Here is a 97,400-nt window from a genome sequence, read left to right as displayed (position 1 = left end):
CCAGGGTTTGCGGCCAGACGGCCGAGGGATCTGAAGTTGTCATGGTTAGGGCTCCCGGGGACGTGGAACGGTGCGGGCGGGCGGGCCGCAGCCCCTGCGCCACATCGTCATCCGATGCGCGTCAGGGGCCGCGGGCCGCGTGTGCGAACGCGCGGGAGGTCAGACCATGCCGGACTTGACCATGGTGGCGCGCAGGCTGGCGAAGTCGTCGTCGACGAACTTGGCGAACGCATCGCCCGACAGGACGGCGGGCGTCCAGTCGTTCTTCTTGACGGCTTCGGCCCAGCTGGGGGATTTCAGCGCGGCCAGCACCATGTCGGTCAGGGCCTTGCGCTGCGCGGGCGTGATGCCGGGCGCGCCGTAGACGCCGCGCCAGTTGCCGATTTCAACGTCGATGCCCTGCTCCTTGAGCGTGGGCACGTCCACGCCCGGCAGACGCGTGCCGGAGGTCACGGCGATGGCCTTCATCTTGCCGGCCTTGATGTATTCGGCGAACTCGCTGTAGCCGCTGCCGCCCACCGTGACGTTGCCGCCCAGGATGGCCGCCGTGGCCTCACCGCCGCCGCGGAAGGCGACGTAGTTGATCTTGGAAGGATCGGCGCCGACCTTCTGCGCGATCATGGCCGCGGCGATGTGCTCGGTGGAGCCGCGCGAACCGCCGCCCCACTTCACGCTGCCGGGGTCTTTCTTGAGCTGCTCGACCACGTCCTTCATGGTCTTGAAGGGCGAATTGGCCGGCAGCACGAACACGTTGTATTCGCTTGAGAGGCGCGCAATCGGCGTGGCCTGCGACAGGCTGACCGGCGGCTTGCCGGTGATCAGGCCGCCCAGCATCACGGCGCCCATCACCATCAGCGCGTTCGGGTCGCCCTTGGAGCCGTTCACGAATTGGGCCAGGCCCAGCGCGCCGGCGGCGCCGCCCTTGTTGTCGTAGGTCACGGTGTCTGCTGCCTTGGAGTCGGTCAGGGCCTTGCCGAGCGCGCGGCCCGTGGTGTCCCAGCCGCCGCCGGGGTTGGCGGGAATCATCATCTTCACGTTGGCGGCCGCATAGGCCGAGAAGGGCAAGGCACCGGTCGCGGCCAGGGCCGCCATGGATTTGAGAAAGGTATCGCGACGCATGTTGTCTCCTGTGGAATGGGGCGCCCGGGGCGCCCGGATGGCTGGTAACCTGCCTATCATGCACCTCCTGGCTGTCAAACGGCTGTCCGGCGGGACTGGGGAAAGTGCTAATGTCTGGGGCCTGTCAACACGGTGTTTGCAGGCCCTAACCCATGATGCCCACGGTAATGTCCACGGTCAAACTGCTGCTGGTGGAGGACGACGCCTCGATGCAGGCGGCGCTGCAGCGCGCCCTGGGCCGGCGCGGCATGGAGGTGTTCGGCTGCACCGACGGGCGCCAGGCGCTGGCGCAATGGACGGCCACGCAACCCGACGTGGTGGTGCTGGACCTGACGCTGCCCGGCCTGGACGGCCTGCAGGTGCTGGCGCAGGCGCGCGGCATGGGCCTGACGACCCCGGTGCTGATCCTGACGGCCCGCGGCACCGTGGGCGACCGCATCGTCGGCCTGAACACCGGTGCCGACGACTACCTGCCAAAACCCTTCGACCTGGACGAACTGGAAGCGCGGCTGCGCGCGCTGAGCCGGCGCCGCCCCGCGCCCGGCGCGGAACCCGGCGCCGGGCCGCAACTGGCCGGCCACCTGCGCTACGACAGGGAAAGCGGCGCCATCTACCACCGCGACCAGGTGCTGGAACTCACGCCGCGTGAACTCGCCCTGTTGCAGACCCTGATCGCCAAGCTGGGGCACGCGGTGTCCAAGGAGCGCTTGTTCGAATTGGTGTTTCCCGGCGAGACCGACGTGCAATACGAGGCCGTCGAAGTGGTGGTCTATCGCCTGCGCAAAAAACTGGCCCACACCGGCGTCACCCTGGTCACGCTGCGCGGCCTGGGTTACCTGCTGAAAGTGGATGCATGAGCGGCCGCGAGCCCGTGCCGCTGGAGCAGCCCGCCCCCGAGAAAACGGCGATGCCCGAAACCCCGGGCCAGCGGGCCACCTCCCTCAGGCGCTATCTGCTGACCGGCATCCTGATTCCCGTCGGCGTGCTCATCGTCATCAACACCGCCAGCCTGTACCGCCAGGCGCTGGCCGCGGTCAACACCGCCTACGACCGCACCCTGCTGGCCTCGGCCAAGTCCATCGGCGAGCAGCTCGACGTGACCGGCTACGACGAGCAGGCGGAACTGCGCGCCATCGTGCCCTATGCCGCGCTGGAGGCCTTCGAGGCCGACAACCAGAGCCGCCTGTTCTACCGGGTGTCCAGCCTCAAGGGGGAAGTGGTCTCGGGCTTCGCGCAACTGCCTTTCTGGCACGGGGAGATTCCCATGCGCCCGCCCTACTCGGCGCTGGTCGATTTTTACGACGACGTGTTCCGCGAGGAGCCCGTGCGTGTGGCCGTGCTGCTGCAACCCGTGGCCAGCGGCAACGGCCGGGCCATGGCGGTGGTGCAGGTGGCCGAGACGCTGGAGCTGCGCAAGACGCTGGCGCGCAAAATCCTCCTCGACACGCTGTGGCGCCAGGCCATCCTGCTGGCGGTGATAGCGTTGGTGGCGGTAGTGGTCGTGCAGCGCGCCACGCGGCCGGTGCGCCGTCTCAGCGCCGAACTGAAGGCGCGCCCCGAGGGCGACCTGACAGCCATCGCGGCGCCTGATTCGCCGCGCGAATTGCTGCCGCTGATCGAAGCCACCAACCAGGTGATGGGCCGCCTGCAGCACCTGCTGGACAACCAGAAGCGTTTTGTGCGCGACGCGGCGCACCAGCTGCGCACGCCGCTGGCGGTGCTCAAGGTGCAGGTGCAATCGGCGCTGCGCGGCGACATGGAGGCGCGCGACGCGCTCGCCGAAATCAACCAGACCGTGGACCGTGCCACCTTGCTGGCCAACCAGATGCTGGCGCTGGCCAAGGTGGAGCAGTTGCGCCAGCAGGCCGACCTGCAGGCGATTGAGCTGGCGCAGGTGGTGCGCTCGGTGGCGCTGGACCTCTCGCCGCTGATCGCCGAAAAAGACATCGACTTCGAGATTGAGACCGCGCCCGCGCGGGTCAGGTCGCACGAATGGATGCTGGGCGAACTCACGCGCAACCTGCTGCACAACGCCATCAAGCACACACCGGCCGGCGGCACGCTGGCCGTGCGCATCGTGCGCGACGACAACTTTGTCGCGATGACCATCAGCGACAGCGGGCCCGGCGTGTCGGCCGAGCTGTCGGCGCGGCTCTACCAGCCCTTCTCTGCCGGTGACGTGCGCCACGGCTCCGGCCTGGGCTTGGCCATCTGCCGCGAGATCGTCGAGACCATGCACGGCAGCATCACGCTGGAGAACCGCGTGGTGCACGGCCAGGTGACCGGGCTGGACGCGGTGGTCCGCCTGCCCACGACGTGAGCTTGCGGCGCCCTCCTACGCCCCGCGCCGCGCGGTGGTTCAAAATAGCAGTCAATGGATAAATTGCGCATCGACAAATGGCTGTGGGCCGCCCGCTTTTACAAAACCCGCGCGCTCGCGGTCGAGGAAATCGACAAGGGCCGGGTGAAGGTCAATGGCATCGAGGCCAAGCCCGCGCGTGAGGTCAAATCCGGCGACACCGTGTCATTGCGCCAGGGTCCGGTCCATCGCACGGTGGTGGTGCGCGGCATCAGCAACCAGCGCGGCGCGGCCCCGGTGGCCCAGCAGCTCTATGAAGAAACCGAAGAAAGCCTGCGCCTGAAGGCCGAGGCGGCCGAGCAGCGCCGCCTGTCGGGCGATCCGGCCGGCGCCCAGGAGCACGGCCGCCCGACCAAGCGCGACCGCCGCACGCTGGACAAGGCCTGGAACAACCGCTGGAGCGCTTCGGCGGATTAGGCGCTGGCATAGGCGCGCTGCGCCAGGGCCTGGGCCAGCAACGCGGCAGGGTCCACCAGATCCAGCGCCTCCATCCCGGGCACCGCGCTAAGCGCCAGCGGTATCTCGGTGCAGCCGAGCACCAAGGTGGACAGCCCGTGCCGCGAGGCCAGTGCTTCGGCCACACCGGTAAAGCATTCGCGCGCCAAAGCCATGTTGCCCACCTTCACGCCGTCGTAGATGCCGCGCATCAGGCGTTCGCGTTCCCCGGCTTCAGGAATATGGCATTGCAGACCGGCCTGGCGCAGCGCCTGGTCGTAGAGGCCCGCGCGGTAAGTGCCTTCGGTGGCCAGCAGGCCGACTTCCCGCACACCGCGCGCAGCCAGCGTCTGCGCCACCTCACGCGCCACATGCAGCACTTCAAGCTGCGGAAAGCGCTGCTGCAGCTGGCCGTGCCAGGCATGGGCGGTGTTGCAGGCCACAGCCACCGTGGTGGCGCCCAGCGCAGCGAGCTTCCCCATGGCTTGCAGCATCGGGTCAAGCGGCTGGTGGCCGCCCGGGCCGGGCGACTCCAGCGCGTTGCTGCGGTCCGGCACCGGCACCTGGGCCAGCCAGTGCTCCGGAAACCCTTGGTCCGACACCGGGATGCCCAGCAGGCGCATGCGGTCCGCGCAGGCCTGGACAAACAGGCGGGCGAAGTCCGCGCCGGCAGCCGGCCCCATGCCGCCCAGGATGCCGACCACGCGGGTTCTGTTCATGTCGTGCCTTTCAGTGCTTGAGTACCGGGAAGCAAAAATCCGGGCGAACGCCGGCCGCCTGGAGCCTCGGGGCTCCTGACCAGGTCTTGTTTTAAGGGGGAAGGACTGCCGGCCCGAATAGAGCGCGGCAGAGGATGACGTGCAAGCCATCAGCGGGGAGCGGCGCAGCGGCGCTCCCCGCGCGGGGACTTACATCGCCGGCTTGTCGCTCAGCGCCTTGAGGTTGGCCTTGAGGTCTTCACTCATGGGCAGGTTCAGGTTCACGCCCTTGGGAGGAATCGGCGAGGTGAACCACTTGGCGTACATCTTGGCGAAATCACCGGACTTGATCAGGCGGATGATGGTGCCGTCGACCAGTTTCTTGAACTCGGGGTCGTCCTTGCGCAGCATGCAGGCATAGGGCTCGACTTGCAGCGAGTCGCCCACGACTTCCAGCGACGCGGGGTCTTTGGAATTGGCTCTCAGGCCGAACAGCAGGATGTCGTCCATGGCGAAAGCCACGGCGCGGTCGTTCTCGACCAGCAGCAACGAATCGTCGTGGTCCTTGCCGAGGATCAGCTGCATGTCCAGCTTTTTGTCGGCGCTGTACTTGCGGATCACCTGGGCATTGGTGGTGCCGGTGGTGCTGGCTACCGTTTTCTTGGCCAGGTCGGCGTAGTTCTTGATGCCGGACGATTTTTTGACCAGCAGGCGCGTGCCGGTGTAGAAATGGTTGATGGCGAAAGCCACGTCCTTGCCGCGCGCGGTGTTGTTGGTGGTGGAGCCGCACTCGATGTCATAGGTGCCGTTGACCAGCAGCGGGATGCGGTTCTGCGAGGTCACGGGCATGTAGGCGACTTCAAGGTTGGGCTTCTTCACCTTCTTGCGCACGTCGTCGATGATGGCTTCAGTCAGTTCCGCGGAAAACCCGATGGAGGTCTTGGACCCGATCAGGTAGCTGAAGGGCACGGATGCCTCGCGGTAAGACACAGTGATCTTGTTGCTGTCGGCGATCTTCTTCAGCGTCGGCACGGTCTGCGCACCTGCGGTGGTGGCCAGGCCGGCTGTCAGCAGCACGGCGGTCATGAGTGTCGAGAATTTCATGCTTGTCCTTTCGGGGGCAGTAGGTGGGTAGTTTCGGGAAACCGGAAAACTAGGAAACTGGCATCGCTAGTGTAGGAACACGAGCACGATACGTGCCATTCATTTTCGCGGCAAACCCATGACAAAAACTCATGGTTTACCCAGAACGGCTTTCGCCCTCCCGGCAAAGGCATAACCGCAGGTCATGGCCGTGGGCGAATTCAGCATTGTTCAAACGCGCGCGCGCTGCGTACAGTGGCGCTCATTGAATCGACAACAAAGGTTTTTATGCATGTGTGTGTGCTTGGTGCGGGCATCGTGGGACTGGCAAGCGCCTACAGCTTGCGCCGCGCCGGCCATGAAGTCACGGTGGTGGACCGCGCCAGCCCCGGCGGCGGCGCCAGCGGCGGCAACGGCGCCCAGTTGAGCTATTCCTACGTCCAGCCGCTGGCCGACCCGGGCATCTGGCGCCAACTGCCCAAGCTGCTGCTGTCGCCCTCCTCGCCCCTGAAGCTGCGCCCGCGCCTGGACCTGCGCCAGTGGCTGTGGGGCCTGCAGTTCCTGGCCGCGTGCAACAGCAAGACTTCGCGGGACACCACGGGCCAGTTGCTGTCGCTGGCGGCGCTGAGCCGCCAGTCCTTCGATGCGATGATGGCCGAGGAAAAACTGGACTGCGATTTCTCCGCCACCGGCAAGCTGGTGCTGTTTTCGAATGAGGACGCGTTCGCGGGCGCCCAGCGGCAAATGCTGTTGCAGCGCGAACTGGGCAGCAGCCAGGAAGCCGTCAACGCCGACCGCTGTGTCGAGATCGAGCCCGCGCTGAAGAGCCGCCACGCGCAGATCGCCGGCGCCATCTATACACCGGGCGAATGCGCGGCCGACTGCCAGAAGACCTGCGACGGCCTGTTCGTGGTGCTCAAGCGTATGGGCGTGCGGTTTTTGCTGGACACCCCGGTCCAGCAGCTGGTGCAGAGCGGCAACGCCATCGCCGCCGTCGCCACACCGCAAGGCCACATCGAAGCCGACCGCTTCGTGATGGCGCTGGGCGCGGGCTCGGCGCTGATGGCCCGGAGCCTGGGCCTGCTCCTGCCGGTCTACCCACTCAAGGGCTACAGCATCACGGTGGACGTCGCGCCCGAAACCGGTGCGGCGCCGTCGGTCAGCGTGACCGACAGCGCCCGCAAGGTGGTGTTCGCCCGCATCGGCTCACGCCTGCGCGTGGCCGGCATGGCCGAACTCTCGGGTTATGACATGGCCGTGGACCCGGCGCAGATCGCGTCGCTGAAAGCCTCGACACAGACCGTTTTCCCTGCCTGCAGCCGCTTTGACGAATTGAACCCCTGGGCCGGCATGCGCCCGGCCACGCCCACCGGCCTGCCGGTGACAGGCAGGCACGCCAAAGGCCCGGACAACCTGCTGTTCAATACCGGCCACGGCGCGCTGGGTTTTACCCTGGCGTTTGGTTCGGCGCAGCGCATCAGCCGCATGATCGCGCGCTGACCGGCGCCCGCCCCGCGCTCAAGCTCGCTGCGTCAAGGCCTGCTGGAAGCAGCGCACAAAAGCCCTGACCGCCACCGAGCCGGGCTTGCCGGCCGGCAGCAGGGCCTTGATGGGCACGGGGATCAGCGGCTCCAGTTCCAGCACGTCCACCTTCGCCAGGTCGGCCGAGACCGCCGTGCAAGTGTCGATCACGGCAATACCCAGCCCATGGTGGGCCAGCGCCAGCGCCGAATGGTAAGTCTGCACGGTGATGTGGAATTCCAGGCCCACGCCGGCCTCGCGGCAGGCCTGGTTGAGGCTGCGGCCCACCGGGTCCAGCACGTCCAGCCCGACCACGGGCACCTTGGTCAGGTCGGCCAGCGTGACGCTGCCGCGCTTGACCAAGCGCGCGGGCAGCATGCCCTTGGGTGCCACGCACACCATTCGGCCGTCGGCCAGGTGCTCCTGTGCCAGTGCGGAATGCGCGACCGGGCTGAAGAGGAAGCCGACGTCGGCCTCCTGCAAGGCGAGTGCCGAAACGATTTGCGGCGAATGCAGGGCCTGCAAGGTGATGGCCACGTCGGCATGCTTGACGCGAAACAGCTTGATGGCGTGCGGCAGGATTTCATAGCTCAGCGCCAGCACCGTGAGGATGCGCAGCTCTTTGGCGCTGTCGCCGGTCTTGAGGTTGGCCGCCAGTCGCTGTACCTCGTCGAGCTGCGCGAACAGGCGCTCGATGTGCGGGTACAGCGTCAGCGCTTCGGAGGTCGGCGTCAGCCGGCCCTTGCTGCGCTGGAACAGTGCAAAGCCCAGTTGCAACTCGGCATGCTGCAGGATGCGGCTGACGGCCGGCTGCGTGACGTTGATCAGTCGGGCCGCCCCGCTCACGCTGCCCGTCAGCATGACGGCGTTAAAGACTTCGATGTGGCGCAGGCGCATGGTGAATTCCGTATTCTTGTTTGGCGGGCAACACGGCGGATTATGGCGAACGCGGTTTTTTGGCCCGCCTCGCTTCGTACCGGCGATTCATCCGGAGCGGCTTGGGCATTATTCACGCTTTGTTTCAAAATCACGGGCTCACGTTTTTCCCGAGTCGCAAACAGGCATTCGCTCAGTAAACTGCGGCCTACTCTTTCGTATCTGGATCCCCAAGCCGCATGCGCCTCAGAATCTACCTGGTTGAAGACAGCCCCGTCATCCGCGACAGCCTCGCGGAATGGCTGGAAGAGCTGGCGCGCGCCCGGGTCGTCGGCTGGGCCAGCACTGAGGACGAGGCCGTCCAATGGCTGAACCAGAACAAGGGTTCGTGGGACCTCGCCATCGTGGACATGTTCCTGCTCAAGGGCAGCGGCCTGGGTGTGGTGATGAACTGCCGCGAGCGGGACTTGCGGCAAAAAGTGATTGTGCTCACCAACTACGCGACGCCCGCCGTGCGCGAACGCTGCCTGGCCATAGGCGCCGATGCGGTGTTCGACAAATCCAACGAGATTGAGGAATTCACCCGCTACGCGCTTGAAGAAGTCGAGCGGGTGGCGGGCTCCACGCAGTGGTGATGCGCCCGGGCAAGGTTAGGAAGCAGCCGCCGCGCCCAGCAGCCAGTCCCTGAAAATGCGCATGCCCGCCGTGGCCCGCCGCGATTTCAGCCGCGTGAGCCAGTAGCCGCCGGTTTCGATGTGCACCGCGAAGGGCCGCACCAGGCGCCCTCCCTGCAACTCGCGCGCGAACATGTTCACCGGCAACAGCGCCACACCCGCGCCCTGCGCAGCCGCCTCGGCCATGGTCAGGGAAGAATCAAACACCACGCCCCTGACCAGCGGGCAGTCGACGCCGGCCGCGGCGAACCAGCACGCCCACTCATCGGACCGGTAAGAACGCAAAAGCAGTTCTTTCGCCAGGTCGGCAGGCGCGCGCAGGCGCTGGGCGATCGCGGGCGAACACACGGCTGACAGCGGCGCCACCATCAGGGGCTCGGCCTCGGTGCCATGCCAGGCGCCGTCGCCGAAGCGAATCGCGTAGTCCAGCCCCTCTCCGGCCAGGTCGACCCGGTTGTTGTTGGTGAAGAGGCGAAAGTCGATGAAAGGATGGGCCTGCTGGAAATCCCGCAGGCGCGGAATCAGCCAGCCCACGGCGAATGTGCCGACGGCGCCCACCGTCAGCACTTCACGGAATTTCCCGTCCCTGAACTGCTCCAGCACCGAGCCCATGCGGCCGAAGGACTCCGCCAGCACCGGCAGCAAGGCCAGGCCCTCGTCGGTCAGCGCCAAGCCGCGCGGCAGGCGGCGGAACAAGGACACGCCCATACGCTCCTCGAGGTTCTTCACATGCTGGCTGATCGCCGTTTGCGTCACGTTCAGTTCGTCGGCAGCGCGGGTAAAACTCAGGTGCCGGGCCGACACCTCAAAAGCGCGCAAGGCGTTGAGAGGAAGGTGCATTGTGTTTAAGCCCCAGATTTACTTATGGCTAGCCTTGATTATTGCCGATTGTTTGATTGGCGGCCTGTTGTTATCGTCGCGGCCTTGTTCATCAATTTTTAGAAGAAAGCACATGCAAAGACGGCAATTTTCAGGCGCATTGAGCGGGCTCGCGCTTGCAACGGCTTTATCCAGTTACACCCAGAAATCATTGGGTGCAAGCAACACACCCGCAACCGCCAACTCGGTCACCGTCACCCGGCGCCTGGCCGCCATCGAGAAAGCCAGCGGCGGCCGGCTGGGCGTTTCCATCCTCGACACGGCCAGCGGCGCGGCCTACGGCTACCGCGCCGCAGAGCGCTTTCCGATGTGCAGCACCTTCAAGCTGCTGGCGGCGGCCCTGGTGCTGCATCGCGTGGACACCGGCCAGGAGCAACTCGAACGAAGAGTCCCCATCGCCGCCGGCGACATCCTGCCCCACTCGCCCACGACGCAGCAGCACATCGGCCCGCAAGGCCTGCCTATGGCCGCGCTGTGCGAGGCGACCATCACCCTCAGCGACAACGCGGCCGCCAACCTGATGCTGGCGAGCTTCGGCGGCCCGGCGGGACTTACCGCCTACCTGCGCAGCCTGGGGGACAAGGTGACGCGGCTGGACCGCAACGAGCCCGACCTCAACGAAGCCACGCCCGGCGACCCAAGGGACACCACGACGCCCGAAGCCATGCTGGCCACGATGCAGAAGATCACGCTGGGTTCGGCCCTGTCGGATGCATCGCGCAAACAGATCGTGCAATGGCTGCAAGGCAACAAGACCGGCGACCAACGCCTGCGCGCCCTGCTGCCGGCAGGCTGGCGTGTCGGCGACAAGACAGGGTCCGGCGCGCGCGGCTCCACCAACGACGTCGGCCTGCTGTGGCCGCCCGGCGGCCGCGCACCGCTGCTGGTCGCCGCCTACCTCACGCAGACGAAGCAAGCGGCCGCGCAACGCGATGCCACGCTTGCCAGGGTGGGCCAGCTTGCGGCGTCCTTGGTTCCATGAGTTTTTGACGGACGCAAAAAAGCCGCCCGAAGGCGGCTTTTTATACTGGCGGAAACGGAGGGATTCGAACCCTCGATGAGGCTCTACACCCCATACTCCCTTAGCAGGGGAGCACCTTCGGCCACTCGGTCACGTTTCCAATAAATCGATTATCTCACGACTTGCCGGCCATTTTCAGATGGATGGCTGGTCCAGGTCAAAAGCCTTGTGCAGGGCGCGCACGGCGAGCTCCATGTATTTCTCGTCGATGACGACGGAAGTCTTGATTTCGCTGGTGGAAATCATCTGGATGTTGATGCCCTCTTCGCTCAGCACGCGGAACATCTTGCTGGCGATGCCCACGTGGCTGCGCATGCCGATGCCGACGATGCTGACCTTGCAGATCTTGGCGTCGCCGGTGACTTCCTGCGCGCCCAGCTTGGGAACGACCTGGGTTTTCAGCAGGTCGACGGCCTTGGCGTAGTCGTTGCGGTGAACGGTGAAGCTGAAGTCGGTCTTGCCGTCCTTGCTGATGTTCTGGATGATGACGTCGACTTCGATGTTGGCGTCGGCCACGGCGCCCAGGATCTGGTAGGCGATGCCGGGGGTGTCGGGCACGCCGAGCACGGAGATTTTGGCTTCATCGCGGTTGAATGCGATGCCCGATACGATGGCTTGTTCCATGTTTTCGTCTTCCTCAAAGCTGATCAAAGTGCCTGACTTGGCTTCTTCGTTGATGTCGATGTCCCATTCGGTGAAGCTGGACAGCACGCGCAGCGGCACCTTGTATTTGCCGGCGAATTCCACCGAGCGGATCTGCAGCACCTTGGAGCCCATGGAGGCCATCTCCAGCATCTCCTCGAAGCTCACGGTTTGCAGGCGGCGCGCCTCGGGCACCACGCGCGGGTCGGTGGTGTAGACGCCGTCGACGTCGGTGTAGATCAGGCATTCGTGCGCCTTGAGCGCCGCGGCGATGGCGACCGCCGAGGTGTCGGAGCCGCCGCGGCCCAGCGTGGTGACGTTACCACCCTCGTCCACGCCCTGGAAGCCGGTGATGATGACGACCTTGCCGGCATTGAGGTCGCCGCGCACGCGTTCGTCGTCGATGGATTCGATGCGGGCCTTGGTGTAGGCGTTGTTGGTCTTGATGGTGACCTGCCAGCCGGCGTAGCTCACAGCCTGCATGCCCTCGGCCTGCAGCGCAATCGCCAGCAGCGCGCTCGAGGCCTGCTCGCCGGTGGCGGCCAGGGCGTCGAGTTCGCGGCTGTAGGCGTCGCCGGCCTTGGCGGGCGCCAGCTCTTTAGCCAGGCCCAGCAGGCGGTTGGTTTCGCCACTCATGGCGCTGGGAACGACGACCATCTGGTGGCCGGCCCGTGCCCACTTGGCCACGCGTTTGGCCACGTTGCGGATGCGCTCGGTCGAGCCCATCGACGTGCCGCCGTATTTATGAACGATCAATGCCATTGCAGGATGTCAATCAGGAAGTTGGTTTGGGACCCGGGCATCGATTTTATGGATGCCCTTTGCAGGTGGATTCAATCGGCCCGTAGAGAGCCTGCCCCGCCAGCAAAGCCTTCAATTATACCCAGGCCTACTACCTGGTTAGGCCGGCTTATCCGCGGCGGCGCTGTACTGCAGCACCGCGCCGGCCCGCGTGACATGGCCCGTCGCCACCTTCAGATGAATGCGGTGGCCGCGCGTCGTGCAGGCGGCGACCTGCGACAGCAATTGATCCAGCTGCGCGGCGCTCGGCGTGGCGCCGTGGGAATCCAGCAGCCAATGGCGCAGCACGTTGGCCTGGCGCGGCGCGGACAGCGCCCGCAGTGCTTCAAGGACCGGCGGCACACCGACGCGCGCCAGGTCTTCGCGGGCGACTTCAAGCAGCAAGGCCTGCGCCTGGGCGGCATGCTGGGCGCTGCGCGCAAAGGTTTCGCGGAACTGCGGGAAGGACTCGGCCAGCGCCGGCAGCAGGCGCGCGCGGATGCGGTTGCGCGTGTAGCGCTCATCGGTGTTGGTCGGATCGTCGACGAAGGGGATTTGCTGCTCCACCAGCCAGCCGCGCAGGGCCGCCGCGGGCACCTGCAGCAACGGACGCAGGAACAGCACGCCGCCGCGCTCAAAACGCGCGGCCATCGAGGCCAGGCCCGGCAGGCCCGCGCCGCGGCTCAAAGCCAGCAACAAAGTCTCGACCTGGTCGTCGGCGTGCTGGCCGAGCAGCACCGCATTGAGTTTTTTGCCTGTCGCAGCCTGTGCCAGGGCGGCGTAACGCGCCAGCCGCGCGGCATCTTCGGGACTCTGGCCGGCCGCATTGCCGGCCTGCACGCGCAGCACTTCAAGCGGGACGTTCAGGCGCGCGCAAGTGGCCTCGCACACGCGCACAAATTCCTCGGCAGCGGCCTGCAGGCCGTGGTGGATGTGCAAGGCCGTGACCTGCCCCGGCCAGCGCTGCGCGGCCGCCAGCAGCAGGGCCGTGGAATCGGCTCCGCCGCTGTAGGCGACGCCGAGCGGAAAAACGGGATCAAGGGAATCCAGCGCGGCGAGCGCCGGGTTGGGATGGCTCACGCCGCGCCCGGCGTGCACGCCGGTAGCGGCTTACTTGGCGTCGGCCTTGGTGTCGGTGAAACGGCCATAACTTTGCAGGCGCTCGTAGCGGCGGTCCAGCAGTTCCTTGACCTTCAGGTCGCTGACTTGGCGGAAGGCGTCGTTGAGGGCGCGCTTGAGGAAGGCCGCCATCTGCTTGTGGTCGCGGTGGGCGCCGCCCACGGGCTCGTTGACGATCTTGTCGATCACGCCCAGGGCCTTGAGCCGGTGCGCGGTGATGCCCAGCGCCTCGGCGGCTTCCTGCGCCTTGTCGGAAGTCTTCCAGAGGATGGAGGCGCAGCCCTCGGGGCTGATGACGGAATAGATCGAGTACTGCAGCATCACGACCTGGTCGGCCACCGAAATGGCGAGCGCGCCGCCGGAGCCGCCCTCGCCGATGATGGTGGTGATGATGGGCACTTCAAGCTGCGCCATCTCGAAGATGTTGCGGCCGATTGCCTCGGACTGGCCGCGCTCCTCCGCGTCAATGCCGGGATAGGCGCCGGGCGTGTCGACGAAAGTGAAGACCGGCAGCTTGAACTTCTCGGCGGTTTTCATCAGGCGCAGCGCCTTGCGATAGCCCTCGGGCTTGGTCATGCCGAAGTTGCGCAGGCCGCGCTCTTTCGTGTCGCGGCCCTTCTGGTGGCCCAGCACCACGCAAGCAGTGCCGTTAAAGCGGGCCAGGCCGCCAACGATGGAGAGGTCGTCGGCGAAGTGCCGGTCGCCGTGCAGTTCCACAAAATCGGTGAAGATTTCGTTGATGTAGTCCAGGGTGTAGGGGCGCTCGGCGTGGCGGGCGATCTTGGTGATCTGCCAGGGCGTCAGGTCGCTGTAGATGTCTTTGGTGAGTTGCTGGCTCTTTTTGGCCAGCTGGTCGATTTCTTCGGAAATATCGACGGCCGACTCGGTCTGGACGTAGCGCAGTTCTTCAATTTTTCCTTCGAGCTCCGCGATCGGTTGCTCGAAATCAAGGAAGGTCTTCTTCGCCATGTGCTGCTCCTCAGGGCTTCTTGAAACTTAAATCTGCTCGGTGCCGGCTGCGGCACCCAGGACCGGTAATGGGTCCAAAGAGCGCCAAATATACCAAGTTGCGACACTGCAGTACGGCGCCCAGGCGGCGGCCACCTCGCGCGCGTCGCTGCGGCTGACCGATTCGCCGGAAAAATAGTTCTGGCTGATGCCGCTGATCAGGCCGACGTCGTCCAGCGGCAGGACGTTGGGGCGCATCAGGTAGAAGATCAAAAACATCTCGGCCGTCCAGCGGCCTATGCCGCGAATGGCCACCAGCTCGGCGATGATGGCTTCGTCGTCCATGGACTGCCAGTCCTTCACGTGCACCGTGCCGGCGTCGAAGTGGATGGCCAGGTCGACCAGGTATTCGACCTTGCGCGCGCTCAGGCCCGCAGCCCGCATGTCGTCGACCTTGAGCCTGAGCACGTTGGCCGGCGTCACCTTCTTGGGCAGGACCTCGAAGCGGCGCCAGACGGTCTGCGCGGCCTTGACCGAGATCTGCTGCCCGACGATGCTGCGCGCCAGCGTGCCGAAGGCGTCGCCCCGCGCCTGCAGGCAGGCGTCGCCGAATTGCGGGATCAGGCGCTTCATGACCCGGTCTTTCTTGACCAGGTGCTTGCAGGCCTCGGCCCAATAAGCCGGCACCACGACCGCGGGGCCGGGCACCTCGGCCAGCTCGGCGCTGGCGGGGCCGCTCTTGACGACCTGTTTCATGGCGTCTTCTTCGAGAACTGCGGGTTCTGGCGCTGCTCGCGGCCGGCAGGATCAAGCCTCACGACTGGGCCTCCCAGGTGGTGCCGGCGGCAGAATCCTTGAGCACAATGCCCTTGGCCAGCAAGTCCTGGCGGATGCGGTCGGCTTCGGCGAAATTCTTCGCGGCCTTGGCGGCGGCGCGCTGGGCTATCAGGCCCTGGATGCTGGTTTCATCCAGCCCCGCGCCAGACTGAAGGAACGCCTTGGGATCGCCCTGCAGCAACCCAAGCGTGCCACCCAGCACTTTGAGCAGGCCTGCAGTTTGGGCCGCATCCTCGGGGCGGGCACGGTGAACACCGGCGGCTAAATCAAACAGGATCGCAATGGCTGCCGGCGTTCCGAAATCCTCATCCATAGCGGCCTTGAATGCGGCCGCGTGCGGATGGGTCCAGTCCAGAGAAACCTGCGCGGGCGTGACGTGATGCAGTGCCGTGTACAAACGCTTGAGCGCATTGCGTGCGTCGTCCAGGTGGGCGTCGCTGTAGTTAAGGGCGCTGCGGTAGTGCGTGCGCACCAGGAAGAAGCGTATGGTCTCGGCGTCGTACTGGGTCAGCACTTCGCGGATGGTGAAAAAATTGCCCAGCGACTTGGACATCTTCTCGTTGTCCACGCGCACAAAGCCGTTGTGCACCCAGAAGCGGGCCAGCGGCTTGCCGTTGGCGCCTTCGCTCTGGGCGATCTCGTTTTCGTGGTGCGGGAACTGCAGGTCGGCGCCGCCGCCGTGCAGGTCGAAGGTCTCGCCCAGGGTCTGGCAGCTCATGGCCGAGCACTCGATGTGCCAGCCGGGCCGGCCGGGGCCGTAGTCGCTGTCCCATTTGGCGTCGTCGGGCTCGGTGGGCTTGGCGCTCTTCCAGAGCACGAAGTCCAGCGGATCTTCCTTGCCGTCGAGCACCGCCACGCGCTCGCCGGCGCGCAGCTCGTCCAGGGACTTGCCCGAGAGCTTGCCGTAGCCCGGGAACTTGCGCACCGAATAATTCATGTCGCCGCTGGAGCCGCGGTAAGCCAGCCCCTTTTTCTCCAGCGTGCCGATCATGGCCAGCATTTGCGGCACGTACTCGGTCGCGCGCGGCTCCAGCGAGGGCGGCTCCATGCCCAGCGCGCCTATGTCCTTGTGCATGGCTTCGATCATCTCGTCGGTCAGCGCGCGGATGGTGATGCCGCGCTCGACCGCGCGCCGGATGATCTTGTCGTCGATGTCGGTGATGTTGCGCACATAGGTCACGCGCAGGCCGCTGGCCTTGAACCAGCGCTGCACCACGTCGAAGGCCATCATCATGCGCGCATGGCCGATGTGGCACAGGTCGTAAATCGTCATGCCGCACACATACATGCGCACATGGCCGGGTTCAAGCGGGGAGAATTCTTCCACGGCACGCGACAGCGTGTTGTAAATGCGAAGGCTCATGAAAATTGGGGTGGCGGGGGGACGTCGGTCGGGACCGACTATCGGTCGGACGGGGGAACAGGAGGGTTTATCTCACGGACGCCAGGGGCGGACAAGAGCCGATTGGCGTACGCGCAAAAACGTGCGATAAAAAAGAAAAGTACGGAATCCGGGCGGCCATGGACTATACCCCCTCAGCTACAATCGGCCAGTATATCCAGCCTGTCGGACAACATTCAGCGGCGCCGCTGGCCCCCTGAAAAGCCGGTTGTTTATATTGACTTTCCGCCCGCCGCCCGTTACATAGCCCCCAGGGGATTTAAAACAATAGCGAGAGTTCGTATGCCCACGCAAAGCTTCTTTACCCGCAAACCTCTGTCAGCCGCACTGCGCATGCTGGTGGTGGCGGCCGCCCTGTCGGTGTCCGCAGCGCACGCCGACGACTATGCCGACGTGAGCCGGCTGATGCGTGCCGGCCAGTTCCCCGAAGCACTCGCCAAGGTCGACCAGTACCTTGCCACCAAGCCGCGCGATCCGCAGATGCGTTTTTTCAAGGGCGTGATCCAGACCGAAACCGGCAAGTCCAACGAGGCCATCGCCACCTTCACCAAGATCACGGAAGACTATCCCGAGCTCCCCGAGCCCTACAACAACATGGCCGTGCTGTACGCCGGCCAGAGCCAGTTCGACAAGGCGCGCGCCGCGCTTGAAATGGCCATCCGGACCAACCCCAGCTACGCCACCGCGCACGAAAACCTCGGCGACGTGTATGCCCGTCTCGCCAGCCAGGCCTACAGCAAGGCGCTGCAACTCGATGGCGGCAACGCGGCCGTTCCGCCCAAGCTGGCCCTGATCCGCAACCTGTTCTCCGCCGACCCCAAGGCACAGCCGCAAGCCGCCGCCAAACCCGCCGCCGGCGCGCAGGCCTCCGGCCCGGTCACGGTCGCCGCGCCGGTTCCCGCGGCAGCCGCCAAGCCCGCGCCAGTTGCTCCCGCAACCCCGGCTGCGACACCCGCTGCCACGCCGGCCGCGCCTGCGGCGCCCGCCACGCCGGCGGCACCTGCCGCTGCCACCGGCGCCGAGAAAGACGTCGAAGCCGCCGTTCGCAACTGGGCCCAAGCCTGGTCCAGCAAGGACATGAGCGGTTACCTGGGCAGCTACGGCCCCAACTTCGACCCGCCCGGCAACCAGGCCCGCAAGGCCTGGGAAGAAGACCGCCGCGCGCGCATCGTCGGCAAGTCCAAAATCAGCGTGAAGCTGTCCAATCTGTCCGTGTCGGTGCAAGGCGCCAAGGCCACCGCCAGGTTCAAGCAGGACTACAGCGCCGATACGCTGAACATCTCCAGCCGCAAAACCCTGGACCTTGCCAAGGTCGGTGAGCGCTGGGTGATCGTCAAGGAATCCACAGGCGGTTGATCGCTGGCGGCCGACCTGACCCAAGTGCACTGCCCAGTCCGTCCCCCGCCCGTCTTCGCCGGCCGGAAGTTTTTCGTGGAAGTTCGTATGAAAAAGGCGCTCACAGCCCTTTTTTTCACGCTGCCTTGCCTTGTGCTGGCGCTTGCCTGCGCGCACGCGCAAGCCCGCTCCCACGCACAAGCCACCGCCAAACCTGCCGCGGCATCTCAGCGCGAGTCGCGCGACGGCGAAGCGGAAGCCCGGCTGATTGAGATTTACAAGCTGATCGGCCAGTCCAGTCCGCGCGAAGCCCTGCGCAAGGCCGAAAGCCTGGTCAGGGACCATCCCAATTTTCAGCTCGCACAGCTGGTCTACGGTGATTTGCTGGCCGGCTTCACGCGCCCATTGCGCGCGCCCGGCGACGTGCCTGAAATCACCGCCAGCAAGACCGCGGCCCCGCTGCTGGCCGAGCTGCGCCAGGAATCCCTGCTGCGGCTGCGCGCGCTGCGCGAGCGACCGGCGCCCGGCACCGTGCCTTCGCAGTTCCTGGCACTGTCCCCGCGCAACAAACATGCGATCGCCATCGACGCCTCCAGGTCGCGCCTCTACCTGTTTGAAAACTCCGCCGGCGGCATCAAGCTGGTGGCCGACTATTACATCTCCGTCGGCAAATCCGGCATTGAAAAATCCGTCGAAGGCGATTTGCGCACGCCGGTCGGCGTGTACTTCATCACCAGCAACCTGGACCGCAAATCGCTGCGCGACTTCTACGGCTCGGGCGCCCTGCCCATCAACTACCCCAACCAGCTCGATGTGAAGCGCGGCAAAACCGGCGGCGGCATCTGGCTGCACGGCACACCGCCGGCGCAGTTCTCTCGGGCGCCGCTGGCCACCGACGGCTGCGTGGTGCTGGCCAATCCCGACCTGGAGCGCATCATCCGCACCGTCGAGGTTCGCAGCACGCCCGTGGTCATCGCGCACAGCCTCAAATGGGTGGCGCCGCAATCGCTCGCGGCCGACAGCAAATCCTTTGAAAGCATGCTGCAGGGCTGGCACAGTGCCAAGTCCAGCGGCGACATGGCGAAGCTGACCGCCTGGTACACGCCCGACTTCACGAGCTACGGCAAGACGCTGGCCGAATGGACACCGGCGCTGCAGACCGAACTCAAGCAACTCGGCGGGCGCGACATCCAGCTCAAGGACGTGTCTTACCTGCGCTGGACCGACAGCACCGACACGATGGTGGTAACCTTTGGCGAGCTGGTCAAAGGCGCCAAGACCGGCCGCACCAAACGCCAGTACTGGGTCCGTCAGGGCAGCCAGTGGAAAATATTCTTTGAAGGAACCATTTGATGGCAGTTCACCCCGCCTTTTTGCCCGTGCGCCGCGCCTTGCTGGCCGTTGCCGCGGCCGGCCTGGCTTTTGCAGCCGGCCCAACGCTTGCGCAAAACGCCCCCAAGGTCAAATTCGTCACCAGCGAAGGCGACTTCGTGGTCGAGGTCTACCCCGACAAAGCCCCCAAGACGGTCGAAAATTTCCTGCAGTACGTCAAGGACAAGCACTACGACGGCACGATTTTCCACCGCGTGATCAGCAACTTCATGGTGCAGGGCGGCGGCTATGACGCCACTTACGCCGAGAAAAAGACCCGCCCGCCCGTGCCGCATGAAGGCCGCGAGGCGCTTGCCAAAGGCGGCCCCAAAAACGTCGTCGGCACCCTGGCCATGGCGCGCACCAACGACCCCAACTCCGCTTCGTCGCAGTTCTTCATCAACGTGAAGGACAACGACTTCCTGAATCCGACCATCATCCCGCCCGGCGACCCGGTGCCCAAATTCGAATACCAGGGCCGCGTCTACGAAAACACCCCGCGCGCCCAGCTCGTCAACGCACCCCAGCTGTACGGCTACACCGTGTTCGGCAAGGTCGTCAGCGGCATGGAAGTGGTCAACAAGATCAAGTCGGTGCCGACCGGCGCGGCCGGCCCCTTCCCGACGGACGTTCCCAAAACGCCCGTCCTCATCAAATCAGCAACCCTCGTCAATTGATTGACCCACCCCTACAGGACACCATCATGAGCAACCCGAAAGTCGAACTGCACATTGCCGAATACGGCGTCATCACGCTTGAACTCGACGCCGACAAGGCGCCCAAGACCGTCGCCAACTTCCTGAGCTACGTCAACAAGGGCCACTACGCCAACACCGTGTTTCACCGCGTGATTCCCGGCTTCATGGTGCAGGGCGGCGGCTTCGAGCCCGGCATGAAACAAAAGCCCACCGACGGCGAGATCCAGAACGAGGCCAACAACGGCCTGAAGAACGACAACTACACCGTGGCCATGGCGCGCACCAACGCGCCGCACTCGGCCAGCTCGCAGTTCTTCATCAACGTGGCCGACAACGGCTTCCTGAACCACACCGCGCCCAGCGCCTCCGGCTGGGGCTATGCCGTGTTCGGCAAGGTGGTGGGCGGCGCCGACGTGGTCGACAAGATCAAGGCCGTCAAGACCGGCCGCAAGGGCTTCCATGACGACGTGCCCATGGAAGACGTGATCATCCAGAAAGCCGTTGCGCTGGCCTGAAGCAGCCGGTGAACACCCCACCGACCGTGCCCGGGATCGCAGCGCTTCTGGCGCCGCCGTCCTGGCGCACGGTCGATTTCATTTCGGACCTGCACCTGCAGGCCGCCGAACCCGCCACCTTCGATGCCTGGCGGCACTACCTTGAGAGCACACCCGCCGACGCGGTCTTCATCCTGGGCGACCTGTTTGAAGTCTGGGTCGGCGACGATGCCGTCGGCCAGGACCTGTCCGCTCCCGCAGCCGGCTTTGACGCGCGCTGCGTACAAGCCATGGGCGAAGCCGCCGGCCGGCTGGCGCTGTTCTTCATGCACGGCAACCGAGACTTCCTGATAGGCCAGGGCCTGATGGACCTGTGCAACACCACCCTGTTGAGCGACCCCACCGTGCTGGAGTTTCCCGCCGGCTCGGGCCGGCGCTGGCTGCTGTCGCACGGCGACGCCCTGTGCCTGGACGACACCGATTACATGGAATTTCGCCGGCAGGTGCGCAGCGCCGAATGGCAGCGCGCCTTCCTCGCCAAGCCCCTGGCCGAACGCCTGGAGATCGCGCGCGCGCTGCGCCGGCAAAGCGAGGAACGCAAGCGGTCGGGCGCATCCTATGCCGACGTCGATGCCGATGCCGCCCGCCAGTGGCTGCGTGCCGCCAATGCTTCGACGTTGATCCACGGCCACACCCACAAGCCGGCGCTGCATGACGTGGGCGGCGGCCTTTCGCGCGTGGTGCTCAGCGACTGGGACCTGGCCGCGCCGGTGCCGCGTGCCGACGTGCTGCGCCTGTCCGCGGGCGGGTTGCAGCGCATTGCCCTATGCTGACCGCCATGTACTCTCTTACGGCCCTTCCCCCGACGAACACACCCACCCCATGCTGAACTGGTTACGAACGCTGGGGCGCCAAGGCGCCCCCACCACCAAGACCATTCCCGACACCCTGTGGATGGACACCTTGCTGCAGTTTCCCTTCCTGGCCCGCCGCCCGGTGGCCGAGTTGCAGCGCCTGCATGAGCTGGCCGGAAAATTCCTCAAGCAAAAGGAATTCACCGGCGCCAACGGGCTGAAAGTCACCGACGAAATGGCCGTTGCGATTGCCGCGCAGGCTTGCCTGCCGGTGCTGCACCTGGGCCTGCGCTGGTACGACGACTTCAAGGGCATCGTCGTGCATCCCGGCGCCATGCTGGCGCGCCGCGAAGTCACCGACCAGGCCGGCGTGGTGCACCGCTACAGCGAAGCCTTGCTGGGCGAAGCCATGGAAGGCGGGCCCGTCACCCTGAGCTGGCAGGACGTGGCCGCCGCGGGCAGCTCGGCCGAGCAGGGGCATAACGTGGTGATCCATGAATTCGTCCACAAGATGGACATGCGCGACGGCGCGGCCGACGGCTGCCCTCCCCTGGCCTCGCGCAGCGCCCATGCCGGATGGCACTCGGTGATGCAGCCGGCCTATGACGGGTTTTGCGAAAAGGTGGCCATGGCCAGGCGCTTCGGCGCCGAGCCGCCGTGGCTGGACGACTACGGCGCGGGCTCGCCAGCGGAATTTTTCGCCGTGGCCTGCGAAGCCTACTTCGTCAACCGCGAGCGCTTCACCCAGGATTTCCCCTCTTTAACGGTGCTGTTCGACAAGTTTTTCATTCCCGCCAAATAAGGCAAACGGAAGGCAGCGAAGGCCGGGCCGGCCGCGAACGGTTTTCACCGTCGTTTAACCCCTTTCCCCCGCCGCCTTCGTTTCAGTGAGCTCCATCCCCTTACGGAGCTCCCATGAAACCCCAACTCCTCGCCTCCTCCCTCCTGCTGGCCCTGTCCGCCTGGGCGCTACCGGCTTATGCCGTCGGGCGCATCGCCGACGTCAGCGTGACAGACCGCGACACCGGTGCCGCGCTAGCGCTGTATTACCACCGCGGCGACTACTGGGTTGCCGGCCGGTACGGCGCGAAATACGCGATCACCGTGCGCAACAAGCTCGGCGAACGGGTGCTGGCCGTGACCGCCGTCGATGGCGTGAACGTGCTGAGCGGCGAAACCGCCGCCTGGGACCAGACCGGCTATGTGTTTGCACCCTGGCAGCAGTATCAGGTGACGGGCTGGCGCAAAAGCAGCAGCGAAGTCGCCGCGTTTGAGTTTTCCGCACTCGGCGACTCTTACGCCGGCCGCACCGGCAGGCCGGCCAATGTCGGCGTGATCGGCGTGGCGCTGTTTCTCGAACGCCCGCCTGAGCCGGTGGCGCAGGTGCCGGCCTACTCCTACTCCCGCCGCGGCGAGCGCGAGGCCGACGCAGCCGCCGGCCTGCGCAGCGCCCCCTCAGCCCCTGCCGCACCCGCGCCTGAATCACCCACCACCGGAAAATCCGCGGCGGCAGACCGCATCAGCGGCGGCGCTGAAGCGTCTGCGTCTGCTGCGGCGGAAGGTTTCGCCAGAAGGTCGCAGCCATCCCCGATGCCGAGCCCCAAACTCGGCACGGGACACGGCGCACGCGAAAGCTCGGTGGTGTCGCACACCAGTTTTGCACGCCTGCAAACCCAGCCCAACGAGGTGATCCGCATTCGCTACGACAGCCGCGAGAACCTGGTTGCCGCCGGTGTGATCCGCGAGCCTGCGGCGCACCACCCCATCCCGGACCCCTTTCCGCAATCAGGCAATGCCTCCTATGTCCCCGACCCACCGCGGTACTGAGCCCCCACGGTTGCTCACTGCGTGTAGCCTGCGGCATCTCCCTGCCCCCTTCATTACAAGAGGGGCCGCTACGCCTGTGGCCCGGCAAAGCCGGTTCCGCGGCCCCTACTGGTGGGCAGCATTCCTATGGCCCCTCATTGGATGGAGCTTCCCAGGCAGTGATAATCTGGCGCATGCCCAGCGCCACAACCGACGACGCAGCCGACGACAGCGACGAATCGCTGATGCTGCGCTATGCGGCCGGCGACATCGCGGCTTTCGATGTGCTTTATGCGCGGCACGAACTCGGCGTATGGCGCTATGTGTTTCGCAGCGTGCGGGTGCAGGCGGTGGCCGACGACTTGCTGCAGGACGTGTGGTTCGCCGTGGCGCGCAGCGCGCCCACCTATACCGTCTCGGCGCGCTTCAAGACCTGGCTGTTCACCATGGCGCACAACCGGCTCATTGATTACTTTCGCACGGCCCGGCACCACGTGAGCATCGACGGCAGCGCCGATGAAGACGGCGAAGGCGGCGAGCGCCGTGGAATAGGCGACACGCTGGCGGCCGACTCGGGCTTCGGCCCGCTGCGCCGGCTCGAGTCCAGCGAGCAGGCCGCGGCGTTGATCGCCGCGGTCGAGCGCCTGCCCCGCGAACAGCGCGAAGCCTTCCTGCTGCAGGCCGAAGCCGGCCTCAGCGTGGAGGAAATCGCCGCGGCCACCGGTGTGAATTTTGAGACCGCCAAAAGCCGCCTGCGCTATGCGCGTAACAGCCTGCGCCAGCAGCTACAGGAGTTTGCATGACAGAGCCTGACCGCAGCCCGCCCGGCGATGAGCTGACGCAGCGCTACCGCGAAGCCAGCGCGCAGGACACGCGCCGGCCCGGCGCGCACGTGCGGGACGCGGTGCACGCCCACGCGCAACTGGTCATCGCCGCCGGCAAAGCACCCACGGACAACACGCCCAAGGCCCCCGCCGCCAACCAGCCGCGCTGGAAGATATCCGCCCTTGCCGGCCTGGCACTGGCCGGTTTGACGGGCTTGCTGGTGCTGCAATACGACCGCGGCACGGACGAGGAAAAAGATATCGCATTCGGCCAGCCCAGCGCGAGCGCGCCACCTGCACCTGCACCTGCACCTGCACCTGCACCTGCACCCGTGGCTCCGCCGGCACCCCAGGCCGACAGCCGCAAGGCCGCAACCAAGCCGGTCGACGGAGCACTACAGGCCTCGAAAGAGCCGGCAAAACCCGCGCTCCAGCCTTCGGCAACCGGCGCTGTAGCGCCCAGGGCCGAAGCCGAAGCGCCAGCACCGTCTTCCAAAAGCGTGGCACCCTCGCCGGCTGCCCCGCCACCTCCTGCTCCTGCTCCTGCTCCTGCTCCTGCTCCTGCGCAGGAAAACACCCAGTCCGCACGGTCCGTCCCCCCGGCCAAAACCGCAATGGATGGGCAATCAATTCCCTTCGCGGCCCCGCCGCAGGCTGCGGCGCCCGCAGCCGCGGCAGTCCAAACCCCTGCGCCCGTGGCGCCGCCGGCACCTGCCCTGGCTGCCCCGGCCCCGGCTGCCGCCGTAGCGGTACCGGAGCAAAAACGGGAAAGGCTGGACGCGTCAACATCGCCCTCCCCACGCGCGCAAGCGCCCGCCAGCCTCAGGCTGGCAGCCGCGCTGCAGGACGCGGCCCGCGCCGGCAAGCTGCCGCAGCTGGAGCGGTTGCTCCAGCAAGGCGCAGCCGTCAATGCAGCCGATGCTGCGGGCCGCACACCTTTGATACTGGCCGCCATGCAGGGGCACACGGCCGTGGTCCAGCGCCTGCTGGCGGCGGGCGCGAACCCGGCGTTGATTGATAACGATGGATTAAATGCGCAGCAGCATGCACGGCGCCTGGGATTTGACGGGATCGCCCACCTGATAGCAGCGGCTCGCTGAGCCCTACGGCGGCGCGGGTGGCGAAGCTTAGTTCGCGTAGTACAGCACCGCCACAAAGTGGCAAACCGTGCCGGCCGCCACAAACAGGTGCCAGACGAAATGCCCGTAACGCAACCTGGAGTCGGTGGCAAAAAAGCCCACGCCCAGGGTGTAGCAAAGGCCGCCGGCCACCAGCCAGAACAAGCCCCAGCCGGGGATGAGCTCAAACATCGGCTTGATGGCGATCACGGCAATCCAGCCCATCGCGAGATACAGAGCCGTAGAGACGCGCGGGTAGCGGATGCCCGCCACGGCCTTCACCGCCACGCCGGCCAGCGCCATGGCCCAGACCAGGCCGAACAGCGTCCAGCCCCAAGGCCCGCGCAACACGCCCAGCGTGAAGGGCGTGTAGGTGCCGGCAATCAGCAGATAGATCGCGCCGTGGTCCAGGACCTGGAACACGCCCTTGGCGCGCGCGGCTCGCACTGCCGGCAGCGCGTGGTAAAGCATGGACGTGAAATACAGCAGCACCATGGTGGCGGCGAACACCGAGGCGCCCGCGATGGCTATCGCATCGCCCTGCTTCACGCTGGCCAGCACCAGGAAGGGTGCGGCCACCACCGCGGCGAGCAGCGCCACGCCGTGGCTGACGCTGTTGGCGATCTCCTCGCCCAGGCTTTGCGGCCGATCTTCCTGGCCTCCACGCTTTTCACTTCGTGTAATGCGCTGCCCCCCGAGGGGGCTGGACTTGCTTGGGGCGGCCCTGCGCTGCGTCCGCGGCAAGGCCACAGCAGCGGGGTCGTCGCTCATCGTTTGAGCAATGCCTTGAGCACGTTCTGCACACGCCTGGCGTTGCCGGCGTCAAAGTCGGCCGCCAGCACCTGGGCCGTGTCTTCGCCCCAGGTCTCGGCCGGCGCGGGCGCATTGCGCTTGGTCAGCAGCTGCAGTTGCAGCATGCGGCGCGCGCTGATGTGCTCGGCTGGCGTGGGCAGCTCGGCGGCGATCTCCAGGCGCAGCAGCGCCTCGGAGGCGTCCTTGCCCGAAGGCGTGCTGACGGCCTGCACCCAGCGGCTGCGCACCGCGGGCGGCACGGCCTTGCCCAGGTCCTGTGCGCTCGGCAGTTGCTCAGGGTCGCGTTTTTCCCAGGCGGTCAGCAGGTGCGTCAGCACCTCGCCGTGCGCCTGCATGGCGAGCTTTTTGAGAGCCTGGTTGGCCGCCTCAAAGGCTTCGCGCTGGGCGCGGAAAGCCGCGTCACCCAGGCGCGGGCCGCGCTCTTCAAAGGCCGGGCGGTCATTGCCGCGCGGGCCGCGGTCGTCACGGCCCGGGCGGGCGTCGCGGCTATCACGGTCGGGGCGGTAAGGCTCGAACTTGTTGTCGGTGCTCTGGCGCGGGCCGCCCGGCTTGCTGCCAGGGCGCGCGTCCTTGCGGTCGCCGAACTTGCCGCCGCGTCCTGCCGAAGCGGGTTCGGCCTTTTTCATGCCGGGACGGTCGTCGCCGCGCCGTGCCACGATGGGCTTGGGCGCGGGCTTGGGTGCCGGTGGCGGCTCAGCGGGTGCGCTGGCCGGCTCGGCGGCTTCGGAGAACTCAGCAGCTGCGGCGGCTTCCGCCTCGGCAACGGGCTCGGGTGCGACCTCAGCGGCCTGATCGGCTTGCACGGCAGGCTCGCTGTCGGCGGCAGCCAGCGTGGCCTCGACCGAAGGCGTGGATTCAGCTGGCGCAGCGGCAGGCGCGGCAGCAGCGGCAGGCGCCGCAGCCACGGGAACCTGGCCGCGCACGATGGCTTCCAGCGCCTTGGCGGCGGCATGGATTTTCTGCACGTCGCCGCTGGCGGTGGCGGCTTCCACGGCCTTGGAGGCATCCAGCACCATACGGTCATATTCGCCGAGGGCGGTGGCGGCTTTTTCACGCTCGGCGGTCTTGCGCTGGAAAGCGTCGTCTATGGGCTTGCGGAAGGCATCCCACATCTTTTGCTCTTGCTTGCGCTCGATAGGCACGGCCTGCGCTTCATGCTGCCAGCGCTGCTGCAGCGACTTGACGGCGTCTATGCGCAGTTGCGGCTCGGCGCCCAGCACGGCAGCTTCTTCAATCATGGCCTTGCGGCGTGCCACGCTTTCGGCGCGCGCGGCGGTCAGGCCGGCGTCGGCCGCGTCCATGGCGGCCTTCCACACAGGCTGGATTTCGGCAAAGGCCTTTTCGCCCAGGTGGCCGGCTTCGCGCCATTTCTCGACAAAGCCGTTCAGGCTGCGGATGTGGTGCTTCCAGTCGGTGTTGCCCTTGTTGGCTTCGGCCCAGGCCAGCACTTCGTCGATCAGCAGCTTGCGCTCGGCCTTGACGGTTTCGCCTTGTTCCTTGACCTTTTCAAGCCAGGCTTCGACGACCTTGTGCGCTTCGTTGCAGGCGTCGTCAAAACGCTTCCACAGCGCGTGGTTGGGTGTGCCGCCCTGGTCGCTGGTCTTCCACTGCTCGCGCATGGCGCGCAGGGCTTCCTGCTGCTTGCGCCCGCCCAGCGGCTTGGCCACCAGCGCTTCGGCCTTGACGACCAGCTCTTCGCGGATCTGGTCGGCGCGCCAACGCTGCCAGCCTTCGAGTTCGCCGGCGGCGGTCAATGCGGCGTGCGCGGCGGCTTCGAGCTTGCTGTCGATGTTGCGGATGTTTTCCTTGAGGGCCTGGCGCAAATCGGCGGCCACCTTGGGCGTGGACTTGCCGTGGCCTTCACCGACTTCATGCTCCAGCCGCGCCAGGGCCTCCTGCACGATGGCGGAAGATTTTTCGCGCATGTCCTTGAGCACGGCCGGGTCGATTTTGGCCTTGGGTGCGCGCGCGGGCTGCTCGCCCGCCGCGGGCGGCAGGCCGCGCGCGGCGCGCAGTTCGTCTGCCCACACGGGCACGGCGGGCAAAGGCGCGGAGGCATCTTCAGCAGCTTTCTGCGCCTGGGCGAGCGCGCCCTGGAAGGCGTCCCACACGGCGAGCAACTGCGCGCGCGAGGCATCGAGCAGCGGCGGGAATTTGGCGTCCACGCTGGCCCAGTTGGTGTCCTGCGTGATTTCACCGGCCTGCGTCTGCCAGTGCGTGACATCGCCGCGCAGGGATTCGAGGGCGGCTTCGGCATCGCGCCAGGGCTTGAGCGACAGCACTTCGGTGCGCTGGGCCAGCAGCACGGCGGCTTCGCGCTGCACCTGGGTGCGGTGCTGCAGGTCTTCAATCGTCTTCACGCGCTCGGCCAGTTGCGCCTTGAGGCCCGCCAGCGGCTCCTTGGACAACGGCGCGCCGGCTTTGGCGGCGTCGCGCTGCCAGGCCAGGGCGTCGGCCAGGTTGAGCTTGGGCACGGCCAGCAGCGCCTGGGCTTTTTCGGCCCATTCGGCGGCAACCGCTTCCTGGCCCTTGCTGCGTTTGATTTCGTCAAGCTTTTCCTTCAGCGGCTTGGCCGCGCCCTTGTCGCGGTTGGCCAGGTCCTTGTAGACCTCGGCCATCTGCTCGGGCGTGGGCTCGGTCGCCAGCCAGGAGCGGATGCGCGCGGTGCGCTCGCCCGAGGTGGGCGCGGAAAACGCGCCGCCGGTCAGGCCGTCCAGCGGGTGGGCTTCCGCTTGCTTGGGGGTGGGCGTTTTCACGGCGGGGGTTTCGGGTTTTGAAGATTTAAACATGGGAGGGCGCAAGGTCAAAAAGTAAGTGCCTCCAGCCGCAAGGCTCCCTTGGGAACGGGACGCTTTTGCGGACGGCGGCAGGTGTTGGAGTGGATGGGAGACCGAGCCGCGCAACCCGCGTTGCGCGCACTGGCCCTTCCCATAAAAGCTTTTATCAATAAAGCATTGGCGCTATTTTCGCCTTTTTTAAGGCATTGCCAAATTCAGCTCCGCGCGAGGTGTCCATTTGGCCTCCGGCGGGATGGTTTTGGCGGCGCCCAGGAACAGCCTTTCAGGCGGCAACTCGCGCGAAGCAAGGTAGTCCTTGACCGCCACGCCGCGCTGCACGGCGAGCTCGCGCATGGCATCGTCATTGACCTGGATATCGGCCAGCAGCAGTTTTTCCATCTCGGGCACGGGCAGCTCCCTTGCCAGGCCGATCACATTGCGCGGCTTGGGCATGTCGGCGCGTTTGTAGACTTCCTTGAGCAAAGCCGGGTATTCGGCCGGGCTGATGCTGACGGCGGCCGAGGTGGTGCCGCCCTCCTTCACGGTGATGCGGCGCTTTTCGGCGCGCACCAGCGCGTCCAGCCGTTCGCGCTTGAAGCCCTCGCGCTCGACCTCCACGCTGCTGGTCCCCACCACGGTGAGCTTGAGCGAAGGCCTGTCGGCCAGCGCCTTGGCGACCTTGTCCAGCCCGGCCCGGGCTTCGGGGCCCAGCTCGGCGCTGCCGGGGGCAAAAGCCACGGTGCTGAGTTCTTCCCCGCCACCGCCGAAGGCGTTCGCCAGCAGGCTGAAAGGCGCGGTGATGGCCTTGACGATCACGTTGACGATGACCTTGATGATGATGGGGCCCAGGCTGAACTGCGGGTCGTTGAGCGAACCGCTGATGGGCAGGTCGATGTCGATCACGCCGTTGCGGTCGGCCAGCAGCGCCACGGCCAGCTTGACCGGCAGGCTGGCGGTGGAGCCCGGCACCTTCTCGCCGAAACTGAGCTGGTTGAGGATGACCTTGTTGGTGGCGGTGAGTCTGCCGTCGGGCTGCACCACATAACTCACGTCGACGCTGAGCTTGCCGCGCTCTATGCCGTAACCCGAGTATTTGACGGAATACGGCGACAGCGGCGGCAGTTCCAGGTCGCGCACCTTGCCCTTGATGTCCAGCGCCAGCGGCTTGGCCAGCGGGTTGAGCTTGCCCAGGATCTCGAGCGAGGCTGTGCCTTCAGCGCGGCCTCGCAGTTCCAGGTCAGCCATCGCCGGCGCGGCCACGGTGCCCGCAGCCGCCCCGGCCGGCACGGCCGGCGACACCGACGAGAAGGCGCTGAGCTTGCCGGTCAAGTCGGTCAGGTCGGCCGAGTAATTAGGCTTCACGAAGCGGTCGGAAAACAGCACCTTGCCGTTGATCAGGCTGATGGGGCCGAAGCTCACGATGGGTGGCGGGCTTGCGGCCGAAGCCTGCGCGCTGCTGGCATTGGCGGCAGGTGCGGATGCGGCCGAAGCGGCGGGGGCAGCAGGGGCAACGGCGCCGTCGGCCACCGCCGCCTCCTTGGATTTGACCAGGTCCTGCAGGTTGATGCGGCCGTCGGGCATGACGATCAGGCGCGCGAAAAAGTCGGTGAGCACCGTTTCCTTCACATCCACCCGCGTCGCCTTGGCCGGGTCCAGCGCCACATGGAAGCCGCGCAGGTTCAGCGCTTTCCAGGCCAGCAGGTCTTCGCTGGGCGCGAGCGTGTTGGCGCGGAATTCTTCCAGCGACACGTCGCCCGTCACTTGGGCTTGCGGCCCGGCCGGCGTCTGGCGGTAGGCCACCCGGCCCTTGAAGCTGGCGTCGGCGCGCAGCAGTTCGATATTGAGGGTCTCGGCAAAGTAAGGCTCAAAGGCCTGCACGGGCAGCCTGTCGACCAGCAGCCGGCCCTGGGCCTGCAGGGGCGCTGTGGCCAGGCTGCCATTGAAGTCCACCTTCCCGGGCTCGAAGCGGCCGGTGGCCAGGCGCAGCGAGGCGGTCAGCGGCACGGGCCTGGCGGCTTGCGCCCTGGAGGCGGGTCTGTCGTCGAGCAACAGCCCGCCCAGCCGGGCCTTGGCCGCCGTGACTTCAAAAGTGACCGGCTTGGCGCCCGCTTTGTCGGAGAAGGACATGGCGCCGCCGTCTAGCTGCACGTCGTTGATGGCCACGGCCCAGGTGGGCGCGGCCGCCCGGGTGGCGGCGTCGGTGGGCGGGGGTGGCGGCGAGCTTGTGCCGGCGTTTGTCATCCAGCGCTCGTACATCCAGCGCTTGTCGCTGTCCCGGTCCACCTTGGCCTTGGGCTCGGTCAGCTGCAACCGGGCGGCCTTGAAAGTCTGGCCGGTCACGTCGATGTCGACCTGCGCCAGGTCGACGCGCTTGACCGACACCAGCGAGACCTTGCCCTGGGCCAGCTGGACCTCGCTCACGGCGATCTGCGGCGCCGAGATCTGCAGCGCCTGCGGTTTCTCGCCGCTCGCCGCCTGCCAGTTCACGCCCAGCTGGGCATCAAGGCGGCCGTGCAGTGCCGGCAGCAGGAAATGGCCGACGTATTTGGCGGCCATGCCGAGCGGCCAGGCCGTCAGGTCGGCCGTCAGTTGCACGGCCTGGTCGGTGGCCGTGCCCTTGAAAGCCAGCAGCGCCGGGGTGGCTGCAGCCCGTGGCGACCCCGGCACGGCGGCAAGCGGATCCAGGCCCACCGAGCCGCTGAACTGCAGCGGCGCACTGGCCGCAAAGGGCAGGGCAATCGCCGTGGCATCGAGGACAAGGCCGGTCAGGCGGATGTCGGCGGGCGAAACCAGGGTCTCGTCGCGCCAGTTCACCGTGCCCGCGCGCAGAGCCACGCGGGCGATCTGCACCTTCCAGGGCGTGCTTGCCGGCGCCCTGGCCAAAGGCCCCGGGCTGCTGGCGGCACTGGAGGCAGCCCTTGCGGAGCCTGGCGGGCTTGCTTCATTTTTGGTAGCAGCCGCGACCGCGGGCGGCAGCAGGTTGAGCCGCCCCGCCCGGTCACGCGCCAGGGACAGCGTGGGCGCGGTGAGTTCAATCGCCGAAAGCTTGACGAACTGCTCGAGCGGGCGAACGTCGTCCATGGTGACTTGCAGGCGTTCAAACACGAACAGGTCGGGCCGGGCCGCCGGCGGGGATTCACCACGCTTGCCGGCCGGCTGGCGGCTGGCAGTCTGGACGGGCACTGCCGCCGGTGCCTGGCTCGCGGCCAGCACCCGCACCTTGTCCGCCGTCACGGTGCCGGATATCCGCACCACCGTTGCCGGCGCCTGCTCGAAAGCGATTTTGGCGTCCGCATGCAGCACGGCGCTTTGCAATTTAAAGGGCAGGCTCGCGGGCCAGTAGGCCAGGTAGGGATTGAGGTCGAAGCCGCGCAGTGTAAAGGTGGCGTCGGTTTTGTGGGTCTGGGCAAAGGGCGTGCCTTCGGCGGCGGTGTCAAAACTGCTGCCGTTGAGCTTGAAGGCGAGGTGCGGTGAGGTCTTGACCTCGCGCTGGGACTTGAGGTTGCTCAGGAAGGGCGCGGACAGGTTCAGATCGCGCAGTTCGTGCATTTTTCCGACGGACCCGTCGGTAAAGTCCACACGCCCGCCGCTGACCACGATGTTGTAGAGCGCAAAACGCGGCGGCTCGCCGGCCGGCTGTCCTTCGGGTGTCTTCAGGCGGTCCAGGATGTCGTCGATGTCATAGCGCCCTTCGCCTTGGTGGGTGAGGAAGGCCACGGGTTCCTCCACCACCACGGCGTCGGCCACCGGCGCCAGGCGCAGCAGGGATTCCAGTTCGGCATCTATATATATGCGCTTGATGGAAAGCTGGGGCGTTTCCTGGGGAACTCCGGTGGGACTTGTCCGTGCAATGGCCAGGTCGCGCAGAGTCAGTTCAAGCGACCAGGGCTTGAAGTCAACCGTGCCCACCGTGACCTGCCTGCCCAGTTTTTCAGAAGCGATCTTCTCGAGTTGCGACTTCAGGATGGAGGGCATGGCGGCATAAGCCAGCGCCCAGACCAGCAGCAACGTGCCCAGCGCCCAAGCCGCGCGGCGGCGCCACAGCGGCGAGCGAGCCACGCCGGCCGCCCGCGCCGGCAAGGTTTTTCCGATGTTTTTCCACTGAATGTCGCGCCATTTGTTCTTCAAATCATTGATTGCCATAGGCGTCGAGTTTTTAGCGCCTGCGGCTACAGGTCAATGCTTTATTTGAAAAAGACGGTCAAGCGCCATGCGCAAGCCCAAAAGAAAAACCCCGGGCAGTTGGACCGACCGGGGTTGACGGCGGGCGTTTATGCTCATGCCGTCGGGGTTCGCAAAGAAGAGATGAATCGTCTCCAGTGCGTTGAAAGCAAGTGATTGCCTCCAGTTTTTCCGGGGTTGGTTACCCGGTTGATGCCCAAATGAATCAGGCAACTGCAGGTTAAACCTCCCACGCCACGCACGCAAGACCATCTTTTCAATCACAGCCCCAGCTGTGATTGCCGCCGCCTTTGTGCGCCGCCGGCATTCGCAAAAGCGCACCGGATCGTCCTACAGGCGAAATCGGAATGCGCCTACACCCGGTTCCTCGATCCGCCGATCGGGTAATTTTTACGCAAAATGTTAACTTAGAGCTTGTTCTCAATAAGCGACCGTAACTACCTTGATTCAGGCGGGTTCTGCCGAAAATCAGGGTTTTTATTTGCCTTTTTGATATAAAGAAACGATTTGTTATTATTGACAGGTTATTAAACGACCCCATAGAATCCCGCCAGTCCCATAGATCCCTAGGGACAACCCGAATCCGCTGCCCCTTCATCCAAGAAGCCGGCAACGTCAAACAAGGGTCAACACCCACAAGGCATGCCTTGGTTTGATGGCGACCCAATCAAAGCCTGCTTGGCCCCCAAAGGGCCTGCAAGCGTAGAAAGGAGTGCTATGACAGCGCTAGGACAATTCAGCCTTGAGGCGCATCTGAAAAATGTACGCAACAGTGTTGCAAGCATTGCTGATGACATCGCCCAGGGCTTTTTCGAGATCACCCACAACAGCTTCGCCCTTCTGGGCCTGGCGGTCGTGTTCGCGGTGATCACACTGACGGCCCGGCCCGACTTGCGTCAGGCCGGTGAATTCAAGCTCATGACCTGGCTGCAGCAGCGCCAGGAAGCGGCAATCGGTTTTACCGAGCCGGCTGCCATTGAGCGCGCCACGGCGTCCAACCCGAAAGACCTGCCCTCCCAACAGGCGGCGGTGGCTTACTGGCTGAGCAAAAAATACGGCGTCGCGCCTGAGCCGCTGAGCGTGCTGGTGGCCGAAGCCTTCGAGATCGGCCAGAAAGCCAAGCTTGATCCCACCCTGATCCTGGCCATCATGGCGATCGAGTCCGGCTTCAATCCGTTCGCGCAAAGCCCGGTGGGCGCCCAGGGCCTGATGCAGGTCATGACCAAGGTGCACCACGACAAGTACGACAACTTCGGCGGCAAGCTGGCGGCCTTCGACCCGGTGACCAACCTGCGCGTCGGCGTCAAGGTACTGCAGGAATGCATCGCCCGCGCCGGCTCCATCGAAGGCGGCCTCAAATACTATGTGGGCGCCGCCAACATGGAAGACGACGGCGGCTACGCCGGCAAGGTGATGGCCGAACACGCCCGCCTGCTGGCCGTGGTGGCCGCCAAGCGCGGCTCGCCCGCACCCTCGCCTTACTTTGCCGCACCCGGCAATTCGCGCCCGGTTCCGGCCTCCCTGCCGGCCAAACCCGAGACAGCCGAGCCCGAAGCCAAGACGCCCGAAAAAGTGGCGCTGCTGAGCCAGTCCTGATCCCGCCGGGCGCGGCCTGAAAGCGCCGCCCCCCGCCTCAAAGCCGGGCCGCCGACAGCGCCCCGGCTTTTTGCTTTTCAGGCCACGGGCATTGAACCGGGCGCCGGGGGTTTTAGGCGCCCTCAGTTACACTAGCGAGGTGCGCAACTGGCGATAGGCTCAAGGTTTTCGCAACCATTGATGCTGACGTGGGACACCACTGGGAAGCGCACCGCTGACAGCCGTTGGGCCGAAGCGTTCAGCCGTTCGCCTGGGCAGCCCTTGTTTCATTTAGAGCCGCGGCTCATGGTGAATAGCAGGGACCACGTCTTTAAGGACTGCCATGTACCACCGCAACATCCTGGTCGAACAGACCGATCCCGAAATCTTCGCCGCCATCCAGGCTGAAAATGCCCGGCAAGAGCAGCACATCGAGCTGATCGCCAGCGAAAACTACGCCTCGCCCGCCGTCATGGCCGCGCAGGGCTCTCAGCTCACCAACAAATATGCCGAAGGCTATCCCGGCCGCCGCTACTACGGCGGCTGCGAACACGTGGACGTGGCCGAGCAACTCGCCATCGACCGCGTCAAGGCCATCTTCGGCGCCGAAGCGGCCAACGTGCAAGCGCATTGCGGTGCCTCAGCCAACGAGGCCGTGTTCCTGGCCTTCCTGAAACCCGGCGACACCATCATGGGCATGAGCCTGGCCGAAGGCGGCCACCTGACGCACGGCATGGCCCTCAACATGAGCGGCAAGTGGTTCAACGTCGTGTCCTACGGCCTGAACGAGAAAGAAGAGATCGACTACGACGCGATGGAGCGCAAGGCCCACGAAACCAAGCCCAAGCTGATCATCGCGGGCGCCTCGGCCTACAGCCTGCGCATAGACTTCGAGCGCTTTGCCAAGGTGGCCAAGGCCGTCGGCGCGATCTTCATGGTCGACATCGCCCACTACGCCGGCCTGGTGGCCGCGGGCGTCTACCCCAACCCGGTGCCACATGCCGACATCGTCACCTCGACCACGCACAAAAGCCTGCGCGGCCCGCGCGGCGGCATCATCCTGATGAAGGCCGAGCACGAAAAAGCCATCAACAGCGCGATCTTCCCCGGCCTGCAAGGCGGCCCGCTGATGCACGTGATCGCGGCCAAGGCCGTGGCCTTCAAGGAAGCGATGACGCCCGAGTTCAAGACCTACCAGCAGCAGGTCGTGAAGAACGCGCAGATCGTCGCCGACACGCTGACACAGCGCGGCCTGCGCATCGTCAGCGGGCGCACCGAAAGCCACGTCATGCTGGTCGACCTGCGCGCCAAGGGCATCACCGGCAAGGAAGCCGAGGCTGTACTGGGCAGCGCCCACATGACGATCAACAAGAACGCCATCCCGAACGACCCGGAAAAGCCCATGGTCACCAGCGGCGTGCGCATCGGCACACCGGCAATGACCACCCGCGGCTTCAAGGATGAGGAGGCCCGCGCCACCGCCAACCTGATTGCCGACGTGCTCGACAACCCGCGCGACGCGGCCACCATCGAAGCGGTGCGCGCCAAGGTTCACGCCTTGACGAGCCGCTTCCCGGTTTATCGCTGATCACGGCAGACGGCGCGGGCAGCATGTTTTACTCGCCGCCCATGCCGTTGCCCATGGGGCCGGGGATCGATTGATGTCTTTAAATGCAGGTCAACACCCATGAAATGCCCCTTCTGCGGCCACCTCGAAACCCAGGTTGTCGAAACCCGGGTGTCCGAGGACGCCGACTTCATACGCCGCCGCCGCCAGTGCGGCGCGTGTGAAAAGCGCTTCACCACCTATGAGCGGCCCGACGTCACCTTTCCGTCCATCGTCAAGAAGGACGGCCGGCGCATCGAATACAAACGCAGCAAGATCCTGGGCTCCATGAACCTGGCGCTGCGCAAGCGCCCCGTCAGCACCGAGCAGATCGACTCGGCCATCGAGCGCATCGAGGAAAAACTGCTGAGCCTGGGGGTACGGGAAGTTGCTTCCAACCGGCTCGGCGAGCTGGTCATGCGCGAACTCAAGAAGCTCGACAAGGTGGCCTACGTGCGCTTCGCCAGCGTTTACCGCAGCTTCGAAGATATCGACGAGTTCAAGACGCTGGTCGACGAGGTCAGGCGGTAATTGTCAAGTTGGGGTAGCTTGTTGTACTACACCACTACAGAGGCCGCTGAGTGAGAGCATCACATGAATCTGCAGAATTTCAATGAACGCTCAAATTGTGTCGAACACAATTTCCACACGAATACGTGACTTCACATCTTTACCGTCGCGTTGTCCCGCAGAAAATCGGGTTTGCATAAAGATTTGCCGTACGGCCTGCTCCATTGCAGGGGGCAATCGTTGATCCTCCATGCGGACACTGCGAACTTCACCCAGTTCATCGATAAACAGGGCAAAAATTCCGGCGTATCGGCCTGTTCCCGCCACTTCAGGCGGGTAGGGAATGATGATCGACGTCTGTGCAGCCGGCGCTACCGACAACAGGTTCCGGGGCAGGTACTCCGGCTCGTTGGAGAGTCCTATTCCGTCCCCCAAGTCGACAACGCCATCCTGCGCCTCAACAAGCGACGCAGATGATCTCGAAGATGAGGAAAATAGCGGCGGCCTGGCGTTTTCTGCAATAACGCTTGAAGGGTCGCGGTTGAGTCCTTCGACTGGCGCATTCGACCCGGCGATCTCAACCGACTTGTCGGTCTCAGGCTGATATCTGGGTTGCCCAGGTATCAACCGTGCGTGTATCGCCAAGGTTTGCGGTACTTCTTTCCTGACAATGGCTTTTGCACTACCACCACTTTGCATTCCAACCAGCAGGACGATCCCATGCAATGCCAAAGATGCACCAAGGCAAATCCCTTTAGCAATCCAGCGGGACCGTACAAAATGCCTTGCTAGCCTGACAGACATATCCTCACCATCCGGGATGCCTGTTAATCGACCAGTTCACGCCATGAGGTCCGATGCAAGGGTCCTTTCACAGATGAACTCGACTCTGGCGGCTCAACCACCCTTAATGCACCGGAGCTGTCCTGAACAATTATTCGGGTTGTGCCATTGTCGAGCTTCACCCAGCTCAAGCCTGCAGCCAGGGAGGTATCGCTCAACACGGTACCGAGGACATTCCCATTCATGAGCGCAGAGCCGGAGGCCACATTCACGTAATACAACCAGGAACTCCCGCCCGAGCTGCACGCATCTCCATTTGGAACGGCCGTTGTCACCGCGAGTGTATTGAACTGCAGCGACATGTTGATCGCTACGCGTTCCCGCGTGTTGGGAAAGTCGACCTTCCAGCCACTCTTCGACGACCAATCAACGGCGTTGTTGCTCCCCACTGCCTTTCCGGCATTTGCGCCAGTGGTCGCCACAGTCGCCGTCTGATTTACCAAAGTGCCAGTGCTGCGAACATTTCCCCAGCCGGTCGCCGTGAGCGGATCCTTGATTGCGTAAATAGACTGCTGAACCGAATTCGTAATATCAGACGCACCGAGATACCGGCCAGTTCCGACCACAACCACCGACGATCCCGATATCACAGACAGTTCTGGCCGGGTGGTGATTGGCTGAGGCGTATTGGCATCAATTTGGAACGTCGCCATCAGCATGGCCGCACTATTTGGCAGATACAGATCGTCAACGTCGAAACGCCACAAGTTGCCCAATAAGTCCCCCCCGTAGAAACGCGTTGCCGTGTTGTTTGAACCCTGGTCAATCCAGGCATTGATCTTGGCGAGGCCACTCGGGCTTCCGTTAGTGCCAACACCCGTCGAAATGTCTTTGAGCAATGCACCGGTATTGGCGTTCACCACATACAGATGCCCTTGGCCATCCGCATTGTTATAGCCCGAGGTGAACGCTACGACCCAGGTCCCGTCCGCACGCTTTGTGATGATGGGGTTACCGTAGGTCAAACCCAAATTGGTGTTAGTAAATTCCCACAACGTCAGGGGGTTGGCCGGATCGGTAATATCAAGCGCATAGTAGGATTTTCCGCCTGAATTCAAACCACCGACCAATATTGTTTTCCAGACGCCGCCTACCGAGATATCACCGATAACCACCAGTCCATCAACCAGGTATTGGTGCCGGGAGGCGTATGAGGTATCGGCCAATTTGTACATGTTTGGCATCACTGCATTGGGTACATACGCCCAAAGCTCCTCACCCGCATCAGTACCTTCGGAGGAAATGGCATGCAACATACCGTCGTTGCTTCCGACATAGATCATCTTTTTTCTGGCCGCTTTATCCGCTGAAAACGCTGCGTACCCAACATCCGAATAGGCAAACGGCGAGCCTCCGACATACACCGGCGCACCGTTAATGATGTCTCCGAGCAAGTGGCTTCTCGTCCGATAAAGCGGACTCGCTGAATTGCCACCCTCGTACGTCCGCACCCCGCGGAGATAGTCAACCAGGTTGGTTCCAGAGTTTGCCAACGTGAGGTTGGGCGACGACAAAGTCGCGCATTGACCAGAGACCACAGTCTTTGAGCACAGATTTTCGAAGTTTGCGCCATAGCCGTCTGCCGACAAATTGGCGTACGTGAACTCACGAAGTGTCGAAGTTGAAGGGGCCTGGCGGTAATAGATTTTTCGGGTAGCGAGATTCTTCGCGTCCAGCTTGGCTTGCGCAGACCAGTTGGGGGTCGTGCCAATTGCGCCGGTCGTTCCGTTCAGGCTAAACGACTGCAAATCTCCCGTCCACGAGACCGTTGTGTAACTGGCCTTGAAGACCTCATTTGCCGCCCCTGCCACAAGTTCCAGTGCGCTCGTCGCTGCCGCTGACGACGACGCAACTTCCTCGGTGACCGAAGTCAAAACACCACTGATTGCCTGGCTCAAGGCCCCCGCATCAAGTGCTGAATAGTACTGACCGCGCCCGTTCACTGCCGCATGCCAAAGATCATCAATATTGACAGCGCCATCGTCTGAACCAGGATCAGGCCAATTTACCGTTCCGTTTTTCAATCTGACGTAATCCCCCGTTGTCTGGGTCAGATAGTTTTTATCGTAGATCAAGGTTCCATTAACACCCAGTCCAATGGAATAGGTCGTCATATGCTGATAATTCGCGGTATCTCGCCCAGACGGTTTTAAGGTGTTATCGCAGGTATTCTGGCTGGAGCCTGATGTTGTTGAGGTGCAATTGCCCAAAGCATCCGTTCGCAGATCGGTTGTGTAGTAATACTGCGCCACGTCGGCAAGAGAATTCGAAGACCCACCAGTTGTCGAAGGGGTGCTGGTCACCGTACCGACAACAGGCGTGGTACTCACGACCGAGTTAGTAACAGAAGGCGAGCGCGACGCAACTCCCATGGCCGCTGTGTTAACGCTGAATCCGCAGTTTCCGTTCCCCACAGTATTACTGCCGGTAGTCGCTAGACAGGTACCAGAATAGAACGTGTTGTTGAGCGTCATCCCGGAGTTATTGAATTGGGTGCTGGACAGTCCGGTTTTATTAGCCGACGCTCCGTTGACCCACGCGTTAAATGTTCCAGTTGTCGCTGTGCTCACCTGGGTAGTTGTCGTGGCTCCCGTTACACTCGTATCGCTTGTCACAACACCATCAGTTGTAACTACCGTGCGCGTGACAGTGGTCGTTTCATCTGTCACCACACTATTCGTAACCGCAGACGCCTGAGTTCGGGTTTGGGTCACCACAGGAATAGGATCCCTTGAGTTGCCGACCGTCCATCTATACCTCGTCCAGGTAGTTGGCGTGATATAGGTGGAATCGGTCTTCCGCCGAACGGTTGTTGTTGTGGGTGTGACAGTGGTCACAACAGCTTTAGTACTGTCACGCATGGGACGGTCTGCAGTGCCATCCTGATTGCCGAGGGCGGTGGTCCTGTCCAGTTGCGTACCTGCAGCAGCGTTCCAGTATCCATCGGTGGACAACAACGCATAGTTGCGTTGGCAGGAATACTGCATGGGATCGTAGGTTTGGCTAGCCGCCTTTTTGGCATAGTATTGTCCGACCTTTGACAGGGCTGCACGCAAAGGCGTATTGCCGCCCGGGGCTTCCGCGTATAGCTTGGAGTAAAAACTGGCCTTGTGGGTGGTATCAAAGTCTTTTGCATCCAGGAAAGACGTAGAGGTCACCGACGTGTCGTTGATCACCGAAAATCCCACGCGATAGCCGGAGTCCAAGGGCTGAAATGCCCGGCCGACCGCAGTACGCATCAAAAGAAACCGTTTGCGATAGTAGGAATACCAGTTGGCGTAGTTCTGCTTTTGAGCGGTCGTTAAGCTAGTGGCCTCAACTTTGGTGAAAACTCCACTGCCGGGAGCTGAACCAATATCACTCATGCACTGGTTGTAAAACGTCGTCTGGATGGCACCGGCAGTGTCATAGGTCCAGCCCATTGCAGGCTGGGTTCCGGTATAAACGTAATAGTAGGGGCTGGGTCCTATTGAATCTGTTGTCGATGTCACATTCCAGCTGGAGCGGGAACCGGATGAGCTGGTCGAAGTTACATTGACCGTGATGGTTCTGGTTCCGCTATTCCAGGCCGTAATCGGTCCAGTCATAATACGGCCGCTGCTTTCGAACGTAATCTGATTACCCACGGTGTAGCTTGCCGCGGTGACGGTGGTATCGGTAATGACAAAATTCTTGATGCCCGTTCCTACCGTCTGCGTTGTGTTGCTGGTTCTGTTGGAAGTCGTCGTTGTAACTGTCCCTCCCAAATTAACGGACCCCGTCGCGGCAAACCCATCGGTCCAGGCCGCGGAAAAATTGGAGTTGGGATAATTCGTGCCATCTGCCTTAACAGGGAGCGCATAGTTAAACGCAGGGTTATAGCCAACCCCATTACATTGGGATGACCAATACCCATACTTGTCCGTATCGCCATTCAAAGTGTCGGGCATGTAACTCGAGTCCATTGAACCAGAGTCATCCAGGATAAACATGATGTTTGGCTTGGCTGATACATCGGACACCGTAGTCAGCGGTTCGGCAGAGATGTCCGTGGAAGCAGCTTGAACGTCAAGCCCCATCAAACAGGATAAGGCGGCAACAACAATCCAGCTCGAAGTCTTCTTAAGAATCTTGTTTTTTGATGTCATTATGAATGGCTCCGATTGCTTAGAAATGCACAATGGTTTCGGTAAAGCTCGTAGTGCCACGGGCACCTGAAACTTTGACGACAATGCGGTAAAAAGGCCCCCCAGCACCGGTAAAACGTGCGTACTCGCTGTAATTCAATTCGCCCTTTTTTGACGCAGAAGCACTGCTCGAAACGGACGGACTGGAGCAGATGATCGATGTATCAATACTCGGATCCCCAGCCGCCGAACACAGGCGAAAAATGATGTATTCAGCAGGGTTTCCATTAACGGTGCCGGCGCTACCGGGAACAAGGGCGCATGAGGCGTATGTACCGGTCGCGGCCGTACTGCAATTGCCCGCACCCCAATTCACAAGCGCTCTGTTTGCCGCCGTCAGTTGCCTGCCAGTGACATCAAGAACCGCTGAAGTGCTCGCGTAATACCCTGATCCCGCTGTTCCGTCGGCATTTTGAATGAGCGGGTTATTTCTCAACCAGGCTACTGCAGCCGCCGTGGCCTGATCGGCAGAGCGGGTTGCGTCTTGCTTGAAACCAAGATTACCCAGCACCAATGTTCCGGTATTGACAGACCTTACCAGCCCAATCGCGGCAAGAGACAGCGCTACAAGTGCCAATAACGCGAACAGCAATGACGCACCTTTCTGGTTTGCACGTCCCCGCGCTCCAGAAACTGGTTTTTGCAAAGAAAATTTGTATGTGAAATAGAGAGATTTGGAAGTCATACGAACAACCTCAAGAATTCCAAAGGACGTTGCGCAACGGAATGACCGTGTCGTAGACCTTGTATCGATAGTGACCCCAATCCGTCAGGTGGCTGAGTCCCAGGGAAAGGCATTTGCTGTCCGTAAAACAGTCGGTCGTACCGGTGATCGTGTAGCCGCTACCGAGATTCCACAGTGGGGCCGCTGAAGTGACCACCTCACGTTCATACTGTGCGCTACGGGCTACTATGGCCACCCGTACGGCCAGAACTTGCGCCCATCCAGCCGCAGTTGTCGGCGTAGTGCTGTCATACGTATCCACGACACCATTGGCATCGGTATCCTTACCGTACATCGCCTGCATTTTGACAACGTTAGGAAACAGATCTTCCGCCAGACCGACGCCAGTCGTAGCGCCCAAATCATTGGTTTGCAAGTTAAGCGCGGCATTGACAGAGTAAGTCCGATAAGTCATCGGTCCCATGTTGAGGAGGTAACTCCCAGCAGGAAAAGCATTTACAAGAGCGTTGGGATTCCAGGCATTCGTTGTTTCATGGGGAATAATTGTGTTCGAAAGCGTTGTCGGCACTCCCCCTCCACTGCTGGTCGCCTGCAATAGCGCGCAACCTGATCCAGCGCCCACAACGCTTGGCACGGCAACAAACATATCACCCACACTCGTGCCAAACGTAGACTTGACAACGAAGTAACCAACATTGGCAGGGTGATCTTCGGTTACAGGCATCGGCACGGAAAACCCCGGCTTGCGGCTGAACATGACGGTTACCTTTTGCCCGCCATTTCCGTTGTCCTCGATGACCACAGGCGCAAGAACGAGCGGGAAACCGGTGACAGCCGTTCCACTGTAGCTCGCGGTCATGCTGCACCCAAGGGCGGCAAGATTACTGGATACACCATACCCGGCCATCTGCACGTCCCGCTGAACCGCATACATCGCAAGTCCACCGGTAATTTGCGCGTCACTTCCCGTAGTGGTGGTCCGACGTTGCCCTTCTGAAGTGATCAAAACCTGGGTGATGACCAACACGGTTAAAAGACCCAGCGCCATGCTGATCATCAACTCGATCAAGGTAAAGCCGCGTGAGCTCAACCTGGACGGTCGGGTTCCTGTCACATCAGAATAATTTTTCCCGCTCATTGGTCAGCCCTCGGCCGTTAGAACTGTGGCGACGGTGGTGTATTGATGCGTTTCGCCAGCGGGCGTAGACCACTTGATAACGATATTCACCGAACCAGTCGCCACTACAACGGTGACGATTGTCTGGCTCGCCGGCATCACTTGAGCCACCTTCTTTTTCCAGTCACTGCACGGCCCGTAGGCATCGCAGGCCGTGCTGTCGTATTTCGCAACATTGACAGTGTCCGCCCAGATGGTGCCAGTCAGCTCTCCCGCCAGATAGGATGCATCTGCACGGAATTTGGCATCAGTTTGCGCGCGTGTCATGCCACCCTGCAGCCCGACAAGCCCTAACACGCCAAACATGAATATCAACATGGCAACCAGCACCTCAATCAGCGTGCCTCCTCGCATTGAGTCGGGTCCGCGATTTTCGGGTTTGTTGGGGCGCTGCACCAAGCGGGCAGAGTGGTATTTAGTCATTTTGATATCGCTTAACAACGGCGAGGATCTGTCGTGGCAGTTACAGTCGGATCACACATGCGAACAGATCCGGCGGTGCTGACTACAACCCGCAAACTCCGCGTACCGGCGGTCTTGCCAACATTAATTCGGGCGATAGGCCCACTATTGACGACGCGTCCGAAGCCGTCGAAAGCAACTTGTGTAGCCGCAGTAGTTCCGTCAGCGCGGACGGCAGACACCGTCACATCGCTTCCACCGTCTCCAACGGGGTGGGCGGCTACCAGCCTGGGTGCAACAGTCGTTGACGGTGCGGATGCGCAAGCGCCAACGGGAGAGTCAACACTGATGACCCATCCTCCGCTAGCGCTGGACAACACACAGTCATTCGCCAGGACGGCCTGATCTGCACCTGAGACCAACCAGAAACTGACGGTTTCATTGCGGGTAATAGCCTCACCACGCGCTTGCTGCAAACCATCACTGATCGCACTCGCAGCATTTCTCACTTGCAGGGTGGCAAGCCAGGCGCCAATGCTTGGGACGGCAGCCATCAGGAGTAGCGCCAGCACTGTGACGGTAATCATTACCTCAATGAGAGAGAAGCCGCGAGAACGCACATCAAACTCCATTTCAGCAAGTTGACGTTTTAACGAGCCAGCACGTAGTTGCCACAGCATCCCCCTTAAAAAGGCTTGTCGTCTTGTTGCCCGCCTGGTTGACGGTATATACATGACCAACCGCCCTCGCTGAGGAGCCCGTCGCCGTAATTACATAGGCTTGGCCCGTATTCGAAGTCGTGCACCCGTAGGTAAAATATTTGGCGTCGGAGGGGCTGAAACCATTCCATGTCGATGCCGTGGCATCCGTGGCACATACCGTACCTGTTGTCGCGCCATAGTTTCGATTGTCCTGGTAGTACTGCTCCATCTTGATCCGAAAATCAGACAGATGCGTAAACGCCTCCTGAATCTGACCCCGACGTATGTAATCGTTATAAGATGGAAGTGCCACACCAGCCAAGATAGCAATAATAGCCACCGTTATCATGAGCTCGATCAGTGTAAAACCGCGATTTCGTAACATGGGAAGTTCTCAGTAGTTGCAGAGTTATTGCTTGCATTAGGCAACGTAATTTCGCTATTTCAATGCCGTCACCGACAGCCGGCTTTTAATGGCGGATGAATGGTGTGAAATACACCGAATTCAAACAACATCCGATCATTGATGAATAACGCTATATCGTTGGCGCGCCAAGCCTTGCGCCTGAGCAACCCCAATCCCCGCGTAGGCTGCGTGATCGCCGCCCCAGACGGTGGACTGCTCGGCCAAGGCCACACACAGCGCTCAGGAGGTCCCCATGCCGAAATCATGGCTCTGCGCGATGCGGCGGAGCGCGGTCACTCCGTAGTCGGCGCCACCGCCTATGTCACCCTTGAGCCCTGCTCCCACCATGGCCGTACCGGTCCTTGCTGTGACGCCTTGATTGCCGCAGGCATCAAAAAAGTCGTGGCGTCTATTGCAGACCCCAATCCGCTGGTGTCCGGCCAGGGTTTTGAACGCTTGCGGGCCGCCGGCCTTGAAGTCGAGGTCGGCCCAGGTGCAGAAGAGTCCCGTGAGCTGAATATTGGCTTTTTCAGCCGGATGATCCGGAAAACACCTTGGGTCCGAATGAAAGTTGCTGCGTCTCTGGACGGCAAGACCGCACTCGACAATGGCACAAGTCAGTGGATAACCTCTGACGAGGCCCGCGCTGACGGCCATGCCTGGCGAGCACGCTCGTGCGCGGTACTCACCGGCATAGGCACCGTGCTGCAGGACAATCCGCGCCTGGACGTCCGCCTCGTCGATACCCCGCGCCAGCCGCATCTGGTGGTGGTGGACAGCAGGATGGAAACACCGCTGGACGCCCATCTTTTTATAGCTGGCCGCGCGCTCTACATCTACGCCTCAGAGCAAAATGATGCAAAAAAGGCAGCGCTGGAAGCACGTGGCGCCACTGTTGTTTACCTGCCCGGACTCAATGGCAAGGTGGATCTTGCGGCCATGATGCGCGACCTGGCGCAGCGCGAGGTCAATGAAGTGCATGTCGAGGCCGGGCACAAGCTGAATGGCTCCCTGATACGCGAGGGTCTTGTCGACGAGTTTGTGGTTTATCTGGCGCCCAAAATCATCGGGCAGGGGGCCGGGATGGCCAGCCTGGGTCCGCTCACTGAACTCTCGCAGGCAATACCTCTGCAGTTTCGCTCAGCCGACAGGCTGGGCCCTGACCTTCGCATCGTCGCCAGAGTCGAGGGGTGCGACCGGTTTTAAGTCCTCTTTGGGCTTCGTTCCGTGAGACTGCGCAATCTCTGCGAAAATGCAGTGATGTTTACCGGAATCATTACCGGCTTGGGGCGCATCGTCGCCATCCAAAGCCTGGGCAGCTCTTCAGACCATGGCAAGCGCCTCACCATCGAGGCGCCTGCGGGTTACCTTGATGACGTGGGCTTGGGCGACAGCATTGCGCTCAACGGTGCCTGCATGACGGCCACCACGCTGGACCTCCCGCTCAACCGCTTCACCATCGACATCTCCGCCGAATCGCTGGACAAAACCACAGGCTTGGCCGAAACCGGCCCCATCAACCTCGAAAAAGCCCTGCGCGCCCACGACCGCCTGGGCGGCCACATCGTCTCGGGCCACGTCGACGGCATAGGCAGCGTGACGCATTTCGCCGAGGTCGGCGAAAGCTGGGAACTGCGCATACTGGCGCCGCGCGAACTCGGCAAATACCTGGCCTACAAGGGATCCATCACCGTCAACGGCGTGAGCCTGACGGTCAACCGGGTCACCGACCTGGCCGAAGGAACGGAGCTCAGCATCAACCTGATCCCCCACACCGTACAGAACACCGCGCTGGGCCGGCTGGCCGCCGGTTCCCGCGTCAACCTCGAAATCGACCTGATCGCGCGCTACGTCGAGCGCATGCTGGGCGACACCCACAACAACATCCCCAAAAAGCCCTGACCATGACCACTGCCATTTCTCCTGTTGAAGACATCGTTGCCGACATGCGCGCCGGTCGCATGGTCATCCTGATCGACGAGGAAGACCGCGAAAACGAAGGCGACCTGGTGCTGGCGGCCGACCACGTCACGCCCGAGGCCATCAACTTCATGGCGCGCTTCGGCCGCGGCCTGATCTGCCTGACGCTGACCCGCGAGCGCTGCGAGCTGCTGCAGCTGCCGCCCATGGCGACCCGCAACGGCACCAAACATTCCACGGCCTTTACCGTCTCCATTGAGGCCGCCGAGGGCGTGACCACCGGCATCTCCGCCGCCGATCGCGCCCGCACGGTGCAGGCCGCCGTCGCCAAAAACGCCAGCGTCAACGACCTGGTGCAGCCCGGCCACATCTTCCCGTTGCAGGCGGTGGACGGCGGCGTGCTGATGCGCGCCGGCCATACCGAGGCCGGCTGCGACCTGGCCGGCATGGCCGGCTGCTCGCCGACCGCCGTGATCTGCGAGATCATGAAGGACGACGGCACCATGGCCCGCCTGCCCGACCTGCTGCTGTTCGCGGCCGAGCACGGCCTGAAGATAGGCACCATCGCCGACCTGATCGAGCACCGCAGCCGCAATGACTCCCTGGTCGAAAAAATCGGCTGCCGCACCCTGCAGACCGCTTTCGGCGAGTTCACCGCCCATGCCTTCCGCGACAAGCCCAGCCAGGGCCTGCACCTGGCCCTCGTCAAGGGTGAATGGTCGGCCAGCGACGTTGTCGCCGCGCGCGTGCATGAGCCGCTCTCGGTGCTGGACGTGCTGGAAACCGGCCGCCCCATGCATTCCTGGAGCCTGGACCAGAGCCTCAAGCACATCGCCGATGAAGGGCGCGGCGTGGCCGTGCTGCTCAATTGCGGCGAAAGCGCCGCGCAGTTGCTGGCCCAGTTTGAAGGCACCGCGCGCGCCAGCCAGGCGCCCGAGCGCGGCCGCATGGACCTGCGCACCTACGGCGTGGGCGCGCAGATCCTGCGCGAGTGCGGCGTGCACCGCATGAACCTCATGGGCAATCCGCGCCGCATGCCCAGCATGACGGGCTACGGCCTGGAGATCGTCGGCTACATCACCAGGGACTGATCCTTCAGTCGCTCGACAAAACCATAAATCAATCAAAAGGGAATCACCGTGTTTGGAGCAGAAAAAGGAACCGCCGACAAACTGGACGGCAGAAAACTTCACATCGCCATCGTGCAGGCGCGCTTCAATGAAAGCGTCACCAACGCCCTTGCGGACGCCTGCAAGCATGAGCTCGCCGCCCTCGGCGTGCACGAAGACAACATCCGGCACGTCAAGGTGCCCGGCGCCCTGGAAGTGCCCTGCGCGCTGCAGGCGCTGGCCGAAAGCGACAAGTACGACGCGCTGATCGCACTGGGCTGCATCATCCGCGGCGAGACCTATCACTTCGAGCTGGTGGCCAATGAAAGCGGCGCGGCCGTCACGCGCCTGGCGCTGGACTACCAGTTGCCCATCGCCAACGCGATCCTGACTGTCGAAAACCTCGCGCAGGCCGAGGCCCGCCAGGTCGACAAGGGGCATGACGCCGCCCGCGTCGCCGTCGAGATGGCCAACCTGATCAATGAAATTGCCTGAGCTTTTGCAGAGCCTTCGCTCCCACACCCCTAACCTGACTGGCATTTCTCATGGCTGATCCCATCATCAAACCCAAGCGCCCACCGCAGACCCGCACGGGCCTGACCGACACGGGCGTGAAAAAAGCCGCCGACAAATCGGCACGCACCCGCGCGCGCGAATTCGCCCTGCAGGCTCTTTACCAGCACCTGGTCGGCCGCAATGAAGCCGACTCGATCGACGCCTTCACGCGCGACCTGGTCGGCTTTCACAAGGCCGACTCGGCCCACTACGACGCGCTGCTGCACGGCTGCATTGAAGAAGCCAAAACACTTGACGCCGGCATCACCCCCCTGCTGGACCGGCCCATGGCCGAGATCTCGCCGGTCGAGCATGCGGTGCTCTGGATAGGCGCCTATGAATTCACGCACTGCCTGGACGTGCCCTGGCGCGTTGTCATCAACGAGTGCATCGAGCTGGCCAAGGCCTTCGGCGGCACCGACGGCCACAAATACGTCAACGGCGTGCTGAACAAGATGGCGCCCAATTTGCGCGCCGCCGAAGTCGCCGCCGACAAAGCCAAACAAGCCCCGCGTTGAAAGGCCTGCCGTGAAAATTGCCCGGCGGGCTCAACGCATTGAGCCGTTTTATGTCATGGAGGTTGCCAAGGCGGCCTCGGCGCTGGCGCAGGAATTCGCCCACAGCGACCGGCCCATGATCTTCCTGAACATCGGCGAGCCCGACTTCACCGCGCCGCCCCTGGTGCAGGCGGCCGCGGCCCGCGCGATCTCGCAAGGCACGACGCAGTACACCCAGGCCACCGGCCTGCCGGCGCTGCGCGAGCGCATCAGCGCTTGGTATGCCTCGCGCTTCGGCGCCGACGTGGCCCCCGGCCGCATCATCATCACGGCCGGCGCTTCCGCGGCGCTGCAGCTGGCCTGCCTGGCGCTGATCGAGGCCGGCGACGAAATCCTGATGCCCGACCCCAGCTACCCCTGCAACCGGCATTTCGTCAGCGCCGCCGAAGGCAACGCGGTGCTGGTGCCGACCACCGCGGCCGAGCGCTTCCAGCTCACGCGCGAGAAGGTCGAAGCGGCCTGGAAGCCCCAGACGCGCGGCGTGCTGCTGGCCTCGCCCTCCAACCCGACGGGTACTTCCATCGCACCCGAAGAACTGCAGCGCATCCACGAATTCGTGCACGCCCGCGGCGGCATTACGCTGATCGACGAGATCTACCTGGGCCTGAGCTACGAGGAGCATTTCGGCCACTCGGCGCTGGCCATGCCCGGCGAGCTGGGCCAGAGCGTGATCAGCATCAACAGCTTCAGCAAATACTTCAACATGACCGGCTGGCGCCTGGGCTGGCTGGTGGTGCCCGAAGCGCTGGCGCCGGTGATCGAGCGCATCGCGCAAAACCTCTTCATCTGCGCCAGCGCCGTGGCCCAGCATGCGGCCCTGGCCTGCTTCGAGCCCGAGAGCCTGCAGGAGTACGAGCGCCGCCGCGCCGAGTTCAAGGCGCGCCGCGACTACTTCATTCCCGAACTCAACCGCCTGGCCCTGACGGTGCCGGTGATGCCCGACGGCGCCTTCTACGCCTACGCCGACTGCACCGCCGCGGCCGCGCGCCTGGGTGTCAGCGGCAGCTGGGATTTCGCCTTCGAGCTCATGAAGCGCGCGCACCTGGCCGTTACGCCGGGCCGCGACTTCGGCCATGCCGCGCCCGAACAGTTCGTGCGCTTTTCCACCGCCAACTCCATGGCGCAATTGAAAGAAGCCGTGGCCCGGCTCAAGGCGGTGCTGGCATGAGCCCAGCCGCGCGGGTTTTCAGCTGGCCCCTGCGGGTCTACTGGGAAGACACCGACGCGGGCGGCATTGTTTTTTACGCGAACTACCTGAAATTTTTTGAACGTTCGCGCACCGAATGGCTCAGATCACTGGGCATTGAACAACAGCGCCTGCGTGAAAGCACGGGCGGCATCTTCGTAGTGGCGGAAACCAGCATCCGTTACCATCGTTCGGCCCGCCTGGACGATGAACTGATTGTTACGGCAAGCCTGGTCGAAGCCGGCCGCGCGTCCATGATAATCAGCCAGCAGGTGCTATTAAAAACAGAGCAGCCACCCGGACGGCCGGCGCCACTGCTCTGTGAAGGCAGCATACGGATCGGCTGGGTCGACGCCGCCAGCCTTCAGCCACGGCGCATTCCCGCTTCCATTCTTGACAGCTTAAAAACCGATACGGCAACAACATGAATCAAGACCTGTCCATCGTCAGCCTCATCCTCAATGCCAGCTGGGTCGTGCAGGCCGTGGTGGCGCTGCTGGTCGGCGTGTCCATCGCCAGCTGGGCCGCGATCTTCCGCAAGATCGTCGCACTCAAAAAAGTGCAGAAGCTCAACGACGAGTTCGACCGCGAGTTCTGGTCGGGCACCAGCCTGAACGACCTCTTCGCCGGCGCCGCGCAAAACGCCAAGCATTCGGGCTCCATGGAGCGAATCTTCGCCAGCGGCATGCGTGAATACCAGAAGCTGCGCGAGCGCCACATCACCGACCCCGGAACCTTGCTGGACGGCGCGCGCCGCGCCATGCGAGCCAGCTACCAGCGTGAGCTCGACGCCATCGAGTCCAACCTGTCCTTCCTGGCCACCGTCGGCTCAGTGTCGCCTTATGTAGGCCTGTTCGGCACGGTCTGGGGCATCATGCACGCCTTCACCGGCCTCGCGGCCCTGGAGCAGGTCACGCTGGCCACCGTGGCGCCCGGCATTGCCGAGGCACTGGTGGCCACGGCCATCGGCCTGTTCGCGGCGATTCCGGCCGTCGTCGCCTACAACCGCTTCTCGCACGACATAGACCGCGTGGCCAACCGGCTGGAAACCTTTATCGAAGAGTTCTCCAACATCCTGCAGCGCAACCTGGGCGCGCAATCACCCTCCGGCCACTGAGCCAGAAGGAGACAGCGATGGCAGCAGTCAATTCCCGCCGCGGCCGCAACCGCCGCACCATCAGCGAAATCAACATGGTGCCCTTCATCGACGTCATGCTGGTGCTGCTGATCATCTTCATGGTGACGGCGCCGCTGATCACGCCCAGCATGATCGCGCTGCCCAAGGTCGGCAAGGCGCCCAGCCAGCCGCAGAACCCGGTGCAGATCCTGATCAGCAAGGATGAAGCCGTGCAGATCAAGATCAAGACCGACAGCGTGGCCAGCAATGTGCGCAACGTCGCGGCCGACATCGCGAAGCTGGAGCCGGGCGTGAAGGCCGAGGGCGCGCAGGCCGTGCCCGTGGTCATCAGCGCCGACAAGTCCATCAAATACGAAACCGTGGTCCAGGTCATGGACAACCTGCAAAAAGCCGGTGTGTCGCGCGTGGGCCTTTCGGTGCAGACCGGCGGCAAGTAGCCGCCAGGCCGACCGTCATCCACCCGTAATTTCGCCATGCCCAGCGCCGCAGACCGCCTAGACTTTCTCCCGCCACGTGACGGCGGGTCAGGCCGCGCGTTCGCGCTGGCGCTGCTCGCGCATGCCCTGCTGATCGCCGCCCTGACCTGGGGCGTCAACTGGAAACGCAGCACCCCGGACGTCGCTTTCCAGGCCGAGCTGTGGACCAATGTGCCGGCCCAGCAGGCCGCGCCCAAACCGGTCGAAGTACCCACACCGCCGCCGCCTCCTCCGCCGCCTCCCACTCCGGAAGTCAGGACACCCCCGCCGCCGCCCGAGCCCAAGGTGGACATTGCGTTGGAGCAGGAAAAAAAGCGCAAGCAGGTTCAGCAACAAAAGGAAGCGGAAGCCGAACGCCTGAAAGAAAAGCAGAAGGCTGAACTCCAGGCCAAAAAAGACAAGGACGCGGAAAAGCAGAAAGCCGCCGACAAGAAGGCCCAGGAAGACCTGGCCAAACGCAAGGCGGCGGAAGACGCCAAAAAGCTGGAAGCCCAAAAGGACAACAAGGACGCCGCGCAGCAAAAGGCCGCGCAGGCCGCCGCGGAAAAGCTGCGCCAGGAAAACCTGCGGCGTATCACCGGCATGGCCGGCGCCACCGGCGATGCGGACTCCAAGGGCACGGCGCAAAAGTCCAGCGGCGGCTCCACGACTTATGGCGCCATCGTCAGGGCAGCGATCAAGCCCAACGTGGTGTTCACCGAGGACTTCACCGGCAATCCGATGGCGAAGGTGGAAGTGCGTTTGACGCTGGACGGCACCGTCATCAGCCAGCGGCTGGTTCAATCCAGCGGCAACAAGGCCTGGGATGAGGCGGCGCAGAGCGCCATCGTCCGCACGCGCGTCATGCCGCGCGACGTTGACGGCCGGATCCCCGACACCACACTGATCCTGGAAATGCGGCCGCGCAACTAAAAGCCGGGGCCGGCCGTCTGCCCGGCTTATTCGTAAACGATCTGCACCAGCCCCTTGTCGGCCTGCGCCATCCAGCTGGCCAGCGCCGCGTCGGTCGGGAAGAATTTGGCGGCTTCGCCCAGGTGCAGCTCGGCCGTCGCGCCGCCCGCGGCGTCCTGCCGCCTGAGGCTCAGGCGCACCGGCAGGCCGCGGCTGATCTCACCTTGGTCCGACATCTCGCGGCGCGGCGGAAAATCGCGCACCAGGCGTGAAATATCCGGCGCGCTGCCGTTGACGGCCACACGCAGGTACTTGCCGAACTTGCAGCGCGCGGTTTCCAGGTCCCACACCTGGGTGACCTTGAAGCGGCGGCCGAAGCGCTCGGACGCGCCCTGCAGCGTGCCCTGCACGATCACCAGTTCGTCGTCCTTGAGCAGGTTGCGGTTGGCGTTGAAGGTCGCCTCGTCCACCGAGGCCTCCAGCACGTCGGTCTTGTCGTCGAGCTTGAAGATGATCAGCTTGCCGCGATTGCCGTTGATCACGCGCAGGTCGCTCAAAATCGCGGCCAGCAACTGCGGCTCGCGCGAGTCGATCAGGTCTTCGATCTTGCGTTTGGCGAAGCGGCGCACCTCGGTTTCCACCTCGTCGAACAGATGGCCCGACAGGTAAAAGCCGATGGCGGTTTTTTCCTGCACCAGGCGCGCCTTGACGCCGAAGGGCATGGCCTCGACCAGCGGCGGCTCCTGCGTGCTGGCGGCATGCGAGTCGGACATGTCGAACAGGCCGCCCTGGTTGGCGTTGGCCTCGGTCGCGGCGGCGAATTCAAAGGCGCGGTCCACCGAGGCCAGCAGCGAGGCGCGGTTGAGCTGCAGGTTGTCGAAGGCGCCGCCCTTGATGAGGGCCTCCACCGTGCGTTTGTTGAGGCGGCTGCGGTCCACGCGCACGCAGAAATCGTAGATCGAGGTGAAGGGGCCGCCTTCCTTGCGCGCCGCGACGATCGCGGCAATCGCCTGCTGGCCCGTGCCCTTGATGGCACCCAGGCCGTAACGCACCGAGCTCGCGCTGATGGGCTCGAAGCGGTAGTCGCCGCGGTTGATGTCGGGCGACTCGAACTGGATGCCCATCTTCTGCGCGTCGCCGAACAAAATCTTGAGTTTGTCGGTGTCGTCCATTTCCACCGTCATATTGGCGGCGAAGAATTCGGCGGTGTAGTGCACCTTGAGCCAGGCCGTGTGATAAGCCAGCAGCGCATAGGCGGCGGAGTGCGACTTGTTGAAGCCGTAGCCCGCGAACTTTTCCATCAGGTCGAAGACCTCGTCGGCCTTTTCCTCGCTGAGGCCGCCCTCGCCCGCGCCCTTGCGGAAGATCTCGCGCTGGGCGTCCATCTCCTCCTTCTTCTTCTTGCCCATGGCGCGGCGCAGCAAGTCGGCGCCGCCCAGCGAGTAGCCGCCCAGGATCTGCGCGGTCTGCATCACCTGCTCCTGGTAGACCATAATGCCGTAGGTCTCTTCGAGGATGGCTTTGACCCGCGGGTCCGGGTACTCGGGCACTTCCTTGCCCTGCTTGCGCGCGATGTAGGTCGGGATCAGCTCCATCGGCCCCGGGCGGTAGAGCGCATTCATCGCGATCAGGTCTTCGAGGCGGTCCGGCTTGGCGTCTTTCAGCATGCGCTGCATGCCGATACTTTCAAACTGGAACACGGCTTCGGTCTGCCCCCGTCCGAAGAGTTCGTAGACTTTTCTGTCGTTGAGCGGCAGGTCTTCGAACTTGAAGTCTTTTTGCGCCGGATGCCGCGCGACGATGAAGTCCTTGGCGATCTCCAGGATGGTCAGGGTGGCCAGGCCCAAGAAGTCGAACTTGACGAGACCAATGGCCTCCACGTCGTCCTTGTCGAACTGGCTCACGGCGGAATTGCTGCCGGGCTGGGCGTAGAGCGGACAGAAATCGGTCAGCCTGCTGGGCGCGATCAGCACGCCCCCGGCATGCATGCCGACGTTGCGGGTCAGGCCTTCGAGCTTTTGCGCGAGCTCCAGCAGCGTGCGCACGTCTTCTTCCTTGCGCTCGCGCTCGGCCAGCACGGGCTCCTGCTCCTTGGCCTGTTCAATCGTGATGTGCTGGCCCGGCTTGTTGGGAATGAGCTTGGAGATGCCGTCGCAAAAGCCATAGGGAAAGTCCAGCACGCGGCCCACGTCGCGGATGGCGGCGCGCGCCGCCATGGTGCCGAAGGTCACGATCTGGCTCACGGCCTCCTTGCCGTATTTGTCCTTCACGTAGTCGATCACGCGGTCGCGGTTGCTCTGGCAGAAGTCGATATCGAAGTCGGGCATGGACACCCGCTCCGGGTTCAGGAAGCGCTCGAACAGAAGGTTGTACTGCAGCGGGTCCAGGTCGGTGATCTTCAGCGAATAGGCCACCAGCGAGCCCGCGCCGGAACCCCGGCCCGGCCCGACCGGGCAGCCGTTTTTCTTGGCCCAGTTGATGAAGTCGCCCACGATCAGGAAGTAGCCGGGAAAACCCATCTTCAGGATGGTATTGATCTCGAACTCCAGGCGCTCCACGTAAGACGGCCGCTTCTGGTCGCGCACCGCCGCGTCGCGGTACAGGTGGGCCAGGCGCTCTTCCAGGCCTTCGAACGAGGCATGGCGGAAGTAGGCGTCTATGGGCATGCGCACGCCGTCGACTTCGGGCGTCGGGTAGTCGGGCAGCATGGGCTTGCCCAGTTCAAGCGTCAGGTTGCAGCGCTTGGCGATTTCCAGCGTGTTGGCCAGGGCCGAAGGCACGTCGGCAAACAAGGCCTTCATCTGCTCGGCCGACTTGAAGTACTGCTCGCGCGTGAACTTGCGCACGCGCCGCGTGTTGCCGAGGATTTCGCCTTCGGAGATGCAGACGCGCGCCTCATGCGCCTCGTAGTCCTCGTAGGTCAGGAACTGCACCGGGTGCGTGGCCACCACCGGCAGCTTGAGCCGCGCCGCCAGTTGCACGGCGGCCACCACGTGGCGTTCGTCGTCGGGGCGCTGGGCGCGTTGCAGCTCCAGGTAAAAGCGGTGGGGGAACAAGCCGCCGAAATACAGCGCACATTCGACGGCGCGGGCGCTGTCGCCCTGCAGCAGCGCCTGGCCCACGGCGCCGCCCTGCGCACCCGACAGCGCGATCAGGCCTTCATTGAGTTCCTGCAGCCATTCGAGCTTGACTACCGCCTGGTCGCGCACCACGTTTTTGGTCCAGGCGCGCGTGAGGATTTCGGAGAGGTTGAGATAACCCTGGCGGTTTTGCACCAGCAGCAACAGGCGGGCGGCGGGCGCGTTGGCGTCCTTGCCGGGCACCTGCACCCAGATGTCGGCGCCTATCAGGGGTTTGACGCCTGCGCTACGGCCTTCCTTGTAGAACTTGACGGTGCCGAAGAGATTGCTCAGGTCGGTGATGGCCAGCGCCGGTTGCCGGTCCGCGGCTGCGGCGGCCACGACTTCATCGATGCGGTTGGTGCCGTCAACGACGGAAAATTCGGTGTGGAGGCGCAAATGAACAAACATGAAGGCCATTTTAGGGCCGAGGCTGTCCGCTGAGGCATCACCTGGCCATGCAAGGCCTTGTGTGCCTGCCTACAATTGATCTCATCATGCAAATCCTGAACATTGCAGCCTACAAATTCGTTGCGCTGGACCAGCCCGCCGTGCTGCAGGCCGGCATCACCGAAGTGCTGCAAGGGCGCGCCATCAAGGGCACGGTGCTGCTGGCCGAAGAAGGCATCAACCTCTTCCTGGCGGGCCCGGCCGCCGATATTCATGATTTTTTGGCATGGTTGAAACAGGATGTGCGTTTCGCCGACCTGCAAACCAAGGAAAGCTGGTCGAGCGCCCAGCCTTTTCGCAAGCTGCTGGTGAAGGTGAAGCCGGAAATCATCCGCATGAACCACCCCGCCGTCCAGCCCGCCGCCGGCCGCGCGCCTGCGGTGGACGCCGCCACGCTGAAGCGCTGGCTGGATGCGGGCCACGACGACGCGGGCCGGCCCGTGGTGACGCTGGACACGCGCAACGACTTTGAGGTTGACGTCGGCACGTTCCGCAACGCCATCGATTGGCGCATCAGCAAGTTCACCGCATTTCCAGAAGCACTGCTGGCGCACAAAGATGAACTGGCCGGCAAGACCGTGGTGAGTTTTTGCACAGGCGGCATACGCTGCGAGAAAGCCGCCATCCTGATGCGCGAAGCAGGCGTCGAAAACGTCTGGCAGCTCGACGGCGGCATCCTCAAATATTTCGAGGACAGCGGCCGCGCGCATTTTGAGGGCGAATGTTTTGTCTTTGACGAACGCCGCGCCCTGGACCCGGAGCTCAAGCCCCAGGTCAACCCGCCCGCCAAAGACCTGCATTCAAGGCCTTCCACGCGGCGGACCGAAGTTTTCGGGCTCTTGTCCGACAGCTGAAGCGAACACCGCATGCGAAGCTTTTGAAGCGTTTGCACCCCCTTTCGCCAAGCGTCCCCCTTTTACGGTAGCCATCATGTCCCCAGATCCCTCCCCCGCGCGCCTCCAGGCCGCCCACGCATCGCCCTCCCCTCTTGCCAGGCGCTTTTCCGCCGTGCGCCAGCAAACCGAGGCACTGATCCAGCCGCTGAGCCCGGAAGACTGCCAGTTGCAGTCCATGCCCGACGCGAGCCCGGCCAAATGGCACCTGGCCCACCTGACCTGGTTCTTCGAGACTTTCATCCTCGAACGCTTCGAGCCCGGTTTCATCCCCTTCGACGCCAGCTTTCGTGTGCTGTTCAACAGCTACTACAACGGCGTGGGGGACAAGTACCCGCGGCCCAAGCGCGGCCTGATCAGCCGGCCCTCGCTGGACGAAGTGCTGGCCTACCGCGCACAGGTCAACCAGCGCATGCTGGCGGTGATCGCCAGCGTGGAAGCCGGCGCCGACGGCGCGCAGCGGCGAGAACTCACCGAGCTGGTGACCCTGGGCCTGCACCATGAGCAGCAGCACCAGGAATTGCTGCTCACCGACATCAAACACGCGCTGTCCTTCAACCCCGCGCGCCCGGCCTATGCGAGCCGCTGGCCGCTGGCGGGCATACACCCGCAGCCGGTGGACTGGCTGCGCCACGAGGCCGGCCTGGTGGAGCATGGTTTCGACACGGCACGCGACGGCGAATTCGCCTTTGATAACGAGACGCCGCGCCACAAAACCTATGTGGCGGCCTTCGAGCTGGCCAGCCGGCCGGTGACCAACGGCGAGATCATGGCCTTTATCGCCGACAAGGGCTACCAGCGCCCCGAGCTGTGGCTGTCCATGGGCTGGGACTGGGTCATTGAAAACAAGGTCAGCCTTCCCTTTTACTGGCAGGGCGACGAAGGCGCTTACCAGCACTTCACGCTGCAAGGCCTGATCGATGTAGACCCGAACACGCCGGCCTGCCACCTCAGTTATTTTGAAGCCGACGCCTTTGCCCGCTGGGCCGGCGCGCGCCTCCCGACGGAATTTGAATGGGAGCTGGCCGCGCGCGGTGTGCCCAACAGTTCCTCACCGCAAGGCAACTTTGTGGAGACCTCCGCCTTCCACCCGCTGCCGCTGCAGGAAGGCGGCCGCGGCCTGCCCGCGCAGATGTTTGGTGACGTGTGGGAATGGACGCAGTCCAACTACAACCCTTACCCCGGCTACAAACCGTGGGAAGGCCTGGTGGGTGAATACAACGGCAAGTTCATGTGCAACCAGTTTGTGCTGCGCGGCGGCTCCTGCGCCACGCCGCAAAGCCACATACGCTCGAGCTACCGCAATTTCTTCCCGCCTGATGCACGCTGGCAGTTCAGCGGACTGCGCCTCGCGCGCGACCTCTGAAACTGAGCAAGTCCGAACTCAGCCAGCCGTGAATTTCCGCTCAGGCAGCGGAATGAATTCAGTCTCGCCGGGCACCTGTCCCATGGCCTGGGCTTCCCAGTCCTCGCCGGCCTGCACGATGCGCTCCTTGCGGCTGGAGACAAAGTTCCACCACATGAAGCGGTGCGCATCGAGTGCGTCGCCGCCTATCACCACCAAGCGCGTTGCCGCGCCCGCGCTGAGCTGAACCGTTGCGCCGGGAGGAAGCGTCGCCAGGGTGTGCATGGCCAGCGGCTCGCCGTCGACCATCAGGTCGCCGTCCACCGAATACAGCGCCATCTGCTCGGCCAGCGGCGGCAGCGTGAATGGCGTGCCGGCGGACAGCGCCACGTCGAGGTACAGCGTTTTGGAGAAAGTCCTGACGGGTGAGGTTTTCCCGAAAGCTTCACCGATCAAGATGCGCACCGCCGCGCCGTCCGCTGTGGTGGACGGAATCGTTTCAGCGGGCGTGTGCGAAAAGCCAGGTGCCGTTTCTTCAAACTCTTTCGGCAATGCCGCCCACAGTTGCAGGCCGTGGTTCACATAAGACGTGCCGCGCAGGTCTTCGGGCGCGCGTTCCGAATGCACGATGCCCCGGCCGGCCGTCATCCAGTTGATGGCGCCGGGCTCTATGCGCTGGGCCGAGCCCAGGCTGTCGCGGTGCATCATCGCGCCCTCGAACAGATAGGTGACCGTCGCCAGGCCTATGTGCGGATGCGGCCGCACATCATGGTTGGTGTCGCCCTGCTCGGTCACCGGGCCGAAGTGGTCAAAAAAGATAAAGGGGCCGACGGATTGCTGCAGCGCAGAAGGCAGCAGGCGCCGCACCATGAAGCCGCCGCCCAGGTCTTTGTGGTGGCCCGTGAGTTTCAGTGCGACGCTCATGGCAGGCGCTCCAGTTCGGTGGTGATTTCGGTCGTGACGCTGGTCATGAGTTTGTGCACCGGACATTTCTGCGCCACGGCGTGCAATTCCTGCAGTTGCGCGTCGGTCAGGTTGCCCTTGACCTGGAGTTTGGCCGTGAGCTTGTAGACGCCGCTGCGCTCCTGCGAGTCGTCGCGCTCAATGCGCGTCTGCACGTCCTCGACGGGAAGGCCCTTCTTGCGGGCGTACCACATCACGGTCAGGGCCTTGCAGGCGCCCAGCGCCGCGTCATAGAGGTCATGCGGGCTGGGGCCGCTGTCCGCGCCCCCTTCGGCCTGGCTGACGTCGGCGGTGAAGCTGTGGCCGCGAACCTGCACCTGCTGGGCCATCGCGGCAGTGAGGTCGCGTTTGAGTTCAATGGTCATGGGGTTCCTGTTGGCAAGGGGAAAAAGCCGCTTACGGCGCAAACTTCGCGGCGACGGCGGCAACACGCGCGCCGAAGCTGCGCGCCGTTTGCAGGTCGCCGGCGGACATCTCGCCCGCGCCGGCATCGGAAGGCGACTGCGCAATCGCGCCGCTGTAGGAGCCCAGGTAGTTGGGGTCGTTGCGTACCGCAGCCTTGCTGTTGCTGGGCAATATGCCCTGGCTGACCCAGATGCCGCCATGCTGCATGGCCAGCGTGTACAGGTAATGCAGCGTGGAGAGTTTGTCGCCGTTGATCGAAGCGCTGTTGGTGAAGCCGGCGAAGAGCTTGTCCTTCCAGGCCTGGCTGTACCAGGGCTTGGACGAAGCATCGGCGAACTTCTTGAACTGCCAGCTCACATTGCCCATGTAGGTGGGCGAGCCCATGATGATGGCGTCGGCGGCAGCCAGTGTTTCCCAGCCGCCTTCGGGCAGGTTGCCGTCGGCGTCTATGGCCAGCAGCTCGGCGCCGGCGCCTTCAGCCACCGATTGCGCCATGCGCTGGGTGTGGCCGTAGCCGGAGTGGTAAATCACGACAACTTTGGGCATTCGGTGTCTTTCGCGGGGAGATGGAAGGAAAAAAAATGAATGAAATCCGTGACCTGCAAAACAAAAAGGGCTGCAGGCCGGGCATGAATGCCCTCGCTGCAGCCCGTTTGCGAATCAACCTTTGCGCTGGCCGTCCACGCTCCAGGCGCCGCCGCCGAAAGCCGCGATGCTGAACAGGCCGCCGGCGATGGCCATGTTCTTGAAGAACATCATTTGTTGCGTGGGGTCGGTCCAGAAGGCATGGAAGATGCAGGTGATGACGACCGTGAAGCCGCCGATGATCAGCGCGGACCAGCGCGTCTGGAAGCCCACGGCCAGCAGGATGCCCAGGCCGAGCTCCACCACGATGGCGATGGCGGCGGCGACGGAAGGCAGCGGCACGCCTTTGGAGGCGATGTAGCCCACCGTTCCGGAAAAGCCGGCGATCTTGCTGAAGCCGGCGGGCACAAACAGCAGGGCCAGCAGCAGGCGGCCGATCAGGGCGAGAGGGTTTTGCAGGGAATTGAGCATGGTGAGTCCTTATGGGTAGTTAAGTAAAGGTAAACGGGGAAATGATGGATGAAAAAAACACTCTGGGCAAGCACGACGGCGTTATTGCATGTTCGTGCTCTCCCGGGGTGTTACCTCGTGTTGCGGTATTCGGGGCCTTATGGGGCGAGGTCGAACACCAGAACTTCAGCGTCCTGGCCTTGGGCCAGTTGCAGCGCGCCTTCCGATTGCAGCGCCGCGGCGTCGCCCGCCTTCAGCAGCTGGCCGTTGACTTCCAGTTGGCCGCGGACCAGGTGCACATAGGTCTTGCGCTTCGCATCGATCGCCAGCGTGGCGGTCTCCGCGCCGTCGAACAGGCCCGCGTAAATCCTGGCGTCCGCATGGATCAGCACGGAACCCTTGGCGCCGTCGGGCGAGGCCACCAGGCGCAGGGCGCCGCGCTTTTCGGCGTCGGCAAAGGTCTTCTGCTCGTAGCTCGGGGGAATGCCCGTCACATTCGGTTCGATCCAGATCTGCAGGAAGTGCGTGGTCTGGCCGTCCGCGTGGTTGAACTCGCTGTGCTGCACGCCCGTGCCGGCGCTCATGCGCTGCACGTCGCCGGGCGGAATGCCCTTGACGTTGCCCATGCTGTCCTTGTGCGCGAGTTCGCCGCTCAGCACGTAGCTGATGATTTCCATGTCCTTGTGGCCGTGCGTGCCGAAACCGCGGCCGGCGGCGATGCGGTCTTCATTGATGACGCGCAGGTTGCCGAAGCCCATGTGCGCCGGGTCGTAATAGCCGGCGAACGAGAAGGAATGGAAGGACTTGAGCCAGCCGTGGTCGGCGTAACCGCGTTCGCTGGAGGTTCTTAAGTTCATCATGAGGTGCTCCTTTCAAGGTGCGTTGAGATGCGTTGCCGATGACTCCAATGTAGGCGCGGGCACCCGGCTTTCCATTGCCGCGGTTTGATGGCATCATTCAAATTATTTGAATCATTTTGATGGTAACGAACAACAACCCCGTACGCGACGCGCTGACGCCCGAAACCATCAGCCTGATAGGCGCGGTGCACCGCACCGGCAGCATGGCCGCGGCGGCGCGCGAACTGGGCGTGGTGCCCAGCGCCCTGACCTACCGGATCCGCCAGGTCGAGGACGCGCTGGACGTGTTGCTGTTTGACCGCTCTTCACGCCAAGCGAAACTGACCGAGGCCGGCAAGGAATTACTGCGCGAAGGCAACCGCCTGCTGGCCGAACTCGACGCCGTGGCCAACCGCGTCAAGCGCGTGGCTACCGGCTGGGAGCCGCAGCTCACGCTGGCGGTGGACAGCGTGATCTCACGCACCACGGTGATGGAACTGTGCGAGGCCTTCTTCGCGCTGAACCCGCCCACCCGTCTGCGCCTGCGCGAAGAGGCGCTGTCGGGCACGCTGGAGGCCCTCACTTCAGGGCAGGCCGACCTGGCCATAGGTGTCGCCATCGAGCCGTCCGCCAATACCGCCGTGCAGCACAAGACGCTGGGCAGCATCCACTTTATTTATGCGGTGGCGCCGCACCACCCGCTGGCCCAGGCCGCCGAGCCCGTGACCGACGCCATGCTGATGCCGCACCGCGCCGTGGCCGTGGCCGATTCGGTGCAGCGCGGCAGCGGCGTCACGATAGGCCTGCTGGGCGGGCAGGACATCTTCACTGTGCCCGGCATGCAGGAAAAACTCCAGGCGCAGCTGCGCGGGCTGGGCGGCGGCTTTTTGCCCGAATACCTGGCGCGGCCGCACGTCATCACCGGCCGGCTGGTGGAAAAACGCATGCAGCGCGCCCCGCGCCAGGTGGCCATGAGTTATGCCTGGCTGCGCGCGCCCGACGGCAAGGAGGGGCGCGCGCTGCAATGGTGGCTCAAGCAACTGGAGAACACCACCACGCGAAAAGCGCTGCTGGAGCGCGACCAGTCCCTGTAGTCCCTGTGAAAACCCGTAGTGGCCACTCAAACCTCGCGCGTGGGCCGCGCCTGCGTGTAGAGTGCGCTTAGATCTTCCCGTTTTCGTTTTCGTTTTCGTTTTCGTTTATGGTTGAGATGTGATGACCAGGGCAGGGGGCCATGAATTGCATGCGAAAGTTTCAAGGCGCCTCATTCGTCAACCCCAAAAACATAAAGACACAAAGACATGACAAAAAACTCCAGCCTCCCCCTTCCCGAATCCGCGGCCCGGCGCAACATCGCCGTGGTGGGCGCCGGCATTGCCGGCATCGCCTGCGCGCGCACGCTGGTCCAGGCCGGGCACAGCGTCACGGTGTTCGAGAAAAGCCGCGAAGCCGGCGGCCGCATGGCCACCCGCGACAGCGAATTCGGCGGCTTCGACCACGGCACGCAGTACTTCACCGTGCGCGACGCGCGTTTCGAGAAGGCCCTGGCCACCGCGTCCGGGCTGGTGCGGCCCTGGAGCGCCAACACCGTGCGCATCCTCGACGAACTCGGCCGCGTCGTGGCCTCGGCGCTTCCGCCCAAGGAAGCGCACTGGGTCGCCACGCCGGGCATGAACGCGCTGGTCAAACAATGGGCGCAGCCTTTGGCGGCTGCTGGCCGGCTGTCGCTGGAAACCGAAGTGGTACGGCTGGAGCGCGACAAGCTGCACCCCGAACAATGGCAGTTGCAAACCGAAGGCCCGGGCGCCGGCAGCCCCGTACATTCAGGCTTCGACGCCGTGGTGCTGGCCCTGCCCTCGCCGCAGGCCCATGCCCTGCTGCTGAGTTCGCAGCAAGGCAAGCCGCTGATGGCCGAACTTGCCAAAGTCAGCGTGGCGCCCTGCTGGACCTTGATGCTGGCCTTCCCCCAGGCCATGCAGCCCACCATGGTGCACCTGGGCCCCCACTGGAATGCCGCGCGCAGCACCCACCACCGCATCGCCTGGCTGGCGCGCGAATCTTCCAAGCCCGGGCGCAGCCCCATTGAGCGCTGGACCGTGCAGGCCAGCCCCGAGTGGTCGCAACGCCACCTCGAGGACGACGCCGAGCGCGTCAAGGCCAAGCTGCTCAAGGCCTTCACCGAAGTCACCGGCATTCGCGCCGAGCCGCCCCATGCCGTGGTGCACCGCTGGCGCCATGCCCAGACGCTGCAGCCCCTGGAAAAAACCCATGTGTGGGATGCCAAATCGGGCATAGGCGCCTGCGGCGACTGGTGCCTGGGGCACCGGGTGGAAGACGGCTTTGTGTCGGGCCTTGAAATGGCTCTTGCACTGGCCTGAACTCAAGGAGCGATATCGGCGTGGAGGCCGACTACCGGGGCCGTTTCGCCCCCTCCCCGACGGGCCCGCTGCATGCCGGCTCACTAGTGGCCGCCCTGGCCAGCTGGCTCGACGCCCGCGCGCACCAGGGCCAATGGCTGGTACGCATCGAGGACGTGGACACGCCGCGCTGCGTGCCCGGCGCCGACCACACCATTCTTGAACAGCTGGCGCAATGCGGCATGGTGCCCGATGAGCCGCCCGTCTGGCAGTCGCAACGCGGCGCCCTCTACCAGCAGGCGCTGGATTCATTGACCACCCGCGGCCTGGCCTACCCCTGCGCCTGCACGCGCCAGGACATCGCCCGCGCGCTGGCCGCATCAGGCCACGCGCGCGAACGCCACGGCGAACTGGTCTACCCCGGCACCTGCCGCAGCGGCCTGCACGGCCGCAGCGCGCGCGCCTGGCGGCTGGGCACCCGGACAGATTCACGCATCACCTGGCAAGACCGCCTGCTGGGCCCGCAGTCGCAGGACGTGGCCCAGGAGGTCGGCGACTTCGTGCTCAAGCGCGCCGACGGCCTGTGGGCCTACCAGCTGGCCGTGGTGGTCGACGACGCGGCCCAGGGCATCACCGACATCGTGCGCGGCGAGGACCTGGCCGACAACACGGCGCGGCAAATCCTGCTGCAACGCGCGCTGGGCCTGCCACTGCCGCGCTACCTGCACACGCCGCTGGTGCTGGGCGCGAACGGCGAAAAGCTTTCCAAACAAAATGGCGCGCAGGCGTTGGACACTTCCGAGCCGCTCGTTCTGCTGCGGCAAGCGGGCGCGGTTCTCGGCTTGCATCCGGACACGGCAGCCGCCACGCCGCAAGACTGGCTGCGGCAAGCCGTCCCGCGCTGGGCGGCGCGCCTTAAGAACAGGTTCTAAAATCGGCCGGTGACAGATACAACATCCCCCACCCCGCCCGCCGGCCTTCCCGCTGAATCGCCTGAAGGCGCGCCCGCCGACACCGCCCACCACCGCAACATCCGCAGCTTTGTGCGCCGCACCGGCCGCACCACCCTGGGCCAGGCCAAAGCCTTTGCCGACGTGGGCCCGCAATTCCTGCTGCCCTATGCGGCGGCGCCGGCGGACTTCGAGGCCATCTTCCAGCGCGCGGCGCCCACCATCCTCGAGATCGGCTTCGGCATGGGCGAGGCGACGGCGCACATCGCCGCCCTGGTGCCCGAGAAAAATTTCCTGTGCTGCGAAGTGCACACCCCGGGCGTGGGCGCGCTGCTCAAGCGCATCGGTGAGAAAGGCCTGGCCAACATCCGCATCCTGCAGCACGACGCCGTCGAAGTGATAGACAACATGCTGCCGCCGGCCAGCCTGGACGGCGTGCATATTTTCTTTCCCGACCCCTGGCACAAAAAACGGCACAACAAGCGCCGCCTGATCCAGGCGCCGCTGATCGCCAAGCTGGCCGCCCGCCTCAAGCCCGGCGGTTACCTGCATTGCGCCACAGACTGGCAACCCTATGCCGAGCAGATCCTCGAAGTGCTGGCGGCCGAACCCCTGTTGCGCAACACGGCCGACGCGTCCCAAGGCGGCTACGCGCCCAAGCCGGCCTACCGGCCCCTGACCAAATTTGAAAACCGCGGCATCAAGCTGGGGCACGGTGTCTGGGACGTGGTGTTCACCCGTGTGTGAACACAGCGCGCCAAGGTGAACGGGCAAGCGGCCCACGGCCTGCCCGTGCGTGACGGGGTCAGCCCGAGTTGCGTGGGCCTGCCGCCGGGCGATTGGCCCACCATCACCGACTTCCTGGTGCAGCGCTTCCCCGCGATCGCGCGCGACACCTGGCTGCAGCGCATGCGGGACGGCCTGGTCGCCGACGAGTTCGGCGCGGCCGTCACGGCGGAACGCCCCTACCGCGGCCACATGCGCGTGTACTACTACCGCGCCCTCGAAGACGAGCCCCGAGTGCCCTTTGAGGCCCAGGTGCTGTACCAGGACGAGCACCTGGTGGCGGCCGACAAGCCGCATTTTTTGCCCGTCACGCCTTCGGGCCACTATGTGCAGGAAACGCTGCTGGTGCGGCTCAAGAACAGCCTGGGCCTGGAAGGGTTGGCGCCGCTGCACCGCATAGACCGCGAAACCGCCGGCCTCGTGCTGTTCAGCGTCAAACCCGCGGAGCGCGACGCCTACCAGGCCCTTTTCAGGCGCCATGAGGTACAAAAGCATTACGAGGCCATCGCCCCATGGCATGGGGACATTGCTTTTCCGCTGGTCCGCCAAAGCCGCATCGTGCAGGGCGAACCCTTCTTCCGGCAGCAGGAGGCCGCGGGCCCGCCCAACAGCGAAACACGCATCAGCGTGCTCGAAGTGCTGGGCGAACAGGCCCGCTATGCGCTGAGCCCCGTGACCGGCAAAAAACACCAGCTGCGTGTGCACATGCATGCCTTGGGCATTCCCATCCTGAACGACAGGATCTACCCGCCGGTGCATCCCACGCCCGACGACGACTACGCGCATCCCCTGCAGCTCCTGGCGAAATCCCTGCGATTCCGGGATCCGCTGACGGGCGAAGAGCGCGCCTTTCACACCCGTTTGAGCCTGCTTCCAGGCTGAGGTCGTTGCACCCCGGCGGGTAAGCCCGGCCGCCTGCCCGGCGCACATTTCCGCGTTCGAGTTCCCAAATCCGGCAACTCACCAGCCCGGCATTTGCCCCCGCGGCAGCCCCGCCCGGCCTCCACCAGCCTGTTCAACAAGGCTTTTGGCACGCCTTTGTCGCCTGATTCCAACGAATTTCAGGCCCATGCAGGCCTTTCAAAGCATATTTTTGAGCCTGAATACTGGATTAACCCAAAAGCATTGGTATTCGTGATTTTTTTCACGGACGGCAGCACGAAACTTCACAAAATTTGATAATCAGTTACATCCAGTATTACTTCTTGAGCGTATTTCAGTAGTACGCATCAAGCTTTAGTGTGACGTTGCGCCGTGAATTTTTTCGCAATTCTTCAATTCAATCAACGCTTTACAACAACTTTTCGCGGTTTTTTCACAGTATTTTTTCGTACGCTATGGGAGAATTTGGTGAACTAGTTACAGCAATCGTACAGATACTTACAAGTAGCACTAAAGCAATCACCTAGAGATGCGCTACGCCTGAGTTGAAAGAACCCAGATGAAAAACGCAAGACACCGTGGTTTGAAGAACAGCTTGGCGCTGCAGTTGTGCGCTTGGCTGATGGCGCTTGGGCTGTCGTTTGGCGCTGCGGCGCAGAGCGCGTCGTCGGCGGATGCCGCGATTGCGGTCGCCCAGCAATGGCTTGCCGTGGCGGACACGGACAAAGCCGCTGCCATGTGGGACCAAAGCTCTCCCTTGATGAAAAACAAGGAAGGCCAGGCGTTCTGGGTCAACTACATCGCCACCATGCGCAACACCTTGGGCTCGCCGGCCAGCCAAAGGGTTTGGGTAGCCCTGGAGCGGGAAATAGACAACCCCGCGTTGCCGCCCGGCGAGTTCACCAGCGTCACGTTTGTCTCCCCATTTTCGAAAACGAGGGCCTGGGAAAAAGTCGCCCTCGTCAGGAATGGCAACCAATGGGTGCCCGTGGGTTTCCAGTACGGAGCCATTCAGGCCACGCCGGCCCCGGCGAAATAAGCCCCCCGGTCCGTCCTGCTGAGCCTTCATCAAGTTGAAACATGAATAAGTTTTACCGCACCGTCTATAGCGAGCTTCTGGGCACCTGGGTCGCCGTCTCGGAAATCTCCAGCACGCGCGGCAAACGCAGCGGCAGCAGTGTCGGCTCCGCAGCTGCCGCAATCGCCTTGGGCGCAGTGCTGCTGGCCTCCTCGGCGGTATGGGCGGACTACACAGGCAATACCGGCGGGGTGGGGAACATCAACACCACCGGAACCTGCAACGACAACAACGGCGTCGCCATCGGCTCCGGAACGACCACAGGCGCCGCGGGCCGGGCCACCGCGTGCGGGGCCTTCGGCACGGCAGTGGGCAACTCCGCCTGGGCGACGGGCGTCAGTTCTGTCGCGATCGGCTCCCTTGCCACGGCCAGCTTCGCCTCGGCGACCGCCATTGGCGCTTCCGCCCTGGCCAGCAATACGTCGGCTACTGCAATGGGCTCACTCGCCACGGCGAGCTTCGCCTCGGCGACTGCCGTTGGCGCTTCCGCCCTGGCCAACAATACGTCGGCCACCGCGATGGGTTCCGCCGCTACGGCCAGCGGTACTTCAACCACGGCGATCGGCACCACAGCCACTGCCAGCGGTGCTTCAGCCACCGCGATTGGCGCCACGGCCACCGCCAGCGGCGCGCAAGGCACGGCGCTGGGTACCGGCGCCGTTGCCAGCGGCGGCCAATCGACCGCGCTCGGCAACGGCACGGATGCCACCGGCACGGCGACGCTCGCCATCGGCACAGGCGCACAAGCCACCGTTGACTATGCGGTCGCCATCGGCAATGCCGCCAACGCATCCGCCAACAGCGCCGCGTCCATGGGTTCGGGCTCCAAAGCGTCCGCAAAAGGCGCTTATGCCCTGGGCAACGACGCCAACGCCGCAGGCGTGTCCGCCGTGGCGATAGGCGGCGGTGACGGCACCGGCGGCGGCGGCTCTACGGCGGCCGGCGCACAAGCGGTTGCCATAGGCCGCTACTCGGTGGTCACCGCCACGGCCACCAACGCGGTGGCCATTGGCGGCGGCGCGGCCGCCGGCGATTCGGCAACGGCCAGCGCCGCGGAGGCCCTGGCCCTGGGCAAGGGTGCGAAAGCTACGGCGGCGGCTACAGTCGCCGCCGGGTCCGGCGCTGCGGCCAGCGGCACCAATGCGGTGGCCATCGGCCTGAACGCGACCGCCAGCAACGCCGACAGCGTGGCCCTCGGTTCCAACTCGGCCACCACCGTGGGCGCGCAGACCGGCTACAGCGCTTTCGGCCTGACCGCAACCCAGACCTCGGCCGGTGAAGTCAACGTCGGCAACCGCACCATCACAGGCGTGGCCGCGGGCACCGGGGCGGCCGACGCCGTCAACGTGACCCAGCTGTCCACGGTCAGCAGCACCCTGAGCTCCGGGATCACATCGCTGTCGACATCGGCATCAACCGGCATCACCTCCCTGTCCACCGGCCTGAGCACGGCCACCAGCCGCATCACCTCGCTGTCCACGGGCCTGAGCACCACGGACAGCCGTGTCACTTCGCTGTCCACGTCCGCCTCGACCGGCATCGGTTCACTCTCCACGTCAACGTCGACAGGTTTGAGCACCGCTGCCAGTGGCATCGTCTCGCTGTCCAGCGGCCTGAGCACCACCAACAGCGGCGTGACCTCGCTGTCGACCTCGGCGTCGACAGGCATCACCTCCTTGTCCACCTCGGCCTCAACCGGTTTGAGCACCGCTACCAGCGGCATTGCGTCGCTGTCCACATCAGCTTCGACGGGTATCAGTTCGCTATCCACCTCAACCTCCACGGGACTGAGCACCGCCACCAGCCGCACCAATTCGCTGTCGACCGGCCTGAGCACCACGGACAGCCGGGTTACGTCCCTCTCCACGGGCCTCAGCAGCACCAACAGCAGCGTGACCTCCCTGTCGACATCGGCGTCGACGGGCATCACGTCCTTGTCCACATCGGCGTCCACAGGCCTGAGCACGGCAGACAGCCGGATCACGTCGCTGTCGACGTCCACCTCCACCGGCCTGAGCACCGCCAACAGCAACGTCACCTCGCTGTCCACGTCCGCGTCGACGGGCATCGCCTCACTCTCGACCTCGACCTCTACGGGCCTGAGCACCGCGGCCAGCGGCATCTCGTCCTTGTCGACCTCCACGTCCACCGGTCTGAGCACCACGAACAGCAACGTGACGTCCCTGTCCACGTCGGCTTCGACCGGCATCACGTCCCTGTCCACGTCGACGTCCACAGGCCTGAGCACCGCCACCAGCGGCATCACCTCCCTGTCGACCGGCCTGAGCAGCACCAACAGCAACGTCACTTCGCTTTCGACCTCGGCGTCCACCGGCATTGCCTCGCTGTCGACATCGACTTCCACGGGCCTGAGTACTGCGACCAGCAGCATCTCGTCCTTGTCGACCTCGACATCGACAGGCCTGAGCACCGCCACGAGCGGCATCGGCTCGCTCTCGACATCGACCTCGACCGGGCTCAGCACCGCCGCCAGCGGCATCACATCCCTGTCCACCGGCCTGAGCAGCACCAACAGCAACGTCACGTCCCTGTCCACGTCGGCTTCCACGGGCATCACCTCGCTTTCGACCTCGACGTCCACCGGACTGAGCACGGCCACGAGCCGCATCAACTCGCTGTCGACAGGCCTGAGCACCACCGACAGCCGGGTCACCTCCTTGTCCACGTCGGCAAGTTCACTGTCCACCGGGCTCAGCAGCACCAACAGCAACGTGACGTCGCTGTCGACCTCCGCTTCGACAGGCATCACTTCGCTATCGACTTCCACCTCCACGGGCCTGAGCACCGCAGCGAGCGGCATTGCATCGCTGTCGACCTCGGACCTCTCGCTGTCAACAGGCCTGAGCACCGCCAACAGCAACGTGACCGCGCTATCGACCTCGGCCTCGACGGGCTTGAGCACGGCCGCCAGCGGCATCACATCCCTGTCCACCGGCCTGAGCAGCACCAACAGCAGCGTCACGTCCCTGTCAACCGGCTTCAGTTCCGTCTCCACGGGCTTCAGCTCCATCTCGACCGGCTTCAACTCCCTGTCCACATCGGTGTCCACCGGCGTCAACTCCCTGTCCACAGGGCTTAGCACCGCCAACAGCAACGTCACTTCGCTGTCGACGTCCGCGTCAACCGGCATCACTTCGCTCTCGACCTCGGCTTCCACAGGCCTGAGCACCACCAACAGCAATGTCACCTCGCTGTCGACCTCCGCCTCGACCGGTATCGCTTCCCTGTCCACGTCGACCTCCACCGGCTTGAGCACTTCCGCCAGCGGTATTGCCTCCCTGTCGACTTCGGCCAACTCGCTGTCGACGGGCCTGAGCAGCGCCAACAGCAGCGTCACCTCTCTGTCCACCGGCGTCAATTCCCTGTCCACAGGGCTGAGCACCACAAACAGCAACGTCACTTCGCTGTCGACATCCGCCTCGACCGGCATTGCTTCTTTGTCGACATCGACGTCGACCGGCCTGAGCACCGCGACCAGCAGCATCTCGTCCCTGTCGACCTCGGCATCGACAGGCATCACTTCGCTCTCGACCTCGACTTCCACAGGCCTGAGCACCACCAACAGCAGTGTCACGTCGCTGTCGACTTCCACTTCGACTGGCATCAATTCCCTATCGACTTCAACATCGACCGGATTGAGCACTGCCGCAAGCGGCATCACTTCCCTGTCCACCGGCCTGAGCACGACCAACAGCAACCTGGCGTCGCTGTCGACCTCCGCTTCCACGGGTATCGGGTCCCTCTCGACCTCGACTTCCACAGGGCTGAGCACCACGAACAGCAACGTCACGTCGCTGTCGACCTCGGCCTCGACCGGTATCGCCTCCCTTTCCACGTCGACGTCTACCGGTCTGAGCACCGCCGCAAGCGGCATCACGTCGCTCTCCAGCGGCCTGAGCACGACCAATAGCAGCGTCACTTCCCTGTCAACGTCCGCCTCCACGGGCATAGGCTCGCTCTCGACCTCAACGTCTACAGGCCTGAGCACGACCAGCAGCAACGTCACCTCGCTGTCGACCTCCGCTTCGACCGGTATCGGCTCCCTGTCCACCGGCCTGAGCAGCACCAATAGCAACCTGGCGTCGCTGTCGACCTCCGCTTCCACGGGTATCGGGTCCCTTTCGACCTCGACTTCCACAGGGCTGAGCACCACGAACAGCAACGTCACGTCGCTGTCGACCTCGACCTCGACCGGTATCGCCTCCCTGTCCACGTCGACATCTACCGGATTGAGCACGTCCGCCAGCGGTATTGCCTCCCTGTCGACGTCGACCAACTCGCTTTCCACGGGCCTGAGCACCGCCAACAGCAACGTCACGTCCCTTTCGACGTCGGCCTCCACAGGCATCACCTCGCTGTCGACCTCCGCCTCAACGGGGATTGGGTCTCTTTCCACCGGACTGATCACGGCCAACAGCAATTTGACGTCGCTATCGACTTCGACTTCCACTGGATTGAGCACCGCCACCAGCGGCATCACCTCACTCTCCAGCGGTTTGAGCACGACCAACAGCAGCGTCACCTCACTGTCGACCTCGGCCTCGACCGGTATCGCGTCCCTGTCCACATCGACATCTACCGGATTGAGCACCACGAACGGCAGCGTCACCTCGCTGTCCACTTCCGCCTCGACCGGCATCGGCTCGCTCTCGACATCGACCTCGACGGGCCTGAGCACCGCCGACAGCAGAATCACATCGCTGTCGACTTCCACATCCACCGGGCTGAGCACGACCAACAGCAATGTCACTTCGCTGTCGACCTCGGCGTCGACCGGCATTGGTTCCCTGTCCACTGGACTGAGCAGCACCAACAGCAGCGTCACGTCACTTTCAACGTCGGCTTCCACGGGCATCACCTCGCTGTCGACCTCCGCCTCGACCGGCATCGCCTCGCTGTCCACATCGACGTCCACAGGCCTGAGCACCGCCGACAGCAGAATCACGTCGCTGTCGACCTCTAGCTCTACGGGCATTGGCTCCCTATCCACCGGACTGAGCAGCACCAACAGCAACGTAACGTCGTTGTCTACCTCGGCCTCGACCGGTATCGGCTCTTTGTCAACCAGCCTGAGCACGACCAATAGCAGCGTCACCTCGCTGTCGACCTCCACCTCCACGGGCATCGGCTCCCTCTCGACCTCAACGTCGACGGGCCTGAGCAGCACCAACAACAACCTCAGCTTGCTGTCGACCTCGACATCCACAGGGCTGAGCACCGCCAACAGCGGCATCGCCTCGCTCTCCACCGGATTGAGCACCACGGACAGCAACCTGGCGCTGCTGTCCACGGGCTTCAGTTCCGTGTCGACCGGCGTCAGCTCCATCTCCAGCGGCCTGGCCTCGCTGTCGACGTCCGCCTCGACCGGCATCAACTCCCTGTCGACCTCAACGTCGACGGGTTTGAGCACCGCAGACAGCAGGATCACATCCTTGTCGACGTCGACGTCTACCGGATTGAGTACGACCAACAGCAGCGTCAGCTCGCTGTCGACGTCCGCGTCCACGGGGATCAATTCCTTGTCGACCTCGACATCGACCGGCCTGAGCACTGCCGCCAGCGGCATCACGTCGCTGTCGACCTCCGCTTCCACAGGAATCGGTTCCCTGTCCACCTCGACGTCGACCGGCCTGAGCACCACGACCAGCAGCATCTCGTCCCTGTCGACCTCGGCATCGACGGGCATCACGTCGCTCTCGACAGGCCTGAGCAGCACGAACAGCAATGTCACGTCGCTGTCCACGTCCACCTCGACAGGCCTGAGCACGGCCAGCAGCGGCATCGCGTCCCTGTCGACTTCGACGGATTCGCTGTCCACCGGCCTCAGCACGACCAACAGCAACGTCACCTCGCTGTCGACTTCGACGTCGACCGGTTTGAGCACCGCCGCCAGCGGCATCGCATCGTTGTCGACTTCGACCAACTCGCTGTCCACCGGCCTGAGCACCACCAATAGCAATATCACGTCGCTGTCGACCTCAGCATCGACCGGTTTGAGCACGGCCACCAGCGGCATCGCATCGTTGTCGACCTCGACCAACTCGCTGTCCACCGGGCTGAGCACCACCAACAGCAATGTCACGTCCCTGTCGACTTCGACGTCGACCGGTTTGAGCACCGCGGCCAGCGGCATTGCATCGTTGTCGACTTCGACGAACTCGCTGTCCACCGGCCTGAGCACCACCAACAGCAATGTCACGTCCCTGTCGACCTCGACATCGACCGGCTTGAGTACAGCCGACAGCCGGACCACCTCCCTGTCGACTTCCACGTCCACAGGGCTGAGCACGGCCAGCAGCGGAATTTCCTCGCTGTCCACAGGCTTGAGCACCACCGACAGCACCGTGGCCGCCCTGTCGACCTCGACATCCACGGGTCTGAGCACCGCCGCCAGCGGCATTGGCTCGCTGTCGACCGGCATCACCTCTTTGTCAACCTCGACGTCCACCGGATTGAGCACCGCTGACAGCAGGATCACCTCACTCTCGACATCGACCTCCACCGGGCTAAGCACGACCAACAGCAACGTCACGTCCTTGTCGACCTCGGCGTCCACGGGCCTGAGCACCGCCAGCAGCGGCATTGCTTCCCTGTCGACGTCGACGAACTCCCTGTCCACGGGCCTGAGCACGACCAACAGCAATGTCACGTCGCTGTCGACCTCCACCTCGACGGGATTGAGCACGACGAACAGCAATGTTTCTTCCTTGTCGACCTCCGCCTCGACCGGCATCGCCTCCCTGTCCACGTCGACGTCGACGGGCCTGAGCACCGCCGCGAGCGGCATCACGTCCCTGTCCACCGGCCTGAGCACCACGGACAGCAACGTGACCTCGTTGTCGAGCTCCGCCTCCACTGGCCTGAGCACCGCGGCCAGCGGCATTTCCTCGCTGTCCACCGGCGTGAGCACGACCAACAGCAACCTGGCGTCCCTCTCGACCTCGACCTCAACCGGCCTGAGCACGGCCAGCAGCGGCATTGCGTCGCTGTCAACTTCGACCGGTTCACTGTCCACGGGCCTCAGCACCACGAACAGCAACGTCACGTCCCTGTCGACCTCAGCGTCGACCGGAATCGCTTCGCTGTCTACTTCCACCTCGACCGGCCTGAGCACCGCCGACAGCCGGATCACCTCGCTGTCAACGTCCACCTCCACAGGGCTGAGCACGGCCAACAGCGGCGTTGCCTCGCTCTCCACCGGCCTTAGCACAACAGACAGCAACGTCACATCGCTGTCGACCTCGACCTCTACAGGCCTGAGCACATCCGCCAGCGGCATCGCGTCCCTGTCAACCTCGACCGGTTCACTGTCCACGGGCCTCAGCACCACCAACAGCAATGTGACGTCTTTGTCGACCTCGACGTCCACGGGCCTGAGCACCGCCACCAGCGGCGTTGCCTCGCTGTCCACCGGCCTAAGCACGGCGACAAGCGGCATTGCGTCCCTGTCGACCTCGACGGATTCACTGTCCACCGGCTTGAGCAGCACCAACAGCAACGTCACGTCGCTGTCGACCTCCACCTCAACCGGCCTGAGCACGACCAACAGCAATGTGGCTTCGCTGTCGACCTCGGCATCGACCGGCATCAGCTCACTGTCCACGTCAACGTCTACGGGATTGAGCACCGCCGCCAGCGGCATTGCCTCACTGTCGACTTCGACGAATTCACTGTCCACCGGCCTGAGCACAACGAACAGCAACGTCACTTCGCTCTCGACCTCCACCTCCACGGGCCTGAGCACCGCCGACAGCCGCACCACCTCGCTGTCGACCTCCACGTCCACCGGGCTGAGCACGGCCACCAGCGGCATCGCATCCCTGTCTACTTCGACGGATTCGCTGTCCACCGGCCTGAGCACGACCAACAGCAACGTCACTTCGCTGTCGACCTCGACCTCGACAGGGCTGAGCACCGCCGACAGCCGGATTACCTCGCTGTCGACCTCCACCTCGACCGGCCTGAGCACGGCAACCAGCGGCATAAATTCGCTGTCAACGGGCCTGAGCACCACCGACAGCAACGTGGCCTCGCTGTCCACCGGTTTCGGCTCGGTGTCGACCGGCTTCAGCTCGATTTCTACCGGCTTCAGCTCCATCTCGACGGGCTTCAGCTCGCTGTCGACGTCCGCCTCGACCGGTTTCAGTTCGCTGTCCACCGGTTTGAGCAGCACCAACAGCAGCCTGGTGGCGCTGTCAACGTCGACCTCGACCGGCATCGGCTCCCTGTCCACCTCGACGTCGACGGGCCTGAGCACCGCCGCCAGCCAGGTCGGCTCGCTGTCGACTTCCACCTCGACGGGTCTCAGCACGGCGAACAGCGGCATCGCCTCTCTGTCCACGGGCCTGAGCACCACGGACAGCAACGTGGCCTCGCTGTCCACCGGCTTCGGCTCGGTGTCCACGGGCTTCAGTTCCCTGTCGACCGGGTTCAGCTCGATCTCCACCGGCTTCAGTTCGATCTCCACGGGTTTCAACTCGCTGTCGACGTCTACATCGACTGGGTTCAATTCCCTGTCCACCGGCCTGAGCACCGCCGACAGCGGCATCGCCTCGCTGTCCACGGGCTTCGGCTCGGTGTCCACCGGCTTCAGCTCGATCTCGACCGGGTTCAACTCGCTGTCGACCTCGGCATCCACGGGCTTCAGTTCCCTCTCCACGGGGCTGAGCAGCACCAACAGCAACGTCACGTCGCTGTCGACCTCTACGTCTACCGGCCTGAGCACCGCCGACAGCCGCACCACATCGCTGTCCACGTCGACCTCGACGGGTTTGAGCACCGCCACCAGCGGTATCGCATCCCTGTCAACCTCGACCGGTTCGCTGTCCACCGGCCTGAGCACCACCAACAGCAACGTGGGCTCACTGTCGACCTCGACCTCGACCGGGCTGAGCACGGCGGCCAGCGGCATCACCTCGCTGTCGACCAGCCTGAGCGGCACCAACAGCAACGTCACGTCGCTGTCGACTTCCGCTTCGACCGGCCTCGTTTCCCTGTCCACCTCGGCGTCGACCGGCGTGAGCTCGCTGTCCACCGCCATCGACGGACTCTCGACCTCGACTTCCACGACCGCCAGCTCTCTGTCGACCGGCGTGAGTTCGCTGTCCACGGGTATCGACTCCCTGTCGACATCCACCTCCACGGGCTTCAGTTCGCTGTCGACCGGCTTCGGCTCACTGTCCACCGGCTTCGGTTCGCTGTCGACGGGCTTTATCTCGCTGTCGACCGGCGTGCTGTCGCTCTCGACGGGCATCAGCACCACCACCAGCAACGTGGCCGTGCTGTCGACGTCCACCTCGACCGGCATCAGCTCGCTGTCGACCGCCATCAACGGGCTGTCCACCTCGACCTCGACGGCCGCCAGTTCGCTGTCGACAGGCCTGAGCACCACCAACAGCAACCTCAGCTCGCTGTCCACGTCGACGTCCACGGGCGTCAGCTCGCTGTCGACCGGCGTGAGTTCGCTGTCCACCGGGGTCAGCTCACTGTCCACGTCCGCGTCTACCGGCATCAGCTCGCTGTCGACCGGCGTGAGTTCCCTGTCGACGTCCACCTCAACGGGCATCAGTTCGCTGTCCACCGGCGTGAGTTCGCTGTCGACGTCCACCTCGACGGGCATCAGTTCCCTGTCGACCGGCATCGATTCGCTGTCGACCTCGACTTCCACCGGCATCAGCTCGCTCTCCACCGGCGTCAGTTCCCTGTCGACGGGCGTCAGCTCGCTCTCGACCGGCCTGAGCACCACCAACAGCAACGTCAGCTCGCTGTCGACCTCGACCTCGACGGGCATCAGTTCGCTGTCGACGGGCCTCAACTCGCTGTCGACGTCGACCTCAAGCAGCTTCAGTTCGCTGTCGACCGGCTTCAGTTCCATCTCCACCGGGCTGAGCAGCACCAACAGCAGCGTCGCATCGCTGTCCACGTCGGCTTCCACGGGCGTCGGTTCGCTGTCGACCGGCTTGAGCAGCACCAACAGCAGCGTCGCGTCGCTGTCCACGTCGGCTTCCACCGGTGTCAGCTCGCTGTCCAGTTCCACCTCCACGGGCCTGAGCACCGCCAACAGCGGCATCTCGTCCCTGTCGACCGGCCTGAGTTCGATCAACACCGGCGTGAGCTCGCTCTCCACGGGCCTGAGCACGGCCAACAGCGGCATCTCCTCGCTGTCCACCGGCCTGTCGACGGCGACCTCCGGCACCGCGGCGCTGGCCTCGCTGGTCAACGCGGCCAACACCGCGGCGGCCAACGGCGGCGCCGTCATCGGCTCCACCGCGGGCGGCGCCAATGCCAGCGGGCTGCTGACGCAGGGCAAGGCGCTGAACAGCACCTCGCTGCAAACCGTGATGGCGCCTTCGGACTGCTCGGTGGCCAACGGCGCCGACACCACGGCGACCGGCCTGTGCGCCAACGCCGGCACCCGTGCCGGCGTGAACGGCGCCACCACCACCACGGTGGCCACGGGCGCCACCGCCTACGGTTCGCAGTCGCTGGCCCAGGACAAGAACACCACCGCCATCGGCTTCCGCGCGACGGCCACCTATGAAGGCTCCGTGGCCATCGGCTACCAGGCACGCGCCATTGCCGACCCGGCCACCGCCATCGGCTGGAACTCGCTGGCCTCGGGCAACGACTCGGTGGCGCTGGGCGCCGCGGCCGAAGCCACCGCCAACCGCGCCGTGGCGCTGGGCGCCTACTCGGTCGCCGACCAGCCCAACACCGTCTCGGTGGGCTCGCCGGGCAACGAGCGCCGCATCACCAACGTGGCGCCCGGCGTCTATGCCACGGACGCGGTCAACGTCTCGCAGCTGAACGACGTGAGCCGCGTTGCCTACTCGGGCATCGCGATGAGCATGGCCATGGCCGCCACCTACATGCCCAACCTGGAAGGCGGCGAAAAAGCCCTGGGCATAGGCGTCGGCAACTACAAGGGCTACGGCGCCCTGGGCCTGAACTTCAAGGCGCTGAACAACGACGGCAAGAGCGCCTGGGGCTTCGGCGTCTCCACCACCGGCAAAGAGTGGGGCCTGAACTTCGGCGCAAGCTGGAAGTGGCGGTAAGCACCCGCTCGGGCAGCAGCCCTCAGTAGAATGCCCTAAGCGCCTATCCATCAAACGGAGCCTCACGGTTCCCGGTGAGCGCCGCGCGGTTCCCCCTGCCGCCGGCGCTCATTGCATTTGAAGAGACACAAGCATGCGTATTGGTATTTCGGTCCTCACCCACGCCGGCCAGAACATCTGGGAAAACGGGCTGGGGCAGAACGTCGTCTTCCTGGCCCAGGCCTTCCAGAAGCTGCCTTTCGTGCAGTCCGTCGTGCTGCTCAACGGCGGCGACCAGAGCACCATGCCGCCGCAGGTCGACATGGACGCGCTGGGCCTGCGCATGATGTCGGTGCACGAAGCCACCGACCATATCGACCTGGCCATCGAGATGGCGGGCGCGCTGGATGTGAAATGGCTGGACTACCTGCGCGCCCAGGGCAAAAAAGTGGTCTGGTACTGCGCCGGCCAGCCCTATGTCGGCCTGATCGAGCCCACCGTCTTTGACCGCCCGGGCTTCTTCAGCCGGGCCGACCGCTGCGACGAAATCTGGGCCCTGCCCAAAGACTTCGCCGCCTTCGCCCCCATGCTGCGCGCGCTGCACCGCTGCCCGGTGCATGAGGTGCCCTACATCTGGTCGCCGCAGTTCCTGGCCGAACGCGTGAAGGAACTCGAAAAAGACGGCTATTCCTTCGGCTACAAAAAGCGCGCACCGAATGCCGAGGGCAAGACCGCGGGCCTGCGCGTGGCGATCTTCGAGCCCAATGTGTCGGTGGTCAAATGCTCCAACATTCCCATGCTGGTCTGCGACGAGGCCTTCCGCGCGGACCCGGCCCAGGTGGATTTCATGCACGTGCTCAACACCCTGCACCTGAAGGACCACCCCACACTGCTGTACCTGGCCAACTCGCTGAATATGGTCAAGCAGCAAAAAGCGATCTTCCAGGGCCGCCACGACTTTGCCGGCTACATGGTGCAGCATGCCGACGCCGTCGTCGCGCACCAGTGGCAAAACGACCAGAACTACAACTACCTGGACGCGCTCTACGGCAACTACCCCCTGGTGCACAACTCGCCCTGGCTGCGCGACGCGGGCTATGCCGACTACTACTACCCGGATTTCGACACGGTCGAAGGCGCCCGCAAGCTGCTGCTGGCCGCGCGCAGCCACGACACCCGGCTGGACCACCACCGCCAGCAGGCCGCCCGGGTGATCGCCTCGGTTGATCCTTTCGCGCACCGCAACCTGCAAAGCTATGCCCGCAGGCTGCAGCATCTTTTCCGGAACGCGGCGGGCACGGGAGCCGCGGCATGAGCGCCGCCAACCGCGCTGCCCCCGACCGCCTGCGTGTCGGCGTCTCGATTTTTGTGCGCAAGGGCGAGCAGTCACTGTGGGAAAACGGCATCTACCAGAACTGCCTGTTCCTGGTGATGCTGCTGGTGAAGGCGCCCAACGTGGCCGAAACTTACCTGGTCAGCGGCGGCGGGGACGGCGACGCGGCCGATGCGCAGCGCTTCATGGCCGACTCGCCCGTGCCCATCATCGACATGGCGGCCGCGGCCGAAAAACTCGACGTAATGATTGAGATGAGCGCGCAGCTGAACCGCGAATGGGCGGTAAGTTTCCGCGAGCGTGGCGGGAAAATCGTGACCATGCGCGTCGGCAACGACTACGTCATCGACATCGAGCGCATGATTTTCGACAAACCCCACGGCCTGCTGATCGCCGGAACGCCTTACGACGAAATCTGGACCCTGCCCGAATACGAGCGCAGCTGCATGCACTACTTCGGCAGCGCGATGCGCGCCCCCGTGCGGCTGATGCAGCACCTGTGGAGCCCCGCCGTGATAGACCGCGCGGCGGCGACGCTGGCCGACGGCGAGAGCTTCGGCTACAAACCCGGCCGCAAGAAGTGGCGGCTCGGCATCTTCGAACCCAACATCTGCATGGTCAAGACCAGCCACCTGCCCATGCTGCTGGTCGACGTGGCGCACCGGGCCAACCCGCGCATGATCGAGTTGCTGCGGGTCTACAACACCTTCCACATGAAGGACCACGTGACCTTCGTCGGCTTCGCCAACAGCCTGGACATCGTGCGCCACGGCCTTGCTACCTTCGAGGGTCGCTTTCCGGTCTACCAGTGCCTGTCCTCGCAGATCGACGCGGTCGTCTGCCACCAATGGGAAAACGGGCAGAACTACCTGTATTACGAGGCGCTTCACGGCGGCTACCCGCTGATCCACAACTCGACCTTCATCGGCGATTGCGGCTATTTTTATCCCGAGTTTGATTGCGAGGAAGGCGGCCTGGCCGTGTTGCAGGCGTTTTCGCAGCACGACGCCGACCTCGCGAACTACCGCGAAAAAGCGCGCGCCTTCCTGCACACGCTGGACCCGGAAAACGACAACAACGTCCGTGCCTACAATGAGGCGCTGGTCAATCTGTACCGTGCAGGCCCACCGTGATGTCCATCCCCTCCTTCTCTTTTTTACGCCACGCGCTGCTGGCGGCCGCCGTTTTTGGCGCAGCGGGTTTCCAGGCCCACGCGCAGGTCACGCCGCAGCGCCCACCCGCGGCCCCCGCGCCTGGCGCCCCGCTGGACGCACTGACGGCCGCCGCCACCAATGTGGGCGTGAAGCGCTGCCTGCCGGCCATCTCCCGCCTCTCGGCCCTGACCGTCAACGGCAGCACGGGTAACGACGTGCTGGTCGACTGGGACCGCAAGAACCCCGACGGCGGGCCCTTTTTCTCGCTGAGCGGCGTCGAATACAAAAATGCCTCGCTGGCCTTCTCATTGACGGCGGTGCCCGACAGCACGGGCGGCTGCTCGGTCGCGGCCGAACGCATCTCGGTCGCGCCCTTTGCCTGCCGCAGCATCGCGCAGCAGGAACTGGGCGGCTACCAGGCCACGCAGTTGCTGGCCACCTTCACGGTGTATGTCGACGCGCGCGACCCGGGCGCCTCGGTGACCCTGATCGATTCTCCGCCGGGCTGCCTCATCATCCGCCGCCACGTCGAATACGACTGGAAAGACCCGGCCTCGAGAGCCCCCCGGCGATGAGCGGCGGGGCATCCTGAGCATGACGGCCCTGCGCATAGGCATCACCATAGGCCTGCGATCGCCCGACGAAAGCCTCTGGGTCAACGGCATCAAGCAGAACGCGCTGAACCTGGCCTGCGTGCTGCAGGCCTCGCCGCTGGGCCACCGGGTGCAGCTGGTCAACACTACCGACGTTCCCATCACCGGCCAGTTGCCTTGGGACCTGGAGGCCTTCCCGGTGATCACGCTGGACGCGGCCATGAACGATCTCGACGTGCTGATCGAGCTGGGCGGCGGCATCAGCGAAGCGCATTCGCTGCAGCTCAAGGCCGCGGGCACGCGCCTGGTCAGCTATTGCTGCGGCAGCGAGTACGTGGTGGTGCTGGAATCCATCCTGTTCGGGCGGCCCATCTGGCCCAACGGTGTCTACATGAACCGCCATTACGACGAGATCTGGGTGATCCCGCAGGTGGCCAACAATTCGCTGTCCTTCATCCAGACCCTGAGGCGTTGCCCCGCCAAGATCGTGCCCTTTGTGTGGGACCCGCGCTGGCTGGAGTCCAGCGTCACGGCCCTGCCCCACGGCGCGCTTTACCAGCCGGGCCGCGCGGCCAAGCGGCTCACGGTGATGGAGCCCAATATGGATGTGGTCAAGGCCTGCATCTATCCCATCCTGATCGCCGAGGAAGCCTTTCGCGCCCAGCCGGACCGCATCCACTTCCTCAACGTCTGCAGCGCCAAACACCTGGCCGAGCAAAGCCACGAGTTCCAGCTGCTGATGCACCAGCTCGACATCGTCGCCGCCGGCAAGGCCACCTTCCTGGGCCGCTATGAAACCGCCAATTTCCTGAGCGAGCACGGCGACGTCGTGATCTCCAACCAGTGGGACAACCCGCTCAACTATTTTTACTTCGATGTCTGCTGGCTGGGTTATCCCCTGGTGCACAACGCAAACATGTGCCGGGAACTGGGTTATTACTACGAGGGCAACAACGTGGAAGCCGGTGCGCGCCAGTTGCTGCAGGTGCTGGAGCGGCATGACGACACGGCGGCCGCCTACGCCGCGCGGCAGCGCGAGCTGCTTCGCGTCCATACGGCGGCCAACCCCACACTCGTCGCCCGCTACGACGAACTGCTGGCCGCGCTATTGGCGGGCTGAGGTTTCCGCGTCATGCCATCCACACCTTCCGGCCTGCGCATAGGCATCACCATAGGCCTGCACCAGGAGGCCGAGACGCTGTGGAACAACGGCATCAAACAGAACGCGGTGTTCCTGGCCGAAACCCTCAAGGGCTCGTGCCAGGTGGCCTCCGTGCGGCTGGTCAACACCACGGGCGTGCGCATCACGGCCGCCCTGCCCTGGGACCAGCAGCGCTGGCCCACCGTTTCATTCGAGGACGCCAAAGACTCCCTGGACGTGCTGATAGAGCTGGGCGGGCAAATCAGCGCGGAGCAGACCGGTTACCTCAAGCAGCGCGGCACGCGCCTGGTGTCTTACTGCTGCGGCTTTGAGTACGTGCATGCCATGGAGTCCATCCTCTTCGGCAGGCCCTTGTTCGGCCACGACCTGTTTATCAACCAGCGTTACGACGACCTCTGGGTCATCCCGCAAGTCGCGCCCATCAGCCAGCACTATTTTTCGACGCTGCGGCGCAAGCCGGCCACCGTCGTACCCTTTGTCTGGGACCCGGTGTTCATCGAGGAACGCAGCCGCGCCTTCCCCCACGCCGGGCGCTACCAGCCCCGGCCCGGCCCGCGCCGGCTCAGCGTGATGGAGCAGAACCTGGACGTGGTCAAGTTCTGCCTCTATCCCATCCTGATCGCGGAAGAGGCCTGGAGGCGCAGGCCCGACGCGATTGCTTACCTGCACGTCACCAACGCGCTGCGCCTGGCGCAAGAGAGCAAGGAGTTCGTCGCGCTCATGAACCAGCTCGACATCGTGCGCCAGCACAAGGCGTCTTTCCTCGGCGTGTTCGAGACACCGGCCTTCCTCAGCGAGATGACCGACGCCGTCATCTCCCACCAATGGCAAAACGCGCTCAACTACTTTTATCTTGAAGTCTGCTGGCAGGGCTACCCGCTGGTGCACAACGCCCACCTGTGCGCCGACCTCGGTTATTACTACGAAGGCAACGACGTCGATGCGGGTTGCGCACGCCTGCTTGAGGTGTTCGACAGCCACGATGCGCAGGCCGGGGCTTACACGGCGCGGCAACGCGAGCTGATCGCGCGCTACCTGCCGTCCAATCCGGCCGTGGTGGCGGCGTATGAAGCGCTGCTGCTGCGCCTGATGGCCGCGCCGCTCGCTTGAATCGCGGAATAGCGCACAAACAAAAATGCCCTCGCGAGGAGGGCATTGTTCCGTTCAAGGCTTGCTCAGCGCTTAAACAACTTCCTTGGCCGTGATCTGGTACTTGAAGTCGTCCGGCGCGTAGGAATCAAAACGCCCCGCAGCGTTTTCGGCGATGGGGTACATGAAGAAGCCCAGTTTCTCGCCCGTCGATTTCGGCAGGGCCAAATCGTGCGCCGTGTTGTAGGCCATCCAGTTGCCTTCCCAGCCGCCGAACAGCGCCTTGTTGACGGGCGCGACCACCGGGTTGGTGGTGGTCTTGATCCAGTCCGCCGTTTCCAGGCGCATGACCTTGGCCACGTCGGCCGGGTCCATCGCCACCCAGCCGTAGCCCTTGAGGTAAACCTCGGAGCGGCAATGCTGCGCGCCCTTGAGGCTGCCGGGGTTGCCCGACAGTTCCTTGTAGCCGAAGGCCGAGGGCACCAGGCGTATGCCGTAGACGTCGCGCGCCGGCACGCCGACCGAGCGGCACAGGCCGACGAACAGCGCGTTCAGGTCGGCGCACTTGCCGCCCAGGTTGCCGGTCTCCAGCATGGTCTTGATGTCGCCTTCGCCGCAGCCGCGCACCTTGGGTTCGCGGTAGGTGTTGGCGACGATCCAGTCATAGAGCTTTTGCGCTTTCTCGACGTCGGTCTTGGCGCCCTGCGTGGCCGCCAGCGCCGTCTTGCGCACGATGCCGTCGGTCGGGATCAACGTGGTCGAGCGCGTGAAGTAGCGCAGCGTGTCGGCGCTTTCGGCCGGCGCGGTTTTCTGCGACCAGTCGATGGCGCGGCCTTGGGTCTGCACGCGGCTGGTCAGTTCTACAAAGGGTTTGGTTTCCGAGGCCGGGAATTCGGCGTAGAGCATCTTCGCGCCGTCGGTGCCGTCCTGCGTCAGCAGCGTGCTGCCGTTGCTCGAAAAGCTGTTGCCCAGCGAATGCTGGTAGTCGCTGTTGACCGAAGGAATCGGCAGCCAGACTTTGGTCACGCCCTGCGGCTTGGCGATGTCCACGCGCGTGGTCACGTCAAACGTGCGCCAGGCGCCGCTCTGGGGCGCGAAGTGGCTGCGGCTGGGCGCGGGGGCCGTCTGGGCGAAGTTGAGGGAAGGCAAGGCGGCGGCCATGGCGGCCGCCGCGCTGGATTTCAGGAAGGATCGGCGTACGGTGGTCATATAGGATCTCCGAATGTGGTGAGGGTGACGTGCACCGCGGCAGGTAAAGATGCCCCGGGATGTCGGACCGCGATTATCGCCCGCGCCCCGCTCCGTGTCTCCTCTTTAACCCTAGGCCGCGGCCATCAGCACAAAAGCCAGCCCCGTGCAGATAAACAGGAAGGGGAAGGCCCAGATCAGGAAACGGAAACCCTGCTCCTGCACATAAGGCCCGAACCAGCGCGCCGGCAGGCTGTAGCGGTAGAACACCACGATGATGAAGAGGCCCACGGCCAGCGCGACATAGTTGAGCCCGATCAGCCGCGTGACGGTGTTGTCGCCCGCCGCGACGACCGGGTAGGCCGCGCTGATGGCAAAGCTCAGCGCGATCACCGCGAACAGGCCGCCTATCACCACGTTGGCAAGCTCGAAGGCCTCGACCTCAAAACCGCCCTCCTGGGACTTGTTCATCCAGGTGGCCAGGAAAGGAATCAGCAGCGAGGCGAACAGCGGGATGAAGACCGTGGCGATGGCGCCGGCTGCAAGGCGCTGCACGTCGAGTGAGGCGCTGACCTTCGCATAGTTCTCGCCGTCCCAGCCCTTGACCGCCTCGCGGTGCAGGTTGACCAGCCCCAGCGTCCAGCCGCCGAGTTCGGCCTTGTCGGCGACCTTGCTGAAATCGACGTCGTCGGTGGAAAAGTCCAGGTCGACCGCATCCAGCGTTTCTTCGCGCACCATGATCTCGACCTTGAGGGACTGGTGGTCGAACGGAAAACTCGCGACGTCGACGGCGACCTTGTAAACCGCCGTGGTCCGCGCCAGCACCTCGACACGCCCGTCCGGGAACACGCGCAGCCGGCGCTCGGACAGCGAAGGCTCTCCGACGCGGTTGGCGATGCGGATGGGCGGCGACCAGATACGCGCGAGTTCGGCCTCAGCCGCCGCGCCGCGGTATTCCTTGTAGCCGCGCGACACCGAAGTCGCGGGGAAACGCAGCGAGCCGTCATGCCAGCCCAGGCGCAGGTCGGTCGTCGCCTCGAAGCTGCCCTTGCCGTCGTCGAAGCCGTCGATGCTGGCAAAAGACAAGGCCGTGCGCACGACGACCGGCAGGCCCTTGCCGCGCGGTATCTCGGGCGTCGCGGCGTTGGTTGCCGGAGGCGCCGCGGCCGGTGCCGCCGTTGCGGCAGTCGTGACCAGGCAGGCCAGTGTCAACAGCAGTGCTTGCAGCACGCTTTTGGCCGCACTCACAGGACGTCTCCCGCGGCGGGTGTTGCGCCGGCTTTCTGCGCGCGCAGGCGCTCATAGCTGTCGGCAAGCTCGGCAATTTCGTCGCACAGCGGCGAAGGCATGGGTGTCGATTCGGCGTCGGCCTTTCCGTCCGCCAGGCCCGCAAAACGTTCGCCCACGAGTTGCAAGGGCTGCAGCAACATGCCGCGAATGACCACCAGCACGGCGCCCGTCAACAACACGATGGCGACAATGCCGAGCAGGGTCTGCCAGAGGATGGCCTGCTTGTCGGCCGAGCGCGTGGCGCTGAAGTTCTTGGCGATCGCGATCACGCCGATCTGCTTTTTGGCATAGTTGTAGACCGGCTGCAGCAGCACGCCGTAAGCCACGCCGGCGCTGTCGCGCACATAGTGGCTTTCGTCGCTGATGTTGATGTCGGCGTCGACGACCAGCGGGCGCAGCAGCTCGGCATGGGTCGCATAAAACTTCACGTACTTGCCGACGCGGTTCTGCTCGTTGAAGACGTCGCCCTTGAGCGAGGTGGCCGTTTCGCGCAGGCTTTGTTCGTCGACAAAAAACGCCAGTTCGAAACCGTGGTCCTTCTTGAGTTCGTCGAGCAACGGCCCGACCTCCAGGCCCATTTCGAAGCTGCCGGTGCTTTTGCCGGCCGCGTCCGTCATCGGCAAGGTGCCGAACACGCCTATGCCCGAGGTCGTGATTTCGATGCCTTTGCGGATCGCGTTGGTCTGGTTCACCTCGACGACGATCTGGCGGTACTTCGCGAGGTCTTCGCCGAACTTTTCGGGGTTGTGCACGCGCAGGAAGGAGACGGCCGGCGCGAGGTGGAACTGCGCCTGGCTGATGCCGTATTTTTCATGCTGCGCGGCAAACGCGTCTTTGGTGACGGCCAGCAGTTCGGCACGGTCGCGCGCCGCGAAGGCCTTTTTGACCGCGGGCATCGCGGCCACCAGCTCGGCGGACGCAATCGCCTGGCTTTCGGCGCCGTGCAGCCGGGATTTGACGATCTGGCTCACCAGCTCGAACTGGGCCTGCTCGAAGGAGTTCGCCATCTGGTGCGAAATCAGGTTGCTGACAAAGGACAGGGCGGCAACGACCACCACCACGGCCGCGATCAATATCGCGGGCGCGCTTTTTGCAAATTTCATGGAAAGTTCTCGAACAGGCGGGCCAATGAACACACGCGGTCCGGCGCGGCTTGGCCGGCAAGGCGTCAGCGGCTGTCGGGCTGCGGGGGGGAGGAAAGCCTGGGTGGCCGAAACACGCCGGCACCCAAGCCTCAAGAAATTGTTACATGTATTAACAACTTCTAGCTACCTTGCCGCTGGCCTTTTAGTACCTTTGGCCGCCTTTATTTCAAGGGTGTTGCTGGGCCGCGAAGCGGCTGCCCTGGACGGGAATCACGCGCGCAGCAGCGGCGCAATCAGTTTTTCGGCGGCAGCGCTGGTCCAGTCGACCTCGCCCTGTATGCGCTGGCGCGGCTTGCCGAGGCGGTCCATGCTCAGCGTGGTCGGGAACACCTTCACACCCCAGCGGCGCGCGAGTTCGCCCTTGAGGTCGAGCAGCACAGGCAGGCTCACCCCCGTGGTCTGCGCGAACTGCAGGGCGCGCGCCGGCTGTTCCTTGAAGTTGACGGCCAGCACCAGCAGCTTCTCCGGGCCGTAAAAGTCGGCGATTTGTTGCAGGGTGGGCATTTCGGCGCGGCAAGGCTCGCACCAGCTGGCCCAGAAATTGAGCAGCACGGCGCGGCCGCGCAGGTCGGCTGCCTGCCAGGTCTTGCCGGTGGTGTCGACCAGCCCCAAAGCCGACACCGGGCCGGCCCACGGGCTCACCTCATAGGCAGGGCCGGTCAGGCCTTGCGCGTTTGACTGGAACACAGCCGTGCTGGAGGACGCGGCAAGCGCGTGTTGCAGGAACTGGCGGCGGGAAGAATGCGCTGGGAACATTGACGGGGGTCTCTTTGGTGAATGCACGCTAGGGTAGCAAACCCCTGCGCGCCCCACCCCGCTTATTTGGCGAAGAGGTTTTCCAGCGTCGCGAAGGCCTTGAACTCCAGCGCGTTGCCGGACGGGTCGAGGAAAAACATGGTTGCCTGCTCGCCGGGCTCGCCCTTGAAGCGGATATGCGGCTCGATCACAAACTGGGTGCCGGCGGCCGTCAGCTTGGCGGCCAGCGCCTCCCACACCGGCATGGGCAGCACCGCGCCGAAGTGGCGCACGGGAACGTCATGGCCGTCGACAGCGCTGGTCTGCTTGTGGCCGCATTCGTCCGGCGCCAGGTGGGCAACGATTTGGTGGCCGTAAAAATTGAAGTCCACCCACTCCTTGGAACTGCGGCCTTCGGGGCAACCCAGCACATCGCCGTAAAACTGGCGCGCCGCGGCGATGTCATGGACTGGAAAGGCGAGGTGAAAGGGGATTGCGGCGGTGGCGTGGGGGTTTGTCATGGTGTTCTTTCGGGAAAGCGCTGGAAGAGAAGCCTCGACTGTAAAACCTCCAACCCATCATGAAAAGCTATATATATTTGCCCTGAGAAACAAAATAATCGATCATTCAAAGGTGATCACCGAACTGCGCACCTTTATCGCCGTGACCCGCCATGGCACCTTTGCCGCCGCCGGCGAACGCCTGGGCCTGACCCAATCCGCCGTCAGCAGCCAGATCAAGCGGCTTGAGGAATCGCTAGGTTTTGCCCTGTTTGACCGCACACGGCGCGCCGCGACCCTCAATGAGGCCGGCGCCACCACGCTGGCGCGCGCGGAAGAACTCATCACCCTCTTCGGCAAACTCGGCGACCTGCCGGACCAGGGCGGCGACGGCGGCCTGCTGCGCATAGGCGCCATCGCCTCGGTGCAGTCCTCGCTGCTGCCCCGCGCGCTGGTGCCGCTGCGGCAGAAATACCCCACGCTGCGCCTGAGCCTGGTGCCGGGCGTCTCCATGCACCTGATGGATCAACTGGACGCCGGCGAAATCGACATGGCCGTCACGATCAGGCCGCCCTTCGGCCTGTTGCCAGAGCTGAACTGGCAAACGCTGGTGCAGGAACCCTTCATGTTGCTGGTGCCCGCCGCGCTGAAAGGCAAGGACTGGCGCAAGCTGCTGCAGGCGCAAGCCTTTCTGCGCTACGACCGGAAGTCGTTTGGCGGGCGCCAGGTCGAGCGGTTCCTGCGGGACATGCAGATCAGCGTGAACGAGTCCATCGAGCTTGACGACATCCAGGGCCTGATCCAGCTGGTGGCCCAGGGCCTGGGCGTGGCGCTGGTGCCCATGGTCCAGGGGCCCGATCCGCTGCCCGCGAATGTGCGGGCCGTTTCGCTCGGCGAGCACACCTTCTTCCGCGAGATTGGCATCCTTCAACGAACCGCGAAAGCCAACCTGCCCATCGTCAGCCAGTTGGTGCATTACCTGCGCGATGCGGCCCAAAACGCAAGCAATGCGTCAGGCGTCTGAGCTTTTCGGTTTTGTAAGAAACCGCAGCCTGCAACGACCAAAGAGCGGGTTTCGGCAGGCACACAACCAAGCGCCTAACCGCAAACCCTATATAGGGCGGGAAATGGCAAGGGTGCCCTTGCACCCAAAGCGATTCAGTCCTACAAACGACCTTTCCAAACGGCTTTTAAATCTAACTTCATAACCAAATAACCGTAGCCAAGGCGAATCTTGAACCTCCCCCTCAACATCTCGGCCCTCTCGCTCCCGCTGCCTCCCGCCTCGCCGCAATTCATAGACCTCTACCGACCGGGCACTGATGCCCAGGCGGGCCAGGCCACGGCGCAGGAATTGACAGACGGCTTGACGGCCCCGGCGGCCAGTGTGTCGCCCAAATTTTTCTACAACGAGCTGGGCTCCAAACTCTTCGAGGCCATCACCGGCCTGGAAGAGTACTACCCCACGCGCACCGAAGCCGGCATCTTCGAAGCGGCGCACACGCCCATCGCCGCCACGCTGGCGGCGGCGGGCATCAGCAGGCCCTGCCTGATCGACCTGGGCGCGGGCAACTGCGCCAAGGCCATGACGCTGATTCCCCACCTGCAGCCGCGCCAGTATGTGCCGGTCGACATCTCCGTCGAGTTTTTGCGCGACGCCGCCGAGCAGGTGCAAAACAATTTTCCGGCGCTGGACATCGTCGGCGTGGGCATGGACTTCTCGGCCGGGCTGGCGCTGCCGGATGAAGTGCAGCCCTACGACCGCGTGTTTTTCTACCCCGGCTCCAGCCTGGGCAACTTCCATCCCGCGCAGGCCCTGCAGTTCCTCAAGCACATCGCCGACCCGGCCCAAGGCAAGGCGCGCGGGCTGCTGATGGGCATTGACCTGGTGAAAGACACGGCACGCCTGGAAGCCGCCTATGACGACGCGCTCGGCGTGACCGGCGCCTTCAACAAAAACCTGCTGCTCAACGTCAATGAACTGCTGGCATCGGACTTTGACGTGCGGCAGTGGCGCCACGTCGCGCTGTTCAACGCGGCCGAGTCGCGCATCGAGATGCACCTGGAAGCCACAAGCGAGCTGACGGTGCGCTGGCCGGGCCACGAGCGACTCTTCAAGGCCGGCGAGCGCATCCACACCGAGTGCTCCTACAAATACACGGTGGACGGCATGACGACGCTGCTGCGGCAGGCCGGTTTCAAACACATCGAATACTGGACCGACCCGGACAGCTGGTTCGCGGTGTTCTGGGCCGCCGTTTAGCACTTTCATTCAGGCAAAGATAAAGGCCGGTTTCCCTCGGGAAACCGGCCTTTATTTTTTGAGGCGGGAATGCGTCAGGCGCGTTCGTTCACCCAGCCCTGCACAGACTTCAGCGCATCGCCCAGTTTGGACGCATCGGTGCCGCCGGCCATGGCCATGTCGGCCTTGCCGCCGCCCTTGCCGCCCACCTGCTGGGCCACAAAGTTGACTAACTCGCCAGCCTTCACTTTTCCGACACTGTCGGCCGTCACGCCTGCGGCGATCTGCACCTTGTCGCCATCGACCGCGGCCAGCACGATGACGGCTGTCTTGAGCTTGTCCTTGAGCTTGTCCATGGTGTCGCGCAGCGTCTTGGCGTCGGCGCCTTCGAGCCTGGCGGCCAGCACCTTCAGGCCCTTGACGTCCACCGCCTGCGTGAGCAGCTCATCGCCCTGCGACGACGCCAGCTTGCCCTTGAGCGCGGCGATTTCTTTCTCGAGCGCCTTGACCTGGTCCAGCACCTGGCTGATGCGGCCCTGCAGTTCCGACGGGCTGGCCTTGAGCGAGCCGGCCGCGGCCTCGACCGTGGATTCGAGCGACTGCAGATACGCCAGCGCGTTTTCGCCGGTCACGGCTTCCACGCGCCGCACGCCGGCGGCCACACCGCTTTCGGCGACGATCTTGAAGAGGCCGATGTCGCCGGTGCGTTTGACGTGAACGCCGCCGCAGAGCTCCTTGCTGGAGCCGATCGTCAGCACGCGAACGGTCTCACCGTATTTCTCGCCGAAGAGCATCATCGCGCCGGATTTCTGCGCATCTTCCATGGCCATCACGCTGGCATCCGTCGCCACGTTGGAGAGGATCTCGGCATTGACGCGCGCTTCGATCTCCCGGATCTGCGCGTCGGTGACGGGCGCGTTGTGCGCGAAGTCAAACCGCGTGCGCTCAGCGTTCACCAGGCTGCCCTTTTGCTGAACATGATCGCCCAGCACTTCGCGCAGCGCCTTGTGCATCAAGTGCGTGGCGCTGTGGTTGCGCACGGTGGCCGCGCGCACGGCCGTGTTGACCTGTGCCGTCACCGCATCGCCGACGTTCAGCGTGCCGCTTTCCTGCGTGCCGTGGTGGCCGAACACCTCGGCCTTGATCTTCAGGGTGTCGTCCACCGCAAAGCTGCTGCCCGCCGCGGTGATGCGGCCCTGGTCGCCGACCTGGCCGCCGCTTTCGGCGTAGAAAGGCGTGGTGTTCAGCACCACCACACCGCTCTGCCCGGCGTTGAGAGCCTGCACCGCCACGCCGTCGGCGTAGAGCGCCACCACTTTCGCGGGTTCTTCGAGCAGCTCGTAGCCCGTGAAGATGTTGCCGCCGCCGGTGTATTCCAGCGCGCGGTCCATCTTGAACTTGCCTGCGGCCCGCGCCTGGTTCTTCTGCTTGTCCATGGCGGCGTGGAAGCCGGCTTCGTCGACTTCCACGCCGCGCTCGCGGCAGACGTCGGCCGAAAGGTCCAGCGGGAAACCGTAGGTGTCGTGCAGCTTGAAGGCCACGTCGCCGGGCAGCACCTTGGCGCCGCCGGCCAGCGCCGTGTCCAGGATGGTCATGCCGATTTCCAGCGTTTCAAAGAAGCGCTCTTCCTCGGCCTTGAGCACCGCGGTGATGCGGGCTTCGTCGGTCTTGAGTTTGGGATAGGCGTCGCCCATCAGCCCGGCCAGGTCATGCACCAGCTTATGGAAGAAAGGCGTCTTCTTGCCCAGCTTGTAGCCGTGGCGGATCGCGCGGCGGATGATGCGGCGCTGCACATAACCGCGGCCTTCATTGGAAGGGTTGACGCCGTCGGCCACCAGAAAAGCGGTAGCGCGGATGTGGTCGGCGATCACGCGCAGCGACTTGTTGCCCAGGTCCTTCTCGCCGGTCTCGCGGCTGGCGGCCTTGATCAGCGCGTCGAAGATGTCGATTTCATAGTTGCTGTGCACGTGCTGCAGGATGGCGGCCAGGCGCTCCAGGCCCATGCCGGTGTCCACGCAGGGCGCGGGCAGTTTGGTGACGCTGCCGTCGGCCGCCATGTCGAACTGCATGAACACGTTATTCCAGATCTCGATGAAGCGGTCGCCGTCTTCGTCCGGGCTGCCGGGCGGGCCGCCGGGAATGTGGTCGCCGTGGTCATAGAAGATTTCCGAGCACGGGCCGCAAGGCCCGGTGTCGGCCATCATCCAGAAGTTATCGGACTTGTAGCGGCCGCCCTTGTTGTCGCCGATGCGGATGACGCGCTCGGGTGGCAGGCCGATCTCCTTGGTCCAGATGTCGTAGGCCTCGTCGTCTTCTTCGTACACCGTGGCCAGCAGGCGGTCGGCCGGCAGCTTGTAGACCTCGGTCAGCAGCTCCCAGGCCCACTTGAGCGACTCGCGCTTGAAGTAGTCGCCGAAGCTCCAGTTGCCCAGCATCTCGAAGAAGGTGTGGTGGCGCGCGGTGTAGCCCACGTTCTCCAGGTCGTTGTGCTTGCCGCCGGCGCGCAGGCAGGCCTGGACGGATGCGGCGCGCACATAGGGGCGCTTGTCGGTGCCGAGGAACACGTCCTTGAACTGCACCATGCCGGAGTTGGTGAACATCAGCGTCGGGTCGTTGCCCGGCACCAGCGAGCTGGACGGCACCACGGTGTGGCCCTTGGACGCGAAGAAGTCGAGGAAGGTCTTGCGGATGTCGGCGACGGTGAAAGTGGGCTGGCTCATCTTGGAATTTGTGGTCTGGCAAGGTGGCCGGCCGCCGGCGACCTCCAGAACCTGTCTACGATTTATTTGGGACCACGTTGGGGTGCAATCGGGATGAGTTGGTGGCCCAGAGCCCGCCGCATGGGCTCATGCCCATGCAAGGGACTGGGGCGCCAAATCGCCCGATTTCACCCCAACCCGAAGGGCAGGAGCCTTTTCGGGCGGTCTGCTGCGTTGCGGCACTTGCCAATAGCTAGAGCTATTGGCGGGCGCGCCGCGCCTTGCATCCCATCCCGCAAAGGCACCTGCGTGGTTCCAAATAAATCATAGACAGGTTCTCAGGTCGTACCCACTGCGTCGAACCCACCTAAGCGCTTGATTTACTTGAACATTTGATTATAGGCGCGGGTCCCTGCCCAAGCCCCGCGCGGGGCAATCCCCCGGCCAGCGCCCGCGCATCAAGGCGGTGCCCTCGTGCACCGCCTTGGCACGAGGGCGAAACGCATGCCGTATTGCGGCGCCGGAAATCCGTTCCCACCCCTTCTTTACCTCGAAAAAAGCTGGCACGCAAGCTGCTTAATACCCTGTAAAGATAATTTAAATATTTTCTTAATATATTTATATCTCTCCCATTTCAACCCCATCTTCAGGAGCATTCCCGTGAACAATCCCCGCTGGCAAGGCATTTTTCCCGCCGTCACCACCAAATTCCACGCCGACGAAAGCATCGACGCCGAGGGAACGGCGCGCCACATCGACTTCCAGATCCGCAACGGCATCCACGGCCTGGTGACCTGCGGCTCGCTGGGCGAAGCCAGCACGCTGTCGCTGGAAGAAAAACTCCAGGTCGCCAAAATCGCGCTGGATGCCAGCAAGGGCCGCGTGCCGGTGCTGGCCAACGTTTCGGAAACCAGCACGCGCGAGGCGCTGCGCTACATCGCCGGCGCCAACCAGCTCGGCGTCGACGGTTTCATGGTCATGCCTTCGGTGATTTACGTGGCCGACGCGCGCGAAGCCATGCTCAACGTGCGCACCATGGCCGAGGCCGCGCGCAAGCCGATCATGATTTACAACAACCCGGTCGCCTACCGGGTGGACTTGAAGCCCGAACACATGGCCGAGCTGGCCGACTGCGAGTGGCTGGTCGCCATCAAGGAGAGCAGCGACGACATCCGCCGCATCACCGACCTGCGCAACACCGTGGGCGATCGCTACCAGCTCTTCCTGGGCGTGGACGACCTGGCTTACGAAGGCCTAGCGCTGGGCTGCGACGGCCTGCTGGCCGGCGTGGGCTGCGCCTTCCCGCGCGAAACCGTGGCGCTCTACGACCTGATGAAGGCCGGCCAGTTCGCCGAAGCGCTCAAGCTTTACCAGTGGATGACACCCATGCTGCACCTGGACGTGTCCACCAAGCTGGTGCAAAACCTCAAGCTCATCGACGCGCTGGTCGGCGTGGGCACCGAGCACATGCGCCGCCCGCGCCTGCCGCTGATAGGCGACGAGCGCGCGTTCATCGAAGGCGTCGTGGCCAAGGCCCTGGCGACCCGCCCGGCCAAGTACCAGTCCGCCCCTTGATTTTTCCAACCCCGCAACCCGCATAGAGGAGACATCCATGACACATCGCAACAGCATCGTTTCACTGATCGGCATCGCCGCCATCGCGCTGGCTTCCACGGCACAGGCGCAGGAACAGGTCGTGGCCATCGGCCACACCGGCCCGCTTTCGGGGCCGAACGCGTTCGCCGGCAAGGACAACGAAAACGGTGTCCGCCTGGCGGTTGAAGAACTCAACGCCAAAAAAATGGTGGTGGGCGGCAAGACACTCAAGTTCGAACTGCAGTCGGAGGACGACCAGTGCGACGCCAAGGCCGGCGTAAACGCAGCCCAAAAACTCGTTGACAGCAAAGTGAAATACGTCATGGGCCCCTATTGCTCGGGCGTTGCGATTCCCGCCTCACGGGTGTACAGCGAAGGCGGCGCCATGATGTCGACCGTCGGCACCAACCCCAAGGTCACCCAGGGCGGCTACAAAAACCTGTTCCGCATCATTGCCAGCGACACACAGATCGGCTCCAGCATGGCGGTGTACGCCGCCAAGGTCCTGAAGGTCAGCAAGGTCGGTGTGATCGACGACCGCACGGCCTTCGGCCAGGGCGTTGCGGAAGAATTCGTCAAGGAAGCCAAAAAACAGGGCCTCACGGTGGTCGGGCAGGAATACACGACCGACAAGGCCGTGGATTTCCTCTCCATCCTGACCAACCTCAAGGCACAGAAACCGGAGGCCATCTTCTTCGGCGGCTATGCACCGCAGGCCGCGCCCATGGTGCGCCAGATGAAACAGCTGGGCCTGAGCGCCAAGCTGCTGGGCGGCGACACGCTGTGCAGCCCCGAAATGGGCAAGCTCGGCGGCGACGCGGTCAACGACACGGTTTTTTGCGCGCAAGGTGGCTCCATGCTGGAAAAGGCCGCGGGCGGACCGGCCTTCAAGGCCAAATACAAAAAGCGCTTCAACCTCGATACGGACGCCTACGGCGCGTCCTTCTATGACCAGACCATGCTGATCGGAGAGGCCATGCGCAAGGCCGACTCCATCGACGTGGCCAAGGTCGGCGCTGAAATCTACAAGGGCAGCTACAAGGGCGTTGCGGGCACCTACACCTATGACGACAAGGGCAACATGACCCAGGCGCCCATCACGGTGTTCACGTTCAGGAATGCCCAGCCCACGGCGCTGGCGAGTTACTGAACACTGCCGGCGCCATAGTGAGCACCACCGTGCCTGAAGCATCGAGCCGGGAGGCGGACGTCCTGGTGATCGGCGCCGGCATCGTGGGTGCGGCCTGCGCGCAAGCCCTGGCTGCCTCCGGCCTGACCGTGCGGATACTCGATGCCCGCCGCCCGGGCGCCACGGCGGCCGGCATGGGGCACCTCGTGGTCATGGACGACAACCCGGCGGAGCTGGCCCTCAGCCAGCGTTCGCTGGCACTGTGGCGCGAACTGGCCCCGCGCATGCCTTCGCAGTGCGCGTTCAGCCCGTGCGGAACGCTTTGGCTTGCGGCGGATACAGCGGAAATGCAGGCCGCCGAAGAAAAGCACGCCCGCCTGAGCGCACACGGCATTGATTGCCTTCTGCTGGGCGCCAAGGCGTTGGCGCGCGCCGAGCCCGCACTTCGCCCGGGGCTCGCCGGGGCCCTGAAAGTGACCGGCGACAGCATTGTGTACGCGCCGGTAGCGGCAAACTGGCTGATTGAGCAAGGCGGCGAACGCATCCAGCTGGAACACGCCGAGGTCGTGCGCATTGAACGCAACAGGGTGCAGCTTGCCGATGGGGGCCATCGCACCGCGCCCATGATTCTGCTGGCCAACGGCATCCACGCCACCGCGCTCTGCCCGGAGTTGCCGATCCGGCCCAAAAAAGGCCACCTGGTGATCACCGACCGTTACCCGGGCAAGGTGCACCACCAGCTGGTGGAACTCGGCTACGTCACCAGCGCGCACCACAGCGAAGGCCCGTCGGTCGCGTTCAACCTGCAGCCGCGCCCCACC

General features: G+C 64.1%; 81 protein-coding genes, 1 tRNA gene, 1 pseudogene and 1 riboswitch. Of the genes and pseudogenes, 48 read left to right on the top strand and 35 right to left on the bottom strand.

What is annotated here, in order from left to right:
• Window positions 1-159: 159 nt before the first annotated feature.
• Entirely contained in the window at window positions 160-1,119 is a 960-nt protein-coding gene (locus ACLV8F_RS12390) for a Bug family tripartite tricarboxylate transporter substrate binding protein (RefSeq protein WP_411884519.1), read from the bottom strand.
• Window positions 1,120-1,271: 152 nt separating this feature from the next.
• Here ACLV8F_RS12390 and ACLV8F_RS12385 point away from each other — a divergent pair, with 152 nt between their 5' ends.
• From ACLV8F_RS12385 to ACLV8F_RS12375, 3 genes are read left to right on the top strand one after another with little or no spacing between them, the layout of a single operon-like run.
• Complete coding sequence (locus tag ACLV8F_RS12385) at window positions 1,272-1,976, top strand: response regulator transcription factor (protein ID WP_411884518.1); 705 nt, start codon at window positions 1,272-1,274, stop codon at window positions 1,974-1,976.
• A gap of 50 nt (window positions 1,977-2,026) precedes the next feature.
• On the top strand, window positions 2,027-3,439 hold the full coding sequence (locus ACLV8F_RS12380; RefSeq protein ID WP_411884523.1) for a sensor histidine kinase: 1,413 nt from the start codon (window positions 2,027-2,029) through the stop codon (window positions 3,437-3,439).
• Between the two features lie 54 nt (window positions 3,440-3,493).
• Window positions 3,494-3,895: an RNA-binding S4 domain-containing protein gene (locus tag ACLV8F_RS12375; RefSeq protein WP_411884517.1), complete on the top strand. Its 402-nt coding sequence runs from the start codon at window positions 3,494-3,496 to the stop codon at window positions 3,893-3,895.
• On the opposite strand, the gene ACLV8F_RS12370 is transcribed toward ACLV8F_RS12375, so the two are convergent.
• Both ACLV8F_RS12370 and ACLV8F_RS12365 read right to left on the bottom strand, forming a co-directional pair.
• Window positions 3,892-4,632, bottom strand: a complete 741-nt coding sequence (locus ACLV8F_RS12370; protein ID WP_411884516.1) for an aspartate/glutamate racemase family protein — start codon at window positions 4,630-4,632, stop codon at window positions 3,892-3,894. The two genes, ACLV8F_RS12375 and ACLV8F_RS12370, sit on opposite strands and share 4 nt — an antisense overlap.
• A gap of 189 nt (window positions 4,633-4,821) precedes the next feature.
• A complete protein-coding gene (locus ACLV8F_RS12365) occupies window positions 4,822-5,715 on the bottom strand; it encodes a transporter substrate-binding domain-containing protein (protein ID WP_411884515.1) in 894 nt (297 codons plus the stop codon).
• Window positions 5,716-5,982: 267 nt separating this feature from the next.
• On the opposite strand from ACLV8F_RS12365, the gene ACLV8F_RS12360 reads away from it, so the two are divergent.
• Window positions 5,983-7,194, top strand: a complete 1,212-nt coding sequence (locus ACLV8F_RS12360; protein ID WP_411884514.1) for a D-amino acid dehydrogenase — start codon at window positions 5,983-5,985, stop codon at window positions 7,192-7,194.
• Between the two features lie 18 nt (window positions 7,195-7,212).
• Here ACLV8F_RS12360 and ACLV8F_RS12355 read toward each other — a convergent pair whose 3' ends face one another.
• Entirely contained in the window at window positions 7,213-8,112 is a 900-nt protein-coding gene (locus ACLV8F_RS12355; RefSeq protein WP_411884513.1) for a LysR family transcriptional regulator, read from the bottom strand.
• A gap of 218 nt (window positions 8,113-8,330) precedes the next feature.
• Between ACLV8F_RS12355 and ACLV8F_RS12350 the strand changes: the two genes are divergently transcribed.
• Window positions 8,331-8,726 carry a response regulator transcription factor gene (locus tag ACLV8F_RS12350; RefSeq protein WP_411879031.1) on the top strand — a complete coding sequence of 132 codons (396 nt, stop codon included), beginning with the start codon at window positions 8,331-8,333 and terminating at the stop codon, window positions 8,724-8,726.
• 15 nt (window positions 8,727-8,741) lie between these two features.
• Here ACLV8F_RS12350 and ACLV8F_RS12345 read toward each other — a convergent pair whose 3' ends face one another.
• Window positions 8,742-9,605 carry a LysR substrate-binding domain-containing protein gene (locus ACLV8F_RS12345; protein ID WP_411884512.1) on the bottom strand — a complete coding sequence of 288 codons (864 nt, stop codon included), beginning with the start codon at window positions 9,603-9,605 and terminating at the stop codon, window positions 8,742-8,744.
• 112 nt (window positions 9,606-9,717) lie between these two features.
• Here ACLV8F_RS12345 and bla point away from each other — a divergent pair, with 112 nt between their 5' ends.
• Window positions 9,718-10,626 (top strand): class A beta-lactamase, encoded by a 909-nt coding sequence (gene bla, locus ACLV8F_RS12340; protein ID WP_411884511.1) that lies wholly within the window; start codon window positions 9,718-9,720, stop codon window positions 10,624-10,626.
• 46 nt (window positions 10,627-10,672) lie between these two features.
• Here bla and ACLV8F_RS12335 read toward each other — a convergent pair.
• From ACLV8F_RS12335 to cysS, 6 genes are all read right to left on the bottom strand, one after another.
• Window positions 10,673-10,765: transfer RNA gene (locus ACLV8F_RS12335), tRNA-Ser, on the bottom strand.
• Window positions 10,766-10,800: 35 nt separating this feature from the next.
• Window positions 10,801-12,069, bottom strand: coding sequence for an aspartate kinase (locus tag ACLV8F_RS12330; protein ID WP_411884510.1), 1,269 nt, complete (start codon window positions 12,067-12,069; stop codon window positions 10,801-10,803).
• A 138-nt stretch (window positions 12,070-12,207) separates the two neighbouring features.
• A complete protein-coding gene (gene tilS / locus ACLV8F_RS12325; protein WP_411884509.1) occupies window positions 12,208-13,167 on the bottom strand; it encodes a tRNA lysidine(34) synthetase TilS in 960 nt (319 codons plus the stop codon).
• 30 nt (window positions 13,168-13,197) lie between these two features.
• Window positions 13,198-14,175 (bottom strand): acetyl-CoA carboxylase carboxyltransferase subunit alpha, encoded by a 978-nt coding sequence (locus ACLV8F_RS12320; RefSeq protein ID WP_411879026.1) that lies wholly within the window; start codon window positions 14,173-14,175, stop codon window positions 13,198-13,200.
• 27 nt (window positions 14,176-14,202) lie between these two features.
• Window positions 14,203-14,910, bottom strand: a complete 708-nt coding sequence (locus tag ACLV8F_RS12315; RefSeq protein ID WP_411884508.1) for a DNA-3-methyladenine glycosylase family protein — start codon at window positions 14,908-14,910, stop codon at window positions 14,203-14,205.
• 58 nt (window positions 14,911-14,968) lie between these two features.
• Entirely contained in the window at window positions 14,969-16,354 is a 1,386-nt protein-coding gene (gene cysS / locus ACLV8F_RS12310) for a cysteine--tRNA ligase (protein ID WP_411884507.1), read from the bottom strand.
• A 321-nt stretch (window positions 16,355-16,675) separates the two neighbouring features.
• On the opposite strand from cysS, the gene ACLV8F_RS12305 reads away from it, so the two are divergent.
• The 9 genes from ACLV8F_RS12305 to ACLV8F_RS12265 all read left to right on the top strand — a co-directional run bounded on the left by ACLV8F_RS12305 (window position 16,676) and on the right by ACLV8F_RS12265 (window position 24,875).
• The gene (locus tag ACLV8F_RS12305; RefSeq protein ID WP_411884506.1) at window positions 16,676-17,749 is read left to right on the top strand and encodes a tetratricopeptide repeat protein; all 1,074 of its coding nucleotides are present in this window, start codon (window positions 16,676-16,678) and stop codon (window positions 17,747-17,749) included.
• 87 nt (window positions 17,750-17,836) lie between these two features.
• The gene (locus tag ACLV8F_RS12300; protein WP_411884505.1) at window positions 17,837-19,081 is read left to right on the top strand and encodes a L,D-transpeptidase family protein; all 1,245 of its coding nucleotides are present in this window, start codon (window positions 17,837-17,839) and stop codon (window positions 19,079-19,081) included.
• Window positions 19,081-19,776: a peptidylprolyl isomerase gene (locus ACLV8F_RS12295; protein ID WP_411884504.1), complete on the top strand. Its 696-nt coding sequence runs from the start codon at window positions 19,081-19,083 to the stop codon at window positions 19,774-19,776. The genes ACLV8F_RS12300 and ACLV8F_RS12295 overlap by 1 nt, the downstream gene beginning before the upstream one ends.
• A gap of 26 nt (window positions 19,777-19,802) precedes the next feature.
• The gene (locus ACLV8F_RS12290) at window positions 19,803-20,312 is read left to right on the top strand and encodes a peptidylprolyl isomerase (RefSeq protein ID WP_411884503.1); all 510 of its coding nucleotides are present in this window, start codon (window positions 19,803-19,805) and stop codon (window positions 20,310-20,312) included.
• Window positions 20,313-20,320: 8 nt separating this feature from the next.
• Window positions 20,321-21,124, top strand: coding sequence for a UDP-2,3-diacylglucosamine diphosphatase (locus ACLV8F_RS12285; RefSeq protein WP_411884502.1), 804 nt, complete (start codon window positions 20,321-20,323; stop codon window positions 21,122-21,124).
• Between the two features lie 49 nt (window positions 21,125-21,173).
• Window positions 21,174-21,947 carry a zinc-dependent peptidase gene (locus tag ACLV8F_RS12280; RefSeq protein ID WP_411884501.1) on the top strand — a complete coding sequence of 258 codons (774 nt, stop codon included), beginning with the start codon at window positions 21,174-21,176 and terminating at the stop codon, window positions 21,945-21,947.
• A 113-nt stretch (window positions 21,948-22,060) separates the two neighbouring features.
• Entirely contained in the window at window positions 22,061-22,972 is a 912-nt protein-coding gene (locus ACLV8F_RS12275; RefSeq protein WP_411884500.1) for a hypothetical protein, read from the top strand.
• A gap of 173 nt (window positions 22,973-23,145) precedes the next feature.
• Window positions 23,146-23,754 (top strand): sigma-70 family RNA polymerase sigma factor, encoded by a 609-nt coding sequence (locus ACLV8F_RS12270; RefSeq protein WP_411884499.1) that lies wholly within the window; start codon window positions 23,146-23,148, stop codon window positions 23,752-23,754.
• On the top strand, window positions 23,751-24,875 hold the full coding sequence (locus tag ACLV8F_RS12265; protein ID WP_411884498.1) for an ankyrin repeat domain-containing protein: 1,125 nt from the start codon (window positions 23,751-23,753) through the stop codon (window positions 24,873-24,875). The genes ACLV8F_RS12270 and ACLV8F_RS12265 overlap by 4 nt, the downstream gene beginning before the upstream one ends.
• A 27-nt stretch (window positions 24,876-24,902) precedes the next feature.
• Here ACLV8F_RS12265 and trhA read toward each other — a convergent pair whose 3' ends face one another.
• From trhA to ACLV8F_RS12250, 3 genes are all read right to left on the bottom strand, one after another.
• Window positions 24,903-25,664 carry a PAQR family membrane homeostasis protein TrhA gene (trhA, locus tag ACLV8F_RS12260; protein WP_411884497.1) on the bottom strand — a complete coding sequence of 254 codons (762 nt, stop codon included), beginning with the start codon at window positions 25,662-25,664 and terminating at the stop codon, window positions 24,903-24,905.
• On the bottom strand, window positions 25,661-28,495 hold the full coding sequence (locus ACLV8F_RS12255) for a DUF349 domain-containing protein (protein WP_411884496.1): 2,835 nt from the start codon (window positions 28,493-28,495) through the stop codon (window positions 25,661-25,663). Before ACLV8F_RS12255 ends, trhA begins: the two co-directional genes overlap by 4 nt.
• Before the next feature lie 186 nt (window positions 28,496-28,681).
• Complete coding sequence (locus tag ACLV8F_RS12250; RefSeq protein WP_411884495.1) at window positions 28,682-32,626, bottom strand: DUF748 domain-containing protein; 3,945 nt, start codon at window positions 32,624-32,626, stop codon at window positions 28,682-28,684.
• 756 nt (window positions 32,627-33,382) lie between these two features.
• On the opposite strand from ACLV8F_RS12250, the gene ACLV8F_RS12245 reads away from it, so the two are divergent.
• The 3 genes from ACLV8F_RS12245 to nrdR all read left to right on the top strand — a co-directional run bounded on the left by ACLV8F_RS12245 (window position 33,383) and on the right by nrdR (window position 36,377).
• The gene (locus ACLV8F_RS12245) at window positions 33,383-34,261 is read left to right on the top strand and encodes a transglycosylase SLT domain-containing protein (protein ID WP_411884494.1); all 879 of its coding nucleotides are present in this window, start codon (window positions 33,383-33,385) and stop codon (window positions 34,259-34,261) included.
• A 133-nt stretch (window positions 34,262-34,394) separates the two neighbouring features.
• Window positions 34,395-34,524, top strand: a riboswitch (ZMP/ZTP riboswitch).
• Window positions 34,525-34,583: 59 nt separating this feature from the next.
• Window positions 34,584-35,828, top strand: a complete 1,245-nt coding sequence (glyA, locus tag ACLV8F_RS12240) for a serine hydroxymethyltransferase (RefSeq protein WP_411884493.1) — start codon at window positions 34,584-34,586, stop codon at window positions 35,826-35,828.
• Between the two features lie 99 nt (window positions 35,829-35,927).
• A complete protein-coding gene (nrdR, locus tag ACLV8F_RS12235) occupies window positions 35,928-36,377 on the top strand; it encodes a transcriptional regulator NrdR (RefSeq protein ID WP_411884492.1) in 450 nt (149 codons plus the stop codon).
• A gap of 90 nt (window positions 36,378-36,467) precedes the next feature.
• On the opposite strand, the gene ACLV8F_RS12230 is transcribed toward nrdR, so the two are convergent.
• Genes ACLV8F_RS12230 through ACLV8F_RS12200 form a run of 7 tightly spaced genes read right to left on the bottom strand, consistent with a single transcriptional unit; the run spans window position 36,468 to window position 44,715 of the window.
• Window positions 36,468-37,160, bottom strand: coding sequence for a hypothetical protein (locus ACLV8F_RS12230; protein ID WP_411884491.1), 693 nt, complete (start codon window positions 37,158-37,160; stop codon window positions 36,468-36,470).
• A gap of 23 nt (window positions 37,161-37,183) precedes the next feature.
• Window positions 37,184-41,326: a pilus assembly protein gene (locus ACLV8F_RS12225; RefSeq protein ID WP_411884490.1), complete on the bottom strand. Its 4,143-nt coding sequence runs from the start codon at window positions 41,324-41,326 to the stop codon at window positions 37,184-37,186.
• A 19-nt stretch (window positions 41,327-41,345) separates the two neighbouring features.
• Window positions 41,346-42,050, bottom strand: a complete 705-nt coding sequence (locus tag ACLV8F_RS12220) for a pilus assembly protein PilX (protein WP_411884489.1) — start codon at window positions 42,048-42,050, stop codon at window positions 41,346-41,348.
• 10 nt (window positions 42,051-42,060) lie between these two features.
• The gene (locus ACLV8F_RS12215; RefSeq protein ID WP_411884488.1) at window positions 42,061-43,188 is read right to left on the bottom strand and encodes a PilW family protein; all 1,128 of its coding nucleotides are present in this window, start codon (window positions 43,186-43,188) and stop codon (window positions 42,061-42,063) included.
• Between the two features lie 3 nt (window positions 43,189-43,191).
• The gene (locus ACLV8F_RS12210) at window positions 43,192-43,650 is read right to left on the bottom strand and encodes a pilus assembly protein PilV (RefSeq protein WP_411884487.1); all 459 of its coding nucleotides are present in this window, start codon (window positions 43,648-43,650) and stop codon (window positions 43,192-43,194) included.
• Window positions 43,651-43,661: 11 nt separating this feature from the next.
• Window positions 43,662-44,261: a GspH/FimT family pseudopilin gene (locus ACLV8F_RS12205; RefSeq protein ID WP_411884522.1), complete on the bottom strand. Its 600-nt coding sequence runs from the start codon at window positions 44,259-44,261 to the stop codon at window positions 43,662-43,664.
• 1 nt (window position 44,262) lies between these two features.
• Window positions 44,263-44,715, bottom strand: coding sequence for a type IV pilin protein (locus tag ACLV8F_RS12200; protein ID WP_411884486.1), 453 nt, complete (start codon window positions 44,713-44,715; stop codon window positions 44,263-44,265).
• 129 nt (window positions 44,716-44,844) lie between these two features.
• Here ACLV8F_RS12200 and ribD point away from each other — a divergent pair, with 129 nt between their 5' ends.
• Genes ribD through tolA form a run of 10 tightly spaced genes read left to right on the top strand, consistent with a single transcriptional unit; the run spans window position 44,845 to window position 52,589 of the window.
• On the top strand, window positions 44,845-45,942 hold the full coding sequence (ribD, locus tag ACLV8F_RS12195; RefSeq protein WP_411884521.1) for a bifunctional diaminohydroxyphosphoribosylaminopyrimidine deaminase/5-amino-6-(5-phosphoribosylamino)uracil reductase RibD: 1,098 nt from the start codon (window positions 44,845-44,847) through the stop codon (window positions 45,940-45,942).
• A gap of 54 nt (window positions 45,943-45,996) precedes the next feature.
• Window positions 45,997-46,638, top strand: coding sequence for a riboflavin synthase (locus tag ACLV8F_RS12190; protein ID WP_411884485.1), 642 nt, complete (start codon window positions 45,997-45,999; stop codon window positions 46,636-46,638).
• 2 nt (window positions 46,639-46,640) lie between these two features.
• Window positions 46,641-47,747, top strand: a complete 1,107-nt coding sequence (gene ribBA, locus ACLV8F_RS12185; protein WP_411884484.1) for a bifunctional 3,4-dihydroxy-2-butanone-4-phosphate synthase/GTP cyclohydrolase II — start codon at window positions 46,641-46,643, stop codon at window positions 47,745-47,747.
• 48 nt (window positions 47,748-47,795) lie between these two features.
• Complete coding sequence (gene ribH / locus ACLV8F_RS12180; RefSeq protein WP_411884483.1) at window positions 47,796-48,260, top strand: 6,7-dimethyl-8-ribityllumazine synthase; 465 nt, start codon at window positions 47,796-47,798, stop codon at window positions 48,258-48,260.
• Window positions 48,261-48,310: 50 nt separating this feature from the next.
• Window positions 48,311-48,838: a transcription antitermination factor NusB gene (gene nusB / locus ACLV8F_RS12175; protein WP_411884482.1), complete on the top strand. Its 528-nt coding sequence runs from the start codon at window positions 48,311-48,313 to the stop codon at window positions 48,836-48,838.
• A gap of 10 nt (window positions 48,839-48,848) precedes the next feature.
• Window positions 48,849-50,045, top strand: coding sequence for a pyridoxal phosphate-dependent aminotransferase (locus tag ACLV8F_RS12170; protein WP_411884481.1), 1,197 nt, complete (start codon window positions 48,849-48,851; stop codon window positions 50,043-50,045).
• The gene (gene ybgC / locus ACLV8F_RS12165; protein WP_411884480.1) at window positions 50,042-50,491 is read left to right on the top strand and encodes a tol-pal system-associated acyl-CoA thioesterase; all 450 of its coding nucleotides are present in this window, start codon (window positions 50,042-50,044) and stop codon (window positions 50,489-50,491) included. Before ACLV8F_RS12170 ends, ybgC begins: the two co-directional genes overlap by 4 nt.
• On the top strand, window positions 50,488-51,180 hold the full coding sequence (tolQ, locus tag ACLV8F_RS12160; protein WP_411884479.1) for a protein TolQ: 693 nt from the start codon (window positions 50,488-50,490) through the stop codon (window positions 51,178-51,180). The genes ybgC and tolQ overlap by 4 nt, the downstream gene beginning before the upstream one ends.
• Before the next feature lie 17 nt (window positions 51,181-51,197).
• On the top strand, window positions 51,198-51,638 hold the full coding sequence (locus tag ACLV8F_RS12155; RefSeq protein WP_411884478.1) for a biopolymer transporter ExbD: 441 nt from the start codon (window positions 51,198-51,200) through the stop codon (window positions 51,636-51,638).
• A 36-nt stretch (window positions 51,639-51,674) separates the two neighbouring features.
• A complete protein-coding gene (gene tolA, locus ACLV8F_RS12150) occupies window positions 51,675-52,589 on the top strand; it encodes a cell envelope integrity protein TolA (protein WP_411884477.1) in 915 nt (304 codons plus the stop codon).
• 26 nt (window positions 52,590-52,615) lie between these two features.
• On the opposite strand, the gene dnaE is transcribed toward tolA, so the two are convergent.
• Window positions 52,616-56,098: a DNA polymerase III subunit alpha gene (gene dnaE / locus ACLV8F_RS12145; RefSeq protein WP_411884476.1), complete on the bottom strand. Its 3,483-nt coding sequence runs from the start codon at window positions 56,096-56,098 to the stop codon at window positions 52,616-52,618.
• A gap of 86 nt (window positions 56,099-56,184) precedes the next feature.
• Between dnaE and ACLV8F_RS12140 the strand changes: the two genes are divergently transcribed.
• Both ACLV8F_RS12140 and egtB read left to right on the top strand, forming a co-directional pair.
• On the top strand, window positions 56,185-56,991 hold the full coding sequence (locus ACLV8F_RS12140) for a sulfurtransferase (RefSeq protein WP_411884475.1): 807 nt from the start codon (window positions 56,185-56,187) through the stop codon (window positions 56,989-56,991).
• A gap of 76 nt (window positions 56,992-57,067) precedes the next feature.
• Window positions 57,068-58,396, top strand: coding sequence for an ergothioneine biosynthesis protein EgtB (gene egtB, locus ACLV8F_RS12135; RefSeq protein WP_411884474.1), 1,329 nt, complete (start codon window positions 57,068-57,070; stop codon window positions 58,394-58,396).
• An 18-nt stretch (window positions 58,397-58,414) separates the two neighbouring features.
• Here the strand turns inward: egtB and ACLV8F_RS12130 are convergent, their stop codons facing one another.
• From ACLV8F_RS12130 to ACLV8F_RS12110, 5 genes are all read right to left on the bottom strand, one after another.
• Entirely contained in the window at window positions 58,415-59,299 is an 885-nt protein-coding gene (locus tag ACLV8F_RS12130) for a pirin family protein (RefSeq protein WP_411884473.1), read from the bottom strand.
• On the bottom strand, window positions 59,296-59,703 hold the full coding sequence (locus ACLV8F_RS12125) for an OsmC family protein (protein WP_411884472.1): 408 nt from the start codon (window positions 59,701-59,703) through the stop codon (window positions 59,296-59,298). Before ACLV8F_RS12125 ends, ACLV8F_RS12130 begins: the two co-directional genes overlap by 4 nt.
• A 31-nt stretch (window positions 59,704-59,734) precedes the next feature.
• Window positions 59,735-60,289, bottom strand: coding sequence for a flavodoxin family protein (locus ACLV8F_RS12120; RefSeq protein WP_411884471.1), 555 nt, complete (start codon window positions 60,287-60,289; stop codon window positions 59,735-59,737).
• Between the two features lie 114 nt (window positions 60,290-60,403).
• The gene (locus tag ACLV8F_RS12115) at window positions 60,404-60,799 is read right to left on the bottom strand and encodes a DoxX family protein (protein WP_411884470.1); all 396 of its coding nucleotides are present in this window, start codon (window positions 60,797-60,799) and stop codon (window positions 60,404-60,406) included.
• Between the two features lie 137 nt (window positions 60,800-60,936).
• Window positions 60,937-61,638 carry a pirin family protein gene (locus ACLV8F_RS12110; RefSeq protein ID WP_411884469.1) on the bottom strand — a complete coding sequence of 234 codons (702 nt, stop codon included), beginning with the start codon at window positions 61,636-61,638 and terminating at the stop codon, window positions 60,937-60,939.
• Between the two features lie 119 nt (window positions 61,639-61,757).
• On the opposite strand from ACLV8F_RS12110, the gene ACLV8F_RS12105 reads away from it, so the two are divergent.
• The 7 genes and pseudogenes from ACLV8F_RS12105 to ACLV8F_RS12075 all read left to right on the top strand — a co-directional run.
• Window positions 61,758-62,711 (top strand): LysR family transcriptional regulator, encoded by a 954-nt coding sequence (locus ACLV8F_RS12105; RefSeq protein WP_411884468.1) that lies wholly within the window; start codon window positions 61,758-61,760, stop codon window positions 62,709-62,711.
• Window positions 62,712-62,918: 207 nt separating this feature from the next.
• Window positions 62,919-63,995, top strand: coding sequence for an NAD(P)/FAD-dependent oxidoreductase (locus ACLV8F_RS12100; protein WP_411884467.1), 1,077 nt, complete (start codon window positions 62,919-62,921; stop codon window positions 63,993-63,995).
• A gap of 20 nt (window positions 63,996-64,015) precedes the next feature.
• Window positions 64,016-64,906: a tRNA glutamyl-Q(34) synthetase GluQRS gene (gene gluQRS, locus ACLV8F_RS12095; protein WP_411884466.1), complete on the top strand. Its 891-nt coding sequence runs from the start codon at window positions 64,016-64,018 to the stop codon at window positions 64,904-64,906.
• A gap of 9 nt (window positions 64,907-64,915) precedes the next feature.
• Window positions 64,916-65,671 carry a tRNA (guanosine(46)-N7)-methyltransferase TrmB gene (trmB, locus tag ACLV8F_RS12090; RefSeq protein ID WP_411884465.1) on the top strand — a complete coding sequence of 252 codons (756 nt, stop codon included), beginning with the start codon at window positions 64,916-64,918 and terminating at the stop codon, window positions 65,669-65,671.
• A 15-nt stretch (window positions 65,672-65,686) separates the two neighbouring features.
• A complete protein-coding gene (locus ACLV8F_RS12085; RefSeq protein WP_411884464.1) occupies window positions 65,687-66,592 on the top strand; it encodes an RluA family pseudouridine synthase in 906 nt (301 codons plus the stop codon).
• Window positions 66,593-67,151: 559 nt separating this feature from the next.
• The gene (locus ACLV8F_RS12080; protein ID WP_411884463.1) at window positions 67,152-67,631 is read left to right on the top strand and encodes a DUF4019 domain-containing protein; all 480 of its coding nucleotides are present in this window, start codon (window positions 67,152-67,154) and stop codon (window positions 67,629-67,631) included.
• Window positions 67,632-67,672: 41 nt separating this feature from the next.
• Window positions 67,673-67,807 (top strand): annotated as a pseudogene (locus ACLV8F_RS12075) (ESPR domain-containing protein); the annotation flags it as partial.
• 32 nt (window positions 67,808-67,839) lie between these two features.
• On the opposite strand, the gene ACLV8F_RS12070 reads toward ACLV8F_RS12075, so the two are convergent.
• Together ACLV8F_RS12070 and ACLV8F_RS12065 are read right to left on the bottom strand one after the other, a co-directional pair.
• Window positions 67,840-68,400 (bottom strand): hypothetical protein, encoded by a 561-nt coding sequence (locus ACLV8F_RS12070; RefSeq protein WP_411884525.1) that lies wholly within the window; start codon window positions 68,398-68,400, stop codon window positions 67,840-67,842.
• A 237-nt stretch (window positions 68,401-68,637) separates the two neighbouring features.
• Window positions 68,638-68,883, bottom strand: a complete 246-nt coding sequence (locus ACLV8F_RS12065) for a hypothetical protein (protein WP_411884524.1) — start codon at window positions 68,881-68,883, stop codon at window positions 68,638-68,640.
• Between ACLV8F_RS12065 and ACLV8F_RS12060 the strand changes: the two genes are divergently transcribed.
• The 6 genes from ACLV8F_RS12060 to ACLV8F_RS12035 all read left to right on the top strand — a co-directional run bounded on the left by ACLV8F_RS12060 (window position 68,816) and on the right by ACLV8F_RS12035 (window position 84,076).
• The gene (locus ACLV8F_RS12060) at window positions 68,816-78,745 is read left to right on the top strand and encodes a hemagglutinin (protein ID WP_411884520.1); all 9,930 of its coding nucleotides are present in this window, start codon (window positions 68,816-68,818) and stop codon (window positions 78,743-78,745) included. The genes ACLV8F_RS12065 and ACLV8F_RS12060 overlap by 68 nt on opposite strands.
• Before the next feature lie 133 nt (window positions 78,746-78,878).
• The gene (locus ACLV8F_RS12055) at window positions 78,879-80,039 is read left to right on the top strand and encodes a DUF2827 family protein (protein WP_411884462.1); all 1,161 of its coding nucleotides are present in this window, start codon (window positions 78,879-78,881) and stop codon (window positions 80,037-80,039) included.
• On the top strand, window positions 80,036-81,190 hold the full coding sequence (locus ACLV8F_RS12050; RefSeq protein ID WP_411884461.1) for a DUF2827 domain-containing protein: 1,155 nt from the start codon (window positions 80,036-80,038) through the stop codon (window positions 81,188-81,190). The genes ACLV8F_RS12055 and ACLV8F_RS12050 overlap by 4 nt, the downstream gene beginning before the upstream one ends.
• Complete coding sequence (locus ACLV8F_RS12045) at window positions 81,190-81,786, top strand: hypothetical protein (protein WP_411884460.1); 597 nt, start codon at window positions 81,190-81,192, stop codon at window positions 81,784-81,786. Before ACLV8F_RS12050 ends, ACLV8F_RS12045 begins: the two co-directional genes overlap by 1 nt.
• A gap of 19 nt (window positions 81,787-81,805) precedes the next feature.
• Window positions 81,806-82,924 (top strand): DUF2827 domain-containing protein, encoded by a 1,119-nt coding sequence (locus ACLV8F_RS12040; protein ID WP_411884459.1) that lies wholly within the window; start codon window positions 81,806-81,808, stop codon window positions 82,922-82,924.
• A 12-nt stretch (window positions 82,925-82,936) separates the two neighbouring features.
• On the top strand, window positions 82,937-84,076 hold the full coding sequence (locus ACLV8F_RS12035; RefSeq protein WP_411884458.1) for a DUF2827 domain-containing protein: 1,140 nt from the start codon (window positions 82,937-82,939) through the stop codon (window positions 84,074-84,076).
• A 72-nt stretch (window positions 84,077-84,148) separates the two neighbouring features.
• On the opposite strand, the gene ACLV8F_RS12030 is transcribed toward ACLV8F_RS12035, so the two are convergent.
• The 5 genes from ACLV8F_RS12030 to ACLV8F_RS12010 form a co-directional block, all read right to left on the bottom strand.
• Window positions 84,149-85,264, bottom strand: a complete 1,116-nt coding sequence (locus ACLV8F_RS12030) for a transglutaminase-like domain-containing protein (protein WP_411884457.1) — start codon at window positions 85,262-85,264, stop codon at window positions 84,149-84,151.
• 111 nt (window positions 85,265-85,375) lie between these two features.
• Window positions 85,376-86,491, bottom strand: coding sequence for a hypothetical protein (locus tag ACLV8F_RS12025; RefSeq protein WP_411884456.1), 1,116 nt, complete (start codon window positions 86,489-86,491; stop codon window positions 85,376-85,378).
• Window positions 86,488-87,636, bottom strand: a complete 1,149-nt coding sequence (locus ACLV8F_RS12020) for a cache domain-containing protein (protein WP_411884455.1) — start codon at window positions 87,634-87,636, stop codon at window positions 86,488-86,490. The genes ACLV8F_RS12025 and ACLV8F_RS12020 overlap by 4 nt, the downstream gene beginning before the upstream one ends.
• 252 nt (window positions 87,637-87,888) lie before the next feature.
• A complete protein-coding gene (locus tag ACLV8F_RS12015) occupies window positions 87,889-88,434 on the bottom strand; it encodes a TlpA family protein disulfide reductase (RefSeq protein WP_411884454.1) in 546 nt (181 codons plus the stop codon).
• Between the two features lie 62 nt (window positions 88,435-88,496).
• Window positions 88,497-88,934, bottom strand: coding sequence for a VOC family protein (locus tag ACLV8F_RS12010; protein ID WP_411884453.1), 438 nt, complete (start codon window positions 88,932-88,934; stop codon window positions 88,497-88,499).
• 112 nt (window positions 88,935-89,046) lie between these two features.
• Between ACLV8F_RS12010 and ACLV8F_RS12005 the strand changes: the two genes are divergently transcribed.
• Together ACLV8F_RS12005 and egtD are read left to right on the top strand one after the other, a co-directional pair.
• A complete protein-coding gene (locus tag ACLV8F_RS12005) occupies window positions 89,047-89,937 on the top strand; it encodes a LysR family transcriptional regulator (protein ID WP_411884452.1) in 891 nt (296 codons plus the stop codon).
• Window positions 89,938-90,147: 210 nt separating this feature from the next.
• Window positions 90,148-91,176 carry an L-histidine N(alpha)-methyltransferase gene (gene egtD, locus ACLV8F_RS12000; RefSeq protein WP_411884451.1) on the top strand — a complete coding sequence of 343 codons (1,029 nt, stop codon included), beginning with the start codon at window positions 90,148-90,150 and terminating at the stop codon, window positions 91,174-91,176.
• A gap of 74 nt (window positions 91,177-91,250) precedes the next feature.
• On the opposite strand, the gene alaS is transcribed toward egtD, so the two are convergent.
• Window positions 91,251-93,875, bottom strand: a complete 2,625-nt coding sequence (gene alaS / locus ACLV8F_RS11995; RefSeq protein WP_411884450.1) for an alanine--tRNA ligase — start codon at window positions 93,873-93,875, stop codon at window positions 91,251-91,253.
• Window positions 93,876-94,514: 639 nt separating this feature from the next.
• On the opposite strand from alaS, the gene ACLV8F_RS11990 reads away from it, so the two are divergent.
• The 3 genes from ACLV8F_RS11990 to ACLV8F_RS11980 form a co-directional block, all read left to right on the top strand.
• The gene (locus ACLV8F_RS11990; RefSeq protein WP_411884449.1) at window positions 94,515-95,429 is read left to right on the top strand and encodes a dihydrodipicolinate synthase family protein; all 915 of its coding nucleotides are present in this window, start codon (window positions 94,515-94,517) and stop codon (window positions 95,427-95,429) included.
• A gap of 37 nt (window positions 95,430-95,466) precedes the next feature.
• Complete coding sequence (locus tag ACLV8F_RS11985; RefSeq protein ID WP_411884448.1) at window positions 95,467-96,600, top strand: branched-chain amino acid ABC transporter substrate-binding protein; 1,134 nt, start codon at window positions 95,467-95,469, stop codon at window positions 96,598-96,600.
• Between the two features lie 29 nt (window positions 96,601-96,629).
• The coding region (locus ACLV8F_RS11980; RefSeq protein ID WP_411884447.1) for an NAD(P)/FAD-dependent oxidoreductase at window positions 96,630-97,400 on the top strand (771 nt) is incomplete at its 3' end.

Source organism: Polaromonas sp. YR568, from assembly GCF_943369675.1.
In the GTDB taxonomy this organism is placed as follows: Bacteria; Pseudomonadota; Gammaproteobacteria; order Burkholderiales; family Burkholderiaceae_C; genus Polaromonas.
This window is presented reverse-complemented; position numbering and strand designations above follow the sequence as displayed.

Excerpts from the sequence above, each read along its gene's own strand:
- ACLV8F_RS12390 (WP_411884519.1), bottom strand. The coding sequence starts at position 1,119 with ATGCGTCGCGATACCTTTCTCAAATCCATGGCGGCCCTGGCCGCGACC.
- ACLV8F_RS12385 (WP_411884518.1), top strand. The coding sequence starts at position 1,272 with ATGATGCCCACGGTAATGTCCACGGTCAAACTGCTGCTGGTGGAGGAC.
- ACLV8F_RS12380 (WP_411884523.1), top strand. The coding sequence starts at position 2,027 with ATGCCCGAAACCCCGGGCCAGCGGGCCACCTCCCTCAGGCGCTATCTG.
- ACLV8F_RS12375 (WP_411884517.1), top strand. The coding sequence starts at position 3,494 with ATGGATAAATTGCGCATCGACAAATGGCTGTGGGCCGCCCGCTTTTAC.
- ACLV8F_RS12370 (WP_411884516.1), bottom strand. The coding sequence starts at position 4,632 with ATGAACAGAACCCGCGTGGTCGGCATCCTGGGCGGCATGGGGCCGGCT.
- ACLV8F_RS12365 (WP_411884515.1), bottom strand. The coding sequence starts at position 5,715 with ATGAAATTCTCGACACTCATGACCGCCGTGCTGCTGACAGCCGGCCTG.
- ACLV8F_RS12360 (WP_411884514.1), top strand. The coding sequence starts at position 5,983 with ATGCATGTGTGTGTGCTTGGTGCGGGCATCGTGGGACTGGCAAGCGCC.
- ACLV8F_RS12355 (WP_411884513.1), bottom strand. The coding sequence starts at position 8,112 with ATGCGCCTGCGCCACATCGAAGTCTTTAACGCCGTCATGCTGACGGGC.
- ACLV8F_RS12350 (WP_411879031.1), top strand. The coding sequence starts at position 8,331 with ATGCGCCTCAGAATCTACCTGGTTGAAGACAGCCCCGTCATCCGCGAC.
- ACLV8F_RS12345 (WP_411884512.1), bottom strand. The coding sequence starts at position 9,605 with ATGCACCTTCCTCTCAACGCCTTGCGCGCTTTTGAGGTGTCGGCCCGG.
- bla (WP_411884511.1), top strand. The coding sequence starts at position 9,718 with ATGCAAAGACGGCAATTTTCAGGCGCATTGAGCGGGCTCGCGCTTGCA.
- ACLV8F_RS12330 (WP_411884510.1), bottom strand. The coding sequence starts at position 12,069 with ATGGCATTGATCGTTCATAAATACGGCGGCACGTCGATGGGCTCGACC.
- ACLV8F_RS12320 (WP_411879026.1), bottom strand. The coding sequence starts at position 14,175 with ATGGCGAAGAAGACCTTCCTTGATTTCGAGCAACCGATCGCGGAGCTC.
- ACLV8F_RS12315 (WP_411884508.1), bottom strand. The coding sequence starts at position 14,910 with ATGAAACAGGTCGTCAAGAGCGGCCCCGCCAGCGCCGAGCTGGCCGAG.
- cysS (WP_411884507.1), bottom strand. The coding sequence starts at position 16,354 with ATGAGCCTTCGCATTTACAACACGCTGTCGCGTGCCGTGGAAGAATTC.
- ACLV8F_RS12305 (WP_411884506.1), top strand. The coding sequence starts at position 16,676 with ATGCCCACGCAAAGCTTCTTTACCCGCAAACCTCTGTCAGCCGCACTG.
- ACLV8F_RS12300 (WP_411884505.1), top strand. The coding sequence starts at position 17,837 with ATGAAAAAGGCGCTCACAGCCCTTTTTTTCACGCTGCCTTGCCTTGTG.
- ACLV8F_RS12295 (WP_411884504.1), top strand. The coding sequence starts at position 19,081 with ATGGCAGTTCACCCCGCCTTTTTGCCCGTGCGCCGCGCCTTGCTGGCC.
- ACLV8F_RS12290 (WP_411884503.1), top strand. The coding sequence starts at position 19,803 with ATGAGCAACCCGAAAGTCGAACTGCACATTGCCGAATACGGCGTCATC.
- ACLV8F_RS12280 (WP_411884501.1), top strand. The coding sequence starts at position 21,174 with ATGCTGAACTGGTTACGAACGCTGGGGCGCCAAGGCGCCCCCACCACC.
- ACLV8F_RS12275 (WP_411884500.1), top strand. The coding sequence starts at position 22,061 with ATGAAACCCCAACTCCTCGCCTCCTCCCTCCTGCTGGCCCTGTCCGCC.
- ACLV8F_RS12270 (WP_411884499.1), top strand. The coding sequence starts at position 23,146 with ATGCCCAGCGCCACAACCGACGACGCAGCCGACGACAGCGACGAATCG.
- ACLV8F_RS12265 (WP_411884498.1), top strand. The coding sequence starts at position 23,751 with ATGACAGAGCCTGACCGCAGCCCGCCCGGCGATGAGCTGACGCAGCGC.
- trhA (WP_411884497.1), bottom strand. The coding sequence starts at position 25,664 with ATGAGCGACGACCCCGCTGCTGTGGCCTTGCCGCGGACGCAGCGCAGG.
- ACLV8F_RS12255 (WP_411884496.1), bottom strand. The coding sequence starts at position 28,495 with ATGTTTAAATCTTCAAAACCCGAAACCCCCGCCGTGAAAACGCCCACC.
- ACLV8F_RS12250 (WP_411884495.1), bottom strand. The coding sequence starts at position 32,626 with ATGGCAATCAATGATTTGAAGAACAAATGGCGCGACATTCAGTGGAAA.
- ACLV8F_RS12245 (WP_411884494.1), top strand. The coding sequence starts at position 33,383 with ATGACAGCGCTAGGACAATTCAGCCTTGAGGCGCATCTGAAAAATGTA.
- glyA (WP_411884493.1), top strand. The coding sequence starts at position 34,584 with ATGTACCACCGCAACATCCTGGTCGAACAGACCGATCCCGAAATCTTC.
- nrdR (WP_411884492.1), top strand. The coding sequence starts at position 35,928 with ATGAAATGCCCCTTCTGCGGCCACCTCGAAACCCAGGTTGTCGAAACC.
- ACLV8F_RS12230 (WP_411884491.1), bottom strand. The coding sequence starts at position 37,160 with ATGTCTGTCAGGCTAGCAAGGCATTTTGTACGGTCCCGCTGGATTGCT.
- ACLV8F_RS12225 (WP_411884490.1), bottom strand. The coding sequence starts at position 41,326 with ATGACATCAAAAAACAAGATTCTTAAGAAGACTTCGAGCTGGATTGTT.
- ACLV8F_RS12220 (WP_411884489.1), bottom strand. The coding sequence starts at position 42,050 with ATGACTTCCAAATCTCTCTATTTCACATACAAATTTTCTTTGCAAAAA.
- ACLV8F_RS12215 (WP_411884488.1), bottom strand. The coding sequence starts at position 43,188 with ATGAGCGGGAAAAATTATTCTGATGTGACAGGAACCCGACCGTCCAGG.
- ACLV8F_RS12210 (WP_411884487.1), bottom strand. The coding sequence starts at position 43,650 with ATGACTAAATACCACTCTGCCCGCTTGGTGCAGCGCCCCAACAAACCC.
- ACLV8F_RS12205 (WP_411884522.1), bottom strand. The coding sequence starts at position 44,261 with ATGGAGTTTGATGTGCGTTCTCGCGGCTTCTCTCTCATTGAGGTAATG.
- ACLV8F_RS12200 (WP_411884486.1), bottom strand. The coding sequence starts at position 44,715 with ATGTTACGAAATCGCGGTTTTACACTGATCGAGCTCATGATAACGGTG.
- ACLV8F_RS12190 (WP_411884485.1), top strand. The coding sequence starts at position 45,997 with ATGTTTACCGGAATCATTACCGGCTTGGGGCGCATCGTCGCCATCCAA.
- ribBA (WP_411884484.1), top strand. The coding sequence starts at position 46,641 with ATGACCACTGCCATTTCTCCTGTTGAAGACATCGTTGCCGACATGCGC.
- nusB (WP_411884482.1), top strand. The coding sequence starts at position 48,311 with ATGGCTGATCCCATCATCAAACCCAAGCGCCCACCGCAGACCCGCACG.
- ybgC (WP_411884480.1), top strand. The coding sequence starts at position 50,042 with ATGAGCCCAGCCGCGCGGGTTTTCAGCTGGCCCCTGCGGGTCTACTGG.
- tolQ (WP_411884479.1), top strand. The coding sequence starts at position 50,488 with ATGAATCAAGACCTGTCCATCGTCAGCCTCATCCTCAATGCCAGCTGG.
- ACLV8F_RS12155 (WP_411884478.1), top strand. The coding sequence starts at position 51,198 with ATGGCAGCAGTCAATTCCCGCCGCGGCCGCAACCGCCGCACCATCAGC.
- tolA (WP_411884477.1), top strand. The coding sequence starts at position 51,675 with ATGCCCAGCGCCGCAGACCGCCTAGACTTTCTCCCGCCACGTGACGGC.
- dnaE (WP_411884476.1), bottom strand. The coding sequence starts at position 56,098 with ATGTTTGTTCATTTGCGCCTCCACACCGAATTTTCCGTCGTTGACGGC.
- ACLV8F_RS12140 (WP_411884475.1), top strand. The coding sequence starts at position 56,185 with ATGCAAATCCTGAACATTGCAGCCTACAAATTCGTTGCGCTGGACCAG.
- egtB (WP_411884474.1), top strand. The coding sequence starts at position 57,068 with ATGTCCCCAGATCCCTCCCCCGCGCGCCTCCAGGCCGCCCACGCATCG.
- ACLV8F_RS12130 (WP_411884473.1), bottom strand. The coding sequence starts at position 59,299 with ATGAGCGTCGCACTGAAACTCACGGGCCACCACAAAGACCTGGGCGGC.
- ACLV8F_RS12125 (WP_411884472.1), bottom strand. The coding sequence starts at position 59,703 with ATGACCATTGAACTCAAACGCGACCTCACTGCCGCGATGGCCCAGCAG.
- ACLV8F_RS12120 (WP_411884471.1), bottom strand. The coding sequence starts at position 60,289 with ATGCCCAAAGTTGTCGTGATTTACCACTCCGGCTACGGCCACACCCAG.
- ACLV8F_RS12115 (WP_411884470.1), bottom strand. The coding sequence starts at position 60,799 with ATGCTCAATTCCCTGCAAAACCCTCTCGCCCTGATCGGCCGCCTGCTG.
- ACLV8F_RS12110 (WP_411884469.1), bottom strand. The coding sequence starts at position 61,638 with ATGATGAACTTAAGAACCTCCAGCGAACGCGGTTACGCCGACCACGGC.
- ACLV8F_RS12105 (WP_411884468.1), top strand. The coding sequence starts at position 61,758 with ATGGTAACGAACAACAACCCCGTACGCGACGCGCTGACGCCCGAAACC.
- ACLV8F_RS12100 (WP_411884467.1), top strand. The coding sequence starts at position 62,919 with ATGACAAAAAACTCCAGCCTCCCCCTTCCCGAATCCGCGGCCCGGCGC.
- ACLV8F_RS12080 (WP_411884463.1), top strand. The coding sequence starts at position 67,152 with ATGAAAAACGCAAGACACCGTGGTTTGAAGAACAGCTTGGCGCTGCAG.
- ACLV8F_RS12070 (WP_411884525.1), bottom strand. The coding sequence starts at position 68,400 with ATGGCGAGCGTCGCCGTGCCGGTGGCATCCGTGCCGTTGCCGAGCGCG.
- ACLV8F_RS12055 (WP_411884462.1), top strand. The coding sequence starts at position 78,879 with ATGCGTATTGGTATTTCGGTCCTCACCCACGCCGGCCAGAACATCTGG.
- ACLV8F_RS12050 (WP_411884461.1), top strand. The coding sequence starts at position 80,036 with ATGAGCGCCGCCAACCGCGCTGCCCCCGACCGCCTGCGTGTCGGCGTC.
- ACLV8F_RS12045 (WP_411884460.1), top strand. The coding sequence starts at position 81,190 with ATGTCCATCCCCTCCTTCTCTTTTTTACGCCACGCGCTGCTGGCGGCC.
- ACLV8F_RS12040 (WP_411884459.1), top strand. The coding sequence starts at position 81,806 with ATGACGGCCCTGCGCATAGGCATCACCATAGGCCTGCGATCGCCCGAC.
- ACLV8F_RS12035 (WP_411884458.1), top strand. The coding sequence starts at position 82,937 with ATGCCATCCACACCTTCCGGCCTGCGCATAGGCATCACCATAGGCCTG.
- ACLV8F_RS12030 (WP_411884457.1), bottom strand. The coding sequence starts at position 85,264 with ATGACCACCGTACGCCGATCCTTCCTGAAATCCAGCGCGGCGGCCGCC.
- ACLV8F_RS12020 (WP_411884455.1), bottom strand. The coding sequence starts at position 87,636 with ATGAAATTTGCAAAAAGCGCGCCCGCGATATTGATCGCGGCCGTGGTG.
- ACLV8F_RS12015 (WP_411884454.1), bottom strand. The coding sequence starts at position 88,434 with ATGTTCCCAGCGCATTCTTCCCGCCGCCAGTTCCTGCAACACGCGCTT.
- ACLV8F_RS12010 (WP_411884453.1), bottom strand. The coding sequence starts at position 88,934 with ATGACAAACCCCCACGCCACCGCCGCAATCCCCTTTCACCTCGCCTTT.
- alaS (WP_411884450.1), bottom strand. The coding sequence starts at position 93,875 with ATGAGCCAGCCCACTTTCACCGTCGCCGACATCCGCAAGACCTTCCTC.
- ACLV8F_RS11985 (WP_411884448.1), top strand. The coding sequence starts at position 95,467 with ATGACACATCGCAACAGCATCGTTTCACTGATCGGCATCGCCGCCATC.